Annotated in this window: 85 protein-coding genes, 3 pseudogenes and 1 CRISPR repeat array (1 of these 89 running past the window's edge); of the genes and pseudogenes, 36 read left to right on the top strand and 52 right to left on the bottom strand. The window is 54.8% G+C overall.

All coding sequences use genetic code 11. The annotated features are described in order from the left end of the window. Position 1: 1 nt before the first annotated feature. Entirely contained in the window at positions 2-1180 is a 1179-nt protein-coding gene (locus tag ACZA91_RS01385) for a bifunctional sterol desaturase/short chain dehydrogenase (RefSeq protein ID WP_099532761.1), read from the top strand. 99 nt (positions 1181-1279) lie between these two features. Here ACZA91_RS01385 and ACZA91_RS01380 read toward each other — a convergent pair whose 3' ends face one another. From ACZA91_RS01380 to ACZA91_RS01365, 4 genes are all read right to left on the bottom strand, one after another. Further along, positions 1280-3127: a glycosyltransferase family 39 protein gene (locus ACZA91_RS01380; RefSeq protein ID WP_463184332.1), complete on the bottom strand. Its 1848-nt coding sequence runs from the start codon at positions 3125-3127 to the stop codon at positions 1280-1282. Continuing rightward, complete coding sequence (locus tag ACZA91_RS01375; protein ID WP_463184330.1) at positions 3124-3885, bottom strand: hypothetical protein; 762 nt, start codon at positions 3883-3885, stop codon at positions 3124-3126. Before ACZA91_RS01375 ends, ACZA91_RS01380 begins: the two co-directional genes overlap by 4 nt. Positions 3886-3940: 55 nt before the next feature. Next, positions 3941-4915 (bottom strand): hypothetical protein, encoded by a 975-nt coding sequence (locus tag ACZA91_RS01370; RefSeq protein WP_463184328.1) that lies wholly within the window; start codon positions 4913-4915, stop codon positions 3941-3943. 215 nt (positions 4916-5130) lie between these two features. After that, positions 5131-6207 (bottom strand): DMT family transporter, encoded by a 1077-nt coding sequence (locus tag ACZA91_RS01365; protein ID WP_190527784.1) that lies wholly within the window; start codon positions 6205-6207, stop codon positions 5131-5133. 93 nt (positions 6208-6300) lie between these two features. On the opposite strand from ACZA91_RS01365, the gene sppA reads away from it, so the two are divergent. Then, a complete protein-coding gene (gene sppA / locus ACZA91_RS01360; protein WP_463184327.1) occupies positions 6301-7143 on the top strand; it encodes a signal peptide peptidase SppA in 843 nt (280 codons plus the stop codon). A gap of 132 nt (positions 7144-7275) precedes the next feature. On the opposite strand, the gene dxr is transcribed toward sppA, so the two are convergent. Beyond that, complete coding sequence (gene dxr / locus ACZA91_RS01355; protein ID WP_099532765.1) at positions 7276-8448, bottom strand: 1-deoxy-D-xylulose-5-phosphate reductoisomerase; 1173 nt, start codon at positions 8446-8448, stop codon at positions 7276-7278. 414 nt (positions 8449-8862) lie between these two features. Here dxr and ACZA91_RS01350 point away from each other — a divergent pair, with 414 nt between their 5' ends. The 6 genes from ACZA91_RS01350 to ACZA91_RS01325 all read left to right on the top strand — a co-directional run bounded on the left by ACZA91_RS01350 (position 8863) and on the right by ACZA91_RS01325 (position 16846). Further along, positions 8863-9462 carry a DUF3611 family protein gene (locus ACZA91_RS01350; RefSeq protein ID WP_463184325.1) on the top strand — a complete coding sequence of 200 codons (600 nt, stop codon included), beginning with the start codon at positions 8863-8865 and terminating at the stop codon, positions 9460-9462. A 321-nt stretch (positions 9463-9783) separates the two neighbouring features. Then, positions 9784-11196, top strand: coding sequence for an aspartate ammonia-lyase (locus ACZA91_RS01345; RefSeq protein ID WP_463184324.1), 1413 nt, complete (start codon positions 9784-9786; stop codon positions 11194-11196). Between the two features lie 244 nt (positions 11197-11440). Continuing rightward, the gene (locus ACZA91_RS01340) at positions 11441-12517 is read left to right on the top strand and encodes a glycosyltransferase (RefSeq protein ID WP_190531748.1); all 1077 of its coding nucleotides are present in this window, start codon (positions 11441-11443) and stop codon (positions 12515-12517) included. Positions 12518-12596: 79 nt separating this feature from the next. Then, complete coding sequence (locus ACZA91_RS01335) at positions 12597-13565, top strand: Npun_F2552 family protein (RefSeq protein ID WP_190353741.1); 969 nt, start codon at positions 12597-12599, stop codon at positions 13563-13565. A gap of 221 nt (positions 13566-13786) precedes the next feature. After that, on the top strand, positions 13787-15442 hold the full coding sequence (locus ACZA91_RS01330) for a B12-binding domain-containing radical SAM protein (protein WP_463184319.1): 1656 nt from the start codon (positions 13787-13789) through the stop codon (positions 15440-15442). A 180-nt stretch (positions 15443-15622) separates the two neighbouring features. Then, positions 15623-16846, top strand: a complete 1224-nt coding sequence (locus ACZA91_RS01325) for a Coenzyme F420 hydrogenase/dehydrogenase, beta subunit C-terminal domain (protein ID WP_463184316.1) — start codon at positions 15623-15625, stop codon at positions 16844-16846. Between the two features lie 63 nt (positions 16847-16909). Here ACZA91_RS01325 and ACZA91_RS01320 read toward each other — a convergent pair whose 3' ends face one another. The 6 genes from ACZA91_RS01320 to deoC all read right to left on the bottom strand — a co-directional run bounded on the left by ACZA91_RS01320 (position 16910) and on the right by deoC (position 23113). Next, the gene (locus ACZA91_RS01320; protein WP_190531758.1) at positions 16910-17413 is read right to left on the bottom strand and encodes a hypothetical protein; all 504 of its coding nucleotides are present in this window, start codon (positions 17411-17413) and stop codon (positions 16910-16912) included. Between the two features lie 28 nt (positions 17414-17441). Next, positions 17442-18350 carry a carbohydrate ABC transporter permease gene (locus ACZA91_RS01315; RefSeq protein WP_099535027.1) on the bottom strand — a complete coding sequence of 303 codons (909 nt, stop codon included), beginning with the start codon at positions 18348-18350 and terminating at the stop codon, positions 17442-17444. Positions 18351-18491: 141 nt separating this feature from the next. Then, positions 18492-19637 (bottom strand): glycosyltransferase family 4 protein, encoded by a 1146-nt coding sequence (locus ACZA91_RS01310; protein ID WP_190527767.1) that lies wholly within the window; start codon positions 19635-19637, stop codon positions 18492-18494. A gap of 256 nt (positions 19638-19893) precedes the next feature. Beyond that, positions 19894-21402: an MFS transporter gene (locus ACZA91_RS01305; protein ID WP_190353736.1), complete on the bottom strand. Its 1509-nt coding sequence runs from the start codon at positions 21400-21402 to the stop codon at positions 19894-19896. A gap of 74 nt (positions 21403-21476) precedes the next feature. Next, positions 21477-22379 carry a DNA repair protein RecO gene (gene recO / locus ACZA91_RS01300; protein ID WP_463184313.1) on the bottom strand — a complete coding sequence of 301 codons (903 nt, stop codon included), beginning with the start codon at positions 22377-22379 and terminating at the stop codon, positions 21477-21479. Further along, positions 22376-23113 carry a deoxyribose-phosphate aldolase gene (deoC, locus tag ACZA91_RS01295; protein ID WP_463184311.1) on the bottom strand — a complete coding sequence of 246 codons (738 nt, stop codon included), beginning with the start codon at positions 23111-23113 and terminating at the stop codon, positions 22376-22378. The genes recO and deoC overlap by 4 nt, the downstream gene beginning before the upstream one ends. A 1023-nt stretch (positions 23114-24136) precedes the next feature. Here deoC and ACZA91_RS01290 point away from each other — a divergent pair. Next, entirely contained in the window at positions 24137-25900 is a 1764-nt protein-coding gene (locus ACZA91_RS01290; protein WP_463184310.1) for an ATP-binding protein, read from the top strand. 76 nt (positions 25901-25976) lie between these two features. Here ACZA91_RS01290 and ACZA91_RS01285 read toward each other — a convergent pair whose 3' ends face one another. Beyond that, on the bottom strand, positions 25977-26612 hold the full coding sequence (locus tag ACZA91_RS01285) for an ABC transporter ATP-binding protein (protein WP_099535021.1): 636 nt from the start codon (positions 26610-26612) through the stop codon (positions 25977-25979). A gap of 126 nt (positions 26613-26738) precedes the next feature. Here ACZA91_RS01285 and ACZA91_RS01280 point away from each other — a divergent pair, with 126 nt between their 5' ends. Further along, positions 26739-27731, top strand: coding sequence for a Sll0314/Alr1548 family TPR repeat-containing protein (locus ACZA91_RS01280; protein WP_463184308.1), 993 nt, complete (start codon positions 26739-26741; stop codon positions 27729-27731). Between the two features lie 210 nt (positions 27732-27941). Here ACZA91_RS01280 and ACZA91_RS01275 read toward each other — a convergent pair whose 3' ends face one another. Both ACZA91_RS01275 and pap read right to left on the bottom strand, forming a co-directional pair. Next, entirely contained in the window at positions 27942-28340 is a 399-nt protein-coding gene (locus ACZA91_RS01275; protein ID WP_099535019.1) for a hypothetical protein, read from the bottom strand. Positions 28341-28713: 373 nt separating this feature from the next. After that, the gene (gene pap / locus ACZA91_RS01270) at positions 28714-30201 is read right to left on the bottom strand and encodes a polyphosphate:AMP phosphotransferase (RefSeq protein WP_190531777.1); all 1488 of its coding nucleotides are present in this window, start codon (positions 30199-30201) and stop codon (positions 28714-28716) included. Positions 30202-30919: 718 nt separating this feature from the next. Here pap and ACZA91_RS01265 point away from each other — a divergent pair. After that, positions 30920-31855, top strand: a complete 936-nt coding sequence (locus ACZA91_RS01265; RefSeq protein WP_463184306.1) for a hypothetical protein — start codon at positions 30920-30922, stop codon at positions 31853-31855. 232 nt (positions 31856-32087) lie between these two features. Here the strand turns inward: ACZA91_RS01265 and ACZA91_RS01260 are convergent, their stop codons facing one another. Continuing rightward, complete coding sequence (locus ACZA91_RS01260) at positions 32088-32261, bottom strand: hypothetical protein (RefSeq protein WP_463184304.1); 174 nt, start codon at positions 32259-32261, stop codon at positions 32088-32090. A gap of 56 nt (positions 32262-32317) precedes the next feature. Here ACZA91_RS01260 and ACZA91_RS01255 point away from each other — a divergent pair, with 56 nt between their 5' ends. Then, the gene (locus ACZA91_RS01255; protein ID WP_463184302.1) at positions 32318-34207 is read left to right on the top strand and encodes a hypothetical protein; all 1890 of its coding nucleotides are present in this window, start codon (positions 32318-32320) and stop codon (positions 34205-34207) included. A 60-nt stretch (positions 34208-34267) separates the two neighbouring features. Here ACZA91_RS01255 and ACZA91_RS01250 read toward each other — a convergent pair whose 3' ends face one another. The 3 genes from ACZA91_RS01250 to ACZA91_RS01240 all read right to left on the bottom strand — a co-directional run bounded on the left by ACZA91_RS01250 (position 34268) and on the right by ACZA91_RS01240 (position 38582). Continuing rightward, positions 34268-36199, bottom strand: coding sequence for an ABC transporter ATP-binding protein (locus ACZA91_RS01250; RefSeq protein ID WP_463184300.1), 1932 nt, complete (start codon positions 36197-36199; stop codon positions 34268-34270). Positions 36200-36333: 134 nt separating this feature from the next. Then, entirely contained in the window at positions 36334-37434 is a 1101-nt protein-coding gene (locus tag ACZA91_RS01245; protein WP_143473169.1) for a hypothetical protein, read from the bottom strand. Between the two features lie 380 nt (positions 37435-37814). After that, positions 37815-38582, bottom strand: a complete 768-nt coding sequence (locus ACZA91_RS01240) for a Crp/Fnr family transcriptional regulator (protein ID WP_190353727.1) — start codon at positions 38580-38582, stop codon at positions 37815-37817. Positions 38583-39027: 445 nt separating this feature from the next. On the opposite strand from ACZA91_RS01240, the gene ACZA91_RS01235 reads away from it, so the two are divergent. Both ACZA91_RS01235 and ACZA91_RS01230 read left to right on the top strand, forming a co-directional pair. Further along, positions 39028-39177 (top strand): hypothetical protein, encoded by a 150-nt coding sequence (locus ACZA91_RS01235; RefSeq protein ID WP_463184298.1) that lies wholly within the window; start codon positions 39028-39030, stop codon positions 39175-39177. A 941-nt stretch (positions 39178-40118) separates the two neighbouring features. Then, positions 40119-40280, top strand: a complete 162-nt coding sequence (locus ACZA91_RS01230) for a hypothetical protein (protein ID WP_190353726.1) — start codon at positions 40119-40121, stop codon at positions 40278-40280. A gap of 336 nt (positions 40281-40616) precedes the next feature. On the opposite strand, the gene ACZA91_RS01225 is transcribed toward ACZA91_RS01230, so the two are convergent. After that, positions 40617-41399, bottom strand: coding sequence for a TerC family protein (locus ACZA91_RS01225; protein WP_463184296.1), 783 nt, complete (start codon positions 41397-41399; stop codon positions 40617-40619). A gap of 146 nt (positions 41400-41545) precedes the next feature. Between ACZA91_RS01225 and psaM the strand changes: the two genes are divergently transcribed. Together psaM and ACZA91_RS01215 are read left to right on the top strand one after the other, a co-directional pair. Then, complete coding sequence (gene psaM / locus ACZA91_RS01220; RefSeq protein ID WP_099535010.1) at positions 41546-41638, top strand: photosystem I reaction center subunit XII; 93 nt, start codon at positions 41546-41548, stop codon at positions 41636-41638. 356 nt (positions 41639-41994) lie between these two features. Then, positions 41995-42630 (top strand): hypothetical protein, encoded by a 636-nt coding sequence (locus tag ACZA91_RS01215; protein WP_190353724.1) that lies wholly within the window; start codon positions 41995-41997, stop codon positions 42628-42630. 75 nt (positions 42631-42705) lie between these two features. On the opposite strand, the gene ACZA91_RS01210 is transcribed toward ACZA91_RS01215, so the two are convergent. Beyond that, entirely contained in the window at positions 42706-43329 is a 624-nt protein-coding gene (locus tag ACZA91_RS01210) for a TetR/AcrR family transcriptional regulator (RefSeq protein ID WP_199291392.1), read from the bottom strand. Positions 43330-43761: 432 nt separating this feature from the next. Between ACZA91_RS01210 and ACZA91_RS01205 the strand changes: the two genes are divergently transcribed. Both ACZA91_RS01205 and ACZA91_RS01200 read left to right on the top strand, forming a co-directional pair. Next, on the top strand, positions 43762-45567 hold the full coding sequence (locus ACZA91_RS01205; protein ID WP_242030801.1) for a M16 family metallopeptidase: 1806 nt from the start codon (positions 43762-43764) through the stop codon (positions 45565-45567). Positions 45568-45853: 286 nt separating this feature from the next. Then, complete coding sequence (locus tag ACZA91_RS01200; protein WP_463184294.1) at positions 45854-47380, top strand: M16 family metallopeptidase; 1527 nt, start codon at positions 45854-45856, stop codon at positions 47378-47380. Positions 47381-47553: 173 nt separating this feature from the next. Here ACZA91_RS01200 and ACZA91_RS01195 read toward each other — a convergent pair whose 3' ends face one another. The 4 genes from ACZA91_RS01195 to ACZA91_RS01180 all read right to left on the bottom strand — a co-directional run bounded on the left by ACZA91_RS01195 (position 47554) and on the right by ACZA91_RS01180 (position 49991). Continuing rightward, positions 47554-48375 (bottom strand): HAD family hydrolase, encoded by an 822-nt coding sequence (locus ACZA91_RS01195; protein WP_463184292.1) that lies wholly within the window; start codon positions 48373-48375, stop codon positions 47554-47556. Between the two features lie 112 nt (positions 48376-48487). Beyond that, positions 48488-49357, bottom strand: a complete 870-nt coding sequence (locus ACZA91_RS01190; RefSeq protein ID WP_463184290.1) for an ion transporter — start codon at positions 49355-49357, stop codon at positions 48488-48490. Then, positions 49323-49751, bottom strand: coding sequence for a hypothetical protein (locus ACZA91_RS01185; protein ID WP_463184289.1), 429 nt, complete (start codon positions 49749-49751; stop codon positions 49323-49325). Before ACZA91_RS01185 ends, ACZA91_RS01190 begins: the two co-directional genes overlap by 35 nt. Positions 49752-49844: 93 nt before the next feature. Then, complete coding sequence (locus tag ACZA91_RS01180) at positions 49845-49991, bottom strand: hypothetical protein (protein ID WP_463184287.1); 147 nt, start codon at positions 49989-49991, stop codon at positions 49845-49847. A 60-nt stretch (positions 49992-50051) separates the two neighbouring features. Between ACZA91_RS01180 and ACZA91_RS01175 the strand changes: the two genes are divergently transcribed. The 6 genes from ACZA91_RS01175 (at position 50052) to ACZA91_RS01150 (ending at position 62756) form a co-directional block, all read left to right on the top strand. After that, positions 50052-51449 carry a TldD/PmbA family protein gene (locus tag ACZA91_RS01175; protein ID WP_099533943.1) on the top strand — a complete coding sequence of 466 codons (1398 nt, stop codon included), beginning with the start codon at positions 50052-50054 and terminating at the stop codon, positions 51447-51449. Positions 51450-51757: 308 nt separating this feature from the next. After that, positions 51758-53110 carry an aminopeptidase P N-terminal domain-containing protein gene (locus ACZA91_RS01170; RefSeq protein WP_463186364.1) on the top strand — a complete coding sequence of 451 codons (1353 nt, stop codon included), beginning with the start codon at positions 51758-51760 and terminating at the stop codon, positions 53108-53110. A 452-nt stretch (positions 53111-53562) separates the two neighbouring features. Further along, entirely contained in the window at positions 53563-58785 is a 5223-nt protein-coding gene (gene hpsA / locus ACZA91_RS01165) for a hormogonium polysaccharide biosynthesis protein HpsA (RefSeq protein WP_463184285.1), read from the top strand. A 132-nt stretch (positions 58786-58917) separates the two neighbouring features. Continuing rightward, on the top strand, positions 58918-59604 hold the full coding sequence (locus ACZA91_RS01160; protein ID WP_463184283.1) for a hypothetical protein: 687 nt from the start codon (positions 58918-58920) through the stop codon (positions 59602-59604). Next, on the top strand, positions 59601-60776 hold the full coding sequence (locus tag ACZA91_RS01155) for a PilW family protein (protein WP_463184282.1): 1176 nt from the start codon (positions 59601-59603) through the stop codon (positions 60774-60776). Before ACZA91_RS01160 ends, ACZA91_RS01155 begins: the two co-directional genes overlap by 4 nt. Positions 60777-61235: 459 nt before the next feature. Next, positions 61236-62756 carry a DEAD/DEAH box helicase gene (locus ACZA91_RS01150; RefSeq protein WP_099533935.1) on the top strand — a complete coding sequence of 507 codons (1521 nt, stop codon included), beginning with the start codon at positions 61236-61238 and terminating at the stop codon, positions 62754-62756. Positions 62757-62985: 229 nt separating this feature from the next. Here ACZA91_RS01150 and ACZA91_RS01145 read toward each other — a convergent pair whose 3' ends face one another. The 3 genes from ACZA91_RS01145 to cbiB all read right to left on the bottom strand — a co-directional run bounded on the left by ACZA91_RS01145 (position 62986) and on the right by cbiB (position 66011). Then, complete coding sequence (locus ACZA91_RS01145) at positions 62986-63684, bottom strand: THxN family PEP-CTERM protein (RefSeq protein WP_463184280.1); 699 nt, start codon at positions 63682-63684, stop codon at positions 62986-62988. A 219-nt stretch (positions 63685-63903) separates the two neighbouring features. Further along, positions 63904-64998, bottom strand: coding sequence for a threonine-phosphate decarboxylase CobD (gene cobD / locus ACZA91_RS01140; protein ID WP_190531798.1), 1095 nt, complete (start codon positions 64996-64998; stop codon positions 63904-63906). Further along, positions 64995-66011 (bottom strand): adenosylcobinamide-phosphate synthase CbiB, encoded by a 1017-nt coding sequence (gene cbiB, locus ACZA91_RS01135; protein ID WP_242030802.1) that lies wholly within the window; start codon positions 66009-66011, stop codon positions 64995-64997. Before cbiB ends, cobD begins: the two co-directional genes overlap by 4 nt. A gap of 136 nt (positions 66012-66147) precedes the next feature. On the opposite strand from cbiB, the pseudogene ACZA91_RS01130 reads away from it, so the two are divergent. The 3 genes and pseudogenes from ACZA91_RS01130 to ACZA91_RS01120 form a co-directional block, all read left to right on the top strand. Beyond that, positions 66148-66590: pseudogene (locus ACZA91_RS01130) on the top strand (IS630 transposase-related protein); the annotation flags it as partial. A 24-nt stretch (positions 66591-66614) separates the two neighbouring features. Then, a pseudogene (locus ACZA91_RS01125) lies at positions 66615-66962 on the top strand (transposase); the annotation flags it as partial. A 37-nt stretch (positions 66963-66999) separates the two neighbouring features. Continuing rightward, positions 67000-67278 (top strand): HepT-like ribonuclease domain-containing protein, encoded by a 279-nt coding sequence (locus tag ACZA91_RS01120; protein WP_463184278.1) that lies wholly within the window; start codon positions 67000-67002, stop codon positions 67276-67278. 204 nt (positions 67279-67482) lie between these two features. On the opposite strand, the gene ACZA91_RS01115 is transcribed toward ACZA91_RS01120, so the two are convergent. The 11 genes from ACZA91_RS01115 to ACZA91_RS01065 all read right to left on the bottom strand — a co-directional run bounded on the left by ACZA91_RS01115 (position 67483) and on the right by ACZA91_RS01065 (position 81464). Next, positions 67483-67800 (bottom strand): NIL domain-containing protein, encoded by a 318-nt coding sequence (locus ACZA91_RS01115; protein WP_099533912.1) that lies wholly within the window; start codon positions 67798-67800, stop codon positions 67483-67485. Positions 67801-67894: 94 nt separating this feature from the next. Beyond that, the gene (locus ACZA91_RS01110; protein WP_463186362.1) at positions 67895-68953 is read right to left on the bottom strand and encodes a sulfate ABC transporter substrate-binding protein; all 1059 of its coding nucleotides are present in this window, start codon (positions 68951-68953) and stop codon (positions 67895-67897) included. 302 nt (positions 68954-69255) lie between these two features. Beyond that, positions 69256-71862, bottom strand: coding sequence for a M48 family metalloprotease (locus ACZA91_RS01105; RefSeq protein WP_463184277.1), 2607 nt, complete (start codon positions 71860-71862; stop codon positions 69256-69258). Positions 71863-71938: 76 nt separating this feature from the next. Further along, on the bottom strand, positions 71939-72277 hold the full coding sequence (locus ACZA91_RS01100) for an MGMT family protein (RefSeq protein ID WP_190531805.1): 339 nt from the start codon (positions 72275-72277) through the stop codon (positions 71939-71941). 121 nt (positions 72278-72398) lie between these two features. Next, entirely contained in the window at positions 72399-74453 is a 2055-nt protein-coding gene (dnaB, locus tag ACZA91_RS01095; protein WP_463184275.1) for a replicative DNA helicase, read from the bottom strand. Positions 74454-74732: 279 nt separating this feature from the next. Next, positions 74733-75191: a 50S ribosomal protein L9 gene (gene rplI / locus ACZA91_RS01090; RefSeq protein WP_099533812.1), complete on the bottom strand. Its 459-nt coding sequence runs from the start codon at positions 75189-75191 to the stop codon at positions 74733-74735. 234 nt (positions 75192-75425) lie between these two features. After that, the gene (locus ACZA91_RS01085; protein ID WP_190527717.1) at positions 75426-75755 is read right to left on the bottom strand and encodes a hypothetical protein; all 330 of its coding nucleotides are present in this window, start codon (positions 75753-75755) and stop codon (positions 75426-75428) included. Positions 75756-77003: 1248 nt separating this feature from the next. After that, complete coding sequence (locus ACZA91_RS01080) at positions 77004-77573, bottom strand: hypothetical protein (protein ID WP_099533807.1); 570 nt, start codon at positions 77571-77573, stop codon at positions 77004-77006. A gap of 414 nt (positions 77574-77987) precedes the next feature. Next, entirely contained in the window at positions 77988-78368 is a 381-nt protein-coding gene (locus tag ACZA91_RS01075; protein ID WP_234406971.1) for a hypothetical protein, read from the bottom strand. A 329-nt stretch (positions 78369-78697) separates the two neighbouring features. Then, the gene (locus ACZA91_RS01070; RefSeq protein WP_463184273.1) at positions 78698-79321 is read right to left on the bottom strand and encodes a hypothetical protein; all 624 of its coding nucleotides are present in this window, start codon (positions 79319-79321) and stop codon (positions 78698-78700) included. A gap of 259 nt (positions 79322-79580) precedes the next feature. After that, a complete protein-coding gene (locus ACZA91_RS01065) occupies positions 79581-81464 on the bottom strand; it encodes a transglycosylase domain-containing protein (RefSeq protein WP_463186360.1) in 1884 nt (627 codons plus the stop codon). Between the two features lie 207 nt (positions 81465-81671). On the opposite strand from ACZA91_RS01065, the gene ACZA91_RS01060 reads away from it, so the two are divergent. Beyond that, a complete protein-coding gene (locus tag ACZA91_RS01060) occupies positions 81672-82040 on the top strand; it encodes a DMT family transporter (RefSeq protein ID WP_099533921.1) in 369 nt (122 codons plus the stop codon). Here the strand turns inward: ACZA91_RS01060 and ACZA91_RS01055 are convergent. Next, a complete protein-coding gene (locus tag ACZA91_RS01055; protein WP_463184271.1) occupies positions 82037-83599 on the bottom strand; it encodes a hypothetical protein in 1563 nt (520 codons plus the stop codon). The two genes, ACZA91_RS01060 and ACZA91_RS01055, sit on opposite strands and share 4 nt — an antisense overlap. Positions 83600-85408: 1809 nt before the next feature. Continuing rightward, positions 85409-85906: a DUF427 domain-containing protein gene (locus ACZA91_RS01050; RefSeq protein WP_463184270.1), complete on the bottom strand. Its 498-nt coding sequence runs from the start codon at positions 85904-85906 to the stop codon at positions 85409-85411. Between the two features lie 258 nt (positions 85907-86164). Between ACZA91_RS01050 and ACZA91_RS01045 the strand changes: the two genes are divergently transcribed. The 3 genes and pseudogenes from ACZA91_RS01045 to ACZA91_RS01035 form a co-directional block, all read left to right on the top strand. Then, the gene (locus ACZA91_RS01045) at positions 86165-87634 is read left to right on the top strand and encodes a TldD/PmbA family protein (protein WP_190531816.1); all 1470 of its coding nucleotides are present in this window, start codon (positions 86165-86167) and stop codon (positions 87632-87634) included. A 3-nt stretch (positions 87635-87637) separates the two neighbouring features. After that, entirely contained in the window at positions 87638-88975 is a 1338-nt protein-coding gene (locus ACZA91_RS01040) for a TldD/PmbA family protein (RefSeq protein ID WP_463184268.1), read from the top strand. Positions 88976-89072: 97 nt separating this feature from the next. Further along, a pseudogene (locus ACZA91_RS01035) lies at positions 89073-89249 on the top strand (Uma2 family endonuclease); the annotation flags it as partial. Between the two features lie 106 nt (positions 89250-89355). On the opposite strand, the gene ACZA91_RS01030 reads toward ACZA91_RS01035, so the two are convergent. From ACZA91_RS01030 to ACZA91_RS01020, 3 genes are all read right to left on the bottom strand, one after another. Beyond that, positions 89356-91290, bottom strand: coding sequence for an esterase-like activity of phytase family protein (locus ACZA91_RS01030; RefSeq protein WP_463184267.1), 1935 nt, complete (start codon positions 91288-91290; stop codon positions 89356-89358). A 172-nt stretch (positions 91291-91462) separates the two neighbouring features. Continuing rightward, positions 91463-92650, bottom strand: a complete 1188-nt coding sequence (locus ACZA91_RS01025; RefSeq protein WP_463184265.1) for an NAD(P)/FAD-dependent oxidoreductase — start codon at positions 92648-92650, stop codon at positions 91463-91465. 131 nt (positions 92651-92781) lie between these two features. Further along, entirely contained in the window at positions 92782-93012 is a 231-nt protein-coding gene (locus ACZA91_RS01020; protein WP_099534439.1) for a helix-turn-helix domain-containing protein, read from the bottom strand. A 230-nt stretch (positions 93013-93242) separates the two neighbouring features. On the opposite strand from ACZA91_RS01020, the gene ACZA91_RS01015 reads away from it, so the two are divergent. After that, positions 93243-93512: a hypothetical protein gene (locus ACZA91_RS01015; RefSeq protein ID WP_463184263.1), complete on the top strand. Its 270-nt coding sequence runs from the start codon at positions 93243-93245 to the stop codon at positions 93510-93512. Between the two features lie 59 nt (positions 93513-93571). After that, positions 93572-98615: a CRISPR direct-repeat array (repeat unit 36 nt; unit sequence GTGCTCAACGCCTTACGGCATCAGAGGTTTGGACAC). 94 nt (positions 98616-98709) lie between these two features. Here ACZA91_RS01015 and ACZA91_RS01010 read toward each other — a convergent pair. From ACZA91_RS01010 to ACZA91_RS00980, 7 genes are read right to left on the bottom strand one after another with little or no spacing between them, the layout of a single operon-like run. Continuing rightward, entirely contained in the window at positions 98710-99174 is a 465-nt protein-coding gene (locus ACZA91_RS01010; protein WP_463184262.1) for a DUF29 domain-containing protein, read from the bottom strand. Next, a complete protein-coding gene (gene cas5, locus ACZA91_RS01005) occupies positions 99171-99839 on the bottom strand; it encodes a CRISPR-associated protein Cas5 (protein WP_463184260.1) in 669 nt (222 codons plus the stop codon). Before cas5 ends, ACZA91_RS01010 begins: the two co-directional genes overlap by 4 nt. Then, a complete protein-coding gene (gene cas7i / locus ACZA91_RS01000; protein WP_463184258.1) occupies positions 99839-100705 on the bottom strand; it encodes a type I-B CRISPR-associated protein Cas7/Cst2/DevR in 867 nt (288 codons plus the stop codon). Before cas7i ends, cas5 begins: the two co-directional genes overlap by 1 nt. A gap of 54 nt (positions 100706-100759) precedes the next feature. After that, complete coding sequence (gene cas8a1, locus ACZA91_RS00995; RefSeq protein WP_463186485.1) at positions 100760-102265, bottom strand: type I-MYXAN CRISPR-associated Cas8a1/Cmx1; 1506 nt, start codon at positions 102263-102265, stop codon at positions 100760-100762. Then, on the bottom strand, positions 102262-104526 hold the full coding sequence (gene cas3, locus ACZA91_RS00990; protein ID WP_463184257.1) for a CRISPR-associated helicase Cas3': 2265 nt from the start codon (positions 104524-104526) through the stop codon (positions 102262-102264). Before cas3 ends, cas8a1 begins: the two co-directional genes overlap by 4 nt. Further along, on the bottom strand, positions 104516-105235 hold the full coding sequence (gene cas6 / locus ACZA91_RS00985) for a type I-MYXAN CRISPR-associated protein Cas6/Cmx6 (RefSeq protein WP_463184256.1): 720 nt from the start codon (positions 105233-105235) through the stop codon (positions 104516-104518). The genes cas3 and cas6 overlap by 11 nt, the downstream gene beginning before the upstream one ends. After that, positions 105232-106230 carry a helix-turn-helix transcriptional regulator gene (locus ACZA91_RS00980; RefSeq protein WP_463184254.1) on the bottom strand — a complete coding sequence of 333 codons (999 nt, stop codon included), beginning with the start codon at positions 106228-106230 and terminating at the stop codon, positions 105232-105234. Before ACZA91_RS00980 ends, cas6 begins: the two co-directional genes overlap by 4 nt. A 218-nt stretch (positions 106231-106448) precedes the next feature. Here ACZA91_RS00980 and ACZA91_RS00975 point away from each other — a divergent pair, with 218 nt between their 5' ends. Together ACZA91_RS00975 and msrB are read left to right on the top strand one after the other, a co-directional pair. Beyond that, positions 106449-107228 carry an MlaE family lipid ABC transporter permease subunit gene (locus ACZA91_RS00975; RefSeq protein WP_190354853.1) on the top strand — a complete coding sequence of 260 codons (780 nt, stop codon included), beginning with the start codon at positions 106449-106451 and terminating at the stop codon, positions 107226-107228. A gap of 201 nt (positions 107229-107429) precedes the next feature. Next, positions 107430-107825, top strand: coding sequence for a peptide-methionine (R)-S-oxide reductase MsrB (gene msrB, locus ACZA91_RS00970; RefSeq protein WP_099534448.1), 396 nt, complete (start codon positions 107430-107432; stop codon positions 107823-107825). 306 nt (positions 107826-108131) lie between these two features. Here msrB and ftsH3 read toward each other — a convergent pair whose 3' ends face one another. Beyond that, positions 108132-109970: an ATP-dependent zinc metalloprotease FtsH3 gene (gene ftsH3, locus ACZA91_RS00965; RefSeq protein ID WP_099534429.1), complete on the bottom strand. Its 1839-nt coding sequence runs from the start codon at positions 109968-109970 to the stop codon at positions 108132-108134. A gap of 290 nt (positions 109971-110260) precedes the next feature. On the opposite strand from ftsH3, the gene ACZA91_RS00960 reads away from it, so the two are divergent. Continuing rightward, positions 110261-111220, top strand: coding sequence for a S66 peptidase family protein (locus ACZA91_RS00960; RefSeq protein WP_463184252.1), 960 nt, complete (start codon positions 110261-110263; stop codon positions 111218-111220). Between the two features lie 144 nt (positions 111221-111364). Here ACZA91_RS00960 and ACZA91_RS00955 read toward each other — a convergent pair whose 3' ends face one another. Further along, positions 111365-113674: a putative bifunctional diguanylate cyclase/phosphodiesterase gene (locus ACZA91_RS00955; RefSeq protein WP_099534427.1), complete on the bottom strand. Its 2310-nt coding sequence runs from the start codon at positions 113672-113674 to the stop codon at positions 111365-111367. Positions 113675-115198: 1524 nt separating this feature from the next. Between ACZA91_RS00955 and ACZA91_RS00950 the strand changes: the two genes are divergently transcribed. After that, positions 115199-115343, top strand: the 5' end (the start) of a protein-coding gene (locus tag ACZA91_RS00950) for an alpha/beta hydrolase (protein ID WP_347278317.1). Its footprint extends 605 nt past the window's final position; 145 of the gene's 750 nt are visible here — the first part of the coding sequence; it begins with the start codon at positions 115199-115201; its stop codon lies off the right edge, out of view.

The following is a 115343-nucleotide window of genomic DNA, read 5'->3' as shown; positions in this document are numbered from 1 at the left end:
CATGAACGCAGAGGGATTCGTACAACTGAGTTGGGCGATCGGCTCGATCGTCCTGGCCGAAATCGTGCGCGATTTTTATCATGTGGCCGGCCACTATTGGGAGCCGCTCCAACGGGCCCACAACATGCACCACAAGGTCTATCGCCGTGACCTAACCATCAGCAGCCTTGATGCCTATTACAAAGCTCAATTGGCCAACGATGCGCCCGAAGCGGCCACCATGGCTTCGGTGGTGGGACTGACGGCGGCGGTGTCGGGTCAGTGGGGAATGTGGCTGGGTTGCATCTATTCCCTGGGTTTTTTGGCCACGGCGATCGCCCGATCGCGCGGCTACCTGATGGAAACCGACCTAACCCACAAGGCGGGCGACCTGGATAGCAACCCCTCCGTCTGGACGGTGAATCGCACCTACCATTGGCGACACCATTTTGATTCGGGCAATGCCTATTACTGTGGGTCTTTGACGTTTGTGGATAAGCTGCTGGGCACAGCCCTGTCCCTGAAGGGCAAAACAATCGCGATTACCGGGGCATCGGGCAGCATGGGTCGGGCCCTGATTGCCGTGTTGCAAAGCCGAGGGGCGAGGTTGGTGGCCCTGACAACGCGCGAAGGAACCACCTTTGAGGGCAATGTGCGGGTGGTCACTTGGCGATCGGGCGAAGAGGCGGCCCTGCGCGAAACCCTGGCCAATGTGGATATTTTGATCATCAACCATGGGGTGAATCAGGGCGATCGCTCGGCGGCGGCCGTGGCCCAAGCACTGGAGGTGAACACCCTGTCCGCTTGGCGGTTGATGGAACTATTTTTTGAGACGGTCACCAAGTCGGAACACCGGGCCCTGAAGGAAGTTTGGGTCAACACCTCCGAAGCGGAAGTGAACCCGGCGTTTAGCCCCCTATATGAGCTATCGAAACGGGCGATCGGGGATTTGATCACCCTGCGGCGCTTGGATGCGCCCTGTGTGGTGCGGAAGCTGATTCTTGGCCCGTTCAAGAGCGATCTCAATCCGATCGGGATTATGTCGGCGGGGTGGGTTGCACGGGCGATCGTGGCCTTGGCGGAACGGGATGTGCGCAACATCATCGTGACGATCAATCCCTTGACCTATCTGCTCTTTCCAATCAAAGAGTTGGCAAAATCGCTCTACTTCCGTGCCTTCGCCAAGCCCGATCGCGCCTAGGTTGCTGCTTAAAAACCCCCATCCAGCCTGATCGCCAAATGCTGGCCGGGTCGATCGCCCCCGTTCACCCGATCGGCATGATTGGGGCTAAAGGGTAAATCAAGAAGCCGCTTTGGTGCATTGGTAGTGGCGTAAACGATAGCCTGTGGGTCGGCGGCGTTCCTTCGCTCGCTTGCACCCATAGGCTTCCAAGTCCAAGGCGGGCGACAGGTCAACTGTCCACAGGTCAAAGGGGCGGGCTTGCTGCCGAATCACTTGGGCTAAGGGAGCCTGGGCATCGGCCCGATCGCTCGCCTCTTGCAGCATTAAAAATTGCGGTGCGAATTGGGGCGAATTTGGGGACTGGGCCGGGCGCTGATGGGTTGGTGTCGCTTGTCGCCGTTGCCACTCGTAGGCGATCGCCACCGTGCCGCGAATTTCGGCATAGGTTTCAATGTGACTGACGAGCAAGGGGGTATCGGTCGATCGCCCTTCGATTTGATCCCACAGGCGGTCGACCTGCCGCGACTTCAAAAAGCCCCAATTGTTGGCCACCGCCAAGCTCCCCAACAGACTGACGACCAGAATCGCGACCATGGCCGATCGCCCCGACCCCTGCCACCGCCCGATCGAAAGGGGAGCGCGATCAGCCGATCGCTGACCCAGGGCCAACCCCACCCCCAAAACCACCAGCGGGAAATGCACAAACTGGTATCGGGGAGCAACGCTGAGGTCACCCCGATCGCTGTAAATCGACAGCAGCATGAGCACCAACGGCCCCACGATTCCAATGCTGATCGCCCACCACAGCGGCGCAGGACGGGCCAAACCCGATCGCCAAACGGGCCCAATCATCCGCAGCAGCAATCCCAAAACGGCCAACAGGGCGATCGCGCTGCCCAGGATTACCGGCAGGGGCTGCTGTTCCACCGGCAGCAACACCACCATGGTTGCCAACCAAGCCAGCAACCGCAGGGGTGGCAAGAACCATTCCGCCGGACTCAGATCCTCCCGAATCCAAGCGGTGAGTTCACTTTCGGAGGCTCCCGCCATGGCCGGCAACCAAGCGGCCGCCAGGGCGATTTGGGCCAGTGCAATCACCCCCATCACCCGCCAGGGCCGTCCCCGAAGGATTGACCACCCCTGTGATCGCCCTTGGCTCCAAGCTAACCAGCCGATCGCCAGCCCCTGGGCCGCAATCCCCAACAGACAAAAATAGTGAGTGGCCAGGCTGAGGCCATTCCCCAGCACCCAGGCAATTCCCAAGCCCCAACCGGGCGATCGCCCCTGCTGCAACCGATGAACGGCTCCGAAGGTGGCGGCCCAAGTGCCGATCGCCCACAGAATCGCTAGGGTGTAGTGCCGGGCTTCTTGGGCCATGGCCACTCCATAGGGCGACAGGGCCAACAGGGCCGCCACCCCGTGGGCCATCCAAAGGGCCGACACAGGCCGATCGGTGGGCTTTGGGGTTGCTGCGCCATCTTGGGGGGGAGCTAGGTGACCTGCCAGCCATTGGGCAAGCCAGAATCCGGCGGGAATTGCCAAACAACCCAACAGGGCACTGAGCGATCGCGCCGTGGCCAAATCCACCAACCCACCTGCCGGGGTGAGCGCCCTCAGCCAGCCATGCATCAACCCAAAAAAGAGGGGCGGATGGGTGCTTTGGGCCGCTAAACGGGCGATCGTTTCATCCAGCCCCACGGTGGGTTGCACTCGCAAGGGTTCCAAGAGTTCCGCCAAGCTGACCAGCCGATCGAGCGGCAAATGATCAAACCCGTTGCCCAGCCCAAACCCGATCGAGGCCACTTCAATGCTGGATGGCGGTTTGCCCCCCAAATTCCAAAACCGCACCAGGGCCCCCAGCAATGTCCATCCCAGGACGGCCCAACCCGATCGCCAAAAAGCAACCTGTCCGATCGCCCCGAGCCTGGTTGAGGAGCCTTGCGGGCCGCGCCATTTGCCAATCATGGCTGCTGAGGATCCTGGGGATCCCGTCGATCGCTCAAGTTTCGATCGCCCAGAGTTCGATCGCCCAAATCGAGCAGCAAGGAAAATTTCCCCGACCAGGATCCCAAATGCACCAACAACGCCCACAAAAACAGGGTGGTTCCCAGCATTTCCGCCACCTCTTCCACCACCGTCAGTAGGGCATAGGTCAGGTTTTGTTGCCCCTGATCGGCGGAATAGGCTCCGCCCACCATCTCCATCAGCAACGCCCCCGAAACATACAAACAGCCCGCCAACAGCGATCGACCGCGTAACTTGGGGGGGAGCTGTCGCCAAAAGGGCCAAAATCGCCAAGCCCCCCAACCCACGGCGATCGCCGCCGGAATCACCCAAATTTGCTTCAAAAAGCCCGGCAACCCTGCCCATTTCGCCAAATCGGGCAAGATCAAAATTTCATGGATGCTGAACCACTCATCCAGGGCCAAAAAGGTGAAAATGCCACCCAACAGCCGCCAGGAGGGGGCCCAGCGATCGCCCAAGGCGGCCGCTCGCTGGCCGATCGCCCGGAGCAACAGAGCACAGCCCCCTAACAAACCCGTGGAAAACAACGAGGGCAGGTTGTATTCCCGATCGAGGTTAAACAGCCTTGTCCAGCCTTCGCGATAGCCAAAGGCATATTTCGCCACCTGCACCGCCGTTCCCGCTAGGGTCAACAGCACCACCGCGACCAACAACCAACCCAGCACCCGCCGCGCCGACAGGGCAACTTTCAACTCCATTACCGCATATCGCCCGATCGCGACCAGAGAGGGCCCCCAATTATAGGCAAGTGCGCTAGGGTTGCGGCTCCAGGGTCATTTCTAAGTTACCGGTCATCAAGGCCGTGCCCACGCCGGGTAACCCTTCCATTTCCGATCGCACCTTCAGGGACAGATTCGATTGGGTGGGAACCACACGGTTGAAGTTCATCTGAATTTGACCCGAACCATTGGCCTGATACGACCGTAGGGAAGGGGCTTGCTCCGGGGCCAGGCCGGGAATGGTGAGTTTTTGGGGTGGAGCCGTCTGCTCAGCGGTCACGTTCAACACCACCCGATCGGGCGTGATTTCCACCACCTGATAAACCGCTCGCTGCTGAATTCGCAGCCCCCCGGATTCAATTTCCGTGACACTTTGCCAGCGCCCTCCCACCCCGATCGGTTCGGCGGGAAATTCGATGTTGCTGTTGCGAATCGATTCGGTCATTTGGCCAAGGCTGGCCTGCAAAGGGGCCGAAAGCTCACCGTCCGCCAGCACATTCACCTTCGACAGTTTTCCCCGATCGTCCCCCTCCACCTGAATTTGAATTCGCTCCAGCTCTCGGGCGGTGCTGTCCATGGCCTGCTGCACGAAGGACATTTCCGGCGGCGCAATCATTTCGATCTTGGGATAGCGCAGGGTGTAGCTCACTTGGCCATCGGTGGCCACCTGGTTGATGGTGATTTCCGTCAGCAGGCGCATTTCCGGCACGGGCATCGGCATCGGCTGTTGGCCCGCCAGGGTCAGTTGCATTTGGCTTTTCATCACCAATAACGATCGCTGCTGATCGCCCTGCTGAAGGCGCAATCGCAAGGACTGCCGATCGCCCTGACCCGTTTCTAGCAGGGTGATTTGCGGTGGGGCAATTTGTGTTTGCAGCGTCATTTCCGAGCGAGCGGAGCCGGTGCTCCCTGGGGCGGTGGGGGTGTTTGCCCAGGCGGCGGGAGCGGTGATCGGCGCGATCGCCATCAACAATCCCAGCGCACGTCCTTGCCAGCGCGATCGAGCCATGGTGTTTTTCCTGGTGTGAAATTTTGATTGGAATGATTTGAAGTCAGGGCGCGAGATTTCGATCTCAACGGCGGGGATGGGCACGACTCTGAAACCCGTTTCCACCATAGCAACCGACTTCAGGGAACAGTCGGCGGTTCCGGTGGCTCGCTATTCTTTGCCTATTCGTGGCGTTGATTTTCCTGAATGCTTGGATTCTTGTTGATTCGAGTCGATCAAGGGGACTCTTTGGACGACACCTCGATCGGGATGGGAGCCAACTTGGGATGAATTGATCGCAATTTCTGGGCAATCACCGCCCGCTGATTCACCAGGTAAATGCTAACCAGCGTCAGCAAAACACTCGCCGTTTGCACCGTGCTGAGCACTTCCCCCAAAAACCAATTGCCAAACAGGAGGGCAAACACCGGCGTGAGAAAGGTCAAAGCGCTGAGGCTGGTTAGGTTGCCCTTGGAGGCAAAAAAGAAAAAGACCCCATAGGAAACCGCGCTGCCAAAGAGGGTGGAATAGCCGATCGACCCCCAATCGGCCAGGGTCAAGCCTTGCCATTGGTTCACCTCAAATGCTGCCGACAGCCCAAACAGGGGCATTCCGCCAAAGACCATGTGCCAACCCGTGGCCACCACCGGATCCACATACTGGCTCATCGGCCGCACCATCACCGTCCCGATCGCCATGGACAGGGCCGCCAACAGCATCCACCAAAAGCCACTGCCCCAGAGGTTATTCAGCAAGGCCGCTAGCCCCTGCCCGATCGCCCCGGAATCCCAGCCGATCGCCCCGTTTTGCCAGAGCGCTTGCCAGGCCGTGCCGTTCAACAACTGCAAAATCCATTCATCGGGCAGCCCCACACCGGCAATGCCCACCACCCCCAACAGCAGTCCCAACCAACCGAGGGGCCCGATCTGCTCCCGATAGAGCCAGCGGGCCATCAGGGCCACCGCCAGGGGCTGTGAGTCAATGGTCACCGAGCCTAACCCAGCTCCCGTGCGGGCCAGCCCTTGGGCCAAAAAGCCTTGGAACAGGGCCCCATCCACCAGGGCAAAGGCCGCCACCCAGGCCCACCCGACCCAACTGATCGGTTTGAGGCGATCGGTCAGGGCCGCCACCCCCAAAATCAACAACCCCGCTGGTACCAGCCGCAACCCCGCCAAGAAGAAGGGTGTGGTGTGGTCAAGGGTGCCTTTCATGGCCACCATGGCTGTGCCCCAAAAGAAAAAGGGCGAAATCAGCAGCAGCCACCCCCACCAGGATTGCAGCGATGATTGGGGATTGACGGGTTGGGCGGTCATGGCTGGGATCAATCACTTGATCAATAACTTTAAGAAATATTAACTAAACCCTAGAATTGTATCCACTCCTTTGGTGTCGAGACGGCAATTCCCATGTGGCCTTTCAAGCCCAATACTCGTAAACAACTCGCGCGCATTGAAATCTCCGGGGCGATCGCCGGGGGCACTCGTCAACGGGTGCTGAAGGCCCTGAAGGTGGTGAAAGAGCGCAAATATCCCGGTTTGCTGCTGCGAATCGATAGCCCCGGCGGTACGGTGGGAGATTCTCAGGAAATCTACAGCGCTCTGAAAGAATTGGGCGAAACCACCAAGATCGTGGCCAGTTTTGGCAATATTTCCGCGTCCGGTGGGGTCTACATCGGCATGGGGGCGCACCAGATTGTGGCGAACCCCGGCACTATCACCGGCAGCATCGGCGTAATTATCCGAGGCAACAACATTGAATCCTTGCTGGATAAGGTGGGGGTTTCCTTCAAGGTGATTAAGTCCGGGCCCTATAAGGACATCCTGGCGTTCGATCGCCCCATGAGCGACGAAGAACGCCAAATCCTGCAATCCCTGATTGACAGCAGCTATCACCAGTTTGTGCAGACCGTGGCCCAATCGCGAAATTTGCCGCCGGAAACGGTGCGCAGCTTTGCCGATGGGCGAATTTTTACCGGAGAGCAGGCGAAGGAATTGGGCTTAATTGATCGCCTGGGCACGGAAGAGGATGCCCGCCGCTGGTTGGCAGACTTGACCAAGCTGGATCCGGAGAAGGTGGTGGTGCAAACGATCGAGGAGCGCAAACCCCCCTTAGCCCGGTTGCTGAATTCCGATGGCCGGGCCCAGGGGCCGATCGGCCCTTGGACGGGGCCTCAGGTCGATCGGGCCCTCAGCACCCTGGACTTTGAACTGGCCACGAACGGTGTTCCCCTCTGGCTCTATCGCCCCTAGACGCACGGCATCCTGGGCGCACAATCGTGCGCCAAATCGCAATCCGGGTATGGGCGCACCGCCTTGCGCCCTCCGGTTCCGCCCCAATTACGCCCCAAGTCATTACCGAAAGTCATTACCGAAAAAAGCGGGTTAGGCGATCGCCGCCGTTTGCAAATCCAACACCGTTTGGCGGGCCCAGCGATCGGCCTCCAGGATGTCTTCTAAGGTCGGCTGGGTTCGATTGTCCGCCCGGTGGCGATCGCAAGCCTTTTCAATCAGCTTCGGAATATCCAGGAAATGCACCTTTTCCTCCAGGAACAGGGCCACCGCCTGCTCATTGGCCGCATTCAACACCGCTGGCATGGATCCCCCGGCTCGACCCGCCGCATAGGCCAAATCCATGCAGGGATATTTCGCGCGATCGGGCGCACGAAACGTTAAATCGCCCGCCTTCACCAAATCCAACGTTTCCCAATTCGTATAAATCCGCTCCGGGTAGGACAAGGCATAGAGCAACGGCAGCCGCATATCTGGCCAACCCAACTGAGCCAACACCGATGTATCTTGCAGCTCAATCAGCGAGTGAATAATGCTTTGGGGATGAATCACGATATCAATGCCGTCATAGTCCATCCCAAACAGGAAATGGGCCTCAATCACCTCCAACCCCTTGTTCATCAGGGTGGCTGAATCCACCGTGATCTTGCGGCCCATCGACCAGTTGGGATGCTTCAGCGCATCGGCCACCGTCACTTGCGCCAGCCGCTCCACCGGCCAATCCCGGAAGGCCCCACCCGAAGCCGTCAGCAAAATGCGACGGAGGCCCCCCTGAGGCACACCTTGCAGGCATTGGAAAATGGCGGAATGCTCAGAATCGGCCGGCAACAACTTCACCCCGTGCTTTTGCACCAGGGGCAACACCACCGGGCCACCCGCAATCAGGGTTTCCTTATTCGCCAAGGCGATATCTTTCCCCGCTTCGATCGCCGCGATCGTGGGCAGCAACCCGGCACAGCCCACAATCCCCGTGACCACCACCTCCGAATCCCCGTAGCCTGCCACCTCCACGATGCCCGCTTCTCCGGTCACCAGTTGGGGTTGGGGATCTAAATCCGCGATCGCCCCTTGCAGTTCCGCCAACTTGCTCCCATCCCGCAACGCCACAATTTCGGGCCGAAACTGTCGCACCTGTTCCGCCAATAGGGTCACATTGCTGCCCGCCGCCAGACCCACCACCCGGAATCGATCGGGATATTGGGACACAATATCCAGGGTTTGGGTTCCAATCGAGCCGGTGGAACCCAGAAGAGTAATTGCTTTCACGGTTTCTAAACCCATTTCTTTGAAACTCATTTCTTTGAAACTCATTGATTTTGGAATGGCCCGTTGCGGTGGATGGCTGTTATTTTGAATGGCTGCGGGTGGGTTACTGTGGGGGCTGCTGTGGCGTTGAGCAGATTCCTCCCAATATTAGGATGGTGTGCGCCAGGGGCGATCGCTCGTGTTCTCATGCCCGATAGATGTCCCCGATCTATGTCAAAAAAGGGGGGAATCGATCGCAAAATTCATCCCTCTGTGATCCATCCTCAACGGCGCGAGAGGCTCGGCAATATGCCACGCTTTAGGGGCAAGCCCAACCCGTGACCTCGATGCTGGGCCTTGCCGTTTTTGTGCCATTGCCCGCCTTGTCGCTCGTTTTGTCAAACTCCGCATCTTCACAACCCTGCCCTTGTTGCCATGTTGAGCCGTCCCGATTCCAACCCCACGCCCCCACCCCCACCATCAAGGGGGCCGCGGCCATCCCTCCAGCGCATTGCCGCCACCCTGCAACTGGGCGGTTGGATTGGGTTTTGGGTGCAATTAGCCCTCGGGTTAGCCGCCATTTTGTTGTTGCTGATTGCCGTGCCGGGGCTGGCGGGTCAAGGGGCGGCCCAAGGGGTCAGCATCGGCATTTTTTGGGCCACCTGCGGCGTGATTGTGGCGGCATTCAACACGGTTTTATCCTTTCGATATACCCGAATTGCCAAGGGATTAATTCATAAAACCAACGAACCGCAACCCCGCAAAACCGAAACCGTTCAATTGTTGAGAATGGGCGTTTATGCGGGCATGATTGGGGTGGTTTTAACCCTGATTGGCTCCGGTGTGGCGGTCTATGTTTTGGTCTCGAAGGCAGTGTCCCAGCCGGCCGGGGTAGCCATTACCGACCCCACTAAAATTGTCCGGCCCTTGGATGTGTTTGTGGTGGTAGCTAATTTGGCGGGAATTTCTGCCAACTTTATGGGCATGGTGATTTCCCTGTGGCTCTATGACCGAATTGATCGCCCTTCCAGTTAAGAAACTGATGCATCGAGTAGACAAACAAAAACACTAATTTTGTTGAGAAGATTTTTATGGAAAGTGGCATGAATTTGGATTGGCTGTTGGGTGCTTTGGCCGGTGGAATTGTTTTGGGTGGGCTTTGGATGTTGGCCAGTGGAATGAAAGCGATGAATGATGAGCAAAATAAAAAATCCAAATAATCAAGAAGAGTGATTAAGAGGAACAGTTGAGAACAGCAATTCTGAGAAATTGCTGAAAAGTATCCATTTCAATCAATCATTCACTCTAGTCATCAATCTCAGTAAAATTAACACTGACAATCAACAACTCAAAACCATGAGCAACGCTGACAACTTTCGGATTGAGAAAGATTCGATGGGGGAATGGCAAATCCCCGATACGGTCTATTACGGGATTCAAACTTGCCGGGCGATCGAGAATTTCCCCATTAGCGGCCTTAAACCCTTGCCCACCTATGTTGATGCCTGTTTGCTGATCAAAAAAGCCACCGCGATCGCCAATGCAGAATTGGGCTGTATTTCGGAAGAATTAGGCCAAGCGATCGTGCAAGCGGCCGATGAAATTTTGCAAGGTCAATTGCGCGATCAATTTGTGGTGGATGTTTACCAAGCGGGGGCCGGCACTTCCCATCACATGAATGTGAATGAAGTTTTGGCCAATCGAGCCTTGGAACTGTTGGGCGATCGCAAGGGCAACTATAGCCGCGTCAGTCCTAATGATCACGTGAATTATGGGCAGTCAACCAATGATGTGATTCCAACAGCCATTCGGATTGGGGGGCTGTTGGCGCTCGATCGTACCCTGTTTCCAGCCCTCAAAAAGGCGATCGCTGCCATGGAAGCCAAGGCGATCGCTTTCCAAGAAATTGTTAAATCTGGCCGCACCCACTTGCAGGACGCAGTGCCCGTGCGATTGGGCGAAAGCTTCCGGGCTTGGGCTTATATTTTGCGCGATCATGAGCGACGAATTACCACAGCAGCGGAAGATTTGCGCGTCTTGGGATTGGGCGGCAGCGCTGCGGGAACCGGGATGAACACCCATCCGCAATATCGCTTCCGAGTCGCTGAATTACTCTCAGAATTGATTGGGCAACCCTTGCGATCGGCTCCCCATTTGATGGCGGCCATGCAAAGTATGGCTCCTTTTGTGAATGTGTCCGGTTCGATTCGGAATTTGGCTCAGGATTTGGCCAAGATTTCCCATGATTTGCGCTTGATGGATTCGGGGCCCAAAACCGGATTTAAGGAAATTCAACTGCCGCCTGTGCAGCCAGGATCGTCAATCATGCCGGGTAAATATAATCCGGTGATGGCGGAGATGACTTCAATGGTTTGTTTCCAAGTGATGGGCTACGACCAGGCGATCGCTCTGGCAGCCCAGGCGGGGCAACTGGAATTGAATGTGATGATGCCGTTGATTGCCTACAATCTGATTCAAAGTATTGAGATTTTGGGCAACACGATCGCCGCTTTGAGTGATCGCTGTTTGGTGGGTATTGAAGCCAATCCCGATCGCTGTTTGCACTATGCCGAGGGAAGCTTGGCCCTGGTGACGGCGCTGAATACGCACATTGGCTATTTGAATGCCGCTGCGATCGCCAAAGAATCCCTAGAAACGGGTAAATCTCTGCGCCAATTGGTTTTGGAAAAAGGGCTGATGGATGAGGCCCAGTTGGCGGAAGTATTGGATTTGGAAACCATGAGCCAAATGCCGAATTCAACGGTCTAGGGTTTGAACGGCTCGATCGCCCGAATTGTGCTAATTGTGCTTTGGGTGGTGCAGTTGGCAGCCCAGTTTTGAGCGAAGTTGCTAACGGTGCGATCGAGCCGTTTAGATGATTATCCTGGATGATTACTAAGGCTAAGTTACCTCGGCCCTGATTGACAAATTCTGGTGATTCCGGTGATCAACCTCGGTGATCAATGTAGGTCTTGAGTCATACTTCTAGTTTCTAAAATTAGGTAGATTAACCGTGGATCCAAAGGCGATCGAGATTTATTTTCCCTGCCGACAATTTACAAAACCAACCGGCGGCGTACAGATGATCTATCGCCAGGTGGATTTGTTGAATCAGTCGGGATTTTCCGCAGCAGTTTTGCACAGAGAAGCGGAATTTCGTTGTCAGTGGTTTCCCAACAAAACACGCATCCTCGGGGGAATTTTGACCATTAACCCCGATCGCAGCATTGTGGTTGTGCCCGAGGTCTATGAACAGGCGGAATATGCCAAGCTGCCCAAAGATATTCCCTTTGTGATTTTTAATCAAAATGTCTATTACACATTTGATAAATTCTCAGTGAATTTTGAAGAAGAATATTTGCCCTATGCTGATCCGAATTTATTAGGCGTGATTGTTGTTTCTGAAGACAGCAAAAACTATATTCAAACGGCCTTCCCGCAAGTTAAGGTTCACCGGGTTCGGTGTAGCGTTGATCCGGAGCTGTTTTATTTTCCTGAGCGAAAGACCAATCAAATTTGCTTCCTGGCGCGCAAAAATTTCATGGATGTTCAGCAAGTTTGCCAAATCTTGCGCCATCGCGATCGGCTCCAGGGATTTCAATTGGTGCGAGTGTTGGATTTGCCGCAGGCGAAATTAGCAGAAATGATGCGAAATTCGGCAATTTTTATGAGTTTTGGTGATCCAGAAGGGTTTGGCTTACCGGCGGCGGAAGCGATGGCGGCGGGCTGTCTCACGGTGGGTTATCACGGCCGCGGCGGGCGGGAATTTTTCAAGCCGGAGTTTTCTTACCCGATCGAGCGGGGCGATATTTTAGGATTTGTCCAGGCGGTTGAACAGGCGATCGATGATTGGGTTAACCGTCCCGAAGCCACGATCGCCAAGGTCAAACAAGCATCGGCCTATATTCGCAACACCTATTCTTTGGCTAATCAAACGGAGGATGTGGTGGCAGCTTGGTCAGCCATCCTAGGGCGTTTTCCGGGGCAATCTTTACCCAAGCCCCATGATTTCAGTCAATCAACCCAGGATTCAAATCAACCAACCTATGATTTAAATCAGGCGATTGCTCCGCCCTCGATTATTTTCTAACCCCATTTCGACCCTTAATTTCGATCATTTCGATCCCTCCTTTCGACCATTGCCCCCCAAAACACCAGGAGAAACGCCGATGGTTCCCGTTAGCTTGCTCAGTGCCACTAGCTATGATTTGGATCTGTTGCGCGAAAAAGTTGTGGCCCTGTTGGAACCCTTGGGCGGAATGGCGGCCTTTGTACAGCCGGGCGATCGGGTGCTGTTGAAACCCAACCTCCTGACCGGATCGCGACCCGCCAAGGAATGCACGACCCGCCCCGAGCTGGTGCAGGTGGTGGCGGAGTTGGTGTTGGCGGCCGGTGGGCAACCCTTTTTGGGCGACAGTCCCGCCTTTGGCAGCGCGGCCGGCGTGGCCAAGGCCAACGGCCTGGCTTCGATCGCCCAACGCTTGAACATCCCGATCGTGGAATTTCGGGGCCAGCGCTACGACAGCCTCAGCGGCGAATTTGGTCACCTGCGCTTGAGCAAGGAAGCGATGGATGCAGATGTGGTGATTAATTTGCCCAAGGTGAAATCCCACTGCCAATTGACGATTACGCTGGGGGTGAAGAATCTGTTTGGCTGCGTGCCGGGCAAGCTGAAGGCCTGGTGGCATTTGGACGCGGGAAAAGACGTGGCTCGGTTTGGGCGCATGTTGGTGGAAACGGCGCGGACGATCGACCCCGACTTGACGATCGTGGATGGAATCATTGGCCATGAGGGCGACGGCCCCAGCAACGGTGAGCCGCGCCTGTTGGGGGTGTTGGGTGCATCGGCTAATGTGTTTGCGCTCGATCGATCCTTGGCGGATATCTTGCAGGTGGATCCGGCAACCGTGCCCACCTTGGCGGCGGCGGGAGCCTTGGGCGTTTGTCCGGCCCCGGAACAGGTGACCTATCCTTTGCAGCGGCCGGCGGACTTGGCGATCGAAGATTGGCGCTTATCCAGCTTCCTGATGCCGATCGATTTTGGGTTGCCTCGGGTGATTCGTTCCACCTTCAAGCACCTTTACATCAAGCTGTTTAAGGAACGCTTTGCCCCGGCGGAAACTTCGGTGCGATCCTAAGCTATTCCTAGTAGCCTGGCTGCCTTAATTCGCTGGGTTAAATGACATGGCTGTCACCGCCACCTGATCGTTAAGCAGCAAGATGCTCAAGCCCCTTGTTACCACGACTGACTCCGCAACTTTGACCCAATGTATTAAGCCTGTCATGCTACTAGCCGTCCTTTAACACCGCTAGTTTTTGGTTGTTTTCTGGTTTTTCTCTGGTCTTTGCCAGTTGTTGCATGGCTCCTTTTGCTGACGAAACCCTGCTGTTTGAACCCGCTGAACCGTTGCCCCAGGCCCTGCCCACGGTGTTTGCCTTTCCGAACACCTATTCCGTTGGCATCACCAGCTTGGGCTATCAGGTGGTCTGGGCGATGTTGGCGGCGCGGCCGGAGTTGGCCGTGGCACGGTTGTTTACGGATGCACGGGAGCCATTGCCCCGATCGCCCGCCCTGGTGGGGTTTTCCATGTCCTGGGAACTGGATTACGTCAATGTGATGGCGTTGCTGGAGGATTTGGACTTGCCGCTCCATGCGGTTGATCGCACCGATGAGCACCCGATCGTGTTTGGGGGCGGGCCGGTGCTGACGGCGAATCCCGAACCCTTCGCGGCCTATTTTGACGTGGTGCTGTTGGGTGATGGGGAAATTTTGATTGATGCCCTGGTGAATAAGCTGCTAGAACAGCGCGATCGCCCCCGGGCCGATCGATTGGAAGCCCTGGCCCAAGTGCCGGGTCTGTATGTGCCGCAACTGTACGCCGTGGAGTATCACGACCCCACGGGCCCGATCGCCGCCATTCGGCCTCTGAGCGATCGGATTCCCGCCACCGTCAGCAAGCAAACCTATCGTGGCAACGCCCTTTCAGTATCCACGGTGGTGACTCCGCGTGCCGCCTGGGAAAACATCTTCATGGTGGAAACGGTGCGCAGTTGCCCGGAACTGTGCCGGTTTTGCTTGGCCAGCTATCTCACCCTGCCCTTTCGGACGGCGGACTTGGAAGGCTCCTTGCTGCCGGCCATTGATCGGGGACTGCAAGCCACCAACCGAATCGGCCTGCTTGGCGCTTCGGTGACCCAACATCCTGAATTTGACAGTCTGCTCGATCGCCTGGCCGGAACCGCCTACGAACAAGTGCGGCTCAGTGTGGCTTCGGTGCGCACCAACACGGTCACGGAAAAGCTGGCCCGCGTTTTGGCCAGCCGCGATTGCAAATCGATCACCGTGGCCGTGGAAAGCGGTTCGGAAACGGTGCGGCAAATCATCAACAAAAAGTTGGCCACCGAAGCGATCGAACAGGCCGCCGTGAACGCCAAAGCGGGCGGCCTCAGCGCCCTCAAGCTTTATGGCATGGCCGGCATTCCCGGAGAAACCCCCGACGACATCGAAGCCACCGCGGCCATGATGCTGCGGCTCAAAAAAGCTGCCCCGGGCCTGAAATTAACCCTTGGTTGCAGTACCTTTGTGCCCAAAGCCCACACTCCCTTTCAGTGGTTTGGGGTGAATCGGGATGCGGAAAAGCGATTGAAATTGCTGCAAAAGCGCCTGCGTTCCAATGGCATTGACTTCCGCCCCGAGAGCTATAACTGGTCAATTATTCAGACGCTGATTTCCCGGGGCGATCGCCGGTTAACCCCCCTGTTGGAACTGGTGCGAACCTATGGGGCGGGCGACACGGACAACCCTGATCGGGTATCCCTGGGCAGTTACCGGCGAGCCTTCAAGGAACTGCGCGATCGAGTGCCCCCGCTGGATCATTATGTGTTTCGCAACTGGGATTTAGGGGAAGTGCTGCCCTGGGAACATCTCCATGGGCCCTTGCCTGCCGCCACCCTGAAAAAACACCGAGCGGAAGCCGTAGCCCTAATGCCCGATGCTGCCGTGATTTCGCCGTGATTTCGCCGTGATCGCCCTTGCCTGGATTTTGTTTGGACTAGCGATCAATCAGCGATGGGATCACGACTCCCTTGCTGCTTCGTTGCCGAACATTGCGGGTTGTTGATTTTCCGTTACCGGGAGCGATCGCCCATGAAACAATAAAAACCGCACGTCAATGCTCAACGCCCGCCTGTTGCCATGACCCTCGCCTCATCACCCTCCGAATCCGGTCAAGCACCCCTCGGCCACAAAAAAGCTCGCGCCCTCAAGCCCGGTAGCCGTCGCCCCGCCAAGGATTTGTGCAGTGAATGCGGTCTGTGCGACACCTACTATGTGCATTACGTCAAAGAGGCCTGCGCCTTCATTAATCAACAGATTGCCGAGCTGGAAACCCAGGCCCATGGCCGCAGCCGCAATCTGGAAGTCGAAGATGACATCTACTTCGGCGTGCATCAGGAAATGATGGCCGCGCGCAAAACCGAGCCGATCGAGGGGGCCCAATGGACCGGCATCGTTAGCTCGATCGCGATCGCCATGCTCACCAGCGGCAAAGTGGAAGGGGTCGTCTGTGTGCAAAACACCCCGGAAGACCGCTTCCAACCCCAACCGGTGATTGCCACCACCCCCGAAGAAATCTTGGCTGCCCGGGTGAACAAACCCACCCTTTCGCCCAACCTGTCCGTTTTGGAACAGATTGAACGATCGGGCATGAAGCGGTTGTTGGTGATTGGGGTGGGCTGCCAAATCCAAGCCCTGCGAGCTGTCCAAGACAAGCTAGGCCTCGAAAAGCTCTATGTGCTCGGCACGCCCTGCGTGGACAACGTGACCCGGGCCGGCCTGCAAAAATTTCTCGACACCACGAGTCGATCGCCCGACACCGTGGTCTATTACGAGTTCATGCAGGATTTCCGAGTGCATTTCAAGCACGAAGACGGTTCCACGGAAACAGTGCCCTTTTTTGGCCTAAAAACCGATCAATTAAAGGACGTGTTTGCCCCCTCCTGCATGACCTGTTTTGATTACGTCAACTCCCTCGCGGATTTGGTGGTGGGCTATATGGGTGCGCCCTTTGGCTGGCAGTGGCTGGTGGTGCGCAATGAAACGGGCCGCGAACTGTTGGAAATGGTGCGCGACCAAATCGAAACCCAACCGGTGATGTCCCAAGGGGAGCGTCGGGCCGCCGTCCAAAACAGCATTCCCGCCTACGACAAAGGGGTCACGATTCCCATGTGGGCGGCTAAGTTGATGGGGTTGGTGATTGAGCGGGTGGGGCCCAAGGGTCTGGAATATGCTCGTTTCTCGATCGACTCCCACTTCACGCGCAACTATCTCTATGTCAAGCGCCACTACCCTGAAAAGCTAGCGGAGCATGTGCCCGCCTATGCCCAAAAAATTGTGGAGCAATACCAATTACCGGACTAGAACCGATCGTCGGATAGTTTGAAATCCTGATTCCACCCTGACACGATCGCGAGAACAAGGAACCTAAGAGCCGGTGCGCAAATTTTTATCCAACTTGGGGGATGGAGACGGCGAACCCGTGGGTTTCTGGGTTGTGGGTAGTTCTGCTTCGATGCGGTGGATCGATCGCCTGAACCAGCGCCACTTGGGAGCCACCAACACCCGATAGCGATTGCCCACCTTCAGCCGATCGAACGGGGTTTCGAGCGGTAGCCAATCCCCACGCTTGGGCCCCTCAACCCAAAGCTTTTCGCCCGTCTCGATCGTCACCCGATATCGATATCGGTATTCAGTCACCCGGCGCGATCGCTTCACGGTTTTGCCGTTTTCTTCAACGGTTTCCTGCTTCGAGGTGCGATACCGCTTCAGTAAGCGTTCTTTGGCCACCACGGCGATCGGGATGGTTTCCCCGGCCAGCGTGAAATAGCTGAACTGCAACCCCCCCAGCAGCACACTGAGCAGGATAAGCGCGATCATGCCGCGCCCATATTTGCGAATGAAGGGATGGTCGGTCAGCCAGGCAATCATGGTTAATCCCAGAGTGAGGGGGACTGGCTCAGGGGTTGGTGGGTGCTTGGTTCGGAATCAACAGCCGCAGGGTTGAAAAGCCCAAAACCAGCAGGAATAACACTAGCCCGATCGCGCAGGCATAGCTCATTTCTAGGTTTTCAAAGGCCTGTTCATAGAGGTAATAGACCACGGTTTTGGAGCTGCTGCGGGGGCCGCCTTGGGTCATGATGAACACTTCTTCAAAGACCTTGGTGGCGGAAATGGCGGAAATGGTGGCCACCAACAGCCAGTAAGGGCGCATCAACGGAACCGTAATATCCCAATGTTTGCGCCAACCATCGGAGCCATCGAGGGCGGCAGCTTCGTAAAGGTCGGCGGGAATGGCTTGCAGTCCGGCTAAATAAACCACCATGTAATAGCCGAGGCCTTTCCAGACCGTGACGGCCATCACGCTCCAAAGGGCCCATTGGGGACTGGTCAGCCAGGGAATGGGACGAGAAACAAGGCCAAGTCCGGTGAGCAGTTGGTTCAGCAGGCCATTTTCCGCATACATCCAATTCCAGGCAATGCCGGCCACCACGCTCGACACAATCACGGGCACATAATAGGCGGCGCGAAACCAACGGATCCCCGCTAGTTTTTGGTTCACCAAAATCGCCAAACCCAAGGGGGCGATCGTCAGGATGGGGACGACGGTTAATAGGTAAACGATCGTTTGGCCCAGGGTTTTCCAAAACAGCCGATCGCCCCACAGGCGCAGGAAGTTGGCCCCGCCCACCCAGCGCGGCGCTTCGGTCAGGTCGTAGTCATAGCGCGTGAAGCTGAGGTAAAAGGCTTGCAGGGCCGGGTAGAAGGTGGTGATGGTCAAGACGACCAAGGCCGGCAGCAGGAATAGATAGGGCGTGAGCAGGGCCCATTGGCGATCGCTCAGGGATTTTCGGGGTAACTGGAACATGGGCAAGGTTCCCAGTATGTGGACTGTTGAATTGAACTGAATTGAACTTCTAATTTTTCGTTTTTACCAACTGCTTGCCTTTTGCTTTTTACCTTTTACCCTTTGCTTTTTACTTTTTGCCTTGTGCTCTTTGCTTGTTAACTAACGCACCAGAGGCGATCGCTTCCGTTTCAAAATTTCCCCATAAAGGGCTTCGAGTTGGTTGAGGTTGCGATCGAGGGTGTAGCGTTCCAAAACACGCTCCCGGGCCCGCTGGCCCAGCAAGGCGGTGATTTCCTCGTGTTCTGCCAGCATGGGCAGCAAGGTTCGCAATTGTCCATAGACTTTTTGCGGATTGAGGCGAATTCCGGCTCCCTGCTCGATCGCCTCGCCATCGGCCCCCACCTCCGTTGCCAAGCAAGCAACCCCGCAGGCCATCGCCTCCAGTAACGAGAGGGACAACCCTTCAACTAATGAGGGCAGCACAAACACATCGGCGGCACGCAAGATGTCGATCCGGCGACTTTCGTTAGCCACATAGCCCATCCATTCCACCCCATGCTCGGGGCCGTAGAACGTTTGGAGGGAGGCTTTGAGGGGGCCGCTGCCGACGATCGCCAGTTTGCAATGGCTGGGCATTTTCGCTTTTTTCCAAGCCTTCAGCAGGGGTTCAACGTTTTTCTCTTGCGCCAGACGGCCCACATAAACAAACAGGCGATCGCATCCCAATTCCCGTTTCACAGGCGAGGGGCCGGGGGCATATTTGAGCACATCAACCCCGTTGGGAATCACCGCCACTCGATCGCCCTCAACCCCCAACTTAATCAGCATGTCGCGCTGAATTTGGGAGAAGACGATCGTGCAGTCATAACTGGCTAAAAAGGGTGCATAGAGTTGATAGGTTAATTGTTGAGTGCCGGAGGTGAAATTACGCAGTTTTTGATCGAAAGCAGGGTGAAAGGTGGAAATTAGCGGCAATTGTAATTCGTCGCAAATTTCTGGCAACACAAAATCCAACGGCGAAAGGGTCAAGGATGCATGGAGCAAATGGGGACGCAACCGGCTGAGAGATTGCGTCAAAACTTTGCTGGCCCCAAAGGTGGGCAACGTATAAATTTGGGATTTATAGAGATAGGGAAGCGGGACTTCTTTCACATCCCGCTGCGCTTCGTCTTCGGTTTCTTCTTCTTGGGCAAAGTGTAAAAAGCTCACCTCATGGCCCCGATCGCGTAATGCGTTCGTGATCTCTCGGCTGTAGGTGACGTTGCCGCAAAATGGAGATCGTTTACCCAACCAAGCGACGTGCATGGAATCCGAAAACCTGAATTAGCGAGAATGATTGGGCTAATGAATTGGTGAATTCACCCAATCAAGAGGAACTCAACAGCGGAAATTTAACAGCAGAGATTTAAAAACAAGAATTCAACAACAAGAATTCAGTAACACAAGTTCAAAAACACAAACTCGGCAGCAGAAATTCAGCAACGGAAATTTAACAACACAAACTCAGCAACACAAACTCAGCAACACAAATTCAAAAACAAGATGCATACCGGGAGAATGCTTAGGTCGATCGCGGCAAACTCGTAACGGAAATATACCAGGTTGCCACGCCGCCTGCGATTGCCAAAACGGCCAACAACAGCAGCACCGCAGGCAACCCCCAATAGGCTTCGGCCACGCTGGAGAGGGCCAGGGGCAAACTGAGGGCCACGTTCACGGCGTTGTTTTGTAAGCCAAAGACTTTGCCGCGCATTTCTTCGGGGGTTTCGTGCTGGATGGTGGTTTGCATGGGGATGCCCACGAAGGCGGCGGCGGCTCCCAAACAGACGATCGCGGTCACTGCGCCCCAGAGGTGGGTGGTGGTGCTGGCGAGGGCCACGAGGGCCGCTCCCATGCCAAAGGAACCGAAGAGGGCCGATCGGGTGTAGGGCCAGCGGCTGCCAAATTGACCCAGCAGCAAGGCTCCCACCCCCAAGCCCGCACTCCCGGCCGCCAACAGCAGCCCAAATTGGGAGGCTTTGATGTTGGGGATCACTTCCGCCATCCGCACGGCCAAAACCGCCAGGGCCGCGAAGATCGAAAACAGGATCGTGAGTTGAATCAGGGCGTTGCGGATCACGGGGCGATCGAGCAGGTAGCGAAACCCGTCGCGCAAATCTTCCAGGACGTGGGGACGCTCGATCGTTTTGTCTTCGGGAGCTTCGCCGGTTTTCATCCACAGCAGCAGAGCACCCGCGATCGCGTAGCTGCCACCGATCAACAGTTCTTGGCCCAGGTTTTCCCCCAGCCCCCAACGGGCAACCAGATGATTGGCCAGAGCCAGCAGCGGTTCTCCCACGGCAAACCCCACGATCGTGGAGGCCATCATGGTGGTGGTGTAGAGGGAGTTGGCCGACAGCAGGTGTTGCGGCGGCACGATCAGGGGAATGGTGGCTTGCTCGGCGGGGGCAAAGTATTGGGTGAGGGTGGAAACGCAAAAGGTCATGGCCAACAGGGCCCCAAAGCCGATCGGGATGCCCATCACCTCCGGGCCGTCGGCCGTCAGGGCCAACACCACTGGCAAGGCCAACACCAACAGCCCGCGCACCACATTGGTGACCACCAGCACGGTTTGTTTTTGCCATCGATCGACATAAATTCCCGCCAGGGAACCGAACAACACCGCCGGAATCGTGAAGGCGATCGTGATGGCGGAAACCCAGCCGCTGATGGTTTGGCCGGGTTCTTGGAACCGGGCAGCCACGATCGCGATCGCCATGATCAGATAAACCTTATCCGCCAGTTGCGAAAACACCTGCCCACTCCACAGGGCCAGGAAGTTGCGATTTTTCAGCACCGGCAAGAATCCCGTTTCTTCGGGATCGGCGGGGGCGGGTTCGAGTCCTTTTTCCTTGGCCAGGCGAGCTGCCTCGATCGCTGCCTGGTCATGGCCCGCCCCATGCAGCACCAATTCAGCCAACTCGTCCACCTCTTCCGTGAGCCGTTTTTTCAGGGGCAACGGTTGGGGGGCCGGCTGGCTCTTGTGCAGTTCCGCTGGGGGCGTGTCGGGTTGGGACGAAGTGGGGGACATGGGCGATCGGGGAAAAGATGGCAAGCGATGGAATCGAGTCGGCAACGGGCCCTAAACCGGTGGTTTGTGGAGAGTTACACCAAAGCAGGCGGGGCCAGGGCCGTGTTCAGGTAGGTTTCCAGGGATTTGGCCGATCGAATCCCCTGTCCAAAATGATATTGGGCATAGTGCCGTAACAGACGCTCCAGCCGCTGCCAATGGCGCAGGGGATCGGCCAAGGTTGCCCGATCGCCCGGTGGTGACGCTGCAAATAAATCATTTAGGCTTTGCCACTCGGTGGCCGTTAAGCGTAAGGGCGAAAACTTGACCGAGACTCCCGAACTGGGCAGCACTCGTGTGGGTTGCCGCGCCGCCAACCAGGCCATCGCCTCCGGATTGTCCAGGGCTGCCAGGTCGATCGCCCCGCCCGCAGCGGCACTGAATCCCACCCGCCAATGGGGATCTGTCCAATCGGGGGCGATCGGGCGTTCCGTTAGATTGCATTGGCCCAACTGCGGAGCCACCCCCGCCACCGCCAACAGGCGACCAATCCCGGCGCAGAGGATTGGTAACAACTGACCCAAGGCCGCCACCCGATCGATCGGTAAAGCCAGCGCCTCCAATGCATGAAGATCCTCATTCAGGGTGGTGAACAGATCCGGTTGGGGATGGCCATCCAATGCCTGAGCCAAGGCCAACTCGGCCCAATATTGAGCCGTCATCAGCTTCCCCAAATCCCTTGTTAGGCCCGCATAGGCCGTGATCGATTGGGCCTGGGCAATGCGATCAAGACTGCGCCCTCGGCCCACCAACAGCTCATTCACCACAAACAAATTGCTGCGGCCCCCAATTTTCGATTTTGGCTTGCGTGCGCCGGGGGCCACCGCCCGAATTAACCCAAATTCCAAGGTCAAAATTGTGAGCAACAGATCCGACTCCCCCAAAGGCACGCCCTTGAGGTTAATGCCCGTCGCCTGGTAGGTGCGGGAATGGTTCATGCGGTGGGCGGCTCCTCCGTTTCAGCAGCCCAACCGGCCGAGCGATCGCGTCGCAAGAACTCCACCCCGCGTGATGTGCCCAAACGGGTGGCCCCGGCTTCAATTAGGGCGATCGCCTGATCCGTGGTGTGGATGCCGCCGGCCGCCTTAATCCCAATCCGGCCCCGGGTCCAATCCTTCAGCAACCGCACATCCTCGATCGACACGCCCCCATTCCAGCCCGTGTGGGTTTTCAGGAATGCCGCCCCCGCATCCATGGCAATTTCCACCGCCAATTGTCGCTCTGCCGGCTCCAGCAGCGACCACTCCAAAATTACCTTCACCAACGCGCTGGCGCTGGCCATCTCCACAATTTCCGCAATTTCCCGATGCACCGCGTCAGCCGCACCGGCCTTCAGCCAACCCAAATTCAGCATCACCTCCAACTCCCGCGCCCCCTGCTCCAGGGCTTCTTCCGCCTCTGTGCATTTGGTTTGGGTGGTGGTGGCTCCGGATGGAAACCCGATCGGGCAAATCACCACCGGTCGCCGATTGTGCAACAACGACACCGCCTGGCGCACGTGGGTGGGCATCACACAAACGCCCGCAAAACCGAAGCGATCGGCCTCTGCGCACCACTGCTCCACATGCTGCGGCCCCGCCGCCGGGTGCAACAGCGCATGGTCAATGTGTTGGGCCAGGTCAATGGTTTCAGCCAGACGCTGATTCGTCTGTTCGTCAAAAGCGAGGGTCATCAAGGTTAATCCACGTTAATCCACTGGATCCACCGATCCAAAGGCAGGGCCACAACGGTCAGGATTTCCCTATTTTGTCGCAGATTTGGTGCGATCGGGCCGCCCCAGCCCCATCACCCGCTGGTCTCATCCCGATCGGGCGATCATTCAACCTACATTTCGGATTCAGTTGGTTTGCTCCTCAGCAAGGGGTTAAATCCCAATCGATAAGGTCACAATTCCTAGTGATCTCGATCAATATCCCAAGCGGTCGCAATTCCCTATACTTCTCAGACCTCATTAAAACTCGAAGTTGATGCGTTAATCGGCACTCAAAAATATCAACACTGACAATGACTTGACCGTTCACTAATCAGCCTTGTCAACTGCTCGATCGCGCTTATCCTCTTGGCCAGATCAGTCCAAGATTGACTGATCAACCATTCACAGATCAGCAATTCACGGATCAATCGCCACGGATCATCCTGAATTCTCATGTTAGCTGATGAACAACCAAGAAACCCAAGGTAGCTTTCGATTACAGCCCTGGCTGGCTGCTGAATGATCGCTCAAGTTATCGTTGCCCAAAAAATAATTTGAACCCAGAATTCAAATCATTAACAACAGCAATTCTAAGAGAATGTCTGAAAAGCCAAAATTGCTACTCCGTACGCTCCAGTGATCGATGGAAACAAGGGGCTTAAGCCCCTTGCCCCCACAACTATTGGTGTTTGGTACGGGTCAAAAGATACTTTTCAAATATCCTCTAACGATTGCCAAAATGATTAGCCTAGGTTTAATTCGAGATAAATATTTTAAAAATTTTCTTGTAGATTTTTATTGCTTCGCTTTTTGTGCAAGAAGGTCGATTTTTATACATTGTCCGTGTATTCTTGTATATTGAGTATGTTTCTATGTGCAGTTTGTGATCTGCATCTCTTCTCGTTTTGGATATTGACTGACAAATTTTTGCTGCCTGTTGAAGTGAATTGGCTACGGACGTTGATTGTTTAAGCCCCTACCGACAGAATCAAGCCCCTAACCATGATTCATCTGTCAACGCTTTTTCGAGTTTCCCAGGCGATCGCTCGCACCATTGAAATCAACGAGCTGCTACAAGTGTTATCCAGCCATGTTCTGGAATATTCAGGAGCAGAAAAATGCGCTCTCCTTCTATTGCAAGACGGCGAGTGGGAACTGCGAGCCTTGGCAGATTCTCGAGGGGTGCAGCTAACAACGCTGCCTCTTGCATATAGCCAAGATGTGCCCAGTAAGCTCATTCAATACGCAGAAACGCACCTAAAACCAATTGCCATTGAAAACCTTTGCACTGATTTGCCTGTAATTGGCAATTATTTAAAAATTCATCGCCCTCAAAGTTTGCTTTGCTTGCCATTGCTGAACCAAGAGACTCTGTTGGGCATTTTATATCTGGAACATCGATCGGCTCAGGGACTCTTTACGGACGATCGGCTCATGGTTTTGGATTGCTTGGCGAACCAGGCCGCGATCGCCCTAGATCATGCAAGGCTTTACCAAACCGTGCAACGCAATGAATCTCGTCTGCGTGCCGTGTATGAGTCTAATAATGATGCAATTATGCTCCTGAGTGAAAAGTGCTTTGTGGATTGTAATTCGGCAACATTGGCTATCTTTAAGTGCCCAGCAAAATCAGAATTTTGTGGTAAGCATCCTTCGCAAATTTCTCCAGAATATCAACCCAACGGGCGCTTATCGAGCGAGGCTGCGACTGATCATATTGTGACGGCACTCACCCGGGGCTATGACCGTTTTGAGTGGCAACATTGCCGCTGGGATGGCTCGGAATTTATTGCCGAAGTGCAGCTCTGCCGAATGGAAATAGATGATCAGGCAATTTTGCAAGCGATCGTTCGGGATATTAGCGATCGAAAGGCCGTGGAGGCGGCCATTCGCCAAAAATCTGCAGAACTGGAACAGGCACTCTTGCAACTGCAAAAGACACAATTGCAACTGGTGCAAATTGAAAAAATGTCGGTTTTGGGAAACTTGGTGGCAGGGGTAGCCCACGAGATTAATAACCCGATCGGGTGCATTGTGGGCAATGTTAGCGTTATGCAGAATTACGTCATCGACTTGATGGAAACCTTGGATCTCTATCAGGCGAATTTCCCTGAGCCGGGCATCACCATTGAACAGCAATTAGATGCGATCGACCTGGACTATTTGCGGCAAGATGTGCCGGATGTGATGCAAGCCATTAAGGATTCAGGCGATCGAATTGCCGCCATTAGCCAGAGTCTGAGAACATTTTCGCGAACAGATGGGGCTGAAAAGCAACTCTTTAATGTGTGTGATGGGCTTGATAGTACGGTTTTGATCTTGCGACATCGGCTCAAAGCCAATGAGCAACGACCGAAAATTGAAGTGGTGACCCACTATGACCAACTGCCGGAAATTAACTGTTTTCCGGGGCAACTCAACCAGGTTTTCATGAATATTTTGGCCAACGCGATCGACGCGATCGATGAATTGAGCGAAGGCAGAAGTTTTCAAGAACTAGCCCAATCGCCGCACCAAATTACGATTAGCACAAGGGCGATCGAGTCGGGAATTCAAATTACGATTGCGGATGATGGGCCGGGGATGCCCCCTGAGGTACAGCGGCGAATTTTTGACTATATGTTCACCACCAAAGAAGTGGGCAAAGGAACCGGCTTAGGGTTGGCCATTGCCCATCAAATTGTGGTGGAAACCCATGGCGGGACGATCGATTTGCAATCCCAAGTGGGCGAAGGCAGCACATTCACGCTCACTTTGCCCTGTTGAATGCCGGGCGAAAGGCTCGATCGAGAACCGGAGAGGATGTCTGAGTGGGTCTGAGCTTTGGGGCGATCGGCAGAGGCTACGCCGCAGGGGTGGGCGTGAGTTGCCCTTGCTGAAGCTGCCAACAGCGATCGGCCACATCCAAAAGATCACTGGGATCATGGGTGACCACCAACAAAGTCCAGTGAGCCTTCAATCGCGACAGCAGACCGGCCAACTGTTGCCGCATGGACCAATCCAACCCGGCGGTGGGTTCGTCCAACAGCAAAATGCTCGGTTGGCGAATCAGTTGCACCGCCAGAGCCAAGCGCCGTTGCTGGCCACCGCTGAGGGTGTAGGGCGAAATATTCAGGGCTAACTGTTCCAACCCCACAGCGGCCAGAGCCTCGTGAATTTGCTCTGAACTAATTTCCGGGTGGCCCAGCCGCAACTCTTCGAGCACGGTGGAGCCGCAAAAATGCCGCTCAGGAAATTGAAACACCAACCCCGCTAACTGTTGCAGGGACTCGGGAAATAGGGGGCGATCGCGCCACAGCACTTGTCCGCTGGTTTGGCTGGCCAAGCCGGCCAAGATTTCCAACAGGGTGCTTTTACCGGAACCGCTGGGGCCAATCACCAAGGTCAGTTGTTGGGGAACCAATTCCAGATTCACTTGGTGCAAAATGGCCTTGGCGGCGGCGGCGGGGTGATAGCTAACGGAGTCCAAACGCAGCATGGAAGAAAGGGGGCGCGGAGGTGGATCGGGCCCTATTGTAGGGGGCTACTCAACGGCTCGAATGAATGATTCAACGCATGTTTGATTGTTCGATCCGATATTTCGATACGTTCAGGAGTGATGGTTATGGATCTCGGCCGCTTTGTTGCTCAAGGGCGATCTCCTTTGTCGGCCGATCGCGCTCGAAAGCGATCGACTCGGCCCCGTCTGTCCCGATCAAGGTCAAGATCAATGGCCTGGCTGGCTGGAGCGATCGGGCTGTTCTGGGGCTGGGGGGCTTGGCCGGCCGGGGCGGATCCGTTCCGATCCCAGAATCCTCGCCCCGTGGGCGATCGGGCTGAGGCGGCCTTCGTCATGCTGTTCAAAAATGGCAATTATCCTGTCGCTCGCCGTTTAGCCCAAGAGGCGATCGCCCAAGAACCCCAAGAGCCTTTGGGCTATGCCTTAGCCGGTGCATTAGCCTATCTCGATGGCCAGTGGGATCAGGTGCAAACCGCCGCCAATCAGACCCTTGCCGCTGCCAACACCCTCAAAACCACTGATGCCCTGCGCGGTAATCTCTACATCGGCGTGGGACATTTCTTGGAAGGGGCGTTTATTGTGTCCGAAGGTGGTCGCGGCCCCCTTCAGGGCGCACCAGAAGCCTTGGCCAAACTGTCCCAGGTTAACGAAGCCTTGGATGCAGCGGCGGCCATCAGTCCCAACGATCCGGAACTGAACTTGATTCGGGGATCGCTGGATGTGTTGTTGGCGGATAATTTGCCCTTTGGCAATGTGGATGGGGCTGTGAACTCCCTCCAGCGGGGCAGCCCCGACTATGTGGTCGATCGCCTGTTGGCGGCCATTTACCGCCGTCGCAAAAACTTTTCCCAGGCGATCGCCTCAGTCGATCGCGCCTTGGCCAAGAGTCCCCAAAATCCCGACCTTTGGCATTTAAAAGGGCAAATTCTCTACGAACAAGGACGCAGCAGCCAAAATCTTGATTTGCTGAAGCAATCGGAAGCCCTGTTTTTGCAGGTGTTGGCCCAGCGGGAGCAAATGCCCCGCGCCGTGATTCGGCACTTGGAAAAAAACGAGTTGCGGCGAGTGCAGCGGGAAATTCGCAACCTGCGCGGCTAATTTGGGCCCCTGATTGGAATCCGTATGTCGCCGATATAAAACCGGTACAAGATCGGCACGCCATCAGCACGCGATCGACCAGGCCTGACAAAAAAAGAAGGGGCCGAAGCCCCCTGCTGAATGGGTACTGAAGCCTGAATCTTGCTGAAATCTTGCTGAATTGGTGATTTGCACCAGATCGATCGCCCAAACAGGTCGATCAAATCAGCCTTAGCGGCGACCCATATCCCGAGCCATATCCTTGAAGCCATTCAGGCTGGGGCCCGGACGACGACGCGGCGTGTTGCTGGGCACAAACTTCGATGCAAAAGCCGTTTCCGGCGGCAGGGTCACCGGGGCCGGAGCAGGCTTAGGTGGCTCGGGCGGCTTGGCCGGGGCTGCGGGGGCTGCGGCCTTGGCTGCTTTAATGCTGGTTTTGGTGCTCTTGGGAGCTGGGGCCGGAGCTTCCGGAGCGGCGGCCACGGGGGCTGCCGGTTCCGCAACCACAGCGGGGGCTTGGGGAGCCGGGGCGGCCGGGGTGCTGTCCCCCGTACCTTGTGCATCACCAATTTCCAAGAAGAAAGCGTCTTTTTGGGAACCGAAGAGGTTCTTCAGGGGGCCGATCGGCATGGTTTCGTCGTCAGGTGAGTGGTGGGGTTTTAGCCGTTGCGAGAACCGTTGCGGGATTGATGAGGCGATCGCAAGTGAGACCTCGCCCTGACGCTCCACACAGGAAGTGGCTCTGGGGCAAGGTTTGGGGTCGATCGCCAAGACAGCAATTGGGCTGACTGCTCATTCACCTGTAAAGGCGGTCTTTACAGACTAGGTACAATTGCTTACAAAATGCAATGTTTCGCAACACTTGTTCTCAGCATTGTATCTGTCCTCGGCTCGATCGACGAGGGGCCGTGGATGATTGTCTGGAATTGATGTTTTGATCGCTGGTGTTTTTACGTTTCGGATCTTTTGGATTTTTGGGATCTCGACGTTCACGGAGCGATCGCTAGCGAGTGAGGCGACGTTCGATCGCGTCGGCCACCGCCGTAGCCACCGCAACCCGCGCAAAGTACTTATCCTCTGCGGCAATCAAAGTCCAAGGGGCCAAGGGCGTGTGGGTTCGTTGCACCATTTGGTTCACTGCCACCGAATACAGGGGCCACCGCTCCCGATTGCGCCAATCCTCGTCAGTGAGTTTGTATTGCTTGAAGGGATTGTCTTTGCGTTCCTGGAACCGGCGCAGTTGTTCTTCTGGGCTGATGTGCAACCAAACTTTCACCAACACCATGCCACTGGACATTAGTTGGCTTTCAAATTCATTAATTTCCTGATAGGCCCGTCGCCATTCCGTTTCGGTGGCAAATCCTTCAATTCGTTCCACCAAAACCCGCCCATACCACGATCGATCAAAAATCCCGATCGTGCCCGCCGCCGGTAACCAGCGCCAAAATCGCCATAGGTAGTGGTGCGCGCGTTCCTCCGCCGTGGGGGCCGCAAAGGCATGAACCCCATAGCTGCGGGGATCCAACATGCCCGTTAACCGCGAGATGGCTCCCCCCTTGCCCGCCGCGTCCCAACCTTCAAACAACACCAACACGGGTAACCGTTGGCGATGGATTTGCATTTGCAGCGATCGCAGCCGGGCCTGCTGTTCCGCCAGTTTCCGTTCATATTTACTGCGAGACAGGGCTTGACTGAGGTTCACCCGTGCCAGCAAGTCCGGTTCACCGGGATGCAACTCCGCTTGGGCCGGCAGGGCGGGCGGGGGAGAAGCCTGGCTGCGTTGGCGATCGAGTGCTCCGGCAATGGTGGCAATGGTTTCGCTCAACACTTTGATCACCGCCCAGCGGCGGCTGTTGCCTTCCACCAAAGTCCAAGGAGCCGCTCCTGTGCTGGTTTCCGCCAGCATCGCTTCCGCCAAGTCCCGATATTGGCGATAGTGCTTGGCCTGTTGCCAATCTTCCGGTCGCACCCGCCATGCCTGAAAAGGATCCGCTTGGTATTTTTTCAGGCGCTTTTTCAGCTCATCACGGCCGAGATGAATAAAAAATTTGGCGATCGCCGCGCCTTCATCCGCCAACTGTCGCTCAAAGGCATTCACTTCCCGGGTGGCTTCGGGAAACTGTTGATCCGGCAGCCGGCCAAACAGGCGATCTTCCAGCAGGTGGCTATACCAACTGTGATAGAACAGCCCGATCGTGCCCGCTTCCGGCAACCGCAACCAAAAACGCCGTAACCAGGGAAATCCCAGCTCATGGGGTTCTGGCGGAAAAATTGGATGTACTTGAAAGCCGCGTGGATCCAAGGAGTCGCGCAATTCCTTGACGATCGCCCCCTTGCCTGCCGCCGCCCAGCCTTCCAGGGCAATAATCACCGGTAATTGGGCTTCCCGACAGTCCGCTTGGAGCGATCGCAACTGAAGAGCCAAGCGATCGCGCTCTGCGACATAGGTGGCCTTATCCAGCTTCAAGCTGAGATCCAACATGTCCAGCATGGCTTGTCCTCCAGGCGAGCAGTGGCACGAAGCAACGGCAGCAATCACGGTGCATGGCAGGCAGTGACGGAGCCTGATGCGCAATCACCGTCATCGCCAACCCCAGCAGCGCGGCCTTGCGCTTGCGGCCATCAATTGCCACAACCTTAGCGATTGCTGTTCCGGTCTGCTGCAAAACGTAAAGAAGACTTTAGTCGAGCAACTCCTCAGCCCAATCGTCATCCATCCAAATTGCCGCGAAAACGGCCGCAATTTGCCGAAAACAGCCCGATCGAACTCTTGTCGATCGGGCCACTTGGCAGGGTGTGATTGACGAAATTTGGAGGTCTTGCCCGCAAGTTCCATTAAGTTTCAATCAAGTTTCAAAGGAGTTTCGTTGAGTTGCGATTCAAAAATTATTAAATCTTGATCAATATTTTTGATTGTTAGGAATCTGATCATTTTCGATTTCGGTTTTGATCAATGTCCTATGAATGCTTGATGTTGATTAGGATTCAATAGTTTTGCCTGTAATCTATGCTCTATCTACGCCTTGAAACCTTGATTGGAATTTCTTAGCCGGACAACTCAGACCATCCAACTCATTCCTAGCTAATTGAATCAAAGTCGCTGCCTTTGGTTATTCATTGCTTGGACTTGAGGTCAAGGATTTCCAAATCGAAATTCAGGGCTAGGGGGGTGCTCATTGCGATTATTACTCCCTGAGTTGGTAATGGGTATGACTGATTCTTGGCGCGATCAGATGCAGTCGGTGGTTTTGGAGCTAGGGCAAATCTCGCTACGGACAGCAGAAGCGGTTCAATGCCTCTCCAGTCAGCTTGATCGGCTGAGTCAATGCTTGGAGCAGCAGGGTGAGTTCTTGCAAAAAACTTTGCAGCAACAGGGACAACAAATTGAAGAAAAGATCGAGCGCCAAATCGAACAACAACTTGAATTGCAAAGTTGGCAAATTCAGCAACAATCGAAAGAGATTCATCAACAGGTGAATCAGCAAGTTAATCAGCAAACTGGAAAGCAAATCGAACAGCAGATTAGCCAGCAAATTGAGCGACAAACTCAGCAGCAAATTGTGCTGCAAAATCAGCAAATTCAGCAAATTCAACAACAGGTGCAACAATTGCAACAGGTTCTAGAGCAATTCTGCCAACGCAATCTTGAACAACAGGCGCAACATTGGGAACAGCAGGGGCAGTTATTGGCCCAACAGAATCAACATTTGCAACAGCAAGGACAGCAAATTAAGCAGCAGGAATATCAGGTGTTTGCCCTTTGCGATGTGTTGCAAGCTCTGGTGAGTCAGCAAACGGCTACGCATCAAGCGATGGCTCAACTGATAGACCGGTGGGCGATCGATCTGCAATCGCCCGCACCGACTGAGCCATTGCGCACCCTGTCGCCCCGGGTAACGGCCGGAACAACGGGAGTTGATGGATTGGCCCAGGTCGATCGCGCCGATCGGCTGGACAACGCCCAAGCAGCCACGAACGCCGGTCACCCTGGGGAATCCGATCACCCCTTGGCCCTTGCGGCTCCGCCAAGTCTTTGGCCAAGTTCGGAGTCGATCGCCCCTCAGACCTTTGGGGACAGTCCGCCTTTAGGGCCAACCCTCCCCTATGAAGATGTATCCTTTGCTACTGGCTACTCGGTTGGATAGTTCGCTGCGATATGATGGGGCCCAAAACCGCTTAAGGTGTTCTTAATTCGCCGTTTGAACCGGATATTTCCCGGATTGTTCACTGCCTTGGGGAATAGTGGATTTTACGGTGGGCTTTTGTGAATGGGGGCCGATCGCGCCTGAAGACCCTCGCGCCTGACGATCACGGCCATGGCCTGAGAAGTGAAATTCAGACGCTGCGATCCAGACGCTGTGATCCAGACGTTACGATTCAAACGGTCAGAAGTACGGTATCCCTAACCCCCTGGCAGAGCGATCGCGCCATGTGTTCTGAAGTTGCTGCCGTAGTTGCCGCCGTACAATGGCCATGGGGTTTTTCGGCCCCATGGGGTTCATCCAAGGCGATCGACATCCTGCGCCATTCGGTGGCAGGCCGTTGATCCATGTCAATGGTTGTCGTGAAATATCGATGTTTTGTATTGCCTGAGGTTAGCACCGCCGGTGTCTGCCCAAGAGTCGTTACCATCCCCGATCGATCCCCTCGTTCAGCCCGACCCTGAGCGAGTCTTTGCGCTGATCGATCGCATCTTGCCGTTTGAAGTTTGCCTCTATCACCAAGTCTTGCCCCTAGACCGGCAAGACAATCAAATCATTTTGGGCGTGGTGAATCGCGACGCGGACTTGAGCTATGTCCAGCGGATGCTCGCTCACCTGAATGATCAGTTGGTCTACCGCCCGATCGCCCTGGAAACCCAACAGGAGCTGCTTTCTGCATTTTTGAGCTACGACTGTCAGCGAAAGTCTGAGGGTTATGTAGAACCCAGCCATTCTGAATCTTGGCAACCCTCCTTGGGCAACTCCCAATCGAACGCCGCTCCAGATTCGCCAGCGGCCTCGTTGGGCCATGGCACCTTGGGCGCGGGAACGGATTCCGGGCCGTTGGATCCGGAGCTGCGTCCCCTGGTGGAAGTCAGCGATTGTCTGTCGGATTTGCAACCGGCCTTGCCACCGATCGAGCATGGTTTTGTTGTGGATGATTTGATGGACGATTGGGACGATGAGGAGCTAGATGAGTTGGGAGAAACCATCAGCGCTCCCGCAGACTTTGCGCACTGGAATCAGCTTGGTGCTCTGTCGCCCCCAGGCGAGCCAGATCCAGGCGAAGACATGGAAACCCAACCGGTTGGTCGGTTTCAAAACCATGACAACTCCGAACCATTTGACCCTTGGGCCAGTCCCCAGAATTGGTTAAGCGCTGGCAGTTCCGAGGAACATCAGTTGCATCACCTGGCGGCACATCCCTCGCTGCTGGATCCTGGGTCATTGGATCCCGGATCAATGGATTTGGGAGCGGTGGATTTGGGAGCGGTGGATGTGACCGAAACCCTGGTGACGGCGGCCCAAAGTACCCCAGATCCTGATTGGCAACAATTGCACCGGAAGGGGGAGTTAGCGGAAGCCTGCGGCTCCCCTTCGCTGACACCGGATGATATTCCGGATCTACCTATGGATACCCTTACGAACCATGCAGTGGTGACTGCCAGTGACCTAGGCACAGGACAGGGCGCGGCCCCTTCCCTGTTGCCCGTTGATTTATCAACTGAGCGACCGACCAATGGCCCCGTAGATTTACCGGCGGAGTTGGCGGAGTTGGAGCAAGCTTTGGTGCAGGCGTTGGAGCGATCGACTCCGCCGGCCCAAACCGCTGTTCCGAGTGCTTCGGAGGTGGAGGCCGCTTGGATTCATCCCACGGTGTCCGTCCCGATCGAGTGGGCCGACTTAAATCCCAGTCCTCTGGTCTTGCACACTCGCTATGCCGATCGCCCGCTGTCGGAATTGGGAGATTTGCCGCCTCGGGCCCTGATGCAGGAGTTGTTGCAACGGGCGATTGAAGGAGGGATTGGCCGGCTATATTTTGATCGCCCTGAGATCGATCGCACTCGAATTCTCTGTAGCCGCGATGGGATTATGCAAGCGGCTCTGGATCCGTTGCTCCCTTCCACCTTTCAAGGGGTGATCGATGAGCTAAAGTTACTCGCTAATTTGCCCCTGTTGCCTCCCGTGGGGAAACCTCGCCAGGTCGAGATCGAGCGCATCTATCGCAGTGAGTTGTTGCTCCTGCGGTTGCGAATTGCGCCGGGCCGGTTGGGCGAGGAGGCCACGTTGCAGGTTTTGCGAGGAGCGGCCTTGAAGTTTCATCAGCGCCAACAGCTCTCGAAACTGAGCCAAGACGCGATCGACCTGACCCGCCAACTGCAAAAGAAACTGGCGGAGATGCAGGTGCGGGCTTCCCTGTCTCAAGATTTCAACCCCCGATCGCAGGAGTTGACGCAACTGATGGGAGTGGTGCAGCGGTTAATTGAGCGGCTGGGCAACTGGCGATCGATTTAGCGGCTTGTTAGGCGCTGGCCGCCTTGCTGGTTTTTCAGACTGGTCTTGTTTGGCATCGGCTCAAGAAGCCTGGCGATCGGGTTGGGGTTGCGCCATGGCGCGATCGAACCGGCCCTTGGGAATGGCCGCGATCAGTTGGCGCGTGTAATCTTCCCGAGGGTGATCATAGACCTGATCAGCGGGGCCCAATTCCTCAAACCGGCCTTGGTTCATCACGGCGATGCGATCGCTCATGAACTTCACCACGCCCAAGTCATGGGAAATGAAAATGTAAGTCAAACTAAATTCGCTCTGCAATTCCTTCAGCAAATTCAGCACCTGCGCTTGCACCGACACATCCAACGCCGACACGGACTCATCACAGATTAGAAACTTGGGATTCAAGGCCAGCGCCCGGGCAATGCAAATCCGTTGGCGCTGACCGCCAGAGAACTCGTGGGGATAGCGGTTCATCCAGTCGGGCTTGAGACCCACCCGCTCCAGGAGGTAGGCCGCCTGCTCGCGATACATTTTGCGGGCGGGTAGGGGGTGGTTGGTTTTGCCTTGGGCATGGATCAGCATCGGTTCCATGACCGCGGCCCCAATGGTCATTCGCGGATTCAGGGAACTGAAGGGATCTTGGAAAATAATTTGCATTTCGCGCCGCAGGGCCCGTAGCGCCTTGCCCTTGAGCTGCAAAATATCTTGGTCATCAAAGCGAATTTGACCGCCCATGGGTTCAATCAACCGCAGGAGCGATCGCGCCAGGGTGCTTTTGCCGCAACCACTTTCACCCACCAGGCCCAAGGTCTCCCCAGGAAACACCTCAAAGGACACACCATTCACAGCCAAGGCGTGCCGTTGGGCCATGCCCAGCCAACCCTTGACCGCGTAGGCCACGCGCAAATCCCGCACGGACAGCAGGGGCGGCAATGCTTGGAGCTTGGTGAGTCGATCGCGCGTTTCGTCCGGTGGAATGGCCAGGGCGATCGGGGTCTGGGGCGCAAGGGATGTGGCAGATGAGCCGGCAGATGAACCCGGTTCGATCGGGGCTGAATCCCGCGCTGCTGCACTCAAAAAGTCCGCCACCGTGGGCAAATAGCGCAGCCGCAATTCTGGGCGCGGCCGGCAAGCCAGCAGCCCTTGGGTATAGGGATGTTGGGGGGCGGTAAAAATTTGCTCCACGGATCCCTGCTCCACCAACTGCCCCTGGTACATGACCGCCACGTCGTCCGCCAGTTCGGCAATTAGCCCCAAATCGTGGGTGATGAACAGGATGGACATGGCGCGGTGGCGTTGCAACTCCCGCAGCAGTTCTAAGATCCGCGCCTGCACGGTCACATCCAAGGCGGTGGTGGGTTCGTCGGCAATCAAAATCGCCGGGTCGCCGGCCAGGGCGATCGCGATCGTTACCCGCTGGAGCTGACCACCGGACATTTGGTGGGGGTAGCGATCGAGCATGGCCTGTTGGCGTTGGGTCACGGCCTGTTGCAATTCCCGATCGCTGGGGTTGCCGTTGCGCCACTGATCGCGAATTTGGGCCCGCAGTTCCAACTCCGGCGGCAATAACTTCACCTCCTGCAACAGGGCGATCGCCTGTTGTCGGGCCGCCGCCTCCGAAAGGCCCCGGTGCAATCGAATCGCCTCAATGATCTGAAACCCACAGGTATAGACCGGATTCAGGGCGCTCATGGGTTCCTGAAAAATCATGCCAATCCGTCGCCCTCGGTAACGCCGCAGAGCTTCCGGTGAAAGCTTCAGCAAATTCACCGCCTCCTCGGCATTGGGTTCTCGATACCAAATGCCATCCCCCCTGACGCGACCCAATTCGGGCAGCAACCCCGCGATCGCCAAGGCCGTGACGGATTTTCCCGAGCCAGATTCCCCCACAAGTCCCAAGGTTTGACCGGGCTGTAACTGCAAGGACAACCCATCCACCGCTCGCATGGCCGACTCACCGGCACCAAATTCCACTTGCAAATTGCGAATGTCAAGGACGGGGGAGAGGGTCATAGGTTGCCAAAGGGTGCGTTGCCAAAGGGTGCGATCGAGCGGGCGACAGTGAGACTATCCACCCAGGAAATTTGCCCTGATTCTACCAACTGAATTTCTGAATCTCTTTCCGAACGATTGATCGGCTGATCGGCCTAGCGCCAGCCAAACCAACGCCACCCGTAGCGCAAGCCCTGTTGGAAGTGGGTCAAGGTGGTGAGCACGGCCAACAGGAGATAAAAACCCCGCACGCCCCAAGTGCAACCTTCCAACAGTTGCTCAATGGATTTGGTTTGCCAGCGCAGCAAATTGGCCAAGGTGGCTTTCACCTGTCGATCGATGGTGGGAATTTCCCGCATGGCATCCGGAGCCAAGGGCAATTCTGGATAGCGAGCTGAGTAGGTATAAAACCCCCAAAGGCCGCTTTGTCCCACCTGCTTGCTCAAAAAGCGCTCAACTTGAATTTTGGCTTGCTCGGGCGTGATCCGCTGATGGTCGGCGGCGCGGTTAATCCAGGCCTGTTGCCGCACGGCCGGAGCAATGGCAAACAGACCGGGCACGGCCACGGCCAACACGAGTGCGGTGAGTTGTTGGCCCCGAGGGGGCGGCAACACACCGGCCGCGATGCCTGCGCCCATGCCCAACACGGCAAACACCAATAGATTCAGCAGTTCCAAAATTTCTAAACTGCGGAGGAAATGGCCCACGTAGGCCACTTCGTAAATGTTGGTTTCTCCGAGCCAAGCGATGGCCCAGCGGGCCGCCGCCGTGGCCCCGATCGCCAAGGCTAGAATGCTCACCCAGCCGATGACCCGTGGCGTGGATAGGGTGGCATCCGTGGCGGCCACGGTATGAACAACCGATCGCTCCGAGGGTTGCCCAGAACGTGCCCCTCCGGCCCGGCGCGATCGACTCGAAGGCTGGGTCACCAATGGGCGAGGCGCGATCGTCCCGGCCTCTTGCAGATCAATGCCCATTTGCCAACTGGGAGCCGCTGCCCCGGGCGCATAGCCCTGCACCACCACCCGCCGCACCACGGGCGCAGCCAGCCCCAGCATTCCCCGCCGCACAAAATCCACCAAAAAGTCCTGATCCGGCGGCCCCAACTCGCCCGCCGCCATCACCGTCAGGCAATCCTGGATCAGATCCGTGCGGACTTGTACCCCGGCAGGCTCAAGGGATTGATTCATCAACCGGGCGATCGCCATGGGATCTCCCTGGCGAGCAAGATCAAGAACCGAAGATTGCGCCGTCATAGGCCCTGGTGCAGCAGTACCAAAAAAGAGCAATAGCAATCGTCCTGGTTTGGCATTTCCCCCCTCCCAGCGACGATGCGAACCAAAGTTCTAAACCGAAAGCGAACTCACGGGAAAGCGATCGAAACCGGACTCTGAATCCATGGTTCAGAATCCGGCCCATTGATTTTCGTTTCCGTCACTTTCAACCAGAACCGTCTCTATTTTGCTTCAGCGGTGTAGGTTTGCCGTAGGCTGCTGCTCCCTCAACCGAGGATCCTTGGGAATGACCAACAGTTGGGGCAGTGAATGGGACAGTGAATAGGGCAGTGATGAGAACAGCGAAAATGCCCACATGGCCTCGCCATAGCCCCGCTATCGTCCCGATCAGGTCATCTCGCCTACACAGCCGCAGCCAGGGGCAGAGACTCGGTAATTAGGGTTGCTTTAGGGCTGACATCTCGCAAGGATTTACCCATCACTTCCGCTGGTAGGCAAATTAGACCATCGCCGTGGGTGCTAATCAGGCCGCGCTTCCGCAGTTTCCCCATCAGGCGGGTCACGGTCACTCGCGTTGAGCCGATCGCGCTGCCAATCTGGGCATGGGTCAGTGTCCAGGGCAAGTAATAGCCATCGTCACAGGTTTGACCAAACTCCTCAATCAGGAGGGTCAGATAACCCAACAGGCGATCGATCGTGCGGCGTTGGCCCAAGGTGCTCAACCAAAGCAGCTTCCGTTGGTGCTGTTGACGGAACGCATCCAGCACTTCGCGGCGGAAGTGGGGCCAGTTTTCCAAGTCGTTCCAATACATCCACAGCACACTGGTGCGATCCACATGGGCGTAGCTTTGGAGCGCGAAGGGCGACTGGGCAATGATTTCAAAGGGCTGCCCAGGCCCCACAAACCCCAGAAAAGCCTCATCCATTGCGGGATCGAGTCCGTCCTCGTCTTCATCTTGATCCTGAATGGCAGCCGTGGCAGTCATAACCGACGAGCCAACCAGTCGCACCGCACCGCGCTCTACGAGATACAAGAGGCCCGGGCGAGTGGGAATCTTTTCATCTTTGCCGAAAGTGCGGCAGCGGTAGTGATCCTGGGCCCAATCCAGCACACGCTGCCAAGTCAGGAAGGGGCGATCAAATTCGGACTGCGTCAGAGGCGAATACATGACAGGAAACCCAGTGCAAAAGGGACAGCGATCGAACGTAGATAGCCCAAGGGATCACCCGTATCATAACCGTGAAAATACGGAGGCCCCATTCCTGAAACAGCTCGTTTACATTGCACCCAAAATCTCATGGGTTCTAGTTTCGGGCTGCTGGTTTTGATTTGGGATGGAGGATGTATCAAAGTTCCATTGCTGCCCAGTATATTCAAAACTCGGGAAAAACTCGGGTAGATATCTGCCCAATTTTTTCACAGTTTTCCTGGGCTTAGTCAAACAAGCCACAATCCCTGATCTGGGTGGCATGAACTGCTCGATCGGCCGGTTGGGTTTGCTGATTTGACATTGACTTGGCCCATTTGATCTCGATTTATTTCATCGGTTTATATCGATGAGTAGATGTTTTGGGTAATATTTTGAGAAAACCGCCTTAGTTCAGTTGGTTCCTTTGGTTCCTTGGATCGATACAACGCGATCGGGGGGCGATCCACAGGATTTGCGCCGACTCAGCCCCAAAATCATGACGCGCGAAAAAATTTCTCAAATGCCCCAACCCTTGATGGGGACGGGTTTCCATGACAAGGACGTGAATTTCTGATGGATTTTGGGTGGCGATGGGGTGACAGATTCAAATTCCTCGGCTATCATTTTGGTGGTGTGTGAGGAGCGAACCAGTAAGAGTGCCGAGACGAAACACGGACAGTCGTCGGCACTCTTTCTGATCAAGGGGTATATTCAACCCACCGAAGCCAGTCACCAGAGCCGATCGAGATGTAGTCGATCGAGACAAAATTAATCGAGAAAAATCAATAATGCTGATTTTGTCGTCCCAGCCTTCAGCACTTCAAGAAAAAGGCGGTTTGCGACAAAGCACTTTGACGGCTGATCCATCGTGATTCAGCCTCTGAAGATTGATTTCCTGAAAATCATTTTCCTGAGCGTACTTTTCCTGCGAATAATTTCCTGAAAACGCTGAATGCCTGGAGGCTTCGGCGATTTTCCGTGGCGATCTTTCAACGGGGCGATCGGCTTAATCAGGCAATTGGTTTAGATCACTATAACCCTTGCTGTTGTTGGGTTTCGTGCCTCAATCCAACCTACAAAATGATCGTTGATCAGTCGATTTGGAGGAAAGGGGGTTTCGTGAACGAGGTCTGGTGAATTCAATTAGGCAATTGGTCTAGCGATTAGCTGATCTTGACTATTCGATTAGTTGATCAAATTAAGCAATGGGTTGAGGACGTGGAGTTGAGCCACAGAATGAGAAACCGGCCCGTGCAAAATGACCGCGGCCCCTGGCAACAGGTTAACGATCCCCCGAGGACTTGGTGGGGGTGAGGTTCCGGATCGGAAACCCACACCCGAAGCACGGGAAATGGGGCGATCGGCCCGCACTGTGGGTCATAGAGTCTCGATCGGGGTCTGTCTCAGGCGGGGTTAATTCGTAACGAGGGGTGGACAATTGTAAACTTCGCGTTAGAATTGCGCCAAAATACTTGCTTCAAACCACCACGATCTTCATTTTTCTTCAATAAACCTATGGCTAGTGCGTCTTCTGTGGTAAGTAAACCGGCGGCGGCAGAGGCAGTGCAGTTGCCCTTCGATGTCAAGCAACAAATTGAGTTCCTGCACCTGCAAGCGGATATCGAGTCCCTGTTGCAACAGTTGCAAGCCCTTTCGCGGCAGCGTCTCGACTCCTAAGGTTCTTTGCTCCGTTAGGTTGGTTATCCGCCTAGTTCAGTCCATCCTGCGATCGCGGCTTTGGTTCGTTCAATACCCAACTGTGGGTCTGCCATGCCTGCTCAACGCTTGAGCGATCGCCCTGGAATACTGTGCTGGGCGGTTTATTTTTTCACCTACGCAAATTGGAGTCCACCTCCAAACAGCAAATCCGAAAGATCCGGCGGAGCAGCTCGGAATCCTTCGGATTTTGGGAATGATTTTGGATCTGTTTAGATTTCTATTTGGATCTGAATAGATCTATTTAGATCTGTCTAGACCTGCTTGGCTCTACTGAGAATTTCTAAGCCAGAAGCCCTAGCGCTGGTCGATCGGCTCTGGCGCTGGTTGGTCTGGGGCTTCGGAGTTAGGGGCGATCGACTCTGCGGCAACCGTTTCCGTTTGCACGGACTCCTTGCGCACCGAGAATCCCCAAATGAAGGTGATGGCGATGAAACTAATCGTCATCCAATCGGGCGGAACCCAAAGATCGACCCCCAAGGCTCCCTCGATCGCCTTCAAAAACAGACGCGCACCGACAAACCCAACGGTGACGTAGCCAGCGGCCGCCAGGTTTTCATACTCATCCAACCAGCGGATAAACAGCCCTGCCATGAAGCGCAGGGTGATGATTCCCAGGGTTCCCCCCGTCAGCACCAGCCAGGTGTGGTCAGAAATGGCGATCGCGGTGGTGACGCTATCCAGGGAAAAGGCCAGGTCGGTGAAGGCAATGGTGGGAACGGCTTGCCAAAGATTTTGGAACCGAAATGCCTTGTGGCCCTCGCCGTCGTCGTCATTTTCCCCCGTGAAAAACTTGAAGCTGAGCCACAGGAGATAGAGGGCCCCCACCATTTCAATTTGCCAATAGCGGATCACCCAAGTGGCGAGCAAAATCAGGGCAATGCGCAGAATGAAAGCTGCCACTAGCCCAAAATTTAAGGCTCGGGTGCGTTGTTGGGGATCCTGCAATCCTTGGGCGATCGCAGCGAGGGCGATTGCGTTGTCTGCCGAGAGCACGGCCTCCAACGCCACCAACACCAATAACAACAGCGCGGTGTCAACGCCAAAGCTGGGGTAAAAGTCGAGGAACTGATCGAGCATTTCGGGCCAATGGTCTGATGGCAAATTTTGCAACTCCTACTAGCCTAACGCTGTTATTACGCCTTGTAACGAACCTATTCCTGAATTGAGCCGGGTGGTTGAAAGTAGTGAAGTCAGTCCCTTTAACATCTGGAGTCTTTAGAGCGATGCTTTCGGATACGCAAGTTTACGTCGCCCTAGTTATTGCCATCATCCCCGGCATTCTGGCTTTCCGCCTTTCGACCGAACTGTACAAGTAAGTTCAAGTCCGTTCGAGTCCGTTGATCGGCAGCTAATCAACGGCTCTCGATCATTGAGTTCTTGGTCTTGGGGGGTCGCGATCGCGAGCCTGTTCAAGATCGGTTGAGCAAACCCCCAGTGGCGATCGCGACCGGGGGTTTATCATGTTTGGCTGCCGATCCCTGGCGGGCGATTGGGTGGCTGATGGGTTCTGAGCAAAACGTTCTTGAAGAAAGCACTCATCAAGAAAGCGCCCATGAACAAACCGCTGATGAACAAACCGCTAGTGGGGCGGAAATACTGAGGGCGATCGAGCCAGCGCGTTACCCTAGAGGCGAAAACCATCAAGAATTGTGAAGCCTGAGGAGTTTGCTGGATGTCTTCGCCACCTCCGAACTCGATCGCCCCGTCCTCGTCCGCAGCGGATCCCCAACCCCCGATCGCCCCAGAACTCCCCCTCCCCAAAACCTACCGAATTTCAATTTTGATTCGGCTCACCCTGGTTTTGCTTTATGGGGCCCTAACCCTTCCGCTGCCCTTTCTGACCCAGGTGAATGGGGCAGCCAACGATCCGAGCATTTCCCCAAGCATTTCGCCCTCGACACTGTGGGTTGGCCTGGCGATCGGGCTGGTGTTGTTGTGGGGGGCCTTGTCTGAACAGGTGGAGCTAACCACAGAAGGGATCCGCGTCACCTATCCCGTTTGGTTTCGCTGGCTGATTCGCAAGGGTTGGTTTTTGCCCTGGAGCGATATCCAAGCGCTGAAACCCAAAACGACCGGTCAAGGCGGCTTGGTTTACTACTTCCTGAGTCGATCGGGCGAAGGCTATTTGCTGCCCATGCGGGTTGCGGGCTTTTCCCGTTTGGTGAAGCAAGTGCAAAGACAAACGGGCCTTGATATGCGTGATGTCAGGCCCTTGGCGCAACCTTGGATGTACATTGCCCTGCTGGGTTGTGCCCTGTTGCTATTGCTATGCGATGTGTGGGTGATTGCCACCTTGCACCAAGCCTAGGGGCACGGCAGGTCAAAAGGGCCAAGTCAAAGTTTCTTTAACTTTTGCCCTGCTGAGCTAATCGCTGAGGAGCTACTAAGTGTTGGTTTTGTCGAGCACCCCGTTGAGGAAAATATCAGCAATGCCTTCAGCCATTTCCTGAAGTTCTCGGGGGGAAATATTCGGCTCCATAATTGTCAACTCGCTGAAGCCGGCGATCGCGAACATGCCCAAAAAGACCCGCGCAATGATGCGGGGATTCATGGGGCGATAAATTCCCCGATCGATCGCAGTTTGGAAAAAGGCTTCGGTCACATCCATCATTTTGGCAATCACCTCCACCTGGATCCGATCGCGCAATTCTGGGTGAAATTGAGCTTCCATGAAACAAACCCGCATCATGTCGGCGTTTTGCTTCAGGTTGCTCATCCGCTTGCGCATCACTTGCGAGATGGCTCGATAGCTGGCCATTTCGCTGAGTTCCATCAACAGGTCTGTTAGGATTTCGACCCAACCTTGGGTGGCAATTTCCACCAAAATCGATTTTTTGTGATCAAAATGCCGAAACAGGGTTCCTTCGGCCACGCCAGCCGCCCGGGCCAGGTCGCGGGTGGTGGTGGCATCGTAACCCTGGCGGGCAAATAGCTGCTGAGCCGCTTGCAGAATGCGGGTGCGGGTTTCAGTTTCAGAAGGGGATGGGCGGTGAGCGATACGCAGCATGGCTAGGACTCCTTGGACGCAAGCCAGTGGGATTAGGGGTGCAAAAAGGGGTGATCGACCATTAGGAAAAAAGATGGGTGAACAACAGAAGGTCAAGAGAAAATGGCAAGGGGCTAATTGATCGCTATTGTCAACGGGGCCAGGGGCTACTGGGTCTGGAATTAAGGGAACGTTATAAAACTGATCCTTTGCCTACCGAAGTTCATGATTCCGTAAGTTTCGGCCGATGGCTTTGAATTACCCATGAAATCCGGCGGCTCGACTATGCTGGAAGCTGCTCGCCAGCTTGGGTCACCAGGCTGGTGTTTCAATCAAGGCAATATTTCTTTAAATTTGCCTGAGGCGGGTGCGGCTGTTCTCCACCTTTAAACGCTCTTTGAACGCGATCGGCACTGTAATTCTCACTTCAACATATACCCACGATTGGCAGGCATGTTGTCAGGCATAAATCACGGCAAATGGCAGCAGTTAGGGCGATCGGGCGATCGCTTGGCATTGGTGCATCATCTGGGACAAGTCCTGCGGGATCAGGGTTTGGGCCTTGTCCGGGCGATCGGGCTGGTGGCCGGCTTGGCGGGTCTCACAGGATCCCTGTGGTTGGGTTCCGGTGTGGTTTCGGCGGCCTGGGCCCTGGACACATCGCCATGGTTCTCTGGGCCATCCATGACGACTGTTGCCCCCGATGCTGCTTCTAAAGTCATTTCTACTTCCCCCACGTCTGAGCCGATGAGCGGCCCGGTGGTTAGCAACGTGATCAGCAAAGACGTAACGACGGCGGGGCTGAATGGCCACTCGGCCACAGCCAAGGCCGCATCGATTAAGCCCTACCTCGATCGGGTGCAACAGCAAATCACTGAATTCACCCTCAAGAACGGGATGAAATTCATTGTGCTGGAGCGCCACCAGGCTCCGGTGGTGTCCTTCATGACCTATGCCAATGTGGGCGGTGCGGAAGAGCCGGACGGCAAAACAGGCGTGGCCCACTTTCTGGAGCATTTGGCTTTCAAGGGATCCAGCCGGATTGGCACAACGGATTTTGAGTCAGAAAAGGCGATTCTCGATCGAATGGATGCCTTGATGGCCCAATACGAAACGGTGCGCGACCAGGGCAAAACCGCCGAAGCCCAACAACTGCGCCAACAGTTGCTGGCCTTGGAACAGCAGGCCCAACCCTTCGTGAAACAAAACGAGTTTGGGCGGTTGGTGGAACAGGCGGGCGGCGTGGGGTTAAATGCCACCACTTCTGCGGATGCCACGCGCTATTTCTACAGTTTCCCAGCCAATAAGCTGGAGTTGTGGATGTCGCTGGAGTCAGAACGCTTCCTGGATCCGGTGTTTCGGGAGTTTTATAAGGAACAGGATGTGATCCTGGAAGAGCGCCGGATGCGCACGGATAACTCCCCGATCGGGAAGGCCGTGGAAGTGTTTTTGGAATCAGCCTTTAAGGTTCATCCCTACCATCGGCCGGTGATTGGCTATGACGAAGACATCCGCAACCTGACCCGGTTGGATGTGCGCCGTTTCTATGAGGCCCATTACCCGCCCAATAATCTGACGGCGGTGGTGGTGGGGGATGTGGTGCCGACGGAGGTGAAGCGGCTGGCGGAAATTTATTTCGGTCGATTCCAACGGCGGCCCCTGCCGAATTTGCCAATTCCGGTGGAGCCGCGCCAAACAGCCACGCGATCGGTCAATTTGCAGCTTGAATCTCAGCCTTGGTACTTGGAGGGCTATCACGCACCGGCCAAGACGGATCCCGATTATGTGGTCTATGAGGCGATCGCTAGTTTGCTGTCGGATGGGCGCACTTCTCGCCTTTATCAGTCGGTGGTGCAGGAAAAGCAATTGGCCCTCTCGATCGCGGGTTTATACGGGTTTCCGGGCGATCGCTACCCGACACTGATGCTGTTTTATGCCCTGAGTGCGCCGGATCATTCTGTGGATGAAATTGCGGTGGAACTGCATCGCCAACTCGATCGCCTGAAAAATGAGCCGGTGAGCGAGGCGGAACTAGAGCGCGTGAAAACCCAAGCCAGGGCCAACCAACTGCGGGCGATCGACTCCAACAGCACCATGGCGGCCCTGCTGGCGGAATATCAAGCCAAAACGGGCAATTGGCGCAATTTGTTTGCGGAGCTAGATCGAATTGGCTCGATCTCGCCGGCCGATGTGCAACGGGTGGCTCGCAAGACCTTCACCCCTGAAAATCGCACGGTGCTGAAGCTATTGCCCAAATAGCCTTTGGGGCGATCGGTTGAGGAGGCTGAATGGTGCAAAAGTTGCCCATTCAGTCACGATTCAAACGCTCCCAGCCAGCAGCGGCGATTCAACAAGTGGCGATCTACAAAGCGGCGATCCAAACGCTGTCGCCCAATAGCCAGCATTCCAACATCCAGGATCCAGAATTCAAGATCCAGAATTCAAGATCCAGAATTCAAGATCCAGAATTCAAGATCCAGAATTCAAGATCCAAAATCGAGAACAAAACGCAAGGCGCAAGGTTCATTGAGGGTACAGAGTAGCCATGAAGGTTTTTCGTTCGATCGGGGCGCGCCGTTCCCCGCACCAGTTCGCAGCCCAGCCTCGGCGCGATCGGCGCTGGCGCTGGTTAACCATTGCCCTTTTAGTGGGGTTGTTGGTGTTGGGAGTGCGACAGCCGGCCGTGGCTGATACCCCCCTGCACTACACGGAGTTGCAATTACCGCCGCCGCCGGAGGTAAAGCTGCCGGATTACGATCGCTTCCAATTGCCCAACGGCCTGACGGTCTATTTGGTGGAAGATCATGAACTGCCACTGGTTGGGGGCCGAGCCATTGTGCGGACGGGATCCCGGTGGGAACCGGAAGACCTGGCCGGCTTGGCCGACGTGGTGGGGGATGTATTGCGATCGGGGGGTACTCAGCAGCATGATGCCGCCACATTGGATCAACTCCTGGAAGACCGGGCCGCCTCGATCGAGTCCGGCATTGGCATTGCTTCCGGTAGTGTCAGCTTCAGCGCCCTCAGCGAGGATCTAGAGTCGGTCTTCGGCTGGTTCACGGAAGTGTTGCGATCGCCCGCCTTTGCCCCGGAAAAAATTGCCCTCGCCAAAACCCAACTGCGGGGGAACATTGCCCGGCGCAACGACGACCCCGACGGCATCGCCAGCCGTGAATTTGACAAATTGCTCTACGGAGCCAACAGCCCCTACGCCCGCACGGTGGAATATGCCACGCTCGATCGGATTGATCGCCCGGCCGTGGAGTCGTTCTATCGGCGCTATTTCGTTCCCCAGAACATCATCTTGGGCATTTCCGGGGACTTCGATCGCACAGCCATGCGCCGCCTGATCGAAGCCCGCCTGGGCGACTGGCAGCCGGGCCCCAACCGTGAAAATCCGCTACCCGCCGTCAGCCAAGTGCAGACCAGCGGCGTGTTTGTGGTTGATCGGCCCCAGCTCACCCAAAGCTCCGTTGTTCTGGGTCACCTGGGCGGCCTCGTCAGCAACACCGATTACCCCGCCATGGCCGTCCTCAATGATGTGCTGAATGGCTTTGGGGGTCGCCTGTTTAACGAACTGCGATCGCGCCAGGGCCTTGCTTACTCGGTCTATGGCTACTGGAGTCCGAATTATGACTTTCCTGGTACTTTCCAAGCCGGTGGCCAAACTCGCTCCGAAGGAACTGTGCCCCTAATTCAAGGCTTAAAGGCAGAAATTGCCAAAGTTCGTAGCCAACCAATTAGTAATCAAGAGTTGAATTTTGCCAAGGAATCAGCCCTCAATTCCTTCATTTTTAACTTTGCTGACCCGTCTCAAACCCTCGGCCGATTAATGAGCTACGATTACTACGGTTATCCTTCTGATTTTATTTTCCGCTACCAAAAAGCCGTTCAAGCTACCACCATTGAGGATGTGCAGCGGGCAGCACAGACTTATCTAAAACCTGATCAATTGGTGACCTTGGTGGTGGGAAATCAGAAGTCAATTCAGCCACCACTCAATCAATTAGGACAGCCGGTAACCGCTTTGGATGTCACAATTCCCGGTGTACCAACTGGCCGCAATTCTTGACCTATTTGGTTCACTCAGCCTGAGTTGCAATCCAAACTGTAGTGCTACCAAGAACCATAGGAACAAGGGGCTTAAGCCCCTTGTCTGGTTAGGTCGATTTGAGTTGGTAACGTATCAAGTTTGATTGCTCAAGTTCGATCGCTCAGGTTTGGTTCTTCAGAACTGTCTGAGAGTTAACGAGCTGCATTGGTTGCGATTAACCATTGGGAAAACGGTTGGACAAATTGCTCAAGGCTGAGGCAATGAATCCGATCGCTCTGGGTTGCCTGGGCGCGATCACTCTCGGTGTTATAGCCCCAATTGGCTAGGAATAATTCCACTTGACCCAAGGCCGGTTCTTGGATCACTTTATTCAGGGTTGGCAGCATATCTTCCACAAACCAAATATTAGACTTTTGTCCAATCCACTGCTTTAATGTGCTGGCTTTCGGTTGCCGGGTTGCCTTGCCAAAGATTGCTAAGGATTGATGATTAACCCCTGCCCGATCGAGCAGTTGCCGCACAAACCGCTCTTCCTTGGTGGTAATAATCACAACCTCCAAAGAAGAGTAGGCATTAGCTGGATTGAGCCAGGTTTTTAATTGCTCAATCACCCCTGGAAAAAAGCGATGCAATGCCAACCAGCCGTCCAAATCTTCCCGAATCCATCGATCGCGGTTGCTGTCTAACTGTTGTGAAAGTTGGGCCGCTGTTAATCGATCGCGTTGCACAATGGTCTCTGCAATCGATCGCCAATGGGATTGAATTTCCGCGATCGAGTGCCCGTCCACCAAGGCTTGAATTAAAACGGGCATTTCCCAACCTGTTTCGATTACGGGCCGGAGCCGATAAAACGATTCCGCTAGCTCTGGGGCGATCGGGTCAGCGAATTGCCACAGTGCCTGATGGGTTTTGCGAGCGATTTCAAAATATTCCAGCAATCCATCACAGAGCACCCCATCAAAGTCCAAAGCTAATAAATCGGGTGGCAGGATAGGTTCAGAACTAGAAATCATAGGTTGATTGGCCTAATGATAATTGGGGCAAGACTAAACTGGAAATTTGGGGTTGATTAGCTTAATGCTAATTGGGACAAAACCAGTTGAATTAATACCAAGAAATCGTGATTTACAAATCAGCAATATCATCGGCAGAACTGGGCAAAGCCGCTCCACAACGACGGCAATAACTGGCATCTGGGTCATGAAAAATCAGACCGCAGCGATCACAAGCATTCCGAATTTTATCGTTGGTGTTCACAAAGCTCTTGATCAAGTCGCTAATTTGCCAAGGAATAATGGCAATTCCTGACAAAATCATCAAAACAGTGACCAACTTTCCCGCCTTGGAAACGGGAGTAATATCGCCATAGCCCACGGTGGTCATGGTAACTACCGCAAAATAAAAGGCATCTAGAAAGTTTTCAATGACGGTAGGATTTTTGGGATGTTCAACCTGATAAATCAAGCCAGAATAAATAAAAACAATGGAAAAAAGAGTAAACAAAATACGAGTGATAATCAGGCGATCGTCTGCCGCCAGCCACTGGGGAATGTAACGGCGATCGAGAAAGCGCACTAGGCGCAACACCCGAAACCACCGCAACAACCGCAAAAACCGCACATCCCAAAACCCAATCAGCAGCGGCGCGATCGCGATCGCATCAATGATCGCGTAAGGACTAAAAACATAGCGCCACTTCTGTTCTGCGCACCACAGCCGCAGGGCATATTCCACCGCAAACACCCCGGCTAACATGCGGTTGCCTACGGTCAAAACCATCCGCAATTGATCATCAATTGTGAAGGTTTCAATTACGAAGGTCACAGCCGACAACAGAATTGAAACGGCAATGGCCCCGTTCACCCAACGGCTCAGGGGCGTTTCCAAATCATCCAGAACTGCGATCACTCGCTGTTGAACGGGAGTGCGCGATCGCCCTGCTTCTACTGCCGTCATGGGGCTAGTTGGCGGCGGCGGAATCACCATTACCGCCATTCCCACCGCCTTTGGTCAAGTCCTCAAGGGTGTTCAAAATCAACCGCTTGGCTTGCAAACGCCATCCCCACTTTTGCACCGTCCAGGCGGCCAAGGTTCCGGCAATCACAAACACAAAGGCGGCCGGCTGTTCCATGGACACACCAATCAGCAACCCAAGACCCGTCACCCCCCAAAAGGGCAGGGCGATCGACTGACGCTGTTTTTCCACAAACTCCGCCAATTGTCCCCCTTCAGCCAACTCGGCTTTTAATTGCTCCTTGGCTTGGCGTTGTTCGGCAGCCGAGAGGGTCAGACCAATTTTGCGGCGCAATTTTTCGACCTTGCGGGCATCGGTGCTGAACTCAGTGAGTTCGTCTTCGGCCATCACAATCAAACGTTCAACGGAATTCATGATCGGGGGTGGAATTTAAATCTGGGGTGGAATTTAAGGAGTTGGCAGCCTTGGGGAGCCATGGGAACTGAAAGCCAGCAACATAACCCAAGCCTAGGATCGACAATAGTGCAACTTGCGTGCAATTGGCGGGCAATTGACTTGTCCCCAGCGGGCAACCAAGCCACCTTTGGGCAAGCTTTGGGCGATCGGGCCCGGTTCCGGCCCGGAAGGCCCCAGCCAAGCCATAATAGAAGCCACTGCCCAAAGTGAGTGCTCGCAAGCGTTCCAGCGAACTGAATCCGCAACCGCAACCGCGTTATGACTGACTGGCTGACCGATGCTCGTAACCGACTGACTGAGGCGATCGCCCGCTACCGCGATCGGGTGGACTTTTTGGCCATCCGCCTCGAAGAATCTCAGGGAACCGATATTCTGCTGCGTGGGGGTCGCCTGGAAACCCTCAGCGAAAGCGTGGCGATCGGGGGGCAAGTGCGGGCTTGCCACAAGGGCGGTTGGGGCTTTGCCAGCTTTAACCGACTGGATACCCTTCTGGAACGATTGGAAGAGGCGATCGCGGCGGCCCATCTGGTGGGGGATGATGAAACCCTCCTGGCTTCGGTCGCGCCGGTTCAGGCCACCTGCACCCTGCCCTTGGCCGGCACTGATCCCCGGCAGGTGTCCCTCTCGGACAAAAAGGCCCTCTGCGACCACTATGCAGAAATTTTGCGCGCCGTTGATGGTCGCATTGCCACCACGATGGTGCGCTACGGCGACAGCACCCAACGCACCTTGCTAGCCACCTCCGAAGGCACAATGCTGGAGCAATCCTGGGTGGATATGGAGATGCGGTTTGCGGCCACGGCCCGCAATGGCGAAACGGTGCAAACGGGCCGGGAAACCACCGGCTCCCGCAACGGCTATGAAGACCTGACCCAATTAGATGACCAGGTGCGCGGGGCGGCCCGGCGGGCAGTGGATGCCCTGTCGCTCCCTTCGGTGAAGGCCGGAACCTATACGGTGGTAATTGACCCAATCTTGACGGGGTTGTTTGTGCATGAGGCGTTTGGGCATTTGTCCGAAGCCGATATGGCCTACGAAAATCCCGATTTACTGGAAACCATGAGCCTGGGTCGCCGCTTTGGCCCCGAAAATCTGCAAATTTTTGATGGTGCTGCACCTGCGGGCCATCGGGGCAGCTATGCCTACGATGACGAGGGCACACCGGCCAGCACCACCCAACTGATCACCAACGGCGTGTTGACCGGGCGGCTGCATTCCCGGGAAACGGCAGGCCGACTGGAGGAACAACCCACGGGGAATGCTCGCTGCTTGAACTATCACTACGCCCCGATCGTCCGGATGACCAACACTTGGATCGAGCGTGGCGAAACGCCCGCAGCGGAGTTGATCGCCGGGATCGAAGAGGGGGTTTATGCACGCAACTGGTTGGGCGGCATGACCAACGGCGAAATGTTCACCTTCACGGCCGGCGAGGCTTGGATGGTGCGCAACGGCGAACTGGCCGAGCCGGTGCGGGATGTCACCCTGTCGGGCAATGCCTTCAAGACCCTGGCAGATATTGAGGCGATCGGGGACGACTTCTATTGGGATGAGTCCGGCGGTTGCGGCAAGGGCGGCCAAAGTGGATTACCGGTTGGTTGCGGTGGCCCCAGCCTGCGGATTCGCAATGTGGTTGTGGGTGGTGAAGCGGCCTAGGGGCTGTCGTTATCGCCTAGGGGCAGGCTGAAGCGGCTGATTTTTCATGCCTCGATCACATCGTAGACAAGGGGCTTAAGCCCCTTGCTGCTCGCGGTTTCTCAACGGCAACATCAGGATTTTGGGAATTTGGCGACGGTTCCAAGGCCTTGGCGTTGCCAAAACGGCTCTCCAAGCCTGATTGAACGTTTTAAATTTGTCGTGCCACCACTGCCTATCAGTTTTGGCTTGAGTTAGGAATCGCTTTAAGGATGCAATCGCCGATGGTCGCCACAGCAAGGGTTAGCAGCGGATCGCCCACGGGTTACATGGCTCCCGGTTGGGCAGAGGAATATCGATCGCACCGAGCCCGGTTGCTGGAAAAAATCGGCTCCGGCGTGGCCATTTTCCGCAGTGCGCCCCATGCGGTGATGCACAACGACGTGGAATATAACTACCGCCAGGACAGCGATTTTTATTACGTGACCGGGTTTGATGAACCAGCGGCCGTAGCGGTGCTAGCTCCTAACCACGAGGAACATCAATTCATCTTATTTGTGCGTCCCAAGGATCGGCTGGCGGAAACTTGGTCGGGTCGGCGGCTGGGGGTGGAAGCGGCCAAAGAGGCGATCGGGGCAGACGTGGTTTACCCGATCGAAGAGTTAACCGCCAAGCTGCCGCAATACCTGCAAACGGGCGATCGCATCTTTTACAGTCTGGGTCATGATCCCCAGTTCGATGCGCAGATTCTGGATCTGTGGAAACAGCAGCGCCGGAGCTATTTCCGCAAAGGGCGCGGCCCGGTAGCCCTCGAAGACCCGATCGCCCGCCTGCACCAACTGCGAAACATTAAATCTCCGTTGGAACTGGCGGCTATGCGCCAAGCAGTCGACATCGCCGCCGAGGCCCACCAGCGGGCTATGGAGATGGCCCGGCCCGGCGTTTGGGAATATGAAGTGCAAGCGGAACTCGATCGGCTTTGTCGATCGCGTGGTGGTTGGGGGCCGGCTTACCCGGCGATCGTCGCTGCCGGGGAAAACGCCTGCATCCTGCATTACGTGGAAAACAACTGCCAACTGCAAGAGGGCGATCTGTTGCTGATCGATGCCGGTTGCGCCTACGGCTACTACAACAGCGACATCACCCGCACCTTTCCGGTGAATGGCCGCTTCAGCCCCGAGCAACAAACCCTCTACGAGCTAGTGTTGGCGGCCCAGATGGCGGCGATCGCAGCGGTCAAACCTGGTGATCCCTACAGCAACGTCCATGACGCGGCCCTGAAAGTCCTGGTTGAAGGGCTACTAGACTTAGGGCTGATGGTCGGCAGCGTAGAACAAATTATTGAAAAAGAACTCTATCGCCCCTTCTATCCCCACCGCACCAGTCATTGGTTGGGCTTAGATGTGCATGACGTGGGGGTCTACACCTACGGCGATGATCCCTGCTATCTCCAGCCGGGCCAGGTGCTGACGGTGGAGCCAGGCCTCTACATTGCCCCGGACATCGAACCGAAGCAGCCCGGTGAGGAAGATGATTGGCCCGCTCAACCGGAAGTGCCGGAACAGTGGCGCGGCATTGGGATTCGGATTGAGGATGATGTATTGGTGACCGAGGGTGGCCATGACGTGCTGACAGCCGCTGTGCCTAAACAGGTTGCTGATCTGACTTGGGGCAATGGCTAGGCGGAAGCCAATCAGGTTGGATGGACGGGCTGATCGCTCCAGTGAGGTAGCCGGCCCGTTCGACTTGGAATATGTCAAGCCCTAAAATGTAAAGAATTAAGAAAAACTTCTGATTTCCCGATCGATCCAGAATCGCGGATGGGTAAGTTTGGGCTAAGTGCTTAGATCTTCCCTCAAGCCCTAGGCGATGCTCCGGTTTGGTTGCTCCCCTGAAGCGCGACACTTCAAGGCTGCAAGCCGATAATTTTTGGGCGGTTCAAGCACAGCCACCTGGCGTGGTTGGGATGGAACCGATTCGGAGCGCCGCCGGTCTAGGGACAGTGAGTCATGTTGGGGTAGCGAGAAACCGTTCTGAGATTGACGGTCACTCTCCAACGCCCCGCCCTTTGCTGTAATGGGTGTGTTTCGGGTCAGTTTTTCAAGAACTCTCAGGCCAAGTTGGTAGAGCCAATATGATGATCCTGCGGCGGCTAGTTTTGGCTATTTCGTTCCAATTGGGACGAACGATCGCGCAGTTCCAGCGACTGTTGCATCGTCGAGGGCGATCGGGCGATCGACCCCAAATTCTGGCTTCTAATCCCTATTGGCGACGGCTGCGATCGCAGGCGGGCTTCGTGTTGCCAACCACGGCCTTGTTGCTTGTGGTGGTAGCCCTCACGATTACTGCCCTATCGTTGCGCACCCTCAACCGCACGGATCAAGTCGCAGCCGATCGGGCCCAAAAGGTGATCTACAACGCCGCCACCCCCGCAATCGATCGCGCCAAAGCCAAACTTGAAAAACTTTTCCTCCAGGATCCACGAATCCCAACCAACGGTGTTCCCTCTGAAAAGTATCTGCTCAGTATGTTGCTGAACAAAAACCTCACTGGTAGTAGTGCATTTGATCCTGTTTTTAACGAAAAACCGAAACAAATTTACACACTTCCTGGTGAAATTCAGCTTGACATCAATAAAGATGGGGAGCCAGACCCAGCTTGGCAATTTCCTGCAGATACTGATGGCGATGGAGAGCAGGATGCTGACATTGCCTATTCGATTATTTTCAATTCCTTACCTGTCGATGCTGCTGGCAAACCAGATGCTGATATGAAGCGTGCTTCATTACAAGCACGCGCTGCGGCTTTAAGAACTCGTACAGGTCCTCTCATTCAAGAGGAAACGCCAGGGAGTGCCTGCAATATTGCAGAGCAACTCGGGAAAATAAGTTCTGAAATCCTCCCCCCAATTGAAGCAGGCTGGTATCAAGATCAGAAAAAAACCTCTACCCTGCGCAAAAATTTTCAGGTAGATGCGGTTGTGATTCCACGAGCCAATGTTGATCGGCCAGGGGGTGGAACAAACACTATTGCTACTCTTGAATTCCAGCAAGACCGGATTGTAGAAAAAGGCAATAAGTGGGGAGCCTGGTTTCGTAACGACCTAGAGTTATTCTCCGGAGCGCGCTTTAACTGGAACGGAGCCATGCACACTGAGGGATCTATGTTTTTGGCTGGGGCTAACAACCCAACACGCTTGTTTTGGGTTAGTGCTCCGTCCTCTTGTCTTTACCAAGATCCCGAGGCTTCTAGCATTAGTGTATCTCCAGAAAACCCATCAGGTAACAGTTCTGCGACATCTTGTAAGAGCTATACCGGTGAAGGAATTTGCAAAAACTTCAAAGGCGACTTGATCTCAAGCGCAGTTTCGGGCCCACGATCAAACTTTGCAGGCGATCCAAAGCTATCTATTGATTACAAGCCAGCTAGTGGAGTGATTGTTCAAGCGAGCAATAACTTTACAACAGAAACTGACTCGGTGAGCTTTAGCGGCAAGGCGATTGACTTGGCATTGGATCCATTGCTTCTCTATACGGAAGATGTTAGCGCTCGGCGAAGGACTGTTAAGGCTAGGTCTGGAGAAGATTGGACAAAAACTGAAGGCGCGGAGTATTCACGTCGTTTCAGTGGACAATCGTTACCCAAGCCCTATCTAGACGACTTTTATCGGGCTGACAATCGTTACGGCCCTCGACCAACCTATGGCCGCTCCTCAGAGCTGAGGATGCCCGGCACTAAAAAGGTGGGTGACAACATTACTGGCGACGAACGCTTAACCCGCAACACCAATACGGAGCAACCGGCAGAAGTGGGAGCAGATGGCTATTGGGAACGCCGTGCCATCAACGAGGGGACTCGGATCATTACCGGTCAGCGCCTAGAGCTGGAAAATCCCCTAGAAAATCCCCTGGGCTATCCCTCTCAAGCGGATGAATTTGATGCAGCAACGCCGCTTCAGGCCTTGCAGCGTCGTAGCTATAAAGATAATCCGGCCGCCGTCCAAGGCACGTTGCTTTTTCACAAGGGTGTTGGGCAAGGGGTAAAGCCGGTGGCTGCCCTGACGAGTACTGTTCACCCGGGGACTCCCGACACCCTGAAACAGTCGGCAACCTTTGAGAAACTCCCTGTCACGGCTGGTGTCAAGACCAAACCGGAATGGACAGCCTTTGGGGAGCGCTTTGGAGACGAATCAGAGGAACTTGCGATCGACTTTTTCCATGGCCGCGGCACGAACGGTTGGGAAATGGATGTGGATCGGCTCAATGAGCTGGTCAGCGTTAGCACTGGCCCTACCAGCACCCCGGTCAACTTAAACGCGACCTTGCGGAAAGCTTTGGAAAACCTGGCGACCTTTGCGGGGGACAAGGATGGTGCATTTCCCGCCAAGCAGGAAGCAGGCAAAACTCACCCGCTCCCGCAGTTGGTGAAGTGGGGCGACTTTAGTAATTTGCGTCGGGCCCTCTATGACACCAACAACAGTCCGGCTGATGCGACCACCCAGCAGACTGCGGCTCTGAGTACTGGAATGTTGGCTTACAACATTGCCTATTTGGATGCGATCGACTACAGCGATCCAGACTTCCAAACCACCGTTCTCGATAAGCTGGCGGAAGCCCTCGGCAAAATTGGGGACAACGATCCAGCCTGGAATAAAAAGGAAGACCCCTCCCGTGCGGATTGGCTCTCGGGAGCACGCACCGACAGCGCCAATGACCGCAAGTTGGGACGGGTTGACATTTTTCGCCCCGGAGACACCACGGGGCCCTTCTCTGTGCGGGTTTATCCAGGAAACTCCGGGCTGCGCAGTCCCTCTGACTTCAATAGCCGTAATCAGGAGGGTGCAGATTTTGTGGAAGTGCAGTTGGCTAGCCTCAAAACCCAGGGCGGTCAACCCCTGGCTAGCCCGCCCCTGCTGAAGCGGATTCCGGCTGCGGATCCGGCCCTGAAACCTGGTGAGAATCCGTTTGCGGCGACCACGGCTTCCACTGATTTGGTGACACCACTGGTTCCTCCGGAAGCCTATGTGGCGGCCTTGGCAGATAAGAGCACCAGCGGAGCGGCCCTCAACCGTTTGGACAGTAACCCACTGAAGCCCACTGAGTTGCAACAATGGGCCAGGTTAATTGCACTCCGAGAGCAAATCCAGCGCGATCGTACCTTTGGCTTTGCCACCCACTTCGGCCGAGTCAAAAACACCGCTGGCAGCATCCCTGCGGAAACCGCCAAACATCACTACAGCTACACCGTCCAAAATGACCTGACCCCCACGCCGCCCTCCGGATCATTAACCGTCGGCTATGCTTTTGGCGGCCGGGTGTATGAGCAAGCCAAAACCTATGAGTTTGGTTGTGATTTCAGCAAGACAACGGGGAATAACTACTTCGGCTACGGAGTTCCTGGAACGGTTGCGGAAGAGAAGCGGTTTCTGCACTTGGCAGGTACCCTCTGCCCCGTAGAACCCGAATATCCTGCGCTGTACTATCTGTTCCCGCGTCCCTTGTCTGAAGACTTCATCGCTCACGATGCGGATGGAGATAAAACAGTGCTCCCCGCCCTGGAAGTGGGCACTGCTACCCTGTCTGTAGAGGTGGATCATACCCAACCTAGAGCGACGGATCCGTTCTATGCGCCTTACGACAAGCTGTATTTCGATCCCTATCTGACGGTTGCTCAGGGTAATTTCCAGGTGCTGAGTGATAAGGATCTGGAGTCAATCATGATCAAGCCTCGGAAAGTGGCTGATTGGCTGCTACCTGTGGACGACAATCTCACGCCAACGGGTAGTTGTACCAATTCGGCTCCTAACTGCTCCCAGATGCTGTTTGTGGCAGTGGACAACGATGGGGCCAAAGCAGACAAGGCGATCGAGTATCACCGGGTTGCCTTCAAGGATGCAGCCTTGATGGACGGGCGAGAGCGTCTCGTAGAGCGGGTGCTGGATATCGATATCGATATGCTGCGGCAAAAAACCTACGCTCCATCTGCCTTGGGAGATCTGTGGTTGACCTTTGGCAACCTGAAGAAGAACGAGGCAGGTGGCATCGTCTATGCATTCCGGGAGGACAATACTCGGGAAGACGCGATCGAGCGATCGCCCTCTACCACCTGGTCGAGCTACAACATAGATACCGAAAGTGCTCGCATGAGCATCGGTCGCAGCAATCCCTTGGGGCAAGATCCGCCAATCAGCGACGTGACTGGCATTAGTCCTAAACCCGTGGACTACTACGCCGATCCCGATCGACGACCCCATGGGTTCCGATTGATCAATGGTGCTTTGATTAAACGCGAAGGCGGTGGTGCTGACAATGCCAACATTTTTGGAATCTCCTTCATTACGGATAATCCTCTATTCGTGAAGGGTGACTTCAACTTGCACCGAGTGGGTGGGGTGTTGGCTGAAGAGTTCAAAACGATCCTCAATCGAGACAACTATGGCAATTTCTACTCCCGAGGTAGTCGTAGTCCTGACCAAGATCTCAATCTAAGTTTTGCCCGTCCCGATAAAGATACTTGGCGACCTGTGGAACTGCTAGCAGACTCGATCACGTTGGTCTCTGGCAACTACTGTGATGGCAGTGTTCGAGATACCTTCCTCAATGCCTCGCCCAAACTTGCAGATTGGTATGGTTGCCAGCGGGTTGGCTCGCTTTCTTCTCCCACCACTTCGTTCTATGCCCAAAACCGTCCCCTAGAAATGTCCGATCAGGAACGAGATTTGGTGCTGGATTGGTGGCATGAAAACCGGTTTGACTTCACCAGCTCTGTGGCAGTGGATTACACTGGCAAGCCCCTACAGCGAATCAATGAAGACGCTGCCCGTCCAGAGTTTGGACGACCCAATCCCTACACCGGTAACTACCAAACAGTTCCCTTGGGACAGCGCTATGGTCGTGGTGCGAATGGTGTGTTACCCGGTGCAAGCACAACCGAGGCGAATGCCATCTTTATCAGTGGCATTGGCTCCAGCCGAGAAAACCAGAGCTATGGCGGTTTCCATAACTTCCTCCCCATGTTGGAAAACTGGGGCGGCAGTGGCTCCAGCCAGTCTCAAACCATTTCAGGAGCCTTCTTGCAGCTAAACTTCCGCACGTCCTCAACGGGCCCCTATGAGCACGATGCTTGGGAAATCAATCAGCGTCCAGTCGGCGGCCAGGATGATATTCCCTACTACCAGACCCCAAGACGACTCTGGGGCTACGACGTGGGATTGCAATACGCTCCGGCTGGGCCGATTTCCAGCCGCTTCATAACACCAGGCGCAGCTCGAAGCGAGTTCTACAACGAACCGGAAGCCGGTGATCCCTACATCTGTGCTTTACGACGTTCAATTGAGACCACCCCTGATGGTTGCTGATAATCTGTCCCGATGAACTTGCGAGGCTTACCCGTCATGTCTAACGCCGCGTTCAATTACTGGGTTTGCTGCTGGCGCAGGCAGTCCCAAATCTCAGGCTCAGAATCTGGGCTGACGTTGCTGGAATGCATTGTGGCCTTGGTGATGATGTCTGTGGTGGCGGTGGCGATCACGCCTCCCCTATTTCTGGCAACAGCCTCGCGAGTCCAGAGCAACCGGGCGGAACAGGCCATTCAAGTAGCCCAGGGTGAAGTGGACAAAGTGCGAGTTACTATGGAGCGAAGGGACTTTACTAATAACTTAGCTCTTCTACCCCAAGAAAGTAGTAATGGAGGCAGTGAGTTTGAAAAAACACCTGCACCCTCCAGTGTTCCTGACCTAGAAGCCGCTAGGAAAACGATGGAATCTACTCGTAGCATCTATGATAAGGGTGTGCCTTTTGTAGGCGCTCTAGAGTTGCGACCAGTAGATGTTGATGGCGATGGTCTACCTGACTTTGCGGTGCAGACATTTCGGAGTCCGGCCTCTGATAAAAACTCTATTGAAGGTGAGTCTGGTTTAGTTCCTGTGGCTTTCCGTCTCGGAGTGCGAGTTTGGTCTTATCCAGCGATTCAGAGGTCTAGTAAGCCTTTGGATATTGCCGCAGCTTCCCTACAACTCACCAGCAGCACTGGTGAACAAGGCGTTAAGCCGTTGGCCGTAATTTATACCCAGTTGGCTGTTTCAGATACTAGGGAGGGGTATGAAAAAATGTGCTACCTGCTAAATGGAAATACAGAAGAATGTAAAACAAAAACTGGAAGTGAGGTCAGTCCATGATTCCAATTCAAAAAGCACTAAGCTGGATTCAAGGTCTTTGTATAATCAACCGTCTGTCTAGTAACTACCAGACATCTGTTGCTCGCAGTAGATTGGCAAATAAACCTAGATTGGTTGAAACGGAAACTGCTGGTTTTACGCTCATTGAGTTACTGATCTCGGCTTTGATTGCAGGGTTGATTGTTTCAGGACTGTTAGGGATTGTGGTGGAGTTGGTTTCAACCAACCGCCGAGAACTGGCAAGGTCGGAAACCATGCGTGATATGGGAATTGCTGCGGAGTTTATGAGTAATGAACTCCGGGAAGCGATCTATGTTTACACTGGTAAGTGCCTATGGGAAGGGCAGTCCTCTCCTGGACAAACTGATTATTGTCCAGGTCTATTTGGTGGCGATGGAGGCTTAGAACTACCAGACGATAATAGCCTTCCATTGATTGCTTTTTGGAAACTTGATCCTATTCCTGAAAACTGTGATGACCCTACTAAGTGTGACCTGTATAAACTTTCGGGACGAACTTACACTTTGATTGTGTATTTTCTAAACAATAAAAAGGACAACAAGTGGGATGGTCGTGCCAGAATCACAAGATGGGCAATGAAAAGGTTTAATGAGAAGGGCAAAGAGTCGGGTGATTTTAATGACCCTCTGGATGTGAGCAGTGGCTTGACCTTACAAACCTGGCCTAGAACAGCAGATGGAAACACGCCACCTGGCGCTCAAAGACCAACATTTGGGGATCCGAATCCAGATGTGTTAGTGGATTTTGTGGACGACACTCAGGATGTAAATTTAGGTACAGAGCGAGAATGTCCGGCACAGTACGAAGTTACGCCCAGTCTTGAGTCACTGAAGGGTGATTTTGAGGGAGTTCGCAGTGTCTATGCCTGCGTTTTGGATGAAACCAAATCGACCAGAACAGTGCAGCAGCTACAGAAGAATGAGGCTAACCAAAACCAGAAGGTGATTTTGGCAGTTCGAGGTAATCCAGAAGGGCGCTATGGTTTGGATCGACGGAGCTGCTCTCAGGACGATCCGGCGGCTGGGGAAAAGAATTTGAGTACTGAGCTGGGTAAGGATACCCAACAGACGACTTGTCGGTTAGCAAGCATTAAGACTGAAGTACTTAACCGAGGCACTGTAAACAAACAACCAATGGATCTAGGGAAGTAGCCAATGGTGCTGTTCATGTGGACGTATCTTCGTTATTTGTGGCCCTAGTGCTTCTCAGTTGCCCCGAGTTTAGAGACAAGGTAAAACGCGCGAAATGCTTTACTGTTAAGGAATTGAGGCGATCGCGCGGTTTCCTGACATGGCGTGATCCCAGAAAAATCTAGGGCATTTGCGATCGTATTGCCATTTTTTAAGTTATTTTAAGTAAAGAACGAGTTACCACTCGTCTGACTGTTTAAAGCGCCCAATTTTGCCTAATCTGCCCCGCTTGCTCGGGGGGCGATCGTGCGGTTAGGGTCAACGCGTCATCCCATCAGAAAGGACGTATTGACTCTGCGGCAACACAGACGACCGCTATTCAAATAAGATTCCCAGCCGTGCAATCTAGATCGTGCTGCGGGTTTTCGGGGCTAACTGCGAGATTGGGTTTTGGTTGTTCATCCGTTACGAAGCGTACTCATGACCCTTTCCTTCCAAAGCCTTGGCCTCTCGGAAACCCGTGCTGCTCATCTGGAAACCCTTGGCTTTACTGAACCCACCCCCATCCAAGCACGCGCGATTCCCGCCTTGCTCGAAGGAAAAGATGTGGTTGGCTTGGCTCAAACTGGAACTGGCAAGACGGCGGCCTTTGGGCTGCCCATGCTGGAGCAGATTGATGATGCCAATCGCACTGTTCAAACATTGATTCTGGCCCCAACTCGTGAGCTGGCGTTACAGGTTTCCCAGGCGATCGAGAAGTTTGTGGGCCCTGGTTCTCGTTTGCGAACCGTGACGGTCTACGGTGGCCAATCGATCGAGCGGCAAATTAGCCAACTGCAACGGGGCGCGCAAATTGCGATCGGCACGCCCGGTCGGGTAATGGACTTGATGGATCGCGGTGCTTTGCGCCTCGACCAGGTGCGTTACTTTGTGTTGGATGAAGCCGATGAAATGCTGAATATGGGCTTCATTCAGGACATTGAAAAGATCTGTAGCTCGCTGCCCGCCGAGCGCCAAACGGCCTTCTTCTCCGCAACGATGAGTCCGACGATTCGTCGTCTGGTGGCAAACTTCCTGAAGGATCCGGTGTTTGTGACGGTGGAGCAGCCCCAAGCGACTCCCACCCGAATTGAACAGGTGCTGTATACGGTTCCCCGGGGCTGCAACAAAATTCGGGCCCTGCTGCCGATCCTGGAGCTAGAAGATCCTGAGTCGGCGATGATCTTTGTGCGCACCAAGCAGGGAGCTGCGGAACTGACCGTGCAACTGCAAGCGGCTGGCTACAGCGCCGATGAATATCATGGCAACCTGAACCAAGCCCAACGCGAACGCCTGATCACGCGCTTCCGTCGGGGGCAGTTGAAGCTGATTGTGGCGACGGATATTGCTGCTCGGGGTTTGGATGTGGATCGGGTGACCCACGTGTTCAACTTCGATCTGCCCGATAACCTGGAAAATTACGTTCACCGGATTGGCCGGACGGGCCGCGCAGGTCGAACGGGGCGTGCGATTACCCTGTCTTACAGCCTGGAGCGTTACCGGATTCGGCAGATTGAGCGGCACACGCGCCAATCGATGCAGCCGGTGAATTTGCCGACCCGTGCCGAGATTGAAGCTCGCCGGATCGATCGCCTCAAGAACCGGGTTAAGGAAGCGTTGACCAGCGATCGGGTGGCCTCGTTCCTGCCGATTGTGTCGCAACTGGGTGAGGAGTACGATCCTCGGGCAGTGGCGGCGGCGGCGCTGCAAATGTTCTACGACATGGAACGGCCCGCTTGGCAAGTTGAAGGGGTCTTTGGTGACGATAACTTTGAAACCGAGCGTCCCGAACGGGGCGATCGCGGTGGCCGAGGCGATCGCGGTGGCCGTAACTACGGGGGTGGCTCCCGTCGTCGGGGTGCTGGTGGGGGTGGCGATCGCCGCCCGAACCCCAATCGTCCCCGCCCCGATGCGCCGGTGAAGATGAACGATCGCAACCGTTTTGCTCCTGTCGGCGAATAAAACTTCAGAGTTTGTCTCTTCGTTAATGGCAGACTCGTAAGCTCCAGAAAAATTCAAAAATTCCAAAGGGTCTCAAGCCAATGATTAAACGCTTGAGACCCTTTTTTGTGGTCTTTACTTTTTGGGACTGTGTTTTTTGGGCAAAGACCCAATTAAGAAAAGACCAAAAATGTGATGTTGAATCTATGGTTTCCCAGAGCTACAGAGTACTGAGACAGTGACAAAATCCCTAGGAATTGACCCAACGGCGACGCAAACCCAAAGCGGCGAATCCTGCTAAGCCAAACATGAGCGACGGTTCCGGCGTGCTGCGCTCTTCGGGCACTTCACGAATTCGACCATAGAGATAGGCTTCGCTAGTTCCGCCTTCTTGGGAAATAAAGTCGGACACCAACTCGCCATCGGGCGAAAGCTTGAAGCCGGATAGCTCAAGGGTGTATTCCTTGCCGTCGTAGGAGAAGGAGCGATCGCCCAAGGCGTTATTCCAACTGATTTTGTCCGCACAAGGGGTCACGCTGAAGTAAGAACAAGTGCCCGAGTTTGTGGTCTCGTCAATGTTCATTGTGAAGTTAAAGATCTCATCAGCAATTTCTGCAAAATCGAGCGTTACTGACAACCCAACGGAGTTAGCTGCATCATAAATTGGGTTGTTGAAATGCCGCAAAGCTCCTAACTGAAAAATGCTGCCGAAGGTGATGGGCGTTGCACCGACACCGGTAAATCCCAGTCCGCTGGGGCCGGCCTCGCTTGCTGGAATACCCCACCGAACTTGGTTTTCAGCGCCCACCGTCTGGAAGCCATAAAAGGGTGTTCCCGATGGAGTGCCCCAAGAGCCAGAGCTATTTAGCAGTGTTAAAGCAGCCGCTGGATTGGCCGAGGCAATCGCTGTTGCAATTGAAATAATGGCCGCAGATATGGTGAGTCGCATAGTGTTTTGATGGGTATTAAGGGTTAGTTGCTGACCCCATCAAACTAATTTGAATGAAGAAAAACGTCACGCATATTCACGAAATCTTTAAATACTGCTGTTTGTAAATTTGAATTTATTGAAAAAACACAAAGCGCTGAATTTCCCAGTTAATGAGGAATGCAGCGCTTTGTGAACTGGTAGCCTAGGCTACTGATCGCAAAGATTGACTTGACAAAATCATTTCTCGCAACTATTCAGGGGCGATCTGATCGCCTGCTGAAGCGATCGCAACAGTCGCTGATGATCGGCGGTGGTTCTGATCGCAACTCGAAAGAAGCGATCGCCCAATTCTGGGAAGCTGGAACAGTCTCGGATCAAGATCCGATCGCGCCGTAGCACTTGCTGCTGGAGCTGATTGCTGGGCAGGGCGGTTTTGACCAATAGATAATTGGCGGCGCTGGGATAGGGGATCAGGCCCGGTTGGGCTTGTAGACCCAGAAACAGTTCCGATCGGGCCGATTCCAGCCAAGTCCAGGTTTTTTCGGCAAAGGGGCGATCAGCAAGGGCGGCAAGGGCGGCGGCTACGGCTAAACCGTTAACAGACCAGGGGTCTCGCCATTGTTGCCAGCGTGTTAACCGATCGGGCTGGGCGATCGCGTAGCCTAGCCGGAGTCCCGGAATGGCGTAGAACTTGGTGAGCGATCGAATCACAATCAGGTTTGGATAGTCCTGAACCCAGTTCACGACGGTGGGTTGCTTGATCGGGCGCAAGAAATCCATGAACGCCTCATCCACCACCACCAACCCAAAACGATCGCAAAGGGGCCGCAAAAGATCGTGGCTCCACAGTTGCCCGGTGGGGTTGTGAGGATTGTTCAGCACCAAACCATAGGCGGCGCAATCGCGATTTAGCCAGTTGCCCCAATCCCAAACCCAAGGCTCCACGGGCGCGATCGGCACAATTTTGGCCCCAAATGCCCGCAAGGCTCGGCCGTAGTCAGCGAAGGCCGGCACGGGCAGCACGGTTGCGGCCAACTGACTCAAATCCCGAGCGGCCCAAGTCAAGAGTTCCGCCGCTCCATTGCCTGGCAAAATCCAATCTGGGTCGAGGTTGTGGTGCTGAGCGAGGGCCCGGCGCAATTCGCCGTAGTTTGGATCCGGGTAAGCGGCCAGGGAGGGCAAGGCGGCAGTGAGGGCGGCCAAAATGCTGGGTGGCAAGCCCCCGGGATGGATACTGGCGGAAAAGTCCAGAATTTCAGAGGGCGCACAATGGGCGATCGCGGCGGCCCAAGCCAGGTTGCCCCCATGGATTGGGTGGGAAACAGTGGTCATGGCAAAAATCCTAGCGCCAATAGCCCGATCGCCCCGCATAACCACCCCAAAAAGACCACTCGGGTCAACCCCAAAGCCGATCGCACGGTCTCCGGTTCGATCGGTCGCTGGGGGTCTCCCAACAGGGGCTTGTATTTCACTTGACCGCGATAGCGATTTTCGCCCCCCAGTTGCACCCCCAAGGCCATCGCATAGGCGCACTCGCTCCAGCCGGAATTGGGACTAGGATCCAGCGCCCCATCCCGCCGACAGCGACCCCAAACCTGCAAGGGCTTTCTTGAAATCAGGGCGATCGATCCCACGGTTAATCGACAGGGCAACCAAGTGAGGTGATCTTCCAGGCGAGCGCTGAACCAACCCAAATCCCGATGGCGTGAGTCCTTGTAGCCCACCATCGAATCGAGCGTGCTGGCGGCCTTGTAACCCAATGCCACCGCTGCGATCGCCCCAGGGCCCCACCCAAAAATTACCGTTGCCCCAGCACCCACCAAGGCCCAAAACAACGGCCCCAACACGCCATCCACGGCATTTTCCGCCACGGTTTCCAGCACAGCTCGCAAAATTTCTGGGCGATCGAGATGCTCTGTTTCCCGGCCCACGTAGCGACTGAGGCGCGATCGCGCTTCCGGCAAATCCTCACGGGCCAACGGTTCCAACACATCTTCCGCCGCATCCCGCAAGCTGCGACCCGCAAAGCAAGCCGCCACCATCACCGCCTCGACCCCTAAGCCCAAAATGGGGTTCAGCTTGCAGGCTAGCGACCCGATCGCCCCAGCCAGGGCCCCTGCGCCCCCGATCGTGGACAATGCCAGCCCCACCCCTAACCAGCGCTGAACCCGATCGGGAGTGGCCAAAGACCAAACCCAACGACGGTAGCGATCGATCCATGCCCCGATGACCTGCACCGGATGCACCCAACTCCAAGGGTCACCCACCAGCCAATCAATCACCGCCGCCAGTCCCAATACCAGGATTGATCGGGTTGGCTCTCCCATGCCAATCAATCCGTTCATTCCTAAATTTAGATAAAAAATTATCAGTAATCCAGCTTAAACCAACTCATTCGCCTATTTTTAGGATACAGCCTTTGCCTATAACAAATAGCACGATATAGTTATCAGTGTAGTGGAGTTGTCATCAGGAAAACTCATGAGTCTTTATTCGCTGAACTTGCGCCGAAAAATCGTAGAAGCTTACGAGAAGGGAGACACTTCGATTCGGAAAGTAGCAAAACAATTTTCGATTAGCCCAGAGACAGTCAGATGGCTTCTAAACCTATATCGCTCCACTGGAAGCTTAGCACCTAAAAAGTGTGGTACGAAGCGGGTGAGCATCTTATCTCAGCATGAAGAAGCTATTTTGGAAATTGTAGAGACTAATCCTGATTTTACATTGCGAGAGTACTGCGAAGAAGTTCAAAAAAATTGGGTGTCAGTTCTAACACAAGCATGATGCATCGATTTTTAAAGCAACATGACATCAGCCTCAAAAAAACTTACAGGAGCGAGAAAGTAATCACGGCGGAAGTGCAAGCAGAGCGTGTAGACTACTGGCAGCAAATTTTGAAGGTAGAAGCTGAAAGGCTTGTCTTCACTGAAGTTGTAACAATCAAAGGTTTGAAAGGCTCAATGAAAAAGGAAGGCTTTCTGGAGTTTATCAAAGTAAACTTGGTACCGCAGCTCAAAGTAGGTGATGTGGCTATCATGGACAACTTAAACTCTCATCATCGTCCAGAGGTAAGAGAAATGATAGAAGCAGTAGGAGCAACGGTAGAATATCTGCCAGTGTATTCACCAGACTTTAATCCTATAAAAATGATGTGGTCGCAGTTAAAAATCTTTTTGTGGAAATTCAGAACAGAAACTATAGAGGTGTTGGAACAATTAACGAGACTAGCAGCCCGACTAGTGGATTTACAGTGCCTTAGAAACTGGTTTACTAAGTGCTGTTATTGTACCCAGTGATTGCGGCAAGAACTGTATCTCAAAACCCGAAGACTTCTTGGCAACCAAGGCTGGACGCAGTAATTTAGATGCTATTTGCATGGTACTGCTTGCGGTTGGAGAAGCATTTAAAGCCATTGACAAAAGAACAGAAGGAACATTTCTCGTTCAATATCCCGAAATTCCCTGGAAAAAGATTTTTGGACTCAGAAACTTGCTAGCTCACACTTATTTTGATGTTGACGAAGCTCAGATTTTTAACACTTGCCACCATGACATTCCAGCGCTAGTGACTACGGTGCAAAAAATGATCCAAGACTCCCAAGGTCAAGACTGAGCCAGACGACCGGCATTGCTAGACTCTAGCTCGATCGGCTGATCAGCACGAAATTTTGATCCAGTGGGCTAGCCACTGGGCCTTGTCGATCGCCCCCCCAAGAACCGATTACTTGGTTTGGATCTCGTCGAACAGAATAATGGAAGGGCGATCGAGCGGGTTCAGAACGCCATTAAAGCAAGGTGGTATGGTTCAGCTCAGAACTCAAATTCCGTCCGGATCCCCATCATCACGCCACACTTCCAGATCCAAATCGTTGAAATATAGCAAGGCGCTTTGAATTTGAGCGTTGGAACCGCTGAGTTCTAAGTCAAACCAACCATCGCTCTCTTGGTCGGATCCCAGCAGGGCCGCCAGCACATTCACCGTCAGCCCAAACCGGGAAATGATGGTGGAAATGACGGGATCGGGACGATAGTTACTAGGCACACGGATGCGCACCCGGACTTGCGATCGATGCCCCGGTTCTGAGTCGATCGGGGAATTCGTGACCGGAGAATTGGTGTGGATGGGGTCAGTCATCGGATTGCCTCCCGTCCAAAATCGGGATTGTGAGAATGGTGCGGGGCGATCGCGCTGGAGCCGTTGAGATCCATGGGCGATCGCCCCCCAAAACCTATTTCTTGGTTTGGATCTTGTCGAAAATGGCTCCATCAGCAAAGAACTGCTTTTGGATGGCATCCCAACCGCCCAGTTCCTTAACCGTGAAGAGTTTGGTGACCTTGCCAAAGCGATCGCTAAACTGCGCTTCAATGGCCGGGTCGATCGGGCGGAACCCTGCTTCCGCAAAGGCTTTTTGGGCTTCGGGGGTGTAAAGGAACTTCACGAAGGCTTCCGCCACCTCCCGAGTCCCCCGTTTGTCCACCACCTGATCCACCACAGCCACGGGGCTATCGATCGAAATATTCGTCGCCGGAACCACGTAATCGACCTTTTGGCCCTTGGCTTGGGCCAACAGCAGTTCGTTTTCGTAGTTAATCAGCACATCACCTTGGTTTTGCTTCAAAAACACGTCCGTGGCTTCTCGCGCATCCCGAGGCAAAATCGGCACGTTGGCATACACCGACTTCACAAAAGATTCCGCCTTCTCCGGCGTGCCGCCCGTTTGGGTCACCGCGCCCCACAGCACCAGGAAATTCCAACGGGCCCCGCCCGAGGTTTTGGGGTTGGCGGTAATCACCTTCAATCCCGGCTTGGCCAAGTCGGGCCAATCTTTCACGCCCTTGGGGTTGCCCGGCCGAGTCACCAGTGCGGCCACGGACTTGTGAACAATCGCGTCGTTCGGCGCTTCCTGTTGCCAACCGGGTTCAATTAACTTGGCCTTTTCAATTTTTTCCACATCCTGACCCAACGCCAGGGCCACCACATCCGCTTCCAAACCATCGATTACGGCACGGGTTTGGGAGCCAGAACCGCCATAGCTTTGGTTAATTTTGACCGTTTGGCCCCGTTCTTTTTGCCACTTTTCGACAAAGAGCGGAATGATTTTTTCATAGGCCGATCGGGTCACGGCATAGGACACCAAGGTAATTTCGATCGGTTCGTTATTAGCAGCCGATGCGTTGGCCGCTGGTGTGCCCGTCGCGGGCGAGCTACCGGCAGCCGGGGAGCCGTTGGCGTTGGGATTGTTGGAGCCAGTGCAGGCGGAAATCATCCCACTCGCGAGCAAACCCATGCCCAAGCAGGCAAGCAGGCGGCGGCGGCTGGGGCGATTTAAGCGAAAAGGCACAGTCACGATGCAAAACTCCTTGCAATTAACCCTGTTTAAGCGTGGGTCGCAGGGTGGGGTAAAAAAATCGGGGGTGGGGTGATTGTACGCCCCGAATTGAATTTCCAGTAAATCAGTCGGTTTACCGGAGATTAAATCGCCTCTGAGAATAACCCATGTCGATCCAAAAGTCCAGATACCCGATCGAGTTACCGGTGTTTTGATTGCAAGGGGCTTGGTCAGGGCAGCCACACCAGTAAAACTCGCCCCTAAAACCAGCGATAGCGCATCAGAATACTGAAACCGATGGCCACGGCGATCGCCCCCAGGAGCACCGATCGCAAGGGATGGGCATCGGGTGAAACCAGGCTGGTGGTGCTGGTGAGCCGACCCTGCACGAGATTCAGGCTTTCCACGTCAATCCAAGGAATGCCGCCCCGCCGCAGCCAACCGGTGACCATCACGGGGCTGCCGATCGGGAGTTCTTGGCGACTTTGACGGATCAAGGTTCCCAGCCAACCCCAACGGCTGGCCAGGTGCAAGGGCAAGAGGCCGCTGGGGGTTTGTAGCCACAGATCTTGCCATAGTCCATTGGCCCAGCCCGATCGTCCCAGGAGTCGTCCTGATACTTTCACCATCACCGCATCGATCGGGAGGGCGTTGGGTTCGGCCAAGGCGCTAGCCAAGGGCGGCCCATCCGCATGATTAAAGATCAGGGGTAAGCGGCCGCGAATTTCTGGAAAGAAGGCATTCAGCCGCAGGAAAATCCCCAGTCCACAGCCCATCCAGGCCAGACCCCACAGCAGGGAGCGATCGGCCCACATCCAGCCGATCGGGTGGTTCAACAGCCGCCCCAATCCCCCGATCACCCACAGCAGCAGCGCCACCCCCACGCCGGCCACCATGCCCACCCAAGGCCCGGACTGCAGCCACAGGGTTTGAGGGGTGGTGGGTCTCAGGGGGCGGGCCCGGGGCAAGGGCGGCAAGTAGCGTTGTTGTTGGTCTTGGGCCGCTCGATCGCTGGCTTCAAATTCCGGTTCCAATCGCCAGCGCACGGCCAATTCCGCCAGGGTGGCCATTCGCTGGCCCGTGAGCGGATGGGTGTGATTGAGCTGGAGCCAAGTGCGATAGGGATTGCGTCGGCCCCAGGCCCACAGGGGTTCGGGGGGCGCGATCGGGTGGAAGCTGCCTTCAATGGCGGCGCAGGTGGGGCTGAAGGGCAACAACAGCTCGATCGCCACCAACCAAGGGGATAGGGCCCGGTTCGCGATCGCCTGTTCCGCCACTGCCGCACCGCACTTAACCAGGGCCCGCGCCAGGGCATTGGGATCCCCCGTTTCGGCGGCCCCGAGCCGATCGGCTTCGGCCTGGCGCGATCGACTCCAACCAAACAGGGCCCAACGCTCCACCCGATACAGCCCATAGGCCAGGGCCGACAAACCCACCGCCCCCAGTTTGGCGGGCCAAAGCTGCCAGGTTTCCGCCAATTGCGCCGCCCATTGATGCAAACCATAGGGCAGCAGCAACACCACCGTGGCCCAACTGGCGATCGCACTGTCGCCGCGATCAATTTGGCTATATTGAGCGGCCACCAAAGTTGCCAGTTCCCCATCACTCAGACCATCGATCGCCCCTTGACTAATGGCTAGGCGAGCTTGGGCCGGCAACCAACCATAGACCACCACCACCGGCAGATCCGTGGTTAGCAACCGGAGATAGGGAACCGGGCGATTGCGCGATCGCACCAGTCGCTGCAACAGGCGCGCCGTTTCCGGCCGCTGGGCAGACAGTTCTGAGAACTTGCGCGTTTGGCTGCCCCAACGGTGCATCACCTCATCCAACAGCCAGGGCGACCCCAAAAACAGCAGCCCCAAGGCGATCCAAGCCGAAACCGAGGGATCATCGGTGATGTAGGGCGTGGCCTCTCCCCAAATGGGCAACCAAGGCAACAAAACCGACAGCCAATCCAACAGTTTGTTATAGGTGGCGGTTCCCAACAGGACAAACTGTTGCACGATCCAGGCCAAAAGCACGATCGCGATCACCTGGCTCACCAACCGCTGACCCCAAGGCCTTGGGGTCAAAGCCGTGCGGCGATCGGCTCGGCCCCCGTTGCGCCATTGAACGCTGTAGGGTTCGGGGGTTTGGGCATCCGTCGCCGCCGGGGGTTGCGCTTCCGGTGCAGCCGTCTCCACCGTTGTCACCACCGCCATCACGGCCGGCGGGCGATCGGGATTGGGAGACCAGGGTGGGGAACCGGCTACGGCACTTGGGGGACGATCCGATTTCAATGGGGATGTTGGTGCGGTTGTAGGGGCGATCGCTGGATTCGCTCCCGGGTCAGCGCTCGAAGATCCCGGCGTTGCAGATCCCGGCGTTGCAGATCCCGGCGAGGATCCCAAAGCCGAAGATCCTGAGGCTGGAGACCCCAAGGCTGGCGATCCGGGATGAGGATTCAACGCCACCCGCACCACCTGGGTTCGCTTCCCGATCACCTGGGGATCCGTTAGGGGCACAAATCCCGCATTTCCCGCTTCCAGGGGCACAAATCCCGGATCCTCGGCGGCTTTGGGTTTTGGGGTGGGCGGCGGTGGGGGCGGCGGCTTCAGTTGCGATCGCGCTTGGGTTGCCCATTGGCGCACCTGGGGGTTGGGATGGTTCAGCAGCGATTCACAAAGGGCGATCGCCTTAGCCCATTGCCCCATAGCTCGATAAGCCCCCACCAGAGCCGCCTGGGCCCGAGCCTGCTCTGCCCCCGTCAAGGTGGCGCTGGCCGTTTCCAATGGGGCGATCGCCGCCCCTGGTTGACCCTGCTTCAGGGCCGCCAAACCCGCTTGGAGCTGCGATCGCGCCCCCTCTGCCCCCAACTCCGCCATAGTTTCAACCCAAAACTAGCCAACCCAAGACGCAGAATTCGACGGTTGCTCAACCGTTCAACTTCCGAATCCAAATCTAAAGGCTAGTGTGCCCATCAGGCTCCCCCGGCCGCCACCGATAGACCCGCAAATTGACCCGATCGGCCGCATCAAACTGCACCCCCTCCCGTTCCAGCAACGCCCGCTGCAAATAATCATTGCCCTGCCGAAACGGTGAGTAGGAAATTTCCCCCCGCGCATTCACGACCCGTTGCCAAGGAATGTCTCGATCATCCCCCGCCACCCGTGCCAGGGCATAGCCTACTAACCGCGCCTTGCCCGCCAAGTTGGCCAGCTCGGCCACTTGCCCATAGGTTGCCACCTTGCCTGGGGGAATTTGCTGAACCACCGCATAAATTTGGGCATAAACCGTCATTGAATTGCCATTGCTCCTCAACCGCCCGATCGCTATTCAAGCCGATACTCAAGCCAATATCAAAGCCAAAATCTAAAATCAGACTTTCAATATATTCGCTAAGATTTCAGCCAGGTTTCACCTAGGGCTGAAAGCGGCCACCACCGCCGCCGGCCATATTTTTAAATTGCGTAAACTGCGAATCAAACAATAGGCGAACTGTGCCCGTTGGGCCGTTACGGTGCTTGGTCAGCAACACTTCTGCAATTCCCCGATCGGGAGTATCTGGGTTGTAGTACTCCTCTCTATAAAGCATTAAGATTAAATCCGCATCTTGCTCAATACTGTTATGAACAATGATGTTATTTGCCACGAAATTGTGATGCTCTGGGACTGTTAAATCAAAAACCTCTTCTTCTCCATCTGGCTCTATCGAAACCACTTCATCCCAATAGACATCACTATTAGCCAGATTTTTTAAGCTGCTCGAATCCAGAACTTCTGCAATTCTATTCAAACGTTCACGACTGAGATTCTGTTGCCAGTTTCGCTCAGGTTTAATGCGTGCTTGGATATTATCGCCAAACACTTGAACCGCAAGTTCTTGAACAGCGGTTGCCAAGTCTAAATCCACTGTTGTGTACTGAATCGCGTGGCGCGGAAGAGTACAACCATCACCAATGAGATGACCCATCAGGGCAACTTCTGGCTGTGTGATAGTCGTAGTTTGATTCGGGGCAAGCTGGCGCGGCAGAGCAATTCTCATGCGCTGTTGCAAGCAATCGAGTCGCAGCCAACCATCTAAAGTTAGAAATTGATGGTTAGCCGTTGCACGGATTTGACGACCCAGACGAGTTGTTAAACGGAAGACCGGTTTAATTCCTGTTGAAAAAGCATGGCTAACTCGCTTAGACTCTAGTTTCCAAGTAATTGGATTTAAAGCCAATACAGAGAAGTTTTTTCGTCCAACGAGTTGACGAATGGGTACTCGCTGGCCGCTATCAGCCATGAGCACCAAAGTATCGCCGGTTAAGCAACCTGACTCGCGCAGATCCGACATCATTGGTCGCTTATTTGTTCGTGATTCTACGCTACGACTGAGCTGAGACAGAGCCAAGATTGGCACATTTAATTCCCGAGCCAGGGCCTTGAGCGATCGAGTAATTTTTGACAACTCCTGTACCCGGTTATCGCCGCCTCCTTCCATCAATTGCAGGTAATCAATCACAATTAGCCCCAATGCGCCGCCGCGTTCCGCTTGCAGGCGACGAGCTTTTGATCGCATTTCTGTAATTGAAATATCCGCTGTGTCGTCAATATAAAGCTTCAGATTAGAAAGACCTTGAATGGCCGACCCAATTCGCCCCCATTCGTTTTCGCTAATCCGTCCCGATCGCAGGCGATTACTTTCAATTTGCGCTTCGCTGGAGAGCATCCGATACATCAGTTGCTCCTTCGACATTTCTAGACTAAAAATGGCGATCGGGAGGTTATGAATTGCAGCCACATTGCGAGCTGCATTCATCACAAAACTGGTTTTGCCCATTGAGGGCCGACCCGCCACAATGATCAAATCCGATCGCTGGAATCCCTGAGTCATCGCATCTAGATCATAGAAGCCGCTGCTCAGTCCCGGCATCTGAGATTCCAGGGCCCGACTTTCCAGCTCAAAGAATGCTTCCGAGAGAATCACCTCCGCAGAAGTCAAATCGTTTTTGGCTTTGGATTGGGTGATATTAAACAGGCGCTGTTCTGCGCGATCGAGCAATTTTGCCAACTCTTCCCTATTGTCAAATGCCAACTGCGCAATATCACCGCCCACGGAAATTAGCTGTCGCCGCACATATTTATCGGCAATCAAAAGGGCATAGCGATCAATATTGACTGCGCTAACGGTGCGATCGAGCAGTTGCGATATTTTTTGCGAGCCGCCTACTTTTTCTAAGAGGTCTCGATCCTTCAACCAAGTGGTCACCGATAGCAAATCCGTAGGATTGCCTCGGGCGTGCAATTCACGCATGGCTTCAAAAATGGTGCGGTGGGCACTTAAATAAAACGCCTCCGGTGTCAGAATTTCAGCAACGCGGTTCATCGCTTCCGGATCTAGCAAAATGCCGCCAAGGATCGACTCTTCCGCGTCAATATTTTGCGGCGGCAGTCGATCGCTCACGGTCGAAAAATCAAGCGACTCACTCATATTGCAAACAAGTTTGATCGATGGGTTCGCGATCGCAAAAATAAAGAAAATAGGGAATCTAATAGGAAATTCAGGGCCATGCGCATTCTGATCGGCACTATGCCACAGAAATGGGGGCTGGAACTAGCCAGACCCCCATGGGCGTGAGTTGCTCGGAATCCCGCTGGGGATCTGAGCGATGGATAGGATATTCAGGACAGGCATGATGGAGAGCGGGCCACCAGCGATCGACCATGAGCGATCGCCTAGCTGATGTGCCCAGACATCCCGGCGGCAATCCTACTCGGCAATCACTTCGATCGTCGCCGTTGCCACCACTTCCGGATGCAACTTCAGCGACACCGTGTACTTGCCCAGCTTGTTAATTTCAGGCAAGGTCATATCGCGGTGATCCAAATCGATCCCGGCGTATTCCTTCACCTTGTCAGCCACTTCGCGGGTGGTCACAGTTCCAAAGATCGCATCGCCTTCGCCCACCGACTTGGCAATCCGCAGCGTGCCCACGGTAGACAGAGCCGTTTTGTTGGCTTCTGCGCGTTGTTTTTCTTCAATCTTGCGTTGGCGCTCGGCCTCGCGGCGGCGCTCCACTTGCTTCAAAATTCCAGGGGTTACGTTAACGGCTGCCCCCTGAGGCAGCAGGTAGTTGCGGGCATAACCGGGAGCCACTTCTACCAAATCGCCGGTCTTACCCAGCTTGCTAACGTCTTTGCTCAGAACTACTTGAACTCGCTTAGCCATGGTTGAGGATATCGTGTGTTGGGCTGTTGATGGGCGGGTCGCTGGGTAAGCACTCGGGCACTGCGCAATTACGGTGTAGGAGCGATGTCACGCGCACCGATCGCGCCCCACTCAACAAACTTTTAGACATTGCCAGACAAAAGGCAATTTCCAATATTAACAGCTATGTCGAGCTTGGCAGCAGTCTGAGGACGAAGATTCATCAGCGAAGCCTGGCGAAAATTGTCTAAATCCTTAGCGTGTGCCCGATCCCTGGCTGCGGCTGGGGCCGCCGGAGTCTGGAGGGGTGGGCGCTGGCTGTTGGGCGGCCGCTCGCACTAACCAACTCTGCTCGGGAGAGCCGGCCAGGGCAAAGCGCTGGCCCCGACCCAGCCAAGACCAGGGTTCCACCACCGCCAACAGCCCCCAAGCCAAAATCACCATTCCTTTGATCAGGGGTTGCGATCGATCCAGGATCGCAGCGGATCGACTTTCGCCCATGACCAATCTTGCTGATTCCCCTTCCGATCGGTGCATGAGTCGTTGGGGGCGAACCACTGTCCTTCGATCGCAACAGTCCAACATCACAAACCTCCCTAGTGCTTCAAAAACACAAATTAAAGGGCGAAGCTTAACAAGCAATCAAACCAAAACTGAATGGTTAATGGTGATTTTTGAATAGCAATGATTCATTTCAAGCATTCATTTCAGTCATTTATTTCAGTTATTCATTGTTGCAATTCATTAAAATCATGAATTGCAAATCATCAATCGCAAATGATTGATCGCAAGCGGCTGATTACAACGGTTAACAGCATGGTTCACAGGCTGATCACAGTTGGTCACGGTTGGTCAGAACCGCTACCACCCCAAAAAATTGATGACCTAGCAGGGGATGCTCCCGATCGTGATGTTGGTTTCCAAACAATCCATCAAATTACGAAACAATAAACAAACATCATGATCAGAGTGATCTTGACTGATCTTTGATTGTCCAAGCTTGATGATGAAAACTAAGTTAATGGAACCTAATTGGCACAAACTCAGTCAGTGGTCATCAAACTCAGGCTTCCAAAGGTTGCAATCAAGAGTCGTAACCCAAAATTGCAGCTTCAAGTTACAACTTGTAATCGCGACTCAGAATCTTGACCCCGAATCTCAACTCAAGATTGCAACTCAAGATTGCGGCTTAAAATCGCAACTTTAGGGCTGCTTCTACGGTTTCGTGGGCAAGCTTTGGAGCTTCGGTTTTAGCACTGATTTTACGCATTGACCATAGCCCTCTAGTAGTACCGTAGAACGGATATGGGTAACTCATCAGATCTCTTGGGAATTCTGAAGAAAATCTTAATATCCAACATCATAGCCACTACTAGTCTGGTGAATTTCTTGTGCCTCGACCGCTAATTCACCTCAGCACAAAATGCCTGAAGCCTTTGCCAAAGCTGGGTTTCCAGGATCAGCAGGTGGGCTTTCTTATATCTGATAAATTGCTCAATTAAACCCACAATTATTCCCGACTACGGCCCCATCGGGCCGAGCCGCAATCGTCGTTCAAGCTCCGTGCTCCTATTCCGTACCCCCGTTCCGCGCCTCTGTTGCGCCTAAGTTTCCCATTCCCAATCAGGGCTAGTCATCGAAGAAAAATCCGGTTCATTAGCCCTGAGCGGGATTGGTTAAACTTTTTGAGCAATCCATGACATGGGATTAAAGAAAATACCAAATTTTGGCGAAAATTCGTAAAAATTCAGGGACGATCGCCTGTGGAAATCCTGCAAGTGATTAGTGGTTGGCGATCGGCGCTTTTTGCTGCGGCTAGGCTGCTTGTTGCGGTTATTGATTTAACCACTCCATGAGTTCGGCGGGGCTGAGTCCCAAATCTTTGGCCAGGCGATCGGTGTCGCTGCTGCCGCCAGCATCGCGGATTTCGGCCAGTTCTTGCGCCGATCGCCCCACAATTCGGGCAATGTTTTTGAGCTGCCCGTCATTAATCGGCCGCCCTTCGTAAATATCCTTCAGCTCGGGAGGCGAAAGACGATAGGAATCGCAAAATTGCACAAACTCCTGGCTCCCCATGCCCAGGGCGGCTTGGCGATCGCGCAGCAGATAGGCAATGGCGCGGGGGCCGCTGGTGGGGCGAATGGTGGTTTCCAAGTACCGCAACATCAGTTGGCCCACCTGTTGGGAGTTGCCGCCCATTTTGGCCACCATATCGGAGCAAAGGCGCTTGAAGGCTAAACGCAACACGGTGTTAGTCGCCTCTAGTTTCTTTTCGCGATCGAACAGCTCAGACAACTGGTTAGCAAATTCACTGGTGCACCATCCCACCTCTTCGCCGTTGATGGTGAGGCTGGAATACCAACGCTGGGGGCCAAATTGCACCTTGGGGCTGTCTGTCGCCACGATCGTCTCCTTATGCAAACGCAGGTATATGCAGGGCCTGAAAATCCTGAAAACACTGAGCGGGTTGGGTCGATCGGGGTTCGGGGCGTTGGCGACGCAGAATTCTGAATTCGCAGCTTGCCTTGACCTTGGTCGATGCAACCCTCTCCATCATCATCATCCATGATCCACTCTGACCATTGAGAGATCATCTCAGAGATTATCCCCGGCCCTTCAGCATCATGGATGATCAAAACCAGGGACGATCAGACGATTAAATGATTTTCTAACGATTTTATGGACGATTGAATGCTGATTGGATGATTTGTTAATGATTATGGGGATTTCAGGCGAAACTAGCCGCGCCCGCCACCGAAAGCCCCAACCACGAGCGGCGGCCGAAACGCCCAGAACCGCTTTTTCGATGTTTTGCAATTAACTCTCGGGCAAATTGGGTCGATCGAGGGGCCGACAAAAGGTTTCGACTCCTTGATGGCTGACCCACAGAACCACGGGCAACAGCAACACGGCCGGACAGGGGGGCTGATCATCCAAATAGCCCAGGGTGGCTGCGATCGCCCCTTGGGCTAGGGATTGGCGAACCGGTTCTTGCACGCAGAGCCGGGCACGACATCGCTTGGCCAAGCCTTCCAACCAACCATCACTGCGATCGGGCTGTTGACCGGCCCGAATGGCCAGGGCGATCGCCGCATCTTCGAGATCGCCTTCGCAATCTTCAATCTCTGCCAGGGCCTCCAAAGCAGTGGGATATTCTGCTAACTCAACCCGCAGTTGGGCGATTCTGTCCGTTGACACTACCAAACGATTTTCGTTGCTCATAAAATCCGCAATTCGTCCGCAATCGATCGGCCTGCCTCAGTCCAGCACCCGCGAGCTAGAGACTGGCGACCCCTTCTAGCAACCAACATCAACAGAAATATCAAACAGAAAAATCAACCAGAAGAAATATCAAACAGAAAAATCAACTCATCAACAAAAACGTTAGCCAAGCCCATGTACTCAACCATTGACTCAGCCCATGTACTCAACCATTGACCCAGCCGATGGACTAAACCAACTCAGTGATTTGGTTCGTCTAGTCCGCCGGTCAAGGCCAATGGTCAAACCCATGGGCCACTGCCCGTTTAGTACAAATACACTTCGCCCTGTTCGGTCACGTTCACGTAGTTCACATCGTGATCAATGTTGTCGGTGGCGGTTAACACCAGCTCCAGATCGCCTTGGGGGGTCACGGTGGGGCGAGCCAACAGAAAACCGCGATCGGCCCGATACAACACCAAATTGCTCGGGGTGGGCAACATCTCCAAAACGCTGGTGGCGCGATCGGGAGAGTCTAGCTGACCGGTCAACAGGCGATCGCCCGTTACGCCAATCACCTCAAAGGCCACCTTGGCATTGGTGAAATTCACTAACCGCACAGTCACCTTGCCACCCTTGAGGGCCAAGCGCGAGGCGGGCAATGGAAAACGAGCTGGCAAGGGCAGCCGGTTTGCTTCGGCGCGCGTGTTGGGGCTGTTGGGCACGGCGCGGGCCGGTGCGGGGGTGGGGGTTTGGGGACGGGCTGGCGGGCTGACGGGCTGTTGACCAGCGGCACAGGGACAAGCGCACTGGCATTGGCCAGCGGCCGGTGGCCGAGGCGGGGCCGTTTCCGCCGTCACGGACTGACTTAAACCCAAAACACCGCCATACAGAAGGGCCACCGCCCCGATCGCTCCCATGCCCGATCGCCCCAGAAAACGCCGTACCATCGCTTTACTCCTCAAGAATCGAAAAAAATCGAATACCCACCACAAGGTTGTCTCAATGCAGCATCAAGCGACATCTGAATTCAATCAAACTCAAACCAGAATCAAACTCAAATCTCAACGAGGCCGATGAAGACCCTTGGGCCCGTCCTCTCGCCAAGACAGAATCAGGGTTTTGAAGACCCGATCGAAGATCGTTAAATCGAAGATCGTTAATTAGCCCTCAAGATCCTAATCCTAGAGATCCTGAGTCCTAGAGATCCTAGGGCTTTTGGAACTCCCAAGGCTTCCGAAAATCTTCCGCCGGCACGCCTTGCAGCGCCTTCAGCATAAACTCCCGCCAGATGGGAGCCACATAGCTGCCCCCCGTGGCCCCATAGCCGATCGGGCGGTAATTGTCATTCCCCGCCCAAACCGCCACCGACAGTTGCGGCACATAGCCCACAAACCAAATATCCCGCTCTGAGTCCGTTGTGCCCGTTTTGCCCGCCGCTGGCCGGCCAATATTGGCCGTCTTAGCCGTGCCGTTGGTAATCACCCCCCGCAGCGTATCCGTGAGGGTTGCCGTCGCCCAAGGATCCAGCACCAATTGCGGCCGGGGCGTGTTGTCTAAGAGCACTTTCCCGCTGCTGTCGGTCACCTGCACAATAAACGTGGTGTCCGAATGCCAGCCATTATTGGCAAACGTGGCATAGGCTCCCGCCATTTCCAACGGGGTCACGTCCTCCGACCCCAACGGCAAGGACAGCACCGGCTCCAGCGGGCTTTGGAAACCCAACAGCCGACAGGTCTCAATCACCTTGTTCAGCCCCACCTCCTGGCCCAGGCGCACCACGGGAATATTCAACGAAATTTCCAAGGCCCGCCGAATCGAAACCGAGCCGGAAAAGCCGCCCCCGTAGTTTTTGGGTCGATACATCACGCCCCCATCGTTGTAGCTGACGGGTGTGTCATTCACGGCAGAATTGGGCGTGTAACGGCCGGTGGCAAAGGCCGCGTAATACACAAAAGGTTTGAAGGCAGATCCCGGCTGGCGCATGGCCTGAATGGCCCGGTTGAACTGGCTCTTGCGATAGTCCACGCCGCCCACCATGGCCTTCACGAAGTGGGTGCGCGGATCCACCGCCACCAGGGCCACTTGATCCGCTCGCAACCCGCGCGATCGCATCCGGGCGTGGGCCGCGCTGACGGTGGCCTCAGCCATGGTCTGAAAATCAAAGTCCACGGTAGTTTGGATCCGCATCCCCCCCTTGAACAGATCTTCGCGCCGGAAGCGTTTCTTTAGCTCTTGGGTCACCGCCTCGGTCACGTAGGGCAGCTTACTGGACTGGAAGGAAGTGCTTTTACCTAAATTCAGCGGTTGATTGCGGGCGGCCAACTCCTCGGCGGGCGTGATCCAACCCAAGTCCAGCATTCGCCCCAGTACGATCGCCTGGCGTTGCTTCGCTCGCTCGAAGTTCAGAAACGGACTGTAATCTTCGGGAGCTTGGATCAGGCCCGCCAGCATGGCGCTCTCGGCCAGGTTCAAATCGGCGGCCGCCTTGCCAAAGTAGCTGCGGGAGGCGGTTTCAATGCCGTAGTTATTGTGGCCCCAATAGACTTGATTGAGATATAGCTCTAGAATTTCGTCCTTTTTCAGGATTTGTTCCAAGCGCAGCGACAAAACCGCCTCGGCCACCTTGCGGCTAATTCGGCGCTGGGGTGACAGAAACAGGTTTTTGACCAACTGCATGGTCAGGGTGGAGCCACCTTCGGAGGTGCGTCCTCGCTCCAGGTTGGCGACCAGGGCCCGCATGATGCTGCCGGGGTTGATGCCAGGGTGCTGATAGAAGCTGCTGTCTTCGATCGCGATGACGGCTCGCTTGAGGTGGGGCGAGATTTGATTTAGGGGGACCACGACCCGGTTGGCTTCGTCGTGCAAGCTGGCCAGCACACGCCCTTTGATGTCGTAGATATAGCTGGTTTCGCTGGGAGTGTAGGTTTGCAGAATCCGCACGTCCGGTAGGTTGCGGAAGCTAACGGCCAAGCCCACCAAGGCTCCGGCCACGGCGGCGCTGCCCAGCATGGTGACGGTCAACAGGGTGCCGCCGGTAATTTGCCCCGCTCCAACGACCAAACGCCACAGGCCCGGGCTGGGAGGCTCGATCGGGGGAGATGGGGCGGGTGTTGATCGGGGCAAGGGGCGAACTCCCGATCGGGGACGACGGGGAGAAGGCTTGTGTGAAACGTTGGAAGACACAGGCGAAAGCAGGCTCCTAACCGATCGCGATCGATGGAATTGCACCGTATCCTAGCATTTGAATTTGTGGGTCAAGTTTAAGATCTCAGCCCTGCGGGGCCAGGAGCGCGATCGGTGACGATTCAGGAATTGGGTTTGCTGTTGGGGTCAATTGTGGCCAGCGTGGTGGGGCAATTTTTGCTAAAAGCGGGGGCCCTGCGCTTGGGCAAAGTGACCGGCGACAACTGGCTCAGTCACTTGCTGTCCATGGTCACCACCTGGGAACTGGTGGCAGGGCTGACGGCCTACGGCCTCGGGGCGATCGCCTATATCCTGCTGTTGACCCGGGTTAAGCTCAGCATTGCCGCCCCTTCCGTTTCCCTGATCTACGTGTTCACGGTGCTGATTGGGGTGGTGGCTTTTGGGGAATCCCTCCCGATCGCTCGGCTCGTCGGCGTTGGACTGATTATGACCGGGGTGGTTTTGGTGGCCTCTCAGTCCTAGGGAACAGCTTGAGCCTTTTGGGTTTTGGATCCTGGGGTCTCGACGGCTCCCCGACCCGGCCACCAAAACTGATTGGGCAAGCGATAGGCCCGCGCCTGATTGGTATCAAAGGCCCAAGCACTCAACTCCGTTGGCTCCGCTGGCAATTCCTCCGGCGTGAAAGCCGCTTGCCAACCCGAAACCCGAAAATCAGCCCCAAGCTTGCGGGCCACATCTGGCCGCGATTCCGTTACCCAAGCGAGGGCGATCGGGCGATCGACCTGGGTTTTGGGATCCCGCGCCGCCAGAATCACCACATCAGCCGATCGCCCCGATCGCTGCAAAATCGCCCACCCCTTCGCCACCCAATGGGGCGATTCAGGATGACTCAAGGGGCGTTGTCGATCCTTTAACACCACCTTCGATTCCCAAGTCCAGCTATCCCACTGTCCTTCAGCCGCACCCGCCAAATCCCGAGAGCCAAACGCTGCCAAATTGGGTGTTTCGATCAGGGGAGGATTAATCACCCCCAAATCATTCAGCGGTCGCAAATATTGCCTCAACAATTGCAGATCCGGGTGAATCTGCTGCAAACCAAATGAATCATAAACAACGGGAAATAAAGTGATACAGGCTTTACCCAACCGTAATTGTCGATTCAAGATTTGCATTCCTCCCAAACCCGCGCGGTAGCTGTTAGATTCCAAAATTAGCCACACCCCCAATAGAAAAGCAGCTCCCCAAGAGAACCAGCGCCAAAGTTGGTTGATTTTTAGGCCGTTGAAACCAGCTCTAGAACTCGTTCTGGAAGCGATTGTTGAATCGGCTTCAGCAGCAATCCCTTGCGCAGGTCTCAGAGCATATAAATTGCTTCGACCCAGGCTAGTGACAATCAGTCCAGTAATAGCAACCCACAAATAATTAGAAACCGTAATATAGCGCGGAGAAAACGCCTGCTCAATCCCAAAGCCCACTCGCCCCAATGACGTAATGGTTCCACTCAGAAGGCTATAGCTGCCCAAAGACAGCCAAGGGATCATGGCCATCAAAGTACTGTGGAGATTTGGGCGATCGCCTGATTTCTGAAATTGTTGCCAAGCACTCCAAGCGTAAACAGCCACACCCCCCACAAAAGCGATCAGCGCAAAGGCTCCCAAGACCTGAGCCAATTGCTGATCAGAAAAGCTCAAGGGCGCACCCAGAAAACCCAAAAAATATTGCACGAGCTTGAATGGATCTTCTAAGCCCGACAACAAACTTGGCGAATCGGGTGGTTTCACATAGCCATGAAAATAAAAAATCAACGTCCCAGAAAAGCAGGCCAGCCAACCCAACAGAAAAGCCCATGCCTTGCGATTAGGTTGTTGCCAAATTCTAAAACCGATCGGGATTAGGGAAATCAACCAAAAAGTCATGCCATTGGCAAATGTGAAGGTGGCAAACCAAGCCAAACTCACCATGATCAAGAAAATTTGCCATCGGGGTCGATCGCCCCGTATCAACAGCAACATGCCCACCAAGCAAGCAGGTGTCACAAACATGATGTATTGCAGACCCCACAGCAGATTTTCATACTGCAATGGACTACAAAGAATTGTGACAGTTACGGCGGTGGCAACAGCAACTAGCCTCGGTTCGTTAGGAATTGAAAATCTGAGCAGGCGATGAATACCCAACAGAATGAGTAATAGAAGCGTGATCGTTAGGCCCACTTCATAAGCAGCGTTCCAGTGAGTTAATTCTGCTAACCCAACAAGTATTAGGCGTGGAAAAAATTTGCGACTTTCATTGTGTTGAGCAAACAAACTTTCAAGCGTTATGTTCCCATGCTTCCAAGCATGAAAATAAACTCCGATCATCCAACCATCAAAAAAGGGAATATTGACGACATATTTGGCTAGCCAATGCAGCAGCAGTGCAACGGGTACACCAGCCATTCCATAAATCAAGAGGTTGGCTGAAGAAATTCCCATGAAGTGGGCTTGATTGACCCAGTTTTGCAAAATCGAAAAATATTGAAGGCATTTTTTGAGAGCGATTAACCAAGAATTTAGGATGGTCAACATTGATTCTTGAGCTGAGTTACTGAGTCTCAGAGTTGTCTAATTTTTAGAGAAGGTTTGAACAGTGTCAGATATGAATTTTTGAACCATAGGCACAACAAAACCAGGGATCTACATCCCTTGTTTGAGTTGGTTACTTGCGCAATTACGGGCTTAGGATCAGCCGTTTAGACATTTCCTAAGTCCGTGAGTTCCCGTCACTGTAGCGCGAGTTCTGTCCTTTCACCGATCGCAACTCGAAAAAAAACGCCACCGAGTCAAACTCGATGGCGATTTGCTTCCCTGGGTCAAGCCATGGATCCCGAAAAAGCGGGCGAATGTGCCTAAAATTTCACTCCGATTTCCTGGGTCTTAATGGCTTTGAATGCAATCAGAACGCTGACTGAGCCATGATCTAGTAGGAACTGAGGCCCCTTGAATGGAGCACCCGATCGCCCTGTTATGCACCCTGACGGTCAACAATTGAGGGTTGATCGAGGTCGATCGCGGGGCCAGTTCCTCAGATGGCAGACAAAGTGAGATGCGGTAGATGCACGATGCACCCCGATTGAGAGGCAGAATCAGAACTTGCGATCGCCTGAGTGATCGATCGCAATTAATGGAGGAGTCGGGCCTGCATTCACGGTTCGATCGGGCAGGCCAACTCCAGGCAGATACAGCTTGGTAGATGCAGAAGAAGGGAATGAACCCGAACTTTGGCGGAGACTGTGTAGATGCAAAAGTCGCCTGAGCGAACCTGATGAGTGGGAGAGCCTTGGCGACCATCGTGCTCAACGGCTCATTTGCGGAGGCTGGTTGAGGGCGCAGAGCCTTATGAACCCAAGATCTTATGAACCTAAGATTTTGAATTCAAGAACTGGCCGGCTAAACCGCAATTCCACAAGGGCGTTGCTGACGATGACCCCACACTTCAACTCAAAACGCCCACCCCTTTTGGGGAATGGCAACGGCGTTGAGACAATTGACCCTAAACCCTCATTCAGCAACTTCCCAAGGAACTTGCAAGAAGTTTGAGTTAGTGTTTTGCCTTGGGTTTGAGTATAGCAACTTTTTTCCGAGAATTTACGGAGATTACTCAATTTTTTTGAGAAGTCCTGGCAAAGCTTGCTGCTTTTCTCCGTACAGATTCTGGGGGCGACCACACAGTCTCAGACGCAAAAATTATTACCGGTCAATCTTTTCGGGCTTTGAGCTGTGTGATTCAGCATTCGTCACTCATTTCTTGGCGAGCAATGCATGTATTAAAAATCACTTCAAAAACCGTTACAAATTTCACGCCCCATGAACGGGATGAGCGGGATGATCTGCCCGCCCGCTCTGGCATCCTTACCATCCCCAAGTGCCGGGCGATCCCTTGAAGGGGCCAACAATCTCAGAGGTGATCCAGCCGCCATAAAAATCACCGGGCTGGGCCTGTACCAGCTCGCCATCCACATAGCAGGCATCCACATAGCTCGGGTAAATCGCCACGTAGTTTTGGATCTCGGCAAAGGCGGGAGTCGGCGCGGGATAGAACCAAGCGGCGGCCTCAGCCCGGCGATCGCCCACTTGAATGCTGTAATACCGGGCGACCCCTTTCCACTCGCAAAAGGTCGATCGGGCAATTAGCTCAAAATATTCCTGCCGCAAATCCTCTGGGGGAATGTAATAAACCGGCGGGTGGCTGGTTTCCAAAACCCGTTTCGCTTGGTGGGTTTCGGCAATCACCACACCATTGAACTCCACCCGAATTTGCTTACCCGAGTCTTCCCAGCGCGGCGGCCGGGGATAGTCCCACACGGATTCTTGGCCAGGACCGGGAACCATTCGATCGGGATGTGCCATCACTCAAAACCCCAGTTGAATCGTTTTGTTGAATTTTGCCGCTGAATCCTTTGAAAGTCACTGGGAATCGCCTGAGTGCAACCACCCCCAGCCCAAACACTGCTACGACATCGCTTTGCTAGACTGAGAACCGGGGCTTAACGTTTCTTAAAACCCAAGCCCACAGCAGAAGATTTTCATCGGTTTCCTGGGGCCACCCCCCCTTGATCACCCCCTAATTCTGTTTGCTGCCCTTCGCACCGTTTGAGGAATCATTACATGGCTCCAACTTTGCTGCTGTCTCGGGATGTGCCCGAGTTGCGTTACCTGCCCACGGTCGATCGCTTCGATGAAAGCTGGCGATCGCCCCTTTCGACCTTGTTGGGTTGGGGGCGCGCCGCCGGAGCCGATTTTGTGGAATTTTTCCTGGAGCGCAGCAACTACATCAACTGCCTGGCCGAAGACGATGCCATCACCAGCATTGCCCCCCGACTGGCCACCGGCGCGGGGGTGCGCGTGTTTCGCGGCCATGCCGACTGCTACGTCAGCACCAATGATCTGACCTTTGCCGGGTTGCGATCGGCCTTGGAAAAAGCCCTGGCCATCCTGGGATTGAGCCTGCCGGGCCCCAATGCCTACATCCCCGAAGTGAACCTGGAACCCCTACGGGACTACGTGGCCACCAAAGGCAAGGATGCTTGGTTGGGCCAATGCAGCTCCATGAAGGAAATGGGCGAAGTGCTGTTGGCGGCCAATGACGCGCTGGCCAAGCAAGGCAGCCATGTGCAATCGCGGCGATCGAGCTATTTTCGCGACTGGCAAGAAGTGTTGGTGGCCGCCAGTGATGGCGTGTTTGCCCACGACATTCGCCTGACCCAATCGGTGGGGTCGAGCTTGCTCTGTGCCGATGGGGCCAATCGATCGTCCATTGGTCAGCGGGCCGGCGATGCCAGCAATCCCCAATTCCTGCGGGATTGGGACTACGAAACCTTCACCAGTGGCATTGCCGAGTCGGCGGGCAAAATGCTCTACGCCGACTATGTGGAGTCGGGCAACTATCCCGTGGTCATGGCCAATGCCTTTGGCGGCGTGATCTTCCACGAAGCTTGCGGCCACCTGCTGGAAACCACCCAAGTGGAACGCAAAACCACGCCATTTTGGGACAAGAAAGGCGAAAAAATTGCCCATGAAAATTTGACTGCTTGGGATGAAGGCTTGAGCGACAACGCCTTCGGCACCTTGGATATGGACGATGAAGGAATGCCGGTGCAGCGCACCTTGCTGATTGAAAATGGCATTCTGAAAAACTTCATTTCCGATCGCGCGGGCTTTGTGAAAACCGGCCATCCCCGCACCGGCAGCGGCCGCCGTCAGGGCTACACCTTCGCCGCCGCCTCGCGGATGCGGAACACCTACATTGCCCCGGGCGAATTCTCGATCGATCAGTTGTTTGGCTCAATCGATCGCGGCATTTATTGCAAGCGGATGGGCGGCGGCAGTGTCGGCCCCACCGGTCAATTTAACTTCGGCGTGGATGAAGCTTACCTGATTGAAAATGGCCAGCTCACCAAACCGCTGAAGGGCGCAACCTTGATTGGGGAAGCCGTAGAAATCATGCAGAAAATTTCCATGTCTTCCAATGATTTGGCCCTGTCGCCGGGGTTCTGTGGATCGGTCAGTGGCAGTGTCTATGTCACCGTGGGTCAACCCCACATCAAAGTGGATGCAATTACCGTGGGAGGTCGCTAAGTCGTGGCAATTTCAATTGAACAATTGGCAACGGATGCCCGCGATTTGGCAACCAATTTGGGCATCAAACAATTTGATTTGTACGGATCATCCGTCGATGAAACCAGCGTCAAAGTGCGCGACGGCGAGCCGGAACAGGTGAAAGCCTCCCAGAGATCGGGCGTGACCGTGCGGGTTTGGAACCAAGACGGGCGCGTGGGCATCACCTCCACCACCGACATCGATCGAGCCGGGCTGGAACTGGCCCTGCGCACCGCCAGCGAGGCCAGCGCCTTCGGAGCCACGGACAATGTGCCGGACTTCAGCCCCGAAGCCACCCAGCCGATCAATGGCAACACCAGCGACATGGCCCCGCCCGCCCCGATCAACACCCTGATCACGGCCCTGGCCGATGCCGAAAAACGGCTGCTGGATGCCCACCCGGCGATCACCTCCGTGCCCTACAACGGCCTCTCCCAAAGCGACACGGAACGGTTTTATCTGAACAGCGAAGGGGCCCTGCGGCACGAGGCCCGTTCGATCGCCTCCATGTATCTCTACGCCAAAACTGAGCAGGAAGGGCGCAAACCCCGCAGCGGCGGCGCATTCCGCATGGCCCGCAGCTTCGATCGCCTCGACCTAGAAGGCTGCCTGCAAGAGAGCACCGAAAAAACCCTCAGCCACCTGAACTACGACAAAATTCTGTCGGGCAAATATCCGGTGGTCTTTTCGCCAGAAGCCTTCCTCAGCTTGCTGGGAGCCTTTTCCAATCTGTTCAACGCCCAGAGCATTTTGGATAAGCAAAGCCTCTCGACCCCGGATTCGCTGGGGCAAACCCTGGCCGCGTCGATCCTGTCGCTGGCGGACGACGAGCACCACCCCGGCAACATTGGTGCGAGCTGGTTTGACGGCGAAGGCACCCCCACCCGCCGCATCCCGCTGATCACCGATGGGCAACTCAGCAACTTCCTGCACAGTGCCGGAACCGCCAAACGCCTGGGCGCACAACCCACGGGCCACGCCAACATGGGCGCAAAGGTGACGGTCAGCCCTGGCTACTGGCACGTGTTCTCGAACCAACCGGGAGACCTACGCTTGGCCGATGCCGAGCAGGTAATCTTGGTGGACGATGTGAGCGCGCTGCACGCGGGGGTGAACGCTCTAGAGGGATCGTTCTCGCTGCCCTTTGATGGCTGGCTGGTGAAACGGGGCGATCGGGTCAGCATCGAATCCGCCACGATCGCGGGCGACATCCACGACCTGCTGAAGTCGATCATCTGTGTGGAACCCAAGACCGAAGTGCTCCCCGGCGGCACTTGCCCTCGCATTTGGGTGGCGGAACTGTCGATTACGGGCGACTAGCAATTTAACTAGGGCGATCGGTTGGGAGTGGCCGCCTGTTGCTCCCAACCGAATCCCCATCTCCTGGTGATCGCCATGGTTGCTAATTTCGATCGATGCGGCGGACCCCTATTTTTATCCCGATGGAGTTGTCACTTGCGATCAGCGCGATCGCCAGGCCACCAGCCTGATTAGCCATCCCAAGCTGATTATCGAAGTGCTGTCACCCAGCACAGCCCGGTTCGATCGCACTGAAAAACTTGCCGATTACCGAACCATTCTTAGCCTGACTGAGAAGGATAACCCCTTACCGAAACGATGAAATGGTTGGTTTTTTTGGGGGCTTCACAAGGGGCCGTTGCCCCCTGTGAAAACGAGAGACCCGAGCGAGAGGAACCGCTCTAGACCAGTAGGAACCGACTGGCGATCGCGCTGGCTTCCGCCGTTGAGCGACCGCGCAACACCCCAATCAGTTCATCACCGCCGCTGAGGCCCGCCGTGCCGTCATTGTCGATGAACAGACCCAGGGCCGTGGCATCTACGGTGGTAGTACCGAGAACGTAGGTGGCTCCGCTGGCCAGTTGCAGGCGATCGTCCGTGGGGCTGAAGTCCGTGATCAGGGCGTAGTCACCTAAGCCGGGATTGCTGTTGTTGGTGTTGCTGTAAAACGCGCCGCTGCTGTTGCCCAACACAAACAAATCGCTACCGGCTCCACCGACGAGGGTGTCGATTTCGCCAGCGCCCCGGAGACTGTCGAGGCCCGCGCCCGTCAGGGTGTCGTTGCCTTGGTCGCCCGACAGGGAATCGCTGCCCAGGTCGCCAAACAGTTGGTCATCGCCCTGGCCACCAAACAAGACATCGACATCTTGACCACCGCGCAGGAAATCGTTGCCTTGGTTGCCGTAGAGGGTGTCGTTGCCCTGGTTGCCCGCGAGGCTGTCGTTGCCCTGGTTGCCGAAAACTAGGTTGTCGCCACCCCGTGCATCGAGTCGATCGGCGGCGTTGGTGCCGCGAAATTCCCGCGCTACGGGCAGGGCCTCATCAAACCGAATCAGGCCTAATCGCACGGGGGTGACTTCCGTTTCAAAGGGCACGGTTCCGTTGCCGGGCAGGGTGTCGGCCGCCAAGCCGAAGTCGTTGTCGTTGACGATCGCGAGGGTGTTGGCATCAACCCGCGCCAGGCCTTCGGGTTTGTCCACGTTCACATAGCCCGCTTCGGCGGCGTTCACGAGCAACCGCTTGGCAACGGGTTCAATGCCGGCCGCTTTCAGTTCTGCGTAGGTTAGCTGCTCGATCGTTTTGCCGGGGGGCAGTTGACGCAAGTTGGCGGGGGAGTTGATGTTGGTCGCGCCAGCCAGGTCGATCTGATAGATCAATTTGTTGGAGCTGGTGTCGGTCAGGTCGTCGCGTTCAATGACGGCAAATTGACCGCCCCCGATCACCACGGCATCCCCAATTTTGTCGGTGCGGCCATCGCCACTGCGGGTGATGTCATCGAGGATGTAGAGATATTCGGCGGTCACTTCGCGGGTGCTGATGTCCAACTGCACAATCCGCAGGTTGCGCGATCCTCGGGAGGTGGTGTCGGCGGTGCTGTCGGGATTGTCGATCGCGCTTTGGATGAAGGCATAGAGTTTGTTGCCATCCAAGGCCACGGCTTCAAACCCTCGATTGGCCCGTCGCGACCCATAGACGGCGGGTAGGATTTCCGTGCCGAATGTGCCGGCGGGTTGTTGAGCGGCGGCGGCGGTTCCTTGGGGAATGAAGCGGTTGAGGAGTTTGCCGGTGCGATCGAACTGATAGATGGCGGGGCGATATTCATCCACCATCCAGAACGATCCATCGGGGGCCACCACCACCCCTTCCGAGTCAATGCCCACGGGGTCGTTTGTGAGTCGGTTGCCAAACAAGTCCACGGGCACTTCGTCCGTGTAGGCTGCACCGGAGGCGGCCGCTTGCAAGTTGGGCAGGCCGGTGATCGGGCGATTGTCGGCGGCCTTCAGCCCGATCGTCTCGGTGAGGGTGAAGGTGCGAGTGGCCGGATCCAAGGAAAAGCGAATTAACTGCGGCTGAAAATCGGGCAGTGCGAAGGGGCGCTCGTTGCCGGGCACATCGCGCAACAGGTTGGTGGGTTCACCATTGGGGCCGCGATCGGTATGGGTCAGGAATTGCAACCGCCCGTTGGCATCTCTTCCCTCGAAGGCTAACCCGGAAAACCCGCCCAGAAAAATCTGTTGACCGGGCGTGGTTTGGGAAGGGTTGCGGGGGTTGGTCGTGGCTGTTGTGCCCAACAGCGGACGGTTATTCCAATCGAAGGTTGAAATTGTGGCGGCCATACAGCACAGGAAACAATGGTGGGCAGAGGCTCCCAAGCGATCGAATCGCGCCTTGGAGCTTGGCCACTCTATCGGTCTGGGCTTAAGCAACCATTAACACTGGATTGCTGTTTGCTTAATCTGCGCATTCCGGCTCAAGGCCACTGACCCCAGAGCAACTGATCGCCTCTGCTCAGACCTGCACCAAGGCATCCCAACGGCGGAGCGTTTTTGCCGATTGCAACAAGCGCCGAGGGAGCGATCGCCCAGTCAGGAAGTTCATCAACCAGGGTGACTGGTTCCAGCGATTGATCCGACGGGACAGGACAAACTCCTGATCGAACAGTCGTTGTAAATCGCGATCGTAAGCGGAGAGGGCTGCGCGATCGAACTGGCCAACCCGGATGGCCGTTGCGGCCACGGCCGCCGCCAGCCGCCCCGAGTCGATCGCCTTGGCCGTACCAAACCCCGTTAGCGGATTGCACAGGCCGGCCGCGTCGCCCGCCAGCAACACCCGATCGCCCGATCGGCGGATCTGGGCCGAGCCGCCAAAGGTCATGGGCCAGGTTTCTGGCTCACTGATGGGTTCTGCGGTTGCCAAGCGTTCCCGCAACCAGGGTTTGGCGGCAATCACCTCCGACAGCAACCCGGACAGGCGGGCGGGGTCGTTGCCAATTCGATCGGCCCTAGTGCCCAAGCCGACTTTGAACCGCCCATGGGCCAAGGGAGCGATGAACAAAAAGCCCGGCAAGAGGGGCTGAATGTAGTGTGCTTCGATGTGGGGCTGCTCGAAGCCGGCCACATTGCGGTAGTAGCGGTGGAGTGTCAGGGCCCGATCGGTGGGGTCTTCGGTTTGGTTCAGCAACAGGCTGGCCACGCGCGATCGGGCCCCATCGGCTCCAATTACGAGCTTGGTGTGCAGGGTTTCCGTTTGCTCACCGATTTTCACCACTGCCGCCAACCGATCGCCCGCCGGTTCTAGGGTCACCAATTCGCAGCCCAGCCGCAGATCCGCAGTCGATCGATCCACAAACCCCAACAGCAGGGCATCCATGGCCTGGCGATCCATAGTGTAAATCGGGGCTTGGTCGGCCGGGTGGGGCAAGGGGGGTTGGTAGCGATCGCCCCGATCGCTGAAAATCCAAGCGCCGGCCGGACAGGGCAACAGATCGGGGCTGGTGAGGAGAGCTGCTGCCAAATCAGGGCGATTGAGGCGATTGAGCGCGGCTAACAGATCCTGGCCAAAGGCGTTGCCGTCCACTTTGTCGCGGGGAAAAACGGCGCGATCGATCAGCACATGGTCAATTCCCCGCTGACTGAGGGTGATTGAGCTGGCCACGCCTGCCGGCCCAGCTCCGACGACTAAAACATTGGTTTCCATAGCAGTGGATTGAAGGGCAAATCTTTTTTGAAGCTTGAATACTGTCTATTGATCTTCTTAGATTGCCCGATCGTCAACTTGCCAAAATTGGAGGCACTGGGGTCTAAAAACTCAAAAAAATGGGCGATCGGCTATTCCACGATTTCGCCCAAATATAGCCGCACGAAATCCCGCGCTGCTTCTGGATTTAGCTTTTTTAAGGCTGTGACGATCGCCACGATCGTGTCACCGCTAGGGTCGCGAACGTCATTGCACCAGCGATATACGGTGGTTCGCTCGATATCCAATTTGGCAGCGAGAGCGTACTGACTGACCTCGTGCGAGGTCAAAACTTGCTTTAAAACTTGTCCGGCTTTCCCCATAGGCTCAATCCTCTCAAAAGCCTATAGGTTTCGTAAATTGGCTACCATTTGGACTAGTAAATTGATCGGTTGACGTATACAGATTGGACTATTAAACTTAAGACAAGTCCAAGTAAGTGAGATTTGACAAAGCTGTTGTACATCCCACATTCAACGGGGGATAGAGACTGATGCCTCATTGATCTTGCTTTGCTTGTGCCGACGGCCAATTCATTTCAGGAGGAACGGCCATGACGACTGTAACTGACTTTGTGGAAACGCCGATCGCCCCGGAATCCATTGCTGAGGGGCGATCTCAGCTCGATCCTCTGCCCGCGCGATTGGATGGGCGCGAAACGGTGAAGGTGATGGTGATTGGGTCGCCGCGTGCGGTGGAAAACACGATTCGAGTGTTGTATCTGCGTGGCTTTGCGGAGTTGTATGAGTGGTCACCGATGCAGCCGACCCAAAATCCCGGTGAGGTGATGAGCTTGCTGAGGCGGCTGTTGTCGTTGAGTTGAAGAGTGGGTGGGGCGATCGACCAGGGAGAGGTTTGAGGCCTTTCCCTGCGATCGTCGATGTGCTCAACGCCTTACGGCATCAGAGGTTTGGACACGCCTGTCATTCGAGCAAGATCAAACGGTCGTTTTGTGCTCAACGCCTTACGGCATCAGAGGTTTGGACACGAATTAGTGCTTTTGGTGCAGTTGCTCGTTTTTTCGTGCTCAACGCCTTACGGCATCAGAGGTTTGGACACAATTCGGTGTCAGGGTTGCAGACCAGCAGCCCGATGTGCTCAACGCCTTACGGCATCAGAGGTTTGGACACTAACTACTTTTTCAATTAGCACTCTAACTGCTGAGTGCTCAACGCCTTACGGCATCAGAGGTTTGGACACCTAATCGCTCTAAAATCAGCCGTTCATTATCAGGAGTGTGCTCAACGCCTTACGGCATCAGAGGTTTGGACACAGTAGTCATGGCCATCGCCGCTTTCTGGAATCTCATGTGCTCAACGCCTTACGGCATCAGAGGTTTGGACACATCTAAGGGAACGCATCCTGTTGGCTCCCGAGAGCTTGTGCTCAACGCCTTACGGCATCAGAGGTTTGGACACAAAGTTAAAAACGACTGACTCATTTTGGGAATAAGAGTGCTCAACGCCTTACGGCATCAGAGGTTTGGACACGACTTTCGGTAAGGAATGGTGAACTCATCAGGCCGTGCTCAACGCCTTACGGCATCAGAGGTTTGGACACTTGAACGCCTGGAGGATGCGATCGCCCACGATTGAGGTGCTCAACGCCTTACGGCATCAGAGGTTTGGACACCAATCGCAGAATCGAGAGCAAAAGCAATCGAGCTGGAGTGCTCAACGCCTTACGGCATCAGAGGTTTGGACACACAACCGGCATCAACTAAGCACCTTGGTTGAATGATTCGTGCTCAACGCCTTACGGCATCAGAGGTTTGGACACCGATTGGCTCTGGCAATCCCACCAGGTGCGATCGCTGTGCTCAACGCCTTACGGCATCAGAGGTTTGGACACCTTCAAGCCGAGCCTGAGTCTACCGTGGGTGAACTGGTTGGTGCTCAACGCCTTACGGCATCAGAGGTTTGGACACTGCCGTCTGGCTTAACTGACTGCTTGCGCCATAGGAGGAGTGCTCAACGCCTTACGGAATCAGAGGTTTGGACACCTGAGGCCCATGCCGCTTGCGCCTGAGCCAACTCGTGCTCAACGCCTTACGGCATCAGAGGTTTGGACACAATCGAGGTGGTATCGAGCGAACGAAAGGGCGATCGTGCTCAACGCCTTACGGCATCAGAGGTTTGGACACAGTCCCAAAAGACGATGAATTTCGCATCCTGAACTTTGTGCTCAACGCCTTACGGCATCAGAGGTTTGGATACTTAGCACAGGAAAGCCACGCCTTGAGAACCGAGAAATGTGCTCAACGCCTTACGGCATCAGAGGTTTGGACACTGATGCAATTCGCGCTCGAACGGGCCTGTCTCATCTAGTGCTCAACGCCTTACGGCATCAGAGGTTTGGACACTGGCCGCCGGCACAATGCAACCATGCCACTCGATCCCGCGTGCTCAACGCCTTACGGCATCAGAGGTTTGGACACTGGCCGCCAATCAGCTACCACCATGGCTCGATCGCTTGGAGTGCTCAACGCCTTACGGCATCAGAGGTTTGGACACGAATTATGTGATTGGATGCAGTCAGATGCGTAGCAGTGCTCAACGCCTTACGGCATCAGAGGTTTGGACACAATGAATGTCGTTGTCGATTGCTTGATGGATCTATTGTGCTCAACGCCTTACGGCATCAGAGGTTTGGACACCCTCAATCTCGTAGAAGATGGTGAATTCCTCCAAAAGTGCTCAACGCCTTACGGCATCAGAGGTTTGGACACGCCCTGAACAAACGCCCGTTGAGAGGGGTTCCGTTGCGCGTGCTCAACGCCTTACGGCATCAGAGGTTTGGACACTTGGGGTTTCTTGAATTTGCTCCAATATTCCCTGAGGTGCTCAACGCCTTACGGCATCAGAGGTTTGGACACCCAGCCCGCCATCAGGATCGATCGACCAATCGCCCCCGGTGTGCTCAACGCCTTACGGCATCAGAGGTTTGGACACTGGGGCAAAGGCGGGGCAATGCATCGCGAATGTCGGCCGAGTGCTCAACGCCTTACGGCATCAGAGGTTTGGACACCCGCGATTTTTCGCCTCATGGGCTTGTAGGTAGAAATCGTGCTCAACGCCTTACGGCATCAGAGGTTTGGACACGCGAGGCTTTGATCTTCGCTACTCCAATGATGTTTGTGCTCAACGCCTTACGGCATCAGAGGTTTGGACACCTCAGCATGTCAATGTCACCGCCATTAATCAGCAATTGTGCTCAACGCCTTACGGCATCAGAGGTTTGGACACCGCTCAAGCCGCCCTAGAGGTGGCTGAACCGGCTGTTATCGTGCTCAACGCCTTACGGCATCAGAGGTTTGGACACCAATATTTGCAGAACTTGATAAACCCTGTTAAGTGTGCTCAACGCCTTACGGCATCAGAGGTTTGGACACGCCGCCAATCAGCTACCACCATGGCTCGATCGCTTGGAGTGCTCAACGCCTTACGGCATCAGAGGTTTGGACACACAGGGTAGACAGCCGGTAGACAGGGGTAGACAGTAGAGTGCTCAACGCCTTACGGCATCAGAGGTTTGGACACGCCTGACAGTTGGGCCCGGATCGCGGCCTGGACTTGTGCTCAACGCCTTACGGCATCAGAGGTTTGGACACGATAGTCGCCGGTCAGGTCAGCGGCAGCACAGCAGTGCTCAACGCCTTACGGCATCAGAGGTTTGGACACGCCCTCATGAGGTCTTTTTCTGCAAGTTTGACCCCGTGCTCAACGCCTTACGGCATCAGAGGTTTGGACACGACTCGCTGCATTTATATTGACTAGAGGGAATCCCGTGCTCAACGCCTTACGGCATCAGAGGTTTGGACACTAGCGGCAGTGATGACGAAATCGCCCTCGCTATCCTGTGCTCAACGCCTTACGGCATCAGAGGTTTGGACACAACAATCCCGTTACCGATTCAGTCAGATTACGAGATAAGTGCTCAACGCCTTACGGCATCAGAGGTTTGGACACCTGATTGCAATAATGCACTTGCCTCAAACTTACCCCAGTGCTCAACGCCTTACGGCATCAGAGGTTTGGACACGGCCCCGAGTACGGAACGGTTAGCCGTGAGGATATCGTGCTCAACGCCTTACGGCATCAGAGGTTTGGACACCGACAGTTATAAGGAGTATGGTCTAATCCCAATGTTTCGTGCTCAACGCCTTACGGCATCAGAGGTTTGGACACTTCCAGTAGCCCCACCACTGACTCACCAGCTCCAAAGTGCTCAACGCCTTACGGCATCAGAGGTTTGGACACACGCCCCAAACGATGGACAACAGCGACTTTCCAGCGATGTGCTCAACGCCTTACGGCATCAGAGGTTTGGACACCCGATCAATCCTTTCCGTCAAACTCAACGACCAGATCGTGTGCTCAACGCCTTACGGCATCAGAGGTTTGGACACCCAGCCAGAGCGTGCAGCGTTGTCGCCTGATTGATGCTCAACGCCTTACGGCATCAGAGGTTTGGACACACAAGTCAGTAGCAACAGCACAGCTCAAAACATGGTATGCTCAACGCCTTACGGCATCAGAGGTTTGGACACTAGGGGGTTTTGTCCTGGCGCAAGGCGCGGGCTAAGTGATGCTCAACGCCTTACGGCATCAGAGGTTTGGACACTCTTCGGTGGTCAACTCCTTTTCCGGCGCGTCCAGCCATGCTCAACGCCTTACGGCATCAGAGGTTTGGACACTTTTTGCAGGCCGCGATCGCCGTTGGTCGCAAAGTCATGCTCAACGCCTTACGGCATCAGAGGTTTGGACACCCTCAGGCCTCATGAGGTCTTTCATCTCAAACTGGCCTATATGCTCAACGCCTTACGGCATCAGAGGTTTGGACACCTGCCTTCACTTCTTGGAAGTGTTGACCGAGAAATCGAGGAGTGCTCAACGCCTTACGGCATCAGAGGTTTGGACACCACACGGGCGATCGCCCGCTGCAAACCAATCTCTATGCTCAACGCCTTACGGCATCAGAGGTTTGGACACCAATGAGGAGTCCGATCAGGGAGGTGATCGCGGCATCGTGCTCAACGCCTTACGGCATCAGAGGTTTGGACACTTGGATATTGAACGGGTTGGGCGCGTCCACGTCTCGTGCTCAACGCCTTACGGCATCAGAGGTTTGGACACTGACGACTCCTGACCTTTACCAGAGGAGCCAACTACGTGCTCAACGCCTTACGGCATCAGAGGTTTGGACACTTACGTCTGAAATCCAAGCGGGACAAGCGCTGCTGTTGTGCTCAACGCCTTACGGCATCAGAGGTTTGGACACTTCGTAGAAAGATGGCTGGTTCGGTCAAGTAAGGCAAGTGCTCAACGCCTTACGGCATCAGAGGTTTGGACACCCGCTAAAGCTTTTCTGAGGAAACCCAACGTAATCGTGCTCAACGCCTTACGGCATCAGAGGTTTGGACACCGACAGCCGCGATCGGCTCCATATCGGCCACATCGTGCTCAACGCCTTACGGCATCAGAGGTTTGGACACATTGTTGAGACCTGGGATATTGACCCTTTTGAGGAATGGTGCTCAACGCCTTACGGCATCAGAGGTTTGGACACTAGATGCGAGGGCGATCGCCTAGGGCGGGTACTTGGCGTGCTCAACGCCTTACGGCATCAGAGGTTTGGACACTGGCGGCCATTGGCAGTATTGAGCTGATTGGGCCGTGCTCAACGCCTTACGGCATCAGAGGTTTGGACACCCACGCCTTCCGCACGTAACGCCAGAGCAATTCCTTGTGCTCAACGCCTTACGGCATCAGAGGTTTGGACACTTCGGATCGGCATTCTTGGGACTGGGTAGCTCGATGTGCTCAACGCCTTACGGCATCAGAGGTTTGGACACCAAGCTTGACTTTGGGCGTGTCCAAAAGTTTGGCGAGTGCTCAACGCCTTACGGCATCAGAGGTTTGGACACCGCGCCGCTTGGAACCCTTGCGGGACAAGCGCCGAAATGCAACCTTACAAGCATCTTACCCGATCGCCCCCGATCGCTCAACGCGCCCATTCGATCATTCATGCATCAAATCCGGCGCATCAAACTGATCGGAATTCAGCACAAATTCCCAATCAAACGGTGGCTCTGACGGCACTAAGTTTTCCTCATAGTCTTCCAAACCCATTTCATCGATCGCCAACAGTCGCCCCAACTCATAGGCTTCTGCAAATGCTTCGGGAATCGCTGATTTCAAGCTGGGATTTTTGGCCAGCAGCTTGCGAATTTCTAACCGCTGCACTCGGATGGTGGTCATCCAAGAACGGCTCTGGCGATCGGGTTGATAGCGCCACTTCAACAAATGCCCCAACAGAATTCGTAACCGGCTGACGAGTTCCCTGCGTTCCTGTCGTCCCATGCTTTCAATTTCGTCCGCCAGTCGTTCCCAGTCGATCGCCGCCGCATTGCGATCGCGCAGGAGGGCGGCCTGGGCGATCGTCCAGCCATAGAAATCAGTGTCGTAGGCGCTGTTTTCAGTCACACTTTCCGCCCTCCTTTTGCTGGTTTAGTGGCGGGTTGACCACTGATCGTCACCCAGGCGCGATCGTCAAAATCAGGAGTTTCAGTGAGTGAAAAGCGCTGAAATATTCCTCGGGTGGTTGTGCGATCGATCCAAACGGGCAAACCAATTAACCCCCTAGGATCTTTAATCAGCCAGCGTACAGGGCCATCCGTTTCCCGGTAGAGCCGCATTCCATTGATCATTGCCCAAGATTCGCCTAGGCTCAAGCCACCAAACCGACGAATCTTTTCGGGTGTTGTGAGGGCAATTGAAAGACGATCCAACAATCCAACAGTAGCCACTTCATGGCTAGAGTCCACCCGCAAAACCAACTTTAAATCAGTCAAGATTTCCTGAAAGTTGGGTTTAGAAAACTGACTAGTTGGATAAGTGCCCAGATGTTGCTTGCTGAACTTATGATGGCGCTGTTTTCGCAAAATCCGTGAAATCGGCGGTGCTTGACCAATTAGCCCGATCGCTAATTGCACACCGAGATGTGCCGTCAGGTCTTCTTCGCCCACCAGCGACAAAAGAAATCCATAAACCGTCGAAAGTGGCGGATATTGGTAGGTTTCCTTATAGTCCCTGGCAAAGCTACGCGGAAAGCTAGTGCAGGGACAATCCAAATAAAACCAGTTGTTCATTAGGCAATAATCCCCACTGCTTTTAGTTGTGCTTTTGCAGCATCCTTAGCAGCTTTCACGCCATCGAAAACGGAAGCTCCCAAATTCTTAAGTGTTTCCCCGTAGGGTGTTTTAGCAATCTTGCCCCCAATGATTAACTCTTGAGGGTTGATGTCTCCAGCTTCCAACAATCGCACCAATTCTGGACAGCCCACATCTTCTCCAACTCGCTTGAAGCAACCCATAATCCAAGGGCTGGGATCTTCAGTGATCCGAAAAACAATCGATTCCGGTCGAAACTCATACAAAAACCGTGAATGGTTGCCGCCCACATGGCGAACACCCACCAATGCTTCCAAAAAAGCAGCAGCGCGATCGGGCTTTTTCAGATGCTCAGGAGTCAGGGCGATCGCATACTGATAAGCCGTGTTGTGCATTTCCGTGTTGTGAATTGAGGTGCTGCCTTTTTCGCCCCCCTTGGAACCAAAAGCAATATCGCCCCAGTAGGGATCAAGGCTGATCGCGCGGCTGACTTCTAATGCGCCACGCCGCTTCTCAGTGGCGTTCTTATTATCCTTGTCCTTCTTGGCATCCATGTAGCCAAATAAATCATCATCAATGAACTTTTCGGCGCTGTGCTTTTCATCCTTGATGTCGTACTTGTCGAGATCGGGGTTAAACGTTCGATTGACTTCCTCGGCTGCAAAATGATGCTGCAAATATTCGCGATAGCCCCAACGAATGGCATCAGCGCTGACCGTGGTGTATTGATCATTGCCGCGTGTGATCTTTTGGAGTGTAGCCAAGGTGCTGCCATCACCTTCACCCCGATTATTAGCAGCGATCGCAGTAGGAGTGACGATATTGGCAAACAAATGCTTAGACATGATTTGAGTCCTCTGAAGTCAGATCAAAATTGTTAGCAAGATTGGCAACAAGAGTTATGAAAAGGTGTATTCAAAACCTTCTGAGTCTTCCTCTGGCTCGATCTCGTCTACACCCAAGTCAGGATCGCCTGTCCCTTCGAGAGTCTTTTTCTTGTAGGTCGCGATCGCCAATAGCGCTAAATCCCGAGCCTTCCGCCAGTTATCTCCGGTATGCAACCAAGCATAAATCTCCAAACCCTCCCCCTTCGCTGCGGAAGGACGATACTGAGCCAAAAAGTCAACCAAAGCCTTAGCAAATTCTTGTTGGGTAGCTGGTCGTTGCAAACGATAAATGGCCTTGTCAGCACTCCGTTTAGCAACATCCCATCCCTGTTCTTTGGTTAAATTGCCTCCCATTTGGTCAGATCGAGCCTTAAACTGTCCTGCTCGAAATTTACCGAAAGCATCATGTACCGACTGAAAAAGCAGGCGCTCTGATTCCGAGAGAAATTGTGTCATTTTGGCTAATCCTTGACGTTCAAACAGCTTGTTTTTCTTGAGAAACTCGAAAAATCCCGAGTACCAAGGGCGATCGCCAATCAAGTTATCAGCAATCCAAGGTAAAGCTTGGGAGGTGGCAACCCAAGTTTGTCCCTTATTCGTTGTGGGGAAGCGAACGGGAAAGAATTGCTCGGCACTTTCATAAATTGCCAATACTTGCTCATTAGTTTTTACTCGATAAACAGCTTGCTTGAGATAGTTTTGATTTTTGTCCCAAGCCTGCTTACCTAGTTGGTAAACTTCGCAGTACTCAAGCCCTAAAATTTGCCCATTATCCACGGTCTTCTGCTGAATCAAAAACCGCAATCCCGACTCACCCGCTCCGCCCGCTTTGAACTTGATGTAGGGGGTTCCGGCGGACTTACGGCGCAACCTAACCCAGTTCTTGAGATTTTTAACTTCAGGGATGACTAAAGCAGATCGCCCTGCGGGTAAGGCGTAATAACCACAACTCAGAGGCAGAAAGAGCAGTGAGACAAAACCAACCGGAGATTCCAGATACGGGCCATTAACAAAGCACTCCACCAAGCCCGGTAGATGATGTCCTTTGATGGGAATTTCATCCTTGAACTTACCTTTAGAGGTGAATGCATCCTTAAAGTCACCCGTGTAGTAGCAATCGAGCAAATCTTTATAGGAAAGCTCAATTTCTTCTTGATTGTCTGGGTCAACTGGAAACCGTAGTGGCTTGGCTTGCTTCTCTAGCGTGCGCTGCTGGTTATGTTGCAGCAAGGTTGAAGTCACACCTTGGGTAAAGGTATAGCGACTTTGGCGATCGAGCTTCAGAACGGGTGGATTGAGATAGCCGTCTTCAATGCAGTAGGTCTTGTGGGTTAACCACTCGATCGCCTCGCGATCGCTCCCCTCCCACGACAGCCGAACTTCATCTTCTGTCACCGTCCAACTGAGGGGGGCAGTCTCGGGCGGGATTGCCGATAGGGCCAACGCCAAACCAGCAATCCCCGCCCGATGTGGCAGGAGCGTATTGGGATTCAGCAACGATAGGGTTAAGTCAGTCATCGTTTTCTGGCTCCTCGCTCCGCTGTGTACTCCCACTCCTTGACCGGGGCGATCGGATACCCCCGATACCGCTCCCACTGAATCACTGTTTCGCCTGATAGAAGCGGCACAGTGTATTCCCCCAGCTTGTTGCGGGGCAAATTCCCCCAAGTTGCTTGGTGCTGTTCCAACAAAGCCGTCACCGTCACATCCGCCTCGCGCACAGAAGCCGAATAGGTTCGCCACTCGCCATCGAGCAGAACAAACTGCTTTTCTGGTTCAATTTCCTTCGATTCTTGTTCCAACCATCGGGCTAAATCCCCTTGGCTGACCTCCCCCGGACAATCCCGAATCAAAGCCCAGCCCCGCATCTTCGTTTCCTGGTCGTAGGGATGAATTTTCGGATCGTCATAAAACACCGCATCCAGGGCGTGGCCGCAATAGCGACGGTTGAGCCGCCCTAAGCGTTGAATTAAAGCTGCGGGTTCGGCCACTTGTGACACCAACAACGTCGCCGACAAATCCAATGACATTTCCGCCACCTGGGTACAAATAGCCAGCACAGGTTCACGGCAATCTTCTTTGAAAGCAGCCACCACACGGCGATGGTGCTGGACTCGATCGTGATAGCAAAATCGGCTGTGATAGAGCACGGCATTCAAACCCCGATCGAGGGCGCGATCATACACATCGATCGCCGTATTAACCTGGTTACAAACCCAGAGAACTTTGCCACCCGACTTCAGTTCGTTTTCAACACGCTCCCAATCAGGTTCTTGGCTTTCATGGAACCTATAACGGCGTAAATCTTCCAACTCGCGCGGCCCGGCAATCAGATTTTTACCTTCAATCAGTCGCTCCCCGATCACCCGCTCAATTGCTCGCAGTTGCCAGGGTAAAAACGAAGCGGACATCAACAATGTTGGCGCTTTAACAGTTGCCAAAAATCGCAAAAGTGCGCCAAATAAAACCTTGTCGTAGCAATGCACTTCATCGAAAATAAATGCCGCATTGGCGATCGCCGGAAAACAATACATCGGTCGCCGATTGCATTGCATCAAGCCCAAAACCGTATCAACCGTACAAACAATGACTTGACTTTCCCAAGCTTCAAAGGACTGAAGTTTCAGGGTAGCCTCGTTTTCTGTGTTATCGCCTGCTTCTCGCTCTTCACCCGTACTCGCTAGGTCGATCGCTGCCCGCGAGTGCATCAAAACTGACTCCACTTCATCTTGCACATAGTCGATGAATCCCTCGGTGCTGGTTCCTGTGGTGGGATAACAGAAGAAGAGCTTCCGACCGATCGCGTGGCGCTTGGCCCAGTTGTACGCCCCAACGGTTTTTCCTGTTCCACAACCGGCCCGTACCAAGCCAACCCGCGAGGGAATTTCACCAATAGATTTCTGGAAATCTCGAAGTGTTTTACCTTCTAGACGAACATCGATCACACGATCAAGATCTACTTCCGTTAATCCTTTTTTGATTGATTCAACAATCCAATGCTCTAAATTTAAATCAGTATTGGAAATTGCTGATCCAATGGAGTCACCCGCCACCAATAGCGATTTAATCACCGCATTTAAGACAATATTTGGCTCCCAGTCTTGAAAAGCTTTTTGATAGAGTTCGCATCGACGAGTTTTGATGTTCGACAGCACCCACTCACTTTCAGGCGTTCGAGCTAGTTTAATATTTTTAGGAAGTCCTAATTCTGAGATCCCAAATTCCAAGAGACTTTTGAAGTCACGATGCAGTGGGTAGAGAAATAAGCGATCATCTCCTGTTCCTGTGCGAATGTTCCCGACATCATCAGTTGCTTTACCTTGCTCACCACCTAGTTTTAGGTGATGCCCACCGGCCGCAGCAAGAGCCACCAAAAAATCGCCGTCAGACTGCTGCAACCAATCTCGAAACTCCCAAGCCAGCAGAATGGAAACCACTTCATGGCGTAGAAGCTGGGGATAGTTCAGTGGGTTCTGTTGCGGACTTGCGCCGACCATTTTTTGACGGACAACTCCTTGAAAATGGTGGTTCGCTTTGCCCCAATCGTGAATGTAGGCAGCCAAGCGGGCCGTCGATCGCACATAAGCCAAATCACAGCCAAGATCAAATTGAGTCATGAGTCGATCACCCAAGACATCAACCAATGTCATCACGGCCCGAACAACATTTGCCGTATGCCCAACCAAGCTATAAGAACCTTTCCACGGCCCGTCTACAGATTTGGCTAGCAAGCAATCGGGGACAAGCTTAGGAACTGATTGACTAGATTTAGGCGACATCAGGAATCTCCTTGGAGGGATAAAACCAACCACAACCAAAGTGCTTTCGTCCACCAATGCCAACCGACTGGAGCAAGATTGAATCTTCAGGACTCAGATCTTCCACAATTACGCCATAACCCAAAATATGCTTTCCCTTAACTTGTAATGATCGCAAGGCTAAACCACCATCCGCATCACTATCGATGGAAACTTGTCCTGAAATTCCCAGCTTTTCAAATGCTTTGCGGCATGATTCTAAAAAATGCACTGGTGCGCTATGGGTGTCCCATTCCTCTAATCGGAATGTTACGAGCCTGGCCCGTAACGTGGAACTAGGCTCAGGCAGGATTAAACGTGGTTGAATCAAGCGAATATCATGACTACGCAGATTTAAAACTTGATTTTGTAAAAGTCGATACCAATAGCTGGCTCGATCACTAGGACAACGTAGACGTAGCCGCGATCGCTGATAGATTTGAATGCGCTTGTGCCCATCAGGAATCCCAGGAATACTACTTAATAGCAACTCTGGACAAAGTAAATAATCAACGATTTCAGATTTCCAATTTTCCGAATTGAGAAACTGTTTTCTGAGTGAAGTAATCAAGCTTTCTGGCAGTGCTTCACTTTGCAAGAGTTGCTTAACTGCCGAGTACAGCGAGTAGCCATGATCGGCTGGTAATAACCGCCCTTGGACGGAAAATTGGACTTCTAGAATGTTGCTCATCGTTCAAAGGTCTCCGTTTCGTATTGGCGTTGCATGATCTCCACCTCCCGCGCGATCGCCCTGACCAGTTCCGGCGGCTCCCGGACGATCGCCCCCTTGCCATAGCTCAACACCCACTGAGCTACATCCCGCAACCCGCTGACCTCCATCGACAGCAACAGCCCCCCACCCGGCAAATCGGTCAACCCCTGCGTGCTGTGCCACTGCCGCCCGCGCACAAACGGAGCCGTTGCCCGATCGAACTCCACCACCACCCGCCGCGCCGCGTCGCCCACCTCCCAACGAAACGCCGTCGCCATATAGGCTTTCAGGCTGAACCCCGGCAGTGTCTCAAACCGCTGTTCCGTCACCCGCAGTTGTTTGATCCGATCGACCCGGAACGTAATCACCTTCTGGCGCTGGTGGCAAAACGCCAGCAATTGCAGCGCGTTGTACTGCACCAACATGCCGTAGGGATCCACCACCCGATCGCTCACCACATCCCGATTCGCCGTGTGGTAGGTGATCTCTGCGCTGTAGCCATCCCGACAAGCCCGCTCTAGCTGACTCACCACCGCCAAATCCAAGTTCAAGTCGGCCTTGCTTTGGAACAGGAAGTAATCGTTTCGCAGTTCACGCGCCTCGATCGCCACCTTGCTGTCCAGCCGCTCACTCAGCCGCCGCAAGCCCGATCGCAACTGCCGGATATAAGGCGAATCCGCATAGGTTTCCAGCAATCGATCGGTCACCACCAGCGCCAACAGATCGCCTTCCGTAATCAGGATTTGATTCAGTTGCCAATCGGGGTCGCTGTAGTGATGTCCCCGACGAGTGTTATAGATAATTGGTGCGCCGCAGTCTTTTTTAAGAAAGCCTAAGTCCTTGCGAATGATGCGCGGATCGACAGCATTGTCACGATCGAGGGCCGCCGCTAAGGATTCATGGGTGTTTCGTCGTTGGGGATCTCGCAACAAACCATCGAGCTGCAAAATGCGCTTGAGTTGGTGAAGCGTCATGATTGAGAGTTGTGTGAGGGATTGAACATTGCTCACTGAACCCAGTGTGGCATCTTTCTGGGGGACTGGGGAGGCCTAAATCGATCCACCCTGGCCACTTGATTGCAGGTAATGCCCCCAGCCGATCGCCCTGAGAGCAGCGTGGCCGGGCGATCGATGGCCAAGCCAGACAGTCGCCCTAAACTAGGAAGAGTTCGCCCATTCCCCAGCCCGTTCCCATGGCCAATCTTGCGGATTCTCGATTAGGACGGTGGGCCCAGCGCGTGCAAGCGGCCGCCCTAATTGGTGGTCAAACCCTGGTTCACCTCAGCCGTGGCAAAATTCACCGCCGCAACACGATCGAACAAATGCACCTGGTGGGGCCCGACTCCTTGGGCATTGTGCTGCTGGCCGGCGTGTCGATCGGGGCGGTGTTTACGATCCAGGTGGCCCGCGAATTCATCAAATATGGAGCCACCTCCGCGATCGGGGGTGTGATGGCAGTGGCCATGGCGCGGGAACTGTCGCCGGTCTTTGCCGCCGTGATTTTAGCTGGGCGGGTGGGGTCGGCCTTTGCGGCGGAAATTGGCACGATGCGCGTGACGGAGCAAATCGATGCGCTTTATGTGTTGCGCACCGACCCGATCGACTATTTAGTCGTGCCTCGGGTTTTGGCCTGTTGCACCATGCTGCCCCTGCTCACGGAATTGGGGTTGCTGGCGGCCATGCTGGCGGGACTGACCATTTCGGAACTGGGCTTTGGCATCACCCGCTACGAGTTTCTTGATTCTGTGAAAACCTTTTTGGAAGTGCGGGATCTGTTTTGCGCTGCCATCAAAGGCGCTTGCTTCGGGGGGCTAATCGCCGCGATCGGCTGTGGTTGGGGTCTCACCACCAGCGGCGGGGCCAAGGGCGTGGGCCAAGCCACCACCTCCGCCGTGGTCACCTCTTTGCTGGCGATTTTGATTGCCAATTTCTTTTTGTCCTGGCTGATGTTCCGCAGCGCTCCCACGCTCTAGGCGTAATTAATCAGCGCGGTCGATCGGTGCAGTTGAATGGCCACCAGGTGCTGCGTCAAAAATCCCAATTTTCCTGAAATCTCTGGCGCGGGATGGGGCTTTTTCGATCGGGTCAGCTCGCCCCAAGAAATCTGTCACAATAGAAGGGATTTCTGGCGCAAAACAGCCGCCGTTTTTAACCCCCCAATTCCGTTCTTGATCATGGCTTTTAAGATTCAAAAAACCGATGCCGAATGGCAATCGCAACTGACTCCGGAACAGTTTCAAGTGACGCGCAAGCATGGCACGGAACGCGCGTTCACGGGAGAACATTGGGATAACAAGGCTCCCGGAACCTACAACTGCGTTTGCTGTGGAACGCCCCTTTTTATTTCAGATACCAAATATGATTCGGGAACTGGCTGGCCCAGTTTTTGGCAGCCGATCGCCCCGGAAAATATTGAAACTCAGGTCGATCGCACCCTGTGGATGACCCGCACCGAAGTGCATTGCGCCAACTGTGGGGCCCACTTGGGCCATGTGTTTGAAGATGGCCCGCCGCCCACCGGCCTGCGCTATTGCATGAATTCTGCTTCCTTGAAATTTGAGCCAAATTAAGGGCCAGATTAAGGGCCAAATTGAGCTTGAATGGCGATCGATTGTCATCCGTTGTGGTTGAGTGATCGCTGAGGTTTCGATCAAACGGTTTGATCGGGTTTTTGGGTCTTGTTTCTCGATCGCCTTTTCAGCTAAGAAAAAATCCCCCGCAATTGATCGACTGTGGGGGATTTTGCTTGAAGATGAAAGCTTTGCTGAATTCAGGCCATGAAGTTTAACACTGATTCTGAACTTTGGGGGTGATTTCCAGGTCAATTTCCTGTGATCACCCCCCTTGAATTGCAGCGCTTCAGGGCAGGTTGCGATCTAGGCGATCGCGGCCATTTTCACATCGCTTTCGTTCAGCAGGTCTTGCAATTCCTGGGCATCAACGGTCTCTTTTTCCACCAGCATTTGAGCCAGGCGATCGAGCACGGAGCGGTTTTCTTGCAGCACTTGCTTGGCGCGGCGGTAGGCTTGATCCACCAGGTTGCGGACTTCCTCATCGATCGCGGCGGCCGTCTCTTCCGAGAAGTCGCGCTCGGAGGCAATGTCGCGACCCAGGAACATATTGCCTTGCTGGCGACCGAGGGCTACCGGGCCCAGGCGATCGCTCATGCCAAAGCGGGTCACCATTTGGCGTGCCACACGGGTCACCTGTTGCAAGTCGTTGGAAGCGCCCGTGGTCACTTCCTCTTCACCAAAGATGATTTCTTCCGCCAGGCGACCGCCCAGGGCCACCGCCATTTGGTTTTCCAGGTACGAACGCGAGTAAAGGCCCGAATCCATCCGATCTTCGCTAGGCGCAAACCAGGTCAAACCGCCGGCCTGACCGCGCGGGATGATGCTGATTTTTTGCACCGGGTCGTAGTCGGGCATCAGCGCACCCACCAGGGCGTGGCCGGCTTCGTGGTAGGCCACCAGGGTCTTGCGCTTTTCGCTCATCACGCGATCTTTCTTTTCGGGGCCGGCCAAAATCCGGTCGATCGCGTCGTTGATTTCGTCCATCGAAATTTCCGTCAAGTTGCGACGGGCGGCCAAAATTGCCGCTTCGTTCAGCAAGTTCGACAGATCCGCACCGGTAAAGCCGGGGGTACGACGCGCAATCCGCTCCAGATCCATATCCTTCGAGAGGGACTTGCCGCGCGCGTGGACACCCAGAATTTCCAGGCGGCCGTTGAAGTCGGGGCGATCGACCACCACTTGGCGATCGAACCGGCCGGGACGCATCAGCGCCGCGTCCAACACGTCGGGGCGGTTGGTGGCCGCAATCACAATAATCCCCGTGTTGCCCTCAAAGCCGTCCATTTCGGTCAGCAATTGGTTCAGGGTTTGTTCGCGCTCGTCGTTGCCGCCGCCGAGACCCGCGCCCCGCTGACGACCTACCGCGTCGATTTCATCGATGAACACAATGCAAGGGGCGTTTTGCTTGGCCTGCTCAAACAGGTCACGCACGCGGGACGCACCCACACCCACGAACATTTCCACAAATTCCGAACCGGAGATGCTGAAGAAGGGCACGCCCGCTTCGCCGGCCACAGCTCGCGCCAGCAGGGTTTTACCGGTCCCCGGAGGGCCCACCAGCAGCACGCCCTTGGGAATCTTTGCACCCACGGCGGTGAAACGATCGGCATTTTTCAGGAAGTCCACCACTTCCGTCAGCTCCAACTTGGCTTGCTCAATGCCGGCCACGTCGTTGAAGGTGATTTGGGTTTGGGGTTCCATTTGCACCCGGGCCCGCGATTTGCCAAAGTTCATGGCCGGGTTGCCCGCGCCACCTTGGGCCCGCCGCAACAGGAAGAACAGACCCACCAGCAGCAGAATCGGCAGGAACAGGCTGCTCAGGGCCCGGAACCAGAAGCCTTCGTCGCTGGGCGGTTGCACGGAAATATCAACGTTGTTGCTGGTCAGAATGTTGATGATTTCCGGATCGTTGGGCAGGTTCACCAACACGGTGCTGCCGTCTTCGGTGGTGGCCAAGGCCCGGGAGCGATCGGCGCTAATCCGCACGCGATCGACCTTTTTAGATTGCACTTCCTGCACGAATTGGCTGTAGCGCCAGGTTTCGCGGGTTTGGGGCTGTCGATCGAAGAACGCTGTACCCAGGGCGATGATTACGATCGCCAACAGGGCATAGAGTCCGGCATTTCTCCACCGTTTATTCACTGGTGCATCCTCCTAAAAGGCGTTCTGCCAGGGCGTTTGTTATGCCAGGGCTGTACTTGCCGTAGCTCAAAAATTAACTGGTTGTTAACTAATGTTAACGCAATGGCTTCCAGTCCGTCGCCATGGCTGCTATTAACGATTATGCGGATTTCCGACTCAGGATGGGTGTGGACGAAATCGCTTGGTGGGTGTAACAGCGCGATCGCCCCGCAGACTAAGGGTTATGCGGTCGTCGCCGCCAGTCGGTCTAGCCGGTCTAGCCGTCAGTGGGTTGAAGTGTTTGGGGAGAAATGAAGAGAATGCAGGCATTTGGCGGCCCGAGGGCCACAGAATTTCCGATGCCGCTGGAGCCGGGCGATCGGGTGTGGGTGATTGCCCCCAGCGGGCCGGTTTTGGATCCGGCGGCGATCGCCCGGGGGGTGGAAATTTGGCAAGACCGGGGCTTTCGGGTGCAGTTTGCCGTCGGTTGGGATGCGCAAACGGGATTTTTGGCGGGCACTGATGCCCAACGTCGATCGCAACTGGCGGCGGCCTTGGCGGATCCCGGTTGCCGAGCGATCGTCTGTGCGCGAGGGGGCTATGGTTCGGCCCGACTGCTGGAGGATTGGGATTGGCCGCTGTTTGCCGGACGGGGGGCGGGGTTAATGGTGAACCCAGCGCGATCGCCCCTGTGGTTGATTGGGTTTTCAGACATTACGGCTCTGCTGTGGAGTTTGGCCCGGCAAGGGGTGGCGGGTGTGCATGGGCCCCTGCTCACCACCTTGGGCCAGGAACCGGCCTGGACGGTCGATCGCCTGTTTAATCTGTTGGCGGGTCAGCCCCTGGAACCGCTTCAGGGCCAGGGTTGGGGCGGCGGGGCCGTGGTGGGTCGCCTGTTTCCGGGGAACCTGACGGTGATTGCCAATTTGCTCAATACGCCTTTGCAGCCCGCTTTGGAAGGGGCCATTTTGGCGATTGAGGACGTGACGGAATATCCCTACCGGATCGATCGGCTGTTGACCCAGTGGCGTTTGAGCGGTCTGTTGCGGGCGATCGGGGGCATTGCGATCGGCCATTTCACCGCCTGCGATCCGCCGCCCAACCGGCCCAGTTGCTCCATGGCGGAAGTGCTGCGCGATCGGCTGGGGGATTTGGGCTTGCCGATCGTTTCCGGGTTGCCCTTTGGCCATGAACCTCCGAATGCGGCCTTGCCCGTGGGCACGCTGGCCCGGTTGGATGGGGAGGCGGGCACGCTGGAACTCTTGAGCTAGGCGATTGTGCCCAGCAGGTCAGTCAAGGGGCCAAGGGGGTGGGCAAAGTACACCTTGAACCCACTGCTCAACGAATCGGATTTCCATCCTGAATCACCATTGAGGAGCAGGGCCCGGTTGAGTTTTGGGGTCTAATTTTGGGGTCTAGCGATCGTCGCCCCGCAAGGCCAAGGGCGATCGGGGTAACTCAAAGGTTTTCAGCAGCAATTGCCCCGTCGCTTCCCCATCGATCGGGCGGGAAAACCAATAGCCCTGACCATAGGAACAGTCCATTGATTGCAACTGTCGCAACTGCTCGATCGTCTCAATCCCTTCCGCCACCGTGTCCATCCCCAGGGATTCCGCCAGGGCAATAATTGCCCGAACAATGGCCCAATTGCTTTCCTGGTCTGGGCTGCGGGTGACAAAGGAGCGATCGATCTTGATGGTATCGATCGGGAAGCGTTGCAAATAGCTGAGGGATGAATAGCCCGTGCCAAAGTCATCAATGCTCAGTTGAATGCCCCGATCGCGCAGTTTCCGCAACAAGGCCTCCGCCGTTTTGGCATCTGCCATCACCACGCTTTCGGTAATTTCCAACTTCAGGTGCTGCGGCGGCAGTCCCGTTTCCGCCACAATGCCTTCAATGGACTGGGCCAAATTGGGCTGGGTAAACTGCCGCGCCGACAGGTTCACACTCACACTTAGTCCAGCCCACCCATGGGCCGATCGCAGGCTGGGAATGGCCTGTAACCAAACCATCATTTGCTGGCAAGCTTCCCGCAAAATCCATTCGCCCAGGGGAATAATCGTGCCGGTTTCTTCCGCCATGGGAATAAATTCCGCCGGACTCACCAACCCCCGATCGGGATGATGCCAACGCACTAGGGCTTCCAGGCTGGCAACCCGGCCCGTAGCCAAATCCACGATCGGTTGATAAGTCAGGAAAAATTCTTGCCGCTCCATGGCCCGGCGCAAATCGCGCTCCAGGTGCAGTTGCGCAATCACCCGTTCGCGGAAGGAGCGATCGAACGCCGCGTAGCAATTGCGGCCCAACTCCTTCGCCCGATACATGGCCAAATCCGCATCCCGCAGCACATCCCCCGGCCGGGCGTATTCCGGCGTGCCGAACGCAATGCCAATGCTGGTGGTGATGGTGAATTCGTGGCCATCCACATCAAAGGGAGCTTTCAGGGCCAACTGCACCCGCTCGGCGGCGCGGGTGGCAATTTCCGGCTGATCCAAATCCGTCAGCAAAATGGCAAATTCATCGCCCCCCAGCCGCGCCACCGTATCCTGGGGCCGCACACAGGTGCGCAACCGGTTCGCCAGTTCCACCAAGAGCCGATCGCCACAGAGGTGACCCAAACTATCGTTCACCACCTTGAAGCGATCGAGATCTAAAAACAGCACCGCAAAATGGTGATTGCGTTGGCGACGGGCGATCGCCATGGTTTGACCCAACCGATCGATAAACAGGGCCCGATTGGGCAGCCCCGTCAGCGCATCATGGAGCGCGTCATGCAGCAACCGTGACTCCACCAACTTGCGCTCATGGATATCCGCCAAGGATCCCGCCATCCGCAACACGTGGCCCCGCCCATCCCGAATCGCCAACCCCCGACAGAGCACCCAGCGCACGGAACCATCCGCATGGCGAATGCGATGCTCACTTTCAAAGTGGTCACTGCGGCCCTGCAAGTGGGCATCTAGCTCCGCTCGCAATTGGGCTTGATCATCCACATAAACCCGATCGAGCCATTCCTGGGGTTGGTCACCCACTTCCGAATCGCGGTAGCCCAACAACGCCTTCCAGCGGGGCGAAAAATAAACCCGATTGGTCAAAAAATCCCAATCCCACAGCCCGTCATTGGCCCCCCGCACAGCCAAAGCATACCGCGCCTCACTTTCCCGCAAAGCCGACACCAATTGGGATTGCCCCAAGGCCACCCCCGCCTGCACCGCAATTTGTTGCAACAAGTCCTGCTCGAAGGGTTGCCACTGGCGCGGCCCCTGGCAATGGTGAGCCAACAGCAGTCCCCACAATCGGTTTTGAGAGCGGTCTGGCTCAATCACCGGCTGCAAAATTGGTACGACCAAATTGGCCTGCACACCGAACTGGCGCAGCAGTTGGCGATGGCAAACCGAAATCCGAGCGGTTTCCACATCGTCAATGGCCGAGGTGCGCCCTTCAAGATATTTCTGGTGATAGTGGGTCGTGAAGCAGGGGTCGGAAACGGTTTTGCCCAACAGGGAATAGGGGCCATTGCCGGTAGCCTCCACCACAAAGGAGCCTTGCCGCTGTGCATCGAATTGGTAAACCAAGACCCGATCGCACTGCAACATCCGCTGCACTTCCGTGACCATGGTTTGCAGGATCGTATCCACCCGTGATGACTGGTGAATTTTGAGGGCGATTTCTGCGAACAGTTTCGATCGCCAGTATTGACGCTGTAGCTCGACTTCCGCCTCCATTCGATCGATCACATCCTACCCAGTCTTCATTGAGTTAAACGTTTGATTAAACTGCTCAAATTGGTTCTGTTTTGAGCATTAGCGGGCGATCGCCTGACGAAATCATGACAGCAGCCACCGCCCAACCTTGATGAGCATTCGATGGTGATCCTAACGAAAGGGGGTTGCTGAAACCTCAGCTCAGTGCCTTCGGGCGCAGAATAGCAAATGGGTTTTGAGCCATGGCAATGATGGATCAAAGGCTGTCTAGGGTTTGTGATGGCTAGCTGGGAGCCAGTCGCCTCTCCGGGGTTGAGGTAGAGAGTTTGGGCCCGGCTAACGAAACCGGTGTCTTAGGGTGGCACAGGGGCTGGGTGAGGGTAATGGTGGTTTGAGAGTAACGATTTTGATGCGATCGTAGTCGACAAACCCAATTCAAGAAAAGGCGGCCGCGCGATCATTCCTTTCGTTAACCCCTTGATTTACGTTGATTTACGCCACGCTCCTCTAAATGTTCCCGCCAAGCGCCTCCAGCCCATCCCAAGTCGCTTCCCCGCACCGAAAGCGACCATTTGATCATTTGATCGGGTCAGCCCGTTCCAGACAGGTCACACCTAAGCCACTTTTCAACGCGAAAGTATCTTAGGGTGTCGTCCTATCCTCCAAAGCCTAGTCTAAAACCCTGTGAATCTTTTAATGATCATGGTTAATAGGCTGAAATAGATCTTCTGTTTATTCAGTCTCCAATCAGGATTGTCTTCTTTGTGGCGGAGCGTTACGATTTCAATTCAAGGGTCATGGTTGATCGGTTGGGATCATGACTTTAGATGACGCATGGCTAGAGGGATCCTAAGTAAGATCAGCAAAAAATCTTGACTACTTCAGGAAAAAACACTGAGATCAACAAAAATCCCGAAGTGATCTACCCGATTTTGATGTCTCAGATTAATCTTTTATATTAACGCGATTATGATACTTTTTTGTTTTTGTCTAATTTTTATTGAGCTTTCATGGGGCTTTTCTTAGATATTTACTGAAAGTTTATAGAATTTATTACAATATTCTATCAAGATTTGATTAATTTTGTAATAAGATTTCGTGAATCACAATTGCTTCAAAGTCACTTTTAAATTACTTTAAAGCTGACTAGATATTGATTAGAGATTAATTAAAAATTGACTGCAAATTAACTGAGAATCGATCCAATTGCAGTTGAATTGAATACTGATTAAGTCTTGATTTGGTATTTATTTAATGTTTATTTGATATTTGATCAAAACTTAATCCGATATGGCCTCAATCTAGAAATTTCTCGAGCTTTGATTGGGTTTGGGGGATTGACAAGGCTTGGGTGGGGGGGCAGTTGCCGCTGCGGAGAAGCAACCCAATTTTGAGGCAGACTATTGTTGGAAGCGTTTGGGGACAAAAGTTCATCAGCCCCGAGAATAATAGTTCAAGACTGCTGCTAACGATCAAACTTCAGCCATGTCGAATCAGTCGGGTTTCCCCTTTTCGTTCGCAACGTTAGATAATCAGCCCTTTCAAGTGGTTGCCACACCCGATCGCTCGCGGGCGGTGCTTTGTTTGCATGGCTTGGGGGGTGGGCCCTATGAGATGCGACCGTTAGCACCGTTGTTGTTGAATTTGGGATGGACGGTGGAGGCGATCGCCTATCCGGGCCATGACCAAC

Source organism: Limnothrix sp. CMB-01, assembly GCF_055193175.1.
The sequence above is the reverse complement of the archived record's forward strand: the minus strand, read 5'-3'. Positions and strand labels throughout refer to the sequence as shown.

Excerpts from the sequence above, each read along its gene's own strand:
- ACZA91_RS01385 (WP_099532761.1), top strand. The coding sequence starts at position 2 with ATGAACGCAGAGGGATTCGTACAACTGAGTTGGGCGATCGGCTCGATC.
- ACZA91_RS01380 (WP_463184332.1), bottom strand. The coding sequence starts at position 3,127 with ATGATTGGCAAATGGCGCGGCCCGCAAGGCTCCTCAACCAGGCTCGGG.
- ACZA91_RS01375 (WP_463184330.1), bottom strand. The coding sequence starts at position 3,885 with ATGGAGTTGAAAGTTGCCCTGTCGGCGCGGCGGGTGCTGGGTTGGTTG.
- ACZA91_RS01370 (WP_463184328.1), bottom strand. The coding sequence starts at position 4,915 with ATGGCTCGATCGCGCTGGCAAGGACGTGCGCTGGGATTGTTGATGGCG.
- ACZA91_RS01365 (WP_190527784.1), bottom strand. The coding sequence starts at position 6,207 with ATGACCGCCCAACCCGTCAATCCCCAATCATCGCTGCAATCCTGGTGG.
- sppA (WP_463184327.1), top strand. The coding sequence starts at position 6,301 with ATGTGGCCTTTCAAGCCCAATACTCGTAAACAACTCGCGCGCATTGAA.
- ACZA91_RS01350 (WP_463184325.1), top strand. The coding sequence starts at position 8,863 with ATGTTGAGCCGTCCCGATTCCAACCCCACGCCCCCACCCCCACCATCA.
- ACZA91_RS01345 (WP_463184324.1), top strand. The coding sequence starts at position 9,784 with ATGAGCAACGCTGACAACTTTCGGATTGAGAAAGATTCGATGGGGGAA.
- ACZA91_RS01335 (WP_190353741.1), top strand. The coding sequence starts at position 12,597 with ATGGTTCCCGTTAGCTTGCTCAGTGCCACTAGCTATGATTTGGATCTG.
- ACZA91_RS01330 (WP_463184319.1), top strand. The coding sequence starts at position 13,787 with ATGGCTCCTTTTGCTGACGAAACCCTGCTGTTTGAACCCGCTGAACCG.
- ACZA91_RS01325 (WP_463184316.1), top strand. The coding sequence starts at position 15,623 with ATGACCCTCGCCTCATCACCCTCCGAATCCGGTCAAGCACCCCTCGGC.
- ACZA91_RS01320 (WP_190531758.1), bottom strand. The coding sequence starts at position 17,413 with ATGATTGCCTGGCTGACCGACCATCCCTTCATTCGCAAATATGGGCGC.
- ACZA91_RS01315 (WP_099535027.1), bottom strand. The coding sequence starts at position 18,350 with ATGTTCCAGTTACCCCGAAAATCCCTGAGCGATCGCCAATGGGCCCTG.
- ACZA91_RS01310 (WP_190527767.1), bottom strand. The coding sequence starts at position 19,637 with ATGCACGTCGCTTGGTTGGGTAAACGATCTCCATTTTGCGGCAACGTC.
- ACZA91_RS01305 (WP_190353736.1), bottom strand. The coding sequence starts at position 21,402 with ATGTCCCCCACTTCGTCCCAACCCGACACGCCCCCAGCGGAACTGCAC.
- recO (WP_463184313.1), bottom strand. The coding sequence starts at position 22,379 with ATGAACCATTCCCGCACCTACCAGGCGACGGGCATTAACCTCAAGGGC.
- deoC (WP_463184311.1), bottom strand. The coding sequence starts at position 23,113 with ATGACCCTCGCTTTTGACGAACAGACGAATCAGCGTCTGGCTGAAACC.
- ACZA91_RS01290 (WP_463184310.1), top strand. The coding sequence starts at position 24,137 with ATGATTCATCTGTCAACGCTTTTTCGAGTTTCCCAGGCGATCGCTCGC.
- ACZA91_RS01285 (WP_099535021.1), bottom strand. The coding sequence starts at position 26,612 with ATGCTGCGTTTGGACTCCGTTAGCTATCACCCCGCCGCCGCCGCCAAG.
- ACZA91_RS01280 (WP_463184308.1), top strand. The coding sequence starts at position 26,739 with ATGGATCTCGGCCGCTTTGTTGCTCAAGGGCGATCTCCTTTGTCGGCC.
- ACZA91_RS01275 (WP_099535019.1), bottom strand. The coding sequence starts at position 28,340 with ATGCCGATCGGCCCCCTGAAGAACCTCTTCGGTTCCCAAAAAGACGCT.
- pap (WP_190531777.1), bottom strand. The coding sequence starts at position 30,201 with ATGCTGGACATGTTGGATCTCAGCTTGAAGCTGGATAAGGCCACCTAT.
- ACZA91_RS01265 (WP_463184306.1), top strand. The coding sequence starts at position 30,920 with ATGACTGATTCTTGGCGCGATCAGATGCAGTCGGTGGTTTTGGAGCTA.
- ACZA91_RS01260 (WP_463184304.1), bottom strand. The coding sequence starts at position 32,261 with ATGGATCAACGGCCTGCCACCGAATGGCGCAGGATGTCGATCGCCTTG.
- ACZA91_RS01250 (WP_463184300.1), bottom strand. The coding sequence starts at position 36,199 with ATGACCCTCTCCCCCGTCCTTGACATTCGCAATTTGCAAGTGGAATTT.
- ACZA91_RS01245 (WP_143473169.1), bottom strand. The coding sequence starts at position 37,434 with ATGACGGCGCAATCTTCGGTTCTTGATCTTGCTCGCCAGGGAGATCCC.
- ACZA91_RS01240 (WP_190353727.1), bottom strand. The coding sequence starts at position 38,582 with ATGTATTCGCCTCTGACGCAGTCCGAATTTGATCGCCCCTTCCTGACT.
- ACZA91_RS01230 (WP_190353726.1), top strand. The coding sequence starts at position 40,119 with ATGGCTAGTGCGTCTTCTGTGGTAAGTAAACCGGCGGCGGCAGAGGCA.
- ACZA91_RS01225 (WP_463184296.1), bottom strand. The coding sequence starts at position 41,399 with ATGCTCGATCAGTTCCTCGACTTTTACCCCAGCTTTGGCGTTGACACC.
- psaM (WP_099535010.1), top strand. The coding sequence starts at position 41,546 with ATGCTTTCGGATACGCAAGTTTACGTCGCCCTAGTTATTGCCATCATC.
- ACZA91_RS01215 (WP_190353724.1), top strand. The coding sequence starts at position 41,995 with ATGTCTTCGCCACCTCCGAACTCGATCGCCCCGTCCTCGTCCGCAGCG.
- ACZA91_RS01210 (WP_199291392.1), bottom strand. The coding sequence starts at position 43,329 with ATGCTGCGTATCGCTCACCGCCCATCCCCTTCTGAAACTGAAACCCGC.
- ACZA91_RS01205 (WP_242030801.1), top strand. The coding sequence starts at position 43,762 with ATGTTGTCAGGCATAAATCACGGCAAATGGCAGCAGTTAGGGCGATCG.
- ACZA91_RS01200 (WP_463184294.1), top strand. The coding sequence starts at position 45,854 with ATGAAGGTTTTTCGTTCGATCGGGGCGCGCCGTTCCCCGCACCAGTTC.
- ACZA91_RS01195 (WP_463184292.1), bottom strand. The coding sequence starts at position 48,375 with ATGATTTCTAGTTCTGAACCTATCCTGCCACCCGATTTATTAGCTTTG.
- ACZA91_RS01190 (WP_463184290.1), bottom strand. The coding sequence starts at position 49,357 with ATGGCGGTAATGGTGATTCCGCCGCCGCCAACTAGCCCCATGACGGCA.
- ACZA91_RS01185 (WP_463184289.1), bottom strand. The coding sequence starts at position 49,751 with ATGAATTCCGTTGAACGTTTGATTGTGATGGCCGAAGACGAACTCACT.
- ACZA91_RS01175 (WP_099533943.1), top strand. The coding sequence starts at position 50,052 with ATGACTGACTGGCTGACCGATGCTCGTAACCGACTGACTGAGGCGATC.
- ACZA91_RS01170 (WP_463186364.1), top strand. The coding sequence starts at position 51,758 with ATGGCTCCCGGTTGGGCAGAGGAATATCGATCGCACCGAGCCCGGTTG.
- hpsA (WP_463184285.1), top strand. The coding sequence starts at position 53,563 with ATGATGATCCTGCGGCGGCTAGTTTTGGCTATTTCGTTCCAATTGGGA.
- ACZA91_RS01155 (WP_463184282.1), top strand. The coding sequence starts at position 59,601 with ATGATTCCAATTCAAAAAGCACTAAGCTGGATTCAAGGTCTTTGTATA.
- ACZA91_RS01150 (WP_099533935.1), top strand. The coding sequence starts at position 61,236 with ATGACCCTTTCCTTCCAAAGCCTTGGCCTCTCGGAAACCCGTGCTGCT.
- ACZA91_RS01145 (WP_463184280.1), bottom strand. The coding sequence starts at position 63,684 with ATGCGACTCACCATATCTGCGGCCATTATTTCAATTGCAACAGCGATT.
- cobD (WP_190531798.1), bottom strand. The coding sequence starts at position 64,998 with ATGACCACTGTTTCCCACCCAATCCATGGGGGCAACCTGGCTTGGGCC.
- cbiB (WP_242030802.1), bottom strand. The coding sequence starts at position 66,011 with ATGAACGGATTGATTGGCATGGGAGAGCCAACCCGATCAATCCTGGTA.
- ACZA91_RS01115 (WP_099533912.1), bottom strand. The coding sequence starts at position 67,800 with ATGACTGACCCCATCCACACCAATTCTCCGGTCACGAATTCCCCGATC.
- ACZA91_RS01110 (WP_463186362.1), bottom strand. The coding sequence starts at position 68,953 with ATGGGTTTGCTCGCGAGTGGGATGATTTCCGCCTGCACTGGCTCCAAC.
- ACZA91_RS01105 (WP_463184277.1), bottom strand. The coding sequence starts at position 71,862 with ATGGCGGAGTTGGGGGCAGAGGGGGCGCGATCGCAGCTCCAAGCGGGT.
- ACZA91_RS01100 (WP_190531805.1), bottom strand. The coding sequence starts at position 72,277 with ATGACGGTTTATGCCCAAATTTATGCGGTGGTTCAGCAAATTCCCCCA.
- dnaB (WP_463184275.1), bottom strand. The coding sequence starts at position 74,453 with ATGAGTGAGTCGCTTGATTTTTCGACCGTGAGCGATCGACTGCCGCCG.
- rplI (WP_099533812.1), bottom strand. The coding sequence starts at position 75,191 with ATGGCTAAGCGAGTTCAAGTAGTTCTGAGCAAAGACGTTAGCAAGCTG.
- ACZA91_RS01085 (WP_190527717.1), bottom strand. The coding sequence starts at position 75,755 with ATGTTGGACTGTTGCGATCGAAGGACAGTGGTTCGCCCCCAACGACTC.
- ACZA91_RS01070 (WP_463184273.1), bottom strand. The coding sequence starts at position 79,321 with ATGGTACGGCGTTTTCTGGGGCGATCGGGCATGGGAGCGATCGGGGCG.
- ACZA91_RS01050 (WP_463184270.1), bottom strand. The coding sequence starts at position 85,906 with ATGGCACATCCCGATCGAATGGTTCCCGGTCCTGGCCAAGAATCCGTG.
- ACZA91_RS01045 (WP_190531816.1), top strand. The coding sequence starts at position 86,165 with ATGGCTCCAACTTTGCTGCTGTCTCGGGATGTGCCCGAGTTGCGTTAC.
- ACZA91_RS01030 (WP_463184267.1), bottom strand. The coding sequence starts at position 91,290 with ATGGCCGCCACAATTTCAACCTTCGATTGGAATAACCGTCCGCTGTTG.
- ACZA91_RS01025 (WP_463184265.1), bottom strand. The coding sequence starts at position 92,650 with ATGGAAACCAATGTTTTAGTCGTCGGAGCTGGGCCGGCAGGCGTGGCC.
- ACZA91_RS01020 (WP_099534439.1), bottom strand. The coding sequence starts at position 93,012 with ATGGGGAAAGCCGGACAAGTTTTAAAGCAAGTTTTGACCTCGCACGAG.
- ACZA91_RS01015 (WP_463184263.1), top strand. The coding sequence starts at position 93,243 with ATGACGACTGTAACTGACTTTGTGGAAACGCCGATCGCCCCGGAATCC.
- cas5 (WP_463184260.1), bottom strand. The coding sequence starts at position 99,839 with ATGAACAACTGGTTTTATTTGGATTGTCCCTGCACTAGCTTTCCGCGT.
- cas7i (WP_463184258.1), bottom strand. The coding sequence starts at position 100,705 with ATGTCTAAGCATTTGTTTGCCAATATCGTCACTCCTACTGCGATCGCT.
- cas8a1 (WP_463186485.1), bottom strand. The coding sequence starts at position 102,265 with ATGACTGACTTAACCCTATCGTTGCTGAATCCCAATACGCTCCTGCCA.
- cas3 (WP_463184257.1), bottom strand. The coding sequence starts at position 104,526 with ATGTCGCCTAAATCTAGTCAATCAGTTCCTAAGCTTGTCCCCGATTGC.
- cas6 (WP_463184256.1), bottom strand. The coding sequence starts at position 105,235 with ATGAGCAACATTCTAGAAGTCCAATTTTCCGTCCAAGGGCGGTTATTA.
- ACZA91_RS00980 (WP_463184254.1), bottom strand. The coding sequence starts at position 106,230 with ATGACGCTTCACCAACTCAAGCGCATTTTGCAGCTCGATGGTTTGTTG.
- ACZA91_RS00975 (WP_190354853.1), top strand. The coding sequence starts at position 106,449 with ATGGCCAATCTTGCGGATTCTCGATTAGGACGGTGGGCCCAGCGCGTG.
- msrB (WP_099534448.1), top strand. The coding sequence starts at position 107,430 with ATGGCTTTTAAGATTCAAAAAACCGATGCCGAATGGCAATCGCAACTG.
- ACZA91_RS00960 (WP_463184252.1), top strand. The coding sequence starts at position 110,261 with ATGAAGAGAATGCAGGCATTTGGCGGCCCGAGGGCCACAGAATTTCCG.
- ACZA91_RS00955 (WP_099534427.1), bottom strand. The coding sequence starts at position 113,674 with ATGGAGGCGGAAGTCGAGCTACAGCGTCAATACTGGCGATCGAAACTG.